The 115,343-nt window shown below is 66.5% G+C and carries 92 protein-coding genes, 1 tRNA gene and 1 pseudogene (2 of these 94 running past the window's edge); 46 read left to right on the forward strand and 48 right to left on the reverse strand.

Annotated features, from left to right (window positions below; all coding sequences use genetic code 11):
- On the reverse strand, positions 1-111 hold the start of the coding sequence (locus tag ACIP90_RS06955; RefSeq protein ID WP_400578019.1) for a hypothetical protein. 465 nt of this gene lie to the left of the window's left edge; 111 of the gene's 576 nt are visible here — the first part of the coding sequence; the start codon lies at positions 109-111; its stop codon lies off the left edge, out of view.
- A gap of 188 nt (positions 112-299) precedes the next feature.
- Between ACIP90_RS06955 and ACIP90_RS06960 the strand changes: the two genes are divergently transcribed.
- Together ACIP90_RS06960 and ACIP90_RS06965 are read left to right on the forward strand one after the other, a co-directional pair.
- Entirely contained in the window at positions 300-1,037 is a 738-nt protein-coding gene (locus ACIP90_RS06960) for a TetR/AcrR family transcriptional regulator (protein ID WP_400578022.1), read from the forward strand.
- Between the two features lies 1 nt (position 1,038).
- The gene (locus tag ACIP90_RS06965; RefSeq protein ID WP_400578024.1) at positions 1,039-3,582 is read left to right on the forward strand and encodes an MMPL family transporter; all 2,544 of its coding nucleotides are present in this window, start codon (positions 1,039-1,041) and stop codon (positions 3,580-3,582) included.
- A gap of 48 nt (positions 3,583-3,630) precedes the next feature.
- Here the strand turns inward: ACIP90_RS06965 and ACIP90_RS06970 are convergent.
- The 3 genes and pseudogenes from ACIP90_RS06970 to ACIP90_RS06980 form a co-directional block, all read right to left on the reverse strand.
- Positions 3,631-4,947: pseudogene (locus ACIP90_RS06970) on the reverse strand (DUF222 domain-containing protein); the annotation flags it as partial.
- A gap of 106 nt (positions 4,948-5,053) precedes the next feature.
- Positions 5,054-5,911, reverse strand: a complete 858-nt coding sequence (locus ACIP90_RS06975) for a prephenate dehydratase (protein ID WP_400578026.1) — start codon at positions 5,909-5,911, stop codon at positions 5,054-5,056.
- Positions 5,912-6,023: 112 nt separating this feature from the next.
- Positions 6,024-6,200, reverse strand: coding sequence for a hypothetical protein (locus ACIP90_RS06980; protein ID WP_400578028.1), 177 nt, complete (start codon positions 6,198-6,200; stop codon positions 6,024-6,026).
- Positions 6,201-6,562: 362 nt separating this feature from the next.
- Between ACIP90_RS06980 and ACIP90_RS06985 the strand changes: the two genes are divergently transcribed.
- A complete protein-coding gene (locus ACIP90_RS06985; protein WP_400578030.1) occupies positions 6,563-7,267 on the forward strand; it encodes a Maf family protein in 705 nt (234 codons plus the stop codon).
- 125 nt (positions 7,268-7,392) lie between these two features.
- Positions 7,393-9,249, forward strand: coding sequence for a biotin carboxylase N-terminal domain-containing protein (locus ACIP90_RS06990; protein WP_400578032.1), 1,857 nt, complete (start codon positions 7,393-7,395; stop codon positions 9,247-9,249).
- Positions 9,250-9,312: 63 nt separating this feature from the next.
- Here the strand turns inward: ACIP90_RS06990 and ACIP90_RS06995 are convergent, their stop codons facing one another.
- Entirely contained in the window at positions 9,313-10,725 is a 1,413-nt protein-coding gene (locus ACIP90_RS06995) for an MFS transporter (RefSeq protein ID WP_400578034.1), read from the reverse strand.
- Between the two features lie 281 nt (positions 10,726-11,006).
- On the opposite strand from ACIP90_RS06995, the gene ACIP90_RS07000 reads away from it, so the two are divergent.
- The 4 genes from ACIP90_RS07000 (at position 11,007) to ACIP90_RS07015 (ending at position 17,029) form a co-directional block, all read left to right on the forward strand.
- Entirely contained in the window at positions 11,007-12,476 is a 1,470-nt protein-coding gene (locus tag ACIP90_RS07000; RefSeq protein WP_400578036.1) for an MFS transporter, read from the forward strand.
- Position 12,477: 1 nt separating this feature from the next.
- Positions 12,478-14,709 carry a molybdopterin oxidoreductase family protein gene (locus tag ACIP90_RS07005; RefSeq protein ID WP_400578038.1) on the forward strand — a complete coding sequence of 744 codons (2,232 nt, stop codon included), beginning with the start codon at positions 12,478-12,480 and terminating at the stop codon, positions 14,707-14,709.
- Complete coding sequence (locus tag ACIP90_RS07010; protein WP_400578040.1) at positions 14,706-16,268, forward strand: FAD-dependent oxidoreductase; 1,563 nt, start codon at positions 14,706-14,708, stop codon at positions 16,266-16,268. Before ACIP90_RS07005 ends, ACIP90_RS07010 begins: the two co-directional genes overlap by 4 nt.
- An 86-nt stretch (positions 16,269-16,354) precedes the next feature.
- The gene (locus ACIP90_RS07015) at positions 16,355-17,029 is read left to right on the forward strand and encodes a hypothetical protein (protein WP_400578042.1); all 675 of its coding nucleotides are present in this window, start codon (positions 16,355-16,357) and stop codon (positions 17,027-17,029) included.
- A gap of 18 nt (positions 17,030-17,047) precedes the next feature.
- Here the strand turns inward: ACIP90_RS07015 and ACIP90_RS07020 are convergent, their stop codons facing one another.
- Entirely contained in the window at positions 17,048-18,466 is a 1,419-nt protein-coding gene (locus ACIP90_RS07020) for an NAD(P)H-quinone dehydrogenase (RefSeq protein WP_400578044.1), read from the reverse strand.
- A gap of 137 nt (positions 18,467-18,603) precedes the next feature.
- On the opposite strand from ACIP90_RS07020, the gene ACIP90_RS07025 reads away from it, so the two are divergent.
- Together ACIP90_RS07025 and ACIP90_RS07030 are read left to right on the forward strand one after the other, a co-directional pair.
- Positions 18,604-19,422, forward strand: coding sequence for a purine-nucleoside phosphorylase (locus tag ACIP90_RS07025; RefSeq protein WP_400578046.1), 819 nt, complete (start codon positions 18,604-18,606; stop codon positions 19,420-19,422).
- A gap of 90 nt (positions 19,423-19,512) precedes the next feature.
- Positions 19,513-21,252 carry a phospho-sugar mutase gene (locus ACIP90_RS07030; protein ID WP_400578048.1) on the forward strand — a complete coding sequence of 580 codons (1,740 nt, stop codon included), beginning with the start codon at positions 19,513-19,515 and terminating at the stop codon, positions 21,250-21,252.
- Between the two features lie 28 nt (positions 21,253-21,280).
- Here ACIP90_RS07030 and nirD read toward each other — a convergent pair whose 3' ends face one another.
- Positions 21,281-21,646: a nitrite reductase small subunit NirD gene (gene nirD, locus ACIP90_RS07035; RefSeq protein WP_400578049.1), complete on the reverse strand. Its 366-nt coding sequence runs from the start codon at positions 21,644-21,646 to the stop codon at positions 21,281-21,283.
- A 292-nt stretch (positions 21,647-21,938) separates the two neighbouring features.
- Here nirD and nirB point away from each other — a divergent pair, with 292 nt between their 5' ends.
- The 6 genes from nirB to ACIP90_RS07065 all read left to right on the forward strand — a co-directional run bounded on the left by nirB (position 21,939) and on the right by ACIP90_RS07065 (position 29,049).
- Entirely contained in the window at positions 21,939-24,569 is a 2,631-nt protein-coding gene (gene nirB / locus ACIP90_RS07040; protein WP_400578051.1) for a nitrite reductase large subunit NirB, read from the forward strand.
- A 1-nt stretch (position 24,570) separates the two neighbouring features.
- Positions 24,571-25,605 carry a uroporphyrinogen-III C-methyltransferase gene (gene cobA, locus ACIP90_RS07045; protein ID WP_400578052.1) on the forward strand — a complete coding sequence of 345 codons (1,035 nt, stop codon included), beginning with the start codon at positions 24,571-24,573 and terminating at the stop codon, positions 25,603-25,605.
- Between the two features lie 14 nt (positions 25,606-25,619).
- Positions 25,620-26,789 carry a uroporphyrinogen-III synthase gene (locus tag ACIP90_RS07050; RefSeq protein WP_400578315.1) on the forward strand — a complete coding sequence of 390 codons (1,170 nt, stop codon included), beginning with the start codon at positions 25,620-25,622 and terminating at the stop codon, positions 26,787-26,789.
- Positions 26,790-27,015: 226 nt separating this feature from the next.
- Complete coding sequence (locus ACIP90_RS07055; RefSeq protein WP_400578054.1) at positions 27,016-27,927, forward strand: FAD-dependent oxidoreductase; 912 nt, start codon at positions 27,016-27,018, stop codon at positions 27,925-27,927.
- A gap of 97 nt (positions 27,928-28,024) precedes the next feature.
- Positions 28,025-28,765, forward strand: a complete 741-nt coding sequence (gene deoC / locus ACIP90_RS07060; RefSeq protein ID WP_400578055.1) for a deoxyribose-phosphate aldolase — start codon at positions 28,025-28,027, stop codon at positions 28,763-28,765.
- Between the two features lie 50 nt (positions 28,766-28,815).
- A complete protein-coding gene (locus tag ACIP90_RS07065) occupies positions 28,816-29,049 on the forward strand; it encodes a hypothetical protein (RefSeq protein WP_400578056.1) in 234 nt (77 codons plus the stop codon).
- Between the two features lie 86 nt (positions 29,050-29,135).
- Here ACIP90_RS07065 and ACIP90_RS07070 read toward each other — a convergent pair whose 3' ends face one another.
- Complete coding sequence (locus ACIP90_RS07070) at positions 29,136-29,960, reverse strand: metal-dependent hydrolase (protein WP_400578058.1); 825 nt, start codon at positions 29,958-29,960, stop codon at positions 29,136-29,138.
- A 4-nt stretch (positions 29,961-29,964) separates the two neighbouring features.
- Positions 29,965-33,636, reverse strand: coding sequence for a transcription-repair coupling factor (gene mfd / locus ACIP90_RS07075; RefSeq protein ID WP_400578060.1), 3,672 nt, complete (start codon positions 33,634-33,636; stop codon positions 29,965-29,967).
- 202 nt (positions 33,637-33,838) lie between these two features.
- On the opposite strand from mfd, the gene ACIP90_RS07080 reads away from it, so the two are divergent.
- From ACIP90_RS07080 to ACIP90_RS07090, 3 genes are read left to right on the forward strand one after another with little or no spacing between them, the layout of a single operon-like run.
- Positions 33,839-35,404, forward strand: coding sequence for an SDR family oxidoreductase (locus ACIP90_RS07080; protein ID WP_400578062.1), 1,566 nt, complete (start codon positions 33,839-33,841; stop codon positions 35,402-35,404).
- Positions 35,405-35,451: 47 nt separating this feature from the next.
- Complete coding sequence (locus ACIP90_RS07085) at positions 35,452-35,949, forward strand: DUF2505 domain-containing protein (protein ID WP_400578063.1); 498 nt, start codon at positions 35,452-35,454, stop codon at positions 35,947-35,949.
- 3 nt (positions 35,950-35,952) lie between these two features.
- Entirely contained in the window at positions 35,953-36,174 is a 222-nt protein-coding gene (locus tag ACIP90_RS07090; RefSeq protein WP_400578064.1) for an SCO4848 family membrane protein, read from the forward strand.
- A 90-nt stretch (positions 36,175-36,264) separates the two neighbouring features.
- On the opposite strand, the gene sufU is transcribed toward ACIP90_RS07090, so the two are convergent.
- From sufU to ACIP90_RS07135, 9 genes are all read right to left on the reverse strand, one after another.
- Positions 36,265-36,714, reverse strand: coding sequence for a Fe-S cluster assembly sulfur transfer protein SufU (gene sufU, locus ACIP90_RS07095; protein WP_400578066.1), 450 nt, complete (start codon positions 36,712-36,714; stop codon positions 36,265-36,267).
- A gap of 30 nt (positions 36,715-36,744) precedes the next feature.
- On the reverse strand, positions 36,745-38,070 hold the full coding sequence (locus ACIP90_RS07100; RefSeq protein WP_400578067.1) for a SufS family cysteine desulfurase: 1,326 nt from the start codon (positions 38,068-38,070) through the stop codon (positions 36,745-36,747).
- A 524-nt stretch (positions 38,071-38,594) separates the two neighbouring features.
- Positions 38,595-41,429 (reverse strand): LuxR C-terminal-related transcriptional regulator, encoded by a 2,835-nt coding sequence (locus ACIP90_RS07105; protein WP_400578068.1) that lies wholly within the window; start codon positions 41,427-41,429, stop codon positions 38,595-38,597.
- Positions 41,407-44,145, reverse strand: a complete 2,739-nt coding sequence (locus ACIP90_RS07110) for a LuxR C-terminal-related transcriptional regulator (RefSeq protein ID WP_400578069.1) — start codon at positions 44,143-44,145, stop codon at positions 41,407-41,409. The genes ACIP90_RS07105 and ACIP90_RS07110 overlap by 23 nt, the downstream gene beginning before the upstream one ends.
- A 151-nt stretch (positions 44,146-44,296) precedes the next feature.
- Positions 44,297-44,881, reverse strand: coding sequence for an aminoacyl-tRNA hydrolase (pth, locus tag ACIP90_RS07115; RefSeq protein ID WP_400578070.1), 585 nt, complete (start codon positions 44,879-44,881; stop codon positions 44,297-44,299).
- 120 nt (positions 44,882-45,001) lie between these two features.
- Positions 45,002-45,607 carry a 50S ribosomal protein L25/general stress protein Ctc gene (locus tag ACIP90_RS07120; RefSeq protein ID WP_400578071.1) on the reverse strand — a complete coding sequence of 202 codons (606 nt, stop codon included), beginning with the start codon at positions 45,605-45,607 and terminating at the stop codon, positions 45,002-45,004.
- A 258-nt stretch (positions 45,608-45,865) separates the two neighbouring features.
- Positions 45,866-46,846, reverse strand: coding sequence for a ribose-phosphate diphosphokinase (locus ACIP90_RS07125; RefSeq protein WP_400578073.1), 981 nt, complete (start codon positions 46,844-46,846; stop codon positions 45,866-45,868).
- Positions 46,843-48,330 (reverse strand): bifunctional UDP-N-acetylglucosamine diphosphorylase/glucosamine-1-phosphate N-acetyltransferase GlmU, encoded by a 1,488-nt coding sequence (glmU, locus tag ACIP90_RS07130; protein WP_400578074.1) that lies wholly within the window; start codon positions 48,328-48,330, stop codon positions 46,843-46,845. The genes ACIP90_RS07125 and glmU overlap by 4 nt, the downstream gene beginning before the upstream one ends.
- A 119-nt stretch (positions 48,331-48,449) precedes the next feature.
- Positions 48,450-48,521 (reverse strand) — tRNA-Gln (locus ACIP90_RS07135).
- Positions 48,522-48,803: 282 nt separating this feature from the next.
- On the opposite strand from ACIP90_RS07135, the gene ACIP90_RS07140 reads away from it, so the two are divergent.
- The gene (locus ACIP90_RS07140; RefSeq protein ID WP_400578317.1) at positions 48,804-49,403 is read left to right on the forward strand and encodes a TetR/AcrR family transcriptional regulator; all 600 of its coding nucleotides are present in this window, start codon (positions 48,804-48,806) and stop codon (positions 49,401-49,403) included.
- A 379-nt stretch (positions 49,404-49,782) separates the two neighbouring features.
- Here ACIP90_RS07140 and ACIP90_RS07145 read toward each other — a convergent pair whose 3' ends face one another.
- The 5 genes from ACIP90_RS07145 to ACIP90_RS07165 all read right to left on the reverse strand — a co-directional run bounded on the left by ACIP90_RS07145 (position 49,783) and on the right by ACIP90_RS07165 (position 56,163).
- Positions 49,783-51,609, reverse strand: coding sequence for an ABC-F family ATP-binding cassette domain-containing protein (locus ACIP90_RS07145; protein ID WP_400578076.1), 1,827 nt, complete (start codon positions 51,607-51,609; stop codon positions 49,783-49,785).
- 71 nt (positions 51,610-51,680) lie between these two features.
- Positions 51,681-52,643, reverse strand: a complete 963-nt coding sequence (locus ACIP90_RS07150; protein ID WP_400578078.1) for a 4-(cytidine 5'-diphospho)-2-C-methyl-D-erythritol kinase — start codon at positions 52,641-52,643, stop codon at positions 51,681-51,683.
- 97 nt (positions 52,644-52,740) lie between these two features.
- Positions 52,741-53,628 carry a 16S rRNA (adenine(1518)-N(6)/adenine(1519)-N(6))-dimethyltransferase RsmA gene (gene rsmA, locus ACIP90_RS07155; RefSeq protein ID WP_400578079.1) on the reverse strand — a complete coding sequence of 296 codons (888 nt, stop codon included), beginning with the start codon at positions 53,626-53,628 and terminating at the stop codon, positions 52,741-52,743.
- A gap of 201 nt (positions 53,629-53,829) precedes the next feature.
- On the reverse strand, positions 53,830-55,008 hold the full coding sequence (locus tag ACIP90_RS07160; RefSeq protein WP_400578080.1) for a transglycosylase family protein: 1,179 nt from the start codon (positions 55,006-55,008) through the stop codon (positions 53,830-53,832).
- A 267-nt stretch (positions 55,009-55,275) separates the two neighbouring features.
- Positions 55,276-56,163: a TatD family hydrolase gene (locus ACIP90_RS07165; protein WP_400578081.1), complete on the reverse strand. Its 888-nt coding sequence runs from the start codon at positions 56,161-56,163 to the stop codon at positions 55,276-55,278.
- A gap of 217 nt (positions 56,164-56,380) precedes the next feature.
- On the opposite strand from ACIP90_RS07165, the gene ACIP90_RS07170 reads away from it, so the two are divergent.
- The 3 genes from ACIP90_RS07170 to ACIP90_RS07180 are packed head-to-tail and all read left to right on the forward strand — an operon-like array spanning position 56,381 to position 61,524.
- A complete protein-coding gene (locus ACIP90_RS07170; RefSeq protein WP_400578082.1) occupies positions 56,381-57,499 on the forward strand; it encodes an AAA family ATPase in 1,119 nt (372 codons plus the stop codon).
- A 12-nt stretch (positions 57,500-57,511) separates the two neighbouring features.
- On the forward strand, positions 57,512-58,936 hold the full coding sequence (locus ACIP90_RS07175; protein ID WP_400578083.1) for a DUF58 domain-containing protein: 1,425 nt from the start codon (positions 57,512-57,514) through the stop codon (positions 58,934-58,936).
- Entirely contained in the window at positions 58,933-61,524 is a 2,592-nt protein-coding gene (locus tag ACIP90_RS07180; protein ID WP_400578084.1) for a DUF3488 and DUF4129 domain-containing transglutaminase family protein, read from the forward strand. Before ACIP90_RS07175 ends, ACIP90_RS07180 begins: the two co-directional genes overlap by 4 nt.
- Here the strand turns inward: ACIP90_RS07180 and ACIP90_RS07185 are convergent.
- Both ACIP90_RS07185 and rsmI read right to left on the reverse strand, forming a co-directional pair.
- Positions 61,521-63,020: an NAD-dependent succinate-semialdehyde dehydrogenase gene (locus ACIP90_RS07185; RefSeq protein ID WP_400578085.1), complete on the reverse strand. Its 1,500-nt coding sequence runs from the start codon at positions 63,018-63,020 to the stop codon at positions 61,521-61,523. The genes ACIP90_RS07180 and ACIP90_RS07185 overlap by 4 nt on opposite strands.
- 205 nt (positions 63,021-63,225) lie before the next feature.
- The gene (rsmI, locus tag ACIP90_RS07190; RefSeq protein ID WP_400578319.1) at positions 63,226-64,047 is read right to left on the reverse strand and encodes a 16S rRNA (cytidine(1402)-2'-O)-methyltransferase; all 822 of its coding nucleotides are present in this window, start codon (positions 64,045-64,047) and stop codon (positions 63,226-63,228) included.
- Between the two features lie 202 nt (positions 64,048-64,249).
- On the opposite strand from rsmI, the gene ACIP90_RS07195 reads away from it, so the two are divergent.
- Entirely contained in the window at positions 64,250-65,956 is a 1,707-nt protein-coding gene (locus ACIP90_RS07195; RefSeq protein WP_400578087.1) for a dolichyl-phosphate-mannose--protein mannosyltransferase, read from the forward strand.
- 87 nt (positions 65,957-66,043) lie between these two features.
- Here the strand turns inward: ACIP90_RS07195 and ACIP90_RS07200 are convergent, their stop codons facing one another.
- The 5 genes from ACIP90_RS07200 to ACIP90_RS07220 form a co-directional block, all read right to left on the reverse strand.
- A complete protein-coding gene (locus ACIP90_RS07200) occupies positions 66,044-67,279 on the reverse strand; it encodes a TIGR01906 family membrane protein (RefSeq protein WP_400578088.1) in 1,236 nt (411 codons plus the stop codon).
- Positions 67,280-67,492: 213 nt separating this feature from the next.
- Positions 67,493-68,725, reverse strand: a complete 1,233-nt coding sequence (locus tag ACIP90_RS07205; RefSeq protein ID WP_400578090.1) for an Ig-like domain-containing protein — start codon at positions 68,723-68,725, stop codon at positions 67,493-67,495.
- Positions 68,726-68,929: 204 nt separating this feature from the next.
- Positions 68,930-70,417 carry an adenosylhomocysteinase gene (gene ahcY / locus ACIP90_RS07210; RefSeq protein ID WP_400578092.1) on the reverse strand — a complete coding sequence of 496 codons (1,488 nt, stop codon included), beginning with the start codon at positions 70,415-70,417 and terminating at the stop codon, positions 68,930-68,932.
- A 52-nt stretch (positions 70,418-70,469) separates the two neighbouring features.
- The gene (locus tag ACIP90_RS07215) at positions 70,470-70,781 is read right to left on the reverse strand and encodes a Trm112 family protein (protein ID WP_400578094.1); all 312 of its coding nucleotides are present in this window, start codon (positions 70,779-70,781) and stop codon (positions 70,470-70,472) included.
- A 76-nt stretch (positions 70,782-70,857) separates the two neighbouring features.
- Positions 70,858-71,247 (reverse strand): DUF3499 domain-containing protein, encoded by a 390-nt coding sequence (locus tag ACIP90_RS07220; protein ID WP_400578096.1) that lies wholly within the window; start codon positions 71,245-71,247, stop codon positions 70,858-70,860.
- 121 nt (positions 71,248-71,368) lie between these two features.
- Here ACIP90_RS07220 and ACIP90_RS07225 point away from each other — a divergent pair, with 121 nt between their 5' ends.
- The gene (locus ACIP90_RS07225) at positions 71,369-71,881 is read left to right on the forward strand and encodes a metallopeptidase family protein (protein ID WP_400578098.1); all 513 of its coding nucleotides are present in this window, start codon (positions 71,369-71,371) and stop codon (positions 71,879-71,881) included.
- A 19-nt stretch (positions 71,882-71,900) separates the two neighbouring features.
- Here ACIP90_RS07225 and ACIP90_RS07230 read toward each other — a convergent pair whose 3' ends face one another.
- The 3 genes from ACIP90_RS07230 to ACIP90_RS07240 are packed head-to-tail and all read right to left on the reverse strand — an operon-like array spanning position 71,901 to position 77,564.
- The gene (locus ACIP90_RS07230) at positions 71,901-73,634 is read right to left on the reverse strand and encodes a DUF5719 family protein (RefSeq protein ID WP_400578100.1); all 1,734 of its coding nucleotides are present in this window, start codon (positions 73,632-73,634) and stop codon (positions 71,901-71,903) included.
- A complete protein-coding gene (locus ACIP90_RS07235; RefSeq protein ID WP_400578102.1) occupies positions 73,627-76,989 on the reverse strand; it encodes a glycosyltransferase in 3,363 nt (1,120 codons plus the stop codon). The genes ACIP90_RS07230 and ACIP90_RS07235 overlap by 8 nt, the downstream gene beginning before the upstream one ends.
- Before the next feature lie 29 nt (positions 76,990-77,018).
- Positions 77,019-77,564: a WhiB family transcriptional regulator gene (locus tag ACIP90_RS07240; RefSeq protein ID WP_400578104.1), complete on the reverse strand. Its 546-nt coding sequence runs from the start codon at positions 77,562-77,564 to the stop codon at positions 77,019-77,021.
- Between the two features lie 394 nt (positions 77,565-77,958).
- On the opposite strand from ACIP90_RS07240, the gene ACIP90_RS07245 reads away from it, so the two are divergent.
- On the forward strand, positions 77,959-78,657 hold the full coding sequence (locus ACIP90_RS07245; RefSeq protein WP_400578105.1) for a TIGR03089 family protein: 699 nt from the start codon (positions 77,959-77,961) through the stop codon (positions 78,655-78,657).
- 118 nt (positions 78,658-78,775) lie between these two features.
- Here ACIP90_RS07245 and ACIP90_RS07250 read toward each other — a convergent pair whose 3' ends face one another.
- Positions 78,776-79,342, reverse strand: a complete 567-nt coding sequence (locus tag ACIP90_RS07250; protein ID WP_400578107.1) for a GtrA family protein — start codon at positions 79,340-79,342, stop codon at positions 78,776-78,778.
- Between the two features lie 244 nt (positions 79,343-79,586).
- On the opposite strand from ACIP90_RS07250, the gene ACIP90_RS07255 reads away from it, so the two are divergent.
- Genes ACIP90_RS07255 through ACIP90_RS07275 form a run of 5 tightly spaced genes read left to right on the forward strand, consistent with a single transcriptional unit; the run spans position 79,587 to position 85,239 of the window.
- Positions 79,587-80,735 carry a 5-(carboxyamino)imidazole ribonucleotide synthase gene (locus ACIP90_RS07255; RefSeq protein ID WP_400578320.1) on the forward strand — a complete coding sequence of 383 codons (1,149 nt, stop codon included), beginning with the start codon at positions 79,587-79,589 and terminating at the stop codon, positions 80,733-80,735.
- Complete coding sequence (purE, locus tag ACIP90_RS07260) at positions 80,732-81,319, forward strand: 5-(carboxyamino)imidazole ribonucleotide mutase (protein WP_400578109.1); 588 nt, start codon at positions 80,732-80,734, stop codon at positions 81,317-81,319. Before ACIP90_RS07255 ends, purE begins: the two co-directional genes overlap by 4 nt.
- A 9-nt stretch (positions 81,320-81,328) precedes the next feature.
- A complete protein-coding gene (locus ACIP90_RS07265; protein ID WP_400578110.1) occupies positions 81,329-82,963 on the forward strand; it encodes an LCP family protein in 1,635 nt (544 codons plus the stop codon).
- Between the two features lie 36 nt (positions 82,964-82,999).
- The gene (gene manA / locus ACIP90_RS07270; RefSeq protein WP_400578111.1) at positions 83,000-84,250 is read left to right on the forward strand and encodes a mannose-6-phosphate isomerase, class I; all 1,251 of its coding nucleotides are present in this window, start codon (positions 83,000-83,002) and stop codon (positions 84,248-84,250) included.
- Between the two features lie 5 nt (positions 84,251-84,255).
- Entirely contained in the window at positions 84,256-85,239 is a 984-nt protein-coding gene (locus tag ACIP90_RS07275) for a lipid II:glycine glycyltransferase FemX (RefSeq protein WP_400578112.1), read from the forward strand.
- Between the two features lie 56 nt (positions 85,240-85,295).
- Here ACIP90_RS07275 and ACIP90_RS07280 read toward each other — a convergent pair whose 3' ends face one another.
- Positions 85,296-86,246 (reverse strand): endonuclease domain-containing protein, encoded by a 951-nt coding sequence (locus tag ACIP90_RS07280; protein WP_400578114.1) that lies wholly within the window; start codon positions 86,244-86,246, stop codon positions 85,296-85,298.
- Positions 86,247-86,391: 145 nt separating this feature from the next.
- Positions 86,392-87,414, reverse strand: coding sequence for a class II fructose-bisphosphatase (glpX, locus tag ACIP90_RS07285; RefSeq protein WP_400578115.1), 1,023 nt, complete (start codon positions 87,412-87,414; stop codon positions 86,392-86,394).
- Between the two features lie 194 nt (positions 87,415-87,608).
- Here glpX and ACIP90_RS07290 point away from each other — a divergent pair, with 194 nt between their 5' ends.
- The 3 genes from ACIP90_RS07290 (at position 87,609) to ACIP90_RS07300 (ending at position 90,438) form a co-directional block, all read left to right on the forward strand.
- Positions 87,609-88,304, forward strand: a complete 696-nt coding sequence (locus ACIP90_RS07290; protein WP_400578116.1) for a DUF4245 domain-containing protein — start codon at positions 87,609-87,611, stop codon at positions 88,302-88,304.
- A gap of 10 nt (positions 88,305-88,314) precedes the next feature.
- The gene (locus ACIP90_RS07295; RefSeq protein WP_400578118.1) at positions 88,315-88,929 is read left to right on the forward strand and encodes a carbonic anhydrase; all 615 of its coding nucleotides are present in this window, start codon (positions 88,315-88,317) and stop codon (positions 88,927-88,929) included.
- Between the two features lie 87 nt (positions 88,930-89,016).
- Positions 89,017-90,438, forward strand: coding sequence for a class II fumarate hydratase (locus ACIP90_RS07300; protein WP_400578119.1), 1,422 nt, complete (start codon positions 89,017-89,019; stop codon positions 90,436-90,438).
- A 66-nt stretch (positions 90,439-90,504) separates the two neighbouring features.
- Here ACIP90_RS07300 and ACIP90_RS07305 read toward each other — a convergent pair whose 3' ends face one another.
- Both ACIP90_RS07305 and ACIP90_RS07310 read right to left on the reverse strand, forming a co-directional pair.
- A complete protein-coding gene (locus tag ACIP90_RS07305) occupies positions 90,505-91,119 on the reverse strand; it encodes a VWA domain-containing protein (protein WP_400578121.1) in 615 nt (204 codons plus the stop codon).
- 188 nt (positions 91,120-91,307) lie between these two features.
- On the reverse strand, positions 91,308-91,883 hold the full coding sequence (locus ACIP90_RS07310; protein ID WP_400578123.1) for a prepilin peptidase: 576 nt from the start codon (positions 91,881-91,883) through the stop codon (positions 91,308-91,310).
- 58 nt (positions 91,884-91,941) lie between these two features.
- Here ACIP90_RS07310 and ACIP90_RS07315 point away from each other — a divergent pair, with 58 nt between their 5' ends.
- Together ACIP90_RS07315 and ACIP90_RS07320 are read left to right on the forward strand one after the other, a co-directional pair.
- Complete coding sequence (locus ACIP90_RS07315; protein ID WP_400578125.1) at positions 91,942-92,769, forward strand: hypothetical protein; 828 nt, start codon at positions 91,942-91,944, stop codon at positions 92,767-92,769.
- 42 nt (positions 92,770-92,811) lie between these two features.
- Positions 92,812-93,456, forward strand: a complete 645-nt coding sequence (locus ACIP90_RS07320; RefSeq protein WP_400578127.1) for a GNAT family N-acetyltransferase — start codon at positions 92,812-92,814, stop codon at positions 93,454-93,456.
- 109 nt (positions 93,457-93,565) lie between these two features.
- On the opposite strand, the gene ACIP90_RS07325 is transcribed toward ACIP90_RS07320, so the two are convergent.
- Positions 93,566-95,002, reverse strand: a complete 1,437-nt coding sequence (locus tag ACIP90_RS07325) for a PhoH family protein (protein ID WP_400578128.1) — start codon at positions 95,000-95,002, stop codon at positions 93,566-93,568.
- Between the two features lie 253 nt (positions 95,003-95,255).
- Positions 95,256-96,017, reverse strand: a complete 762-nt coding sequence (locus ACIP90_RS07330) for an isoprenyl transferase (protein ID WP_400578322.1) — start codon at positions 96,015-96,017, stop codon at positions 95,256-95,258.
- Between the two features lie 253 nt (positions 96,018-96,270).
- On the opposite strand from ACIP90_RS07330, the gene ACIP90_RS07335 reads away from it, so the two are divergent.
- Positions 96,271-96,912 carry a hemolysin III family protein gene (locus tag ACIP90_RS07335; RefSeq protein WP_400578324.1) on the forward strand — a complete coding sequence of 214 codons (642 nt, stop codon included), beginning with the start codon at positions 96,271-96,273 and terminating at the stop codon, positions 96,910-96,912.
- 19 nt (positions 96,913-96,931) lie between these two features.
- On the opposite strand, the gene ACIP90_RS07340 is transcribed toward ACIP90_RS07335, so the two are convergent.
- From ACIP90_RS07340 to mca, 3 genes are all read right to left on the reverse strand, one after another.
- Entirely contained in the window at positions 96,932-99,130 is a 2,199-nt protein-coding gene (locus ACIP90_RS07340; protein ID WP_400578129.1) for a thioredoxin domain-containing protein, read from the reverse strand.
- Positions 99,108-99,455 (reverse strand): hypothetical protein, encoded by a 348-nt coding sequence (locus ACIP90_RS07345; RefSeq protein ID WP_400578130.1) that lies wholly within the window; start codon positions 99,453-99,455, stop codon positions 99,108-99,110. Before ACIP90_RS07345 ends, ACIP90_RS07340 begins: the two co-directional genes overlap by 23 nt.
- A 108-nt stretch (positions 99,456-99,563) precedes the next feature.
- The gene (gene mca, locus ACIP90_RS07350) at positions 99,564-100,469 is read right to left on the reverse strand and encodes a mycothiol conjugate amidase Mca (protein ID WP_400578131.1); all 906 of its coding nucleotides are present in this window, start codon (positions 100,467-100,469) and stop codon (positions 99,564-99,566) included.
- Positions 100,470-100,554: 85 nt separating this feature from the next.
- On the opposite strand from mca, the gene ACIP90_RS07355 reads away from it, so the two are divergent.
- Together ACIP90_RS07355 and greA are read left to right on the forward strand one after the other, a co-directional pair.
- Entirely contained in the window at positions 100,555-101,016 is a 462-nt protein-coding gene (locus ACIP90_RS07355; protein WP_400578132.1) for a DUF4307 domain-containing protein, read from the forward strand.
- Positions 101,017-101,179: 163 nt separating this feature from the next.
- Complete coding sequence (greA, locus tag ACIP90_RS07360) at positions 101,180-101,674, forward strand: transcription elongation factor GreA (protein WP_400578134.1); 495 nt, start codon at positions 101,180-101,182, stop codon at positions 101,672-101,674.
- A gap of 88 nt (positions 101,675-101,762) precedes the next feature.
- Here the strand turns inward: greA and ACIP90_RS07365 are convergent, their stop codons facing one another.
- The 4 genes from ACIP90_RS07365 to ACIP90_RS07380 all read right to left on the reverse strand — a co-directional run bounded on the left by ACIP90_RS07365 (position 101,763) and on the right by ACIP90_RS07380 (position 105,986).
- The gene (locus tag ACIP90_RS07365; RefSeq protein WP_400578135.1) at positions 101,763-102,374 is read right to left on the reverse strand and encodes a rhomboid family intramembrane serine protease; all 612 of its coding nucleotides are present in this window, start codon (positions 102,372-102,374) and stop codon (positions 101,763-101,765) included.
- 9 nt (positions 102,375-102,383) lie between these two features.
- Positions 102,384-103,622, reverse strand: a complete 1,239-nt coding sequence (gene ilvA, locus ACIP90_RS07370) for a threonine ammonia-lyase (protein WP_400578137.1) — start codon at positions 103,620-103,622, stop codon at positions 102,384-102,386.
- A gap of 3 nt (positions 103,623-103,625) precedes the next feature.
- Positions 103,626-104,951, reverse strand: coding sequence for an AI-2E family transporter (locus ACIP90_RS07375; protein WP_400578138.1), 1,326 nt, complete (start codon positions 104,949-104,951; stop codon positions 103,626-103,628).
- Between the two features lie 72 nt (positions 104,952-105,023).
- Positions 105,024-105,986: an aldose 1-epimerase family protein gene (locus ACIP90_RS07380; protein WP_400578139.1), complete on the reverse strand. Its 963-nt coding sequence runs from the start codon at positions 105,984-105,986 to the stop codon at positions 105,024-105,026.
- 151 nt (positions 105,987-106,137) lie between these two features.
- On the opposite strand from ACIP90_RS07380, the gene ACIP90_RS07385 reads away from it, so the two are divergent.
- From ACIP90_RS07385 to ACIP90_RS07400, 4 genes are read left to right on the forward strand one after another with little or no spacing between them, the layout of a single operon-like run.
- Entirely contained in the window at positions 106,138-107,073 is a 936-nt protein-coding gene (locus ACIP90_RS07385; protein WP_400578141.1) for a DeoR/GlpR family DNA-binding transcription regulator, read from the forward strand.
- Positions 107,070-108,233 (forward strand): galactose-1-phosphate uridylyltransferase, encoded by a 1,164-nt coding sequence (gene galT / locus ACIP90_RS07390; RefSeq protein WP_400578142.1) that lies wholly within the window; start codon positions 107,070-107,072, stop codon positions 108,231-108,233. Before ACIP90_RS07385 ends, galT begins: the two co-directional genes overlap by 4 nt.
- Entirely contained in the window at positions 108,230-109,387 is a 1,158-nt protein-coding gene (galK, locus tag ACIP90_RS07395; protein WP_400578144.1) for a galactokinase, read from the forward strand. Before galT ends, galK begins: the two co-directional genes overlap by 4 nt.
- A gap of 20 nt (positions 109,388-109,407) precedes the next feature.
- The gene (locus ACIP90_RS07400) at positions 109,408-110,646 is read left to right on the forward strand and encodes an acetyl-CoA C-acetyltransferase (protein WP_400578145.1); all 1,239 of its coding nucleotides are present in this window, start codon (positions 109,408-109,410) and stop codon (positions 110,644-110,646) included.
- Positions 110,647-110,776: 130 nt separating this feature from the next.
- Here the strand turns inward: ACIP90_RS07400 and ACIP90_RS07405 are convergent, their stop codons facing one another.
- Positions 110,777-111,694 (reverse strand): Bax inhibitor-1/YccA family protein, encoded by a 918-nt coding sequence (locus ACIP90_RS07405; RefSeq protein WP_400578147.1) that lies wholly within the window; start codon positions 111,692-111,694, stop codon positions 110,777-110,779.
- A gap of 503 nt (positions 111,695-112,197) precedes the next feature.
- Here ACIP90_RS07405 and ACIP90_RS07410 point away from each other — a divergent pair.
- The 3 genes from ACIP90_RS07410 to ACIP90_RS07420 all read left to right on the forward strand — a co-directional run.
- On the forward strand, positions 112,198-113,481 hold the full coding sequence (locus ACIP90_RS07410) for a branched-chain amino acid ABC transporter permease (protein WP_400578326.1): 1,284 nt from the start codon (positions 112,198-112,200) through the stop codon (positions 113,479-113,481).
- Positions 113,482-113,490: 9 nt separating this feature from the next.
- Positions 113,491-114,459 carry a branched-chain amino acid ABC transporter permease gene (locus ACIP90_RS07415; protein ID WP_400578149.1) on the forward strand — a complete coding sequence of 323 codons (969 nt, stop codon included), beginning with the start codon at positions 113,491-113,493 and terminating at the stop codon, positions 114,457-114,459.
- A 101-nt stretch (positions 114,460-114,560) separates the two neighbouring features.
- On the forward strand, positions 114,561-115,343 hold the 5' portion of the coding sequence (locus ACIP90_RS07420) for an ABC transporter ATP-binding protein (protein ID WP_400578328.1). It continues 282 nt past the right edge of the window; only the first 783 of its 1,065 coding nucleotides appear in the window; it begins with the start codon at positions 114,561-114,563; its stop codon lies beyond the right edge, outside the window.

The raw sequence follows: 115,343 nt of genomic DNA on the forward strand, positions 1-115,343 counted from the left end.
GGGCATTGGAGTGGCCGTCGTCGCCGCGGCCCTTTCCGTCACACCAAAACCAGCACCGAGCGCCACCGCCCCCGCGCTCAGGCTGAGGGCCACCTTCTTCATGCGATTCATGGTCTTCTCCTGGATCTGCCGGACGGGACGGCGCCCTCGCCGCCGGCCGTACCGGCCGTGGGATCAGGATGCGCTACCCCCATGCCTGGGGCTATGAAGAGGCTGTGAAGTACATGTGAATATGGCGCCGAAGCTGTGGACTGAGAGTAATCTTGCGCAGAGTGCAAAGATGCACGTAGTGTAAGTGCGTGTCAACTTCCAGTTCCGCCTCGCCTCCCCCGCCTTCTCCGCCCGACCCAGTCCCGTCCCCGACCCGCCGGGAACTGAACAAAGCCGCAACCCGCCAGGCCATCTCGGATTCAACGCTTGAGCTTCTGCGCAGCAAGGGGCCCGGCAAGTTCACAGTGGAGGACATTGCCGAAGCAGCGGGCATCTCCCGCCGCACATTCTTCAACTACTTCAGCAGCACGGAAGCGGCCATCGCCTCTGTGACCCATGGCTTCCTAGACATCGCGCTGCAGCAGTTCCGGCTGCGGCCCGCGGATGAGCCCATCCTCGAGTCGGCGCGGGCGGCCCTCGTTGAACTGGCCGACCCGATGACGGTATCGCCTATGGCTGAGCTCTTTAGCCTGACGCAGGCCAGCCCGCTGCTGGCGCGTTCCGAGCTGGAAGCGTGGGACCACTGCACGGAGCAGATCATTGCCGCCGCCCGCGAGCGCACCGCCCACAGCCCGGCCGGTGACATGGACGAGCTTTACCTCCGAGCCCTGGCCGGCTCCGTCATCTCCTGCGGCAGAGCCGCCATGGAGGTGTGGTTCCGCCGGTGCGGAACGGACCTCTCGGCGGAATCCCTCGCCATCCTCCGGCAGCTGCTGATCGATTCGATGGGGCTGCTGGGTGCCGGCTTCGCGGCGCCGTCACCTGCCGCCTTGGAGACCCAGTTCCCAGCCCCTTCCGCCGCCCCACACTCTCCAGAACGGTCCTGACATGGCACTTCTCCTCTACCGCCTCGGCAAGTTTTCCTACCGCCACCGCTGGCTTGTCATCTCACTATGGCTTGCGGTCCTCGTGGCCGTCGGCGGGTCGGCAGCGGCGTTCCACGGAACAATGGCCAACAACTTCCAGATCCCGGGCACAGAAACCCAGCAGATGGCGGACAAGCTCAAGAAGGAACTGCCCGCAGCCTCGGGCGGCTCCGCCGGAATCGTCTTCGAAGCCAACGATGCCCAGTTCAGCCAGGCCGGCAGAGACGCGGTGTCCGCCGCTCTGACAAGGCTCCAGAGCCTCCCGGACGTCCGGGGAACGGTGGATCCCTTCACCACCCAGGCCCGGCTGGACAAGTCTGCGGCCGACCTTGCCGCAGGCGAACGGAAGGCAGCCGCAGGCAAGTCCCAGCTGGACAAGGCCGCCGCTGAACTCGATGCAGGCAAGGCCCAGCTGGAGAATGCCGAACAGCAAATGGCCGCTGCCGGTCTGCCGCCGGCGGCCGTCGAAGCCCAGCTTGGCCAGCAAAAGGCGGCACTCGCCGCAGGGCAGGAAAAGCTCGACGCCGGCACAAAGGAACTGGACGCGGCCAACCAAGAACTCGCCCTCGGCAAGCGCGAGCTGGCTGCCTCCCAGGGAATGCGCTTCGTCTCCGAGGACGGCAAAGCCGCCATCGCCCAGGTTCAGTTCAGGACCTCCATCAACGGCCTTGAGCCCCAGGTCCGCCAGGAAGTCCAGGACATCGTCAACGAAGTCTCCTCCGCCGGCGTCACCGCCCTGCCCAGCAAGGAAATCACCGAGGACGTCACCGAGATCTTTGGCGTTGCCGAGATCGTCGGCATCGCCGTGGCGGCGCTTGTCCTGGTCATCATGCTCGGGACGCTGATCGCCGCGGGCCTGCCCCTGGTCATGGCACTGGTGGGTGTAGCCGGAGGCGTCGGCGGCACGTTTGCCCTGAGCGGCGCTATCGACATGAGCTCCATCTCCCCGATGCTGGCCCTCATGCTCGGCCTCGCCGTCGGCATCGACTACTGCCTGTTCATCGTCAACCGGCACCGCAGCCAGCTGCTGGCAGGAATGGATGGCGAAGAATCCGTGGCCCTTGCCACCGGAACCGCCGGCAACGCCGTGCTCTTTGCCGGTCTGACGGTCATCATCGCGCTCGCAGCCCTCGTGGTCCCGGGACTGCCGTTCCTTGCTGTGATGGGCCTGTCGGCGGCCGCCACGGTGGCCGTCGCCGTCGTCGTCGCCCTGACCCTGACCCCCGCTATGCTCTCGCTGGTGGGCAGGAGGCTGATCTCCAAGCGCGCCTGGGCACAAGCGGAAAAGCACAACGCCAGCCCCGGCCAGGAGGCCGAAGACCGGGCCAAGGACGAACACCGCAGCAGCCACGGCTGGGGCGGCCTTGTCACCAGGCACCCGGTGATGGCCACGCTGGCCGGCGTCCTGCTCCTCGGCATCGTGGCCCTGCCGGCCAGCCAGTTGAGGCTCGCCCTGCCGGATGGCGGCTCCGAACCCGTCGATTCCCAGGCCTTCAAGGCTTACGACGTGACCAGCCGCAGCTTTGGCGAAGGCACCACCGGCCCGATCGTCGTTGTCGGCGACTTCCCCGAAGGCCTCAGCGAAGCGGATGCCAAGGCCAAGCAGCTGGACGTTGCCGATGTCCTTCGCACCACGGAGAACGTCATTGCGGCCGTCCCCGTCGCACTTAGCGAGGACCGCCGGACCGCGGTGTTCCAGGTCATACCCAAGGAGGGACCGGCCAGCGCCAGCACCGTCGAGGTGGTCTCCGCGCTGCGCGCCGAGAAGGCGGCGATCAAGGACTCCCTCGGCGTGGACATCGGACTAACTGGCCAGACCGCCGGCAACATCGACGTGTCCACCAAGCTCGGCGACGCCCTGCCCCCGTACCTGGCCATCGTGGTGGGACTCTCGCTGGTCCTGTTGCTGCTGGTGTTCCGCTCGATCGTCGTGCCGCTGCTGGCCACCGGCGGCTTCCTGCTGTCCCTGGCTGCTGCCTTCGGCGCTGTTGTGGCTGTCTACCAGTGGGGCTGGCTGGGGAGCGTGTTTGGCGTCGACAATCCTGGGGCGGTGCTGAGCTTCCTGCCCATCATCCTGATTGGTGTGCTGTTCGGGCTGGCCATGGACTACCAGGTCTTCATTGCCTCAGGCATGCGCGAATCCTTCATGCACGGGGAACCGGCCAAGCATGCGGTGCGCTCCGGCTTCAGCCACGCGTCCGCAGTGGTCACCGCCGCCGCCATCATCATGGTCAGTGTGTTCTCCGGCTTCATCTTCTCGCACCTGAACATGGTCCGGCCGCTGGGCTTCGCCATGGCATTCGGTGTCCTGGTGGACGCGTTCGTGGTGCGCATGACGATTGTCCCGGCCGTAATGTACCTGCTCGGCGAGAAAGCCTGGTGGCTGCCGAGCTGGCTGGAACGCATCCTGCCGGACGTTGATGTGGAGGGTACCAAGCTGCGCAAGCCCGGTACGACGGCGGTGGGCGCCTCCGCGCCGGAGCCCGCCGGGGTCCCGGCCGGCTAGCGGGGAAGACAGCCGGCAGGCTTCCGTGTCCGCAGCGTCAAGCTGCGTCCCGGGCAACGGCGGTGCTGTGGAGTGGTAGCTGTGGCCGGTGGGAGTGGTGAGTTCGAGGCTGTGCCTGAGCCTGTTCATTCCACCGGGGCCTGGACGTGCCCGGCTTGTCCAGCCGGGGATTTCCTTGGTGTGGTTGCAGGCTTCACAGAGCCCTGCCCCATTGCTGGTCGTTGTGGTTCCGCCACGGTGCCAGGGCACGATGTGGTCGTAGTGGCGGATGGGCGCGTCACAGTAGGGCGTGCGGCACGTGTCGTCGCGGGCTTGGAGAAAGCGGCGGAAACCGGACGGAAATAGCCGGGCGCGGGAGTCCATGGCGATGAGCTCTCCGGTACCCGGTGCGGTGTACAGCCGGCGCAGAAACGTGCTGAGAGGCGAACCGAGGGAATCGGCCGTCCCGCCCTCACAGGCAGCGGCGTCCCTGACAGCATCGCGCGCCCAGCCCGCCGGGACGACGCCATATCCGGGGAGCCGGGCAGGCTCTGAATCGCCCTGAAACAAGGTACGATCCGTCATGATGAGCTGGATTTCGATACCTGTGATCCCGCCGGGTGTACCGGTGACGCGTTCGACCAGGCTGTCGGCCATGATCTGGCCGCGGCCACGATTGTCGCCGTCCGAGCGCAGGGAATCGGCGTGCCGGCTGAGGGCCGCAAGCACTGCCACACCCTGGGCGACCGGGAGCAGCGCGGTCAGGTAGGACATGGTGTCCGGCGCCGGCCGAAGGCTGACGTGACGCTCGGCGGCGGCGTGGCTTGCCCGCTGGGTAACGGACCGGGGGTCGCGGCGGTAGGCGGCCGCCCGGACGGCGGCAACTATCCCCCGGTCTCCAGCGCCCGTCAAGGTGCCGGCGTCGGCCGCCAGCTCGTCGTCGACAGCGCAGCGGTCCGCTGCAGACAGGCACGCCGTTTCCTTCACCAGCAGGGTGGCCCGCCATTCGTTCAGGTGCCCGGTCTCCAGAGCCGCCATAGTGTGGGGCATTTCCGTGACCAGGGCCTTGGCCAAGCCCAGTAGCCGGCCGCCACGTGCCGGCGATTCCCGCCGGGCCAGCGCGACTTGGACCGCGACCCCGGCGCCCAGCTCTGATGCGGGCGTGCCGGCTGCGGCTTGCTCCTCGCGCTGCAGCAGATCGAAAGCGACCGCGATCCTGGCCTGGAGCGCGGCCGCCGCCGACTTCAGGTCCTCCAGCTCCCGCAGCTGGTCAATCAGCCCGGCACTGATGGCGGCAGGACGCACCGCAGCAAGTGTTCCGATCACGTCCGTGACCGTCACACCGCCTGCTGCTACCGCGACTTCGGGCTCCTGGTTGCCGTCCATGCCCATAGTGTTTCAGGCACCTGTGACATTAATGCGCTGTGCTATGGATGATGAGGGGAGCCCATTGGCATCAAAGACGACTGCCGGATGGGATGCTTGGGCGGCCTCAGCCGCCGGCCGCCCACTGTGTCCTGGATTCGGCGGCAGCGTAGACGCCAAGGATCCGTACCTCGGTGGTGAAGAACTCCAGTTCCTCCAACGCGCGGCTGAGCGGTGGATCCTCGGGGTGCCCTTCAACGTCCACCATGAACATGGTCGCGGCAAACTCGTTTCCCACCATGTAGCTTTCAAGCCGCGTCATGTTCACGCCGTTTGTGGCGAAGCCACCCAGGGCTTTGTACAGGGCGGAGGGGACATTCCGGACACGGAACACAAAGCTGGTGACTGCCGGTCCGCGCAATTCTTCCCGTCCGGGCAGCTCCGTTTCCCGGGCCAGGACTACAAAACGCGTGGTGTTGGAGGGATCGTCCTCGACGGCTGAGGCCAGAATCTCAAGGCCGTAGAGCTCGGCGGCGAGCGGGGGTGCCAGTGACAGCTTGGTGGGATCGTTCCATTCCCGTACTTCACGGGCAGACCCGGCGGTGTCACCGGCGATCACGGGTTTTAACCCCGCCTTGCGAATAAGCCGCCGGCACTGACCCAGGGCGTGAATGTGGCTGTGGACCTCGGTGGCCGCCTCGATGGTGCTGCCAGGGATGCCCAGCAGATCGAAGTGGATGGGCAGAAAGAACTCGCCCACGATCTGCAGTCCCGAGTGGGGCAGCAGCAAGTGGATGTCGGCTACCCGGCCTGCGATGGAATTCTCGATGGGGATCATCGCCAGGTCCGTCTCGCCGCTGGACACCGACTCGAAGGCGTCCTCGAAACTGGCACAGGGAACGCTCACCATGCCGGGGAACATTTGTTTGCAGGCAATATCTGAGTTGGCGCCGGGCTCACCCTGGAACGCAATTTTCTGGGCCATGATCCGTATCGTTTCACGCACTGTGGCAGCTAACCCAGCGACGGCGCCATAACGCCGTCACACGGGCTTCGCCAAGCTAAACCTCCAGTCGAAATCGTGCTCCGGTCCCGCATCAGCGCACGCGCGTGTAGGTGAGGTAGAAGTCGTGCTCCAAGGGCGCTCCCGGCTCGGCGCCCCGCTCCCAGCGGCCCAGAATCGTGTTGCCGTCCTCGGTCAGTTGGCCGACGTAACGCTGTGGCCAGTCAGGCCCGTCGCGAAAAAGCGTCCAGACGCCGCCCTCGAGAGTCATCTCATAGACGCGTGCGACGCCGCGGGAGTCGAAGTAGTGCTGCTGCAGGCCGCCGTCGGGGCCGGTTGCGCCGATGACGCAGATGCCGTTGGGGAACTCGGGCCGATCGACGGTCGAGCGCTCGATCAGGAAACCACCCCCCTCAAGCCACTCGAACGTTGTCCTCCCCTCAGCCTCCAGGCCGGGGACTGCGGTTTCCCACTCCCCGACCAGAATGTCGAGGCGCTCCAGCGAGTCACTCCTGTCCGATGCTATCGGTACCCCTCCTCGTTGAGGTGCTGGGAATTTAAGGTGCCAGCGAATCAGGCCTAGCCTATGGCTCCGTCGCCCCAAAGAACACTGGAGGGAATTAGGCTGGAGCGGTGACCCGCCTCATTCTTGCCTCCAAGTCCCCCGCCCGCACCAAGCTGCTCAGCAACGCCGGCATCGCCCACGAAGTCCTTGTTTCCGATGTCGACGAGAACGCCGTCCAGGCCCGCTACGGCGTGACAGACCCGCACGACACCGCCCTGCTGCTCGCACGCGCGAAAGCCGAGGCTGTGGCCTCCCTGCCCGAGGCCGAGGGCGCCCTGGTGATCGGCTGCGATTCAGTCTTTGAGTTCGACGGCGAGGCCCACGGCAAGCCCTACACCGCCGAGGTCGCCAAGGAGCGGATGCTCCGCATGAGCGGCAGCATGGGGGTGCTGCACACAGGCCACTGGCTGGTGGATTGCCGGGACACCGAGAACAGCGACAACACCGAAAACACTGACAACCCCGACGACGACGGCGGCGCCGGCTCCGGCGCGACGCTCGGCTCCGTTTCCTCCGCCGAGGTGCACTTCATGGAGATGAGCGAAGCCGAGATCGACACGTACATCGCCACCGGCGAGCCGCTTCAGTGCGCCGGGTCCTTCACCATCGACGGCTACGGCGGAGCGTTCATCCGCAAGGTCGACGGCGATCCCCACACCGTCGTCGGGCTCTCCATCTCCACCCTGCGCAGCCTGCTGGGCCAGGCAAAGGTGGAAGTCACCGCATTGTGGACCGGCGGCGCCGTCGATCCCTCCGAAGTCCGGGCCGAGTGAGTCAATTGGCAGCACCTTGTAGCAACCCTACAAAGCAACGGCCGCGTACACGCGGATTCCGCCAGTAATATCGGCGGAATCCTCAAAATCAGGCTAGGCTCCCTGAAGGAAAAGAAGGAGACGCCTTGTCAGTTAAGCCGGAGCAGTCCGCAAGTCCAGAGCAGTCCACCGCCGCCCCGAGCCACGCAGGCGCCGTCCTGACGAGCTCCAAGCGGCTGAGCAAAGTGCTGATCGCCAACCGCGGGGAAATCGCCGTGCGCATCATCCGCGCCGCCCGTGATGAAGGCATCGCCTCAGTGGCGGTGTACGCAGACCCGGACCGCGATGCCCTGCACGTCCGGCTGGCAGATGAAGCCTACGCCCTGGGCGGCAACACTGCCGCGGAGTCCTACCTCGTCATGGAAAAGCTGATTGAGGTGGCCCACCGCTGCGGCGCCGATGCCATCCACCCCGGCTACGGCTTCCTGGCCGAGAACGCCCAATTCGCTGCCATGGTCATCGGGGCCGGCATCACCTGGATCGGCCCGTCCCCGGAGGCGATCTCTGCGCTCGGCGACAAGGTCCAGGCCCGCCACATTGCCGAAAAGGTGGGGGCACCGCAGGTCCCCGGCACGGCTGACCCCGTGGAATCCGCCGAAGAAATCCTCGAATTCGTGGACAAGTTTGGCCTGCCTGTGGCCATCAAGGCAGCCTTCGGCGGTGGCGGCCGCGGCATCAAGGTGGCCCGCACCCGCGAGGAAATCCCGGAACTCTTCGAATCCGCTGTCCGTGAGGCAACCGCGGCGTTCGGCCGCGGTGAATGCTTCATTGAGCGGTTCCTGGATGCTCCGCGCCATGTGGAAACCCAGTGCCTGGCGGACTCCTACGGCAACGTCGTGGTCGTCTCCACCCGCGACTGCTCCCTGCAGCGGCGCAACCAAAAGCTTGTGGAAGAGGCCCCGGCACCTTTCCTCACCGAAGAACAGAACCGCCGCCTCTACGAGTCGTCCAAGGCGATCCTCAAGGAGGCCGGCTACCTCGGCGCCGGAACCTGCGAATTCCTGGTCGGCCAGGACGGCACCATCTCCTTCCTAGAGGTCAACACCCGCCTGCAGGTGGAGCACTGCGTGTCCGAAGAGGTAACGGGCATCGACCTCGTCCGCGAGCAGTTCAGGCTGGCCCGCGGCGAGAAGCTGGGCTACGACGACCCCGAGGTCCGCGGGCACTCCTTCGAGTTCCGCATCACCGGCGAAGATCCGGGCCGGAACTTCATGCCCGCCCCGGGCACCCTCAGCACGCTGAAGAACCCCACCGGCCCCGGTATCCGGATCGACTCGGGCGTGGAGCAGGGCGACGTCATCAGCGGCAACTTCGACTCCATGCTGTCCAAGCTGATCGTCACCGGCGCCACCCGCGAGCAGGCCCTGGAGCGTTCGCGCCGGGCGCTTGAGGAAATGGTGGTGGAAGGCATCCCCACCGTCATCCCGTTCGACCTTGCCGTGGTCAGCAACCCTGACTTCGCCCCAGCCGAGGGACCGTTCAAGGTCCACACGCGCTGGATCGAAACCGAGTTCGTCAACAACCTGCCGGCCTGGACGCCGGCCGGCGCCGCCCCCGAGGCGGAGGAAGCCGGCGAGCGCCGGACCGTGGTAGTGGAGGTCGGCGGCAAGCGGCTGGAAGTCGCCATCCCCGCATCCCTCGGATTCAGCGGCGCGGCATCGGGCGGCGGGAAGCCGGCCAAGTCCAAGAAGCGCAGCCGTTCAGGCGGCGCCGCCCAGGCGGCCGGCGGCAACGCCCTGACCTCCCCCATGCAAGGCACCATTGTGAAGGTGGCAGTGGCCGAGGGCGACATTGTCGCAGAAGGTGATCTCGTCGTCGTACTTGAGGCCATGAAAATGGAACAACCGCTGACCGCCCACCGGTCCGGCACCGTGACCGGTCTGGCCGCGGCAGCCGGCCAGACCGTGGCGGCCGGCGCAGTGATTGCGACCATCGAGGACTGAATACACGCATGAAAATGCCCGGTGTGGATCACACCGGGCATTTTCATTTAAGGGGCTCAGGAATCAGGCCACGTTGTTTTCGTAGTCGGTGTCCTTGGTTTCCCGGGTGATCCACAACGCGATGAAGGTAAGCACCGCCGCGGCCGCCATATAGACGCCCACGAGCCAGGTGCTGCCGCCAGCGGCCTGCCACAAGGCAATGGCGATGAAGGACGCGGGAGCTGCTCCGATCACGCTGGAAAGGTTGTACGCCACCGCGGAGCCCGTGTACCGCACGTTGGCCGGGAACAGCTCGGGCAGGATCGCGGCCATCGGGCCGAAGGTGAGACCCATCAGGGTGAAACCCACGATGAGGCCGACGATCGCGGCACCCGCGCCGGGGCCGAACATCGTGAACCACAGCGCACCGAACACGAAGATGCCCGCAGTCACGCCCAGGAGGAACTTCCGGCGGCCCCACTTCTCCGCCAGCGGGCCGGAGACCAGCGTGAAGATGCCGAAGAAGACGACGCCGAGGATCAGCATCCAGAGGAAATCCCCGCGTGCGATGCCCAGGCCGGGAACGAAGTTGGCAATCTCGGCCGCGGACATGGGCTTGCCGGCCTTCTCCGCGGCGGCCTGGGCGGCCTCAACGGTAGCGGGCTTGGTGCCGTAGGTCAGGGTGAAGGACGTCATGATGTAGAACAGCACGTAGGTGGCCAGCATGATGAAGGTGCCGGCGACCACCGGGCGCCAGTGGCTCTTGAAGGTTGCCGCGAACGGGACCTTCGCCACCTTGTCTTCCTTAAGGACCTTCTGGAAGGACAGGCTCTCGACGAGCTTCAGCCGGACGTAAAGGCCAACGATCACCAGGACGGCGCTCAGCAGGAACGGAATCCGCCAGCCCCAGGCGAGGAAGTCTGCGGCGCTGAGGGTGGCGTTGAACCAGATGAACAGCAGGTTGGCCAGGATGAAGCCGATGGGCGCGCCGAGCTGCGGGAACGTTCCGTAGATGGCGCGCTTGCCCTCGGGGGCGTTCTCGGTGGCCAGCAGGGCCGCTCCCGACCACTCGCCGCCCAACGCCAGTCCCTGGGCGAACCGCAGCAGGACAAGCAGCAGCGGCGCAAAGATGGCCCAGCCGGGGACGGAGGCCGTGGGCAGCAGACCGATCAGGAACGTCGCAAGCCCCATCGTGAGGAGCGAGGCAACCAGGGTGCCCTTGCGGCCGAATTTGTCGCCGAAGTGTCCGAAAAGAACCGATCCAATGGGCCGGGCGATGAATGCCACACCGAAGATCGCGAAAGAGCTCAGGAGTGCGTTGATTTCGGTGGCTTCCGGGAAGAAGAGCCGCGGAAAGACCAGCACCGACGCGGTGGCATAGATGTAAAAGTCGTAGAACTCGATCGTGGTGCCAATGAGGCTGGCAAAGATGACCTTGCCTTTGGAGTTCACCGGTTTGGCGGTGCCATATTCCGTTGACGTTACAGGGGATGACATGAAGTGCCGCTTTCTGAGACCTGGGCGGGCTTCGATGCCGACGCCGCCCGACTATGGAATAAAACAGAGTTCAATATTAGTTCCCGCCATCCAGCGAGCGGACAGTTAGTCCACCATCCGGACGATCCAAATCGTCTCACCATGAGGGCTTCCGGCAAAGCCTAACCCCGTCACTTTGCCGCTGATAGGCAAATGTCACAGCACGTTAACAAACGGCGACTGTCCTCGAAACGCGGCTTCCCTACCTTGGTAAAGACAACAATCCCCCAAGGAGGTACACCGTGACTGCTGACCGCACCGCAGAATCCGGCACCGGCAATTCCCTCGATCTTGCCGCGGAGCCGACGCCCGGGAGCGGCTCCGCATCCCTGAATGTGCAGACCGCTACAGCCACCGCCACCCCCGCCCTTGAGGTCCGCCCCGGCCGCTGGATTGCGAACTGGGATGCAGAGAACAAGCAGCAGTGGGAAACCCAGGGCCGCTCCATTGCACGCAGGAACCTCAACTGGTCCATCTTTGCCGAGTTCCTCGGCTTCGTCGTCTGGCAGCTGTGGTCGATCGTCGTCGTTCAACTCCCCGCGGCAGGCTTCACGTTCACCACTTCCGAAATCTTCTGGCTCATCTCCATGCCGAGCCTCGTGGGCGCCACACTCCGCATCCCCTACACCTTCATGGTCCCGAAGTTCGGCGGCCGCAACTGGACGATCGTTTCGGCGCTGCTGCTCCTGATTCCGTCCATCGGACTCGCGTTGTGTGTCTCCAACCCCGAGACTCCGTTCGGCGTCATGCTCCTGGTGGCCGCCCTGGCCGGCTTCGGCGGCGGCAACTTCGCCAGCTCCATGGCCAACATCACCTTCTTCTATCCTGCCCGTGAAAAGGGCTGGGCCCTCGGACTCAATGCGGCCGGCGGAAACCTCGGTGCCGCCGTGGCGCAGCTGGCCGTTCCGATCGCCATCACACTCCTGGCCGCCGGCACCGTGAACCTGCCCATGGCCGGCCTGATGTGGGTCCCGCTCATCCTGATCGCGGCGTTCGGCGCCTTCAAGTACATGGACAACCTCACCAGCGCCAAGGGCGACGTGGCCGGCTCCCTGGCCGCGCTCAAGGAACCGCACCTGTGGATCATGGCGCTGCTCTACATCGGCACCTTCGGCTCGTTCATCGGCTTCGCCGGCGTTTTCCCGAAGCTCATCAAGGACTACTTCCCCGCGTTCTCCTCCATCGGGGTCGGCACGGTGGCCCTCTCACTGGCCTTCCTCGGACCGCTGGTCGGCTCCCTGGCACGCCCCTACGGCGGACGCATGGCGGACCGCATGGGCGGCGCCCGGATGACCGTGGCCGCCTTCGCCTCCATGGCCGTGATCACCCTGACCATGATCTGGACGCTGCCGCTGAAGAACTTCTGGCTCTTCCTGGTCCTCTTCCTGATGCTCTTCACCGCTAGCGGCTTCGGAAACGGCGCCACCTACCGCATGATCCCCGTTATCTTCGCCATCTCCAGCCGGGCAGCCCGCTCAGGCGCCAGCTCGGTGACAACCCAGCGCCTGGCCTCCTCTGCCCTCGGCCTGATCTCGGCGATCGGTGCCTACGGCGGGTTCGTGATCCCGCAGGTGCTGAACGCCTCCAACACGGCCAGCGGCTCCTACACTCCGGCGTTCTACGGTTTCGTCGGGGCCTACGTTCTGATGCTGGCGGTCTGCTGGTTCTGCTACATCCGCAACACCAACCGAAATGCGATGGGACACGTCTAACATGACCAAAAGCGCCGACACGCACTGCCCTTACTGCGCCTTGCAGTGCGCCATGACGCTCAAGTCTCCAGCGGCTTTGGCCCCGGCTGTCCAGCCGGGGCCAAAGCCCGCGCCTGCCGCACCTGCCCAGGACGGGACCGTCCATAACGCGCCCGCGCCGGATGGGCAGGCCCTCGAAGTGAACGGCCGTGACTTCCCCACCAACCGCGGCGGCCTCTGCCGCAAGGGCTGGACCTCTGCCTCGCTCCTGCAGCACCCCGGGCGCGTCACCGAGCCCCTGCTCAAAGGGCCCGACGGCGTCTTCCGCCCCATCACGTGGGACGAGGCGCTCGCCCGCATCACCACTGCTGTCCGGGAGATCCGTGCCAAGCACGGAGCGGACGCCATTGGCGTTTTCGGAGGCGGCGGCCTCACCAACGAAAAGGCCTACCAGCTGGGCAAATTCGCCCGCCTTGCGCTGGGCACCTCCCGCATCGACTACAACGGCCGGTTCTGCATGTCTTCCGCCGCCGCTGCCGGCATGCGTGCCTTCGGCCTGGACCGCGGCCTGCCGTTCCCGCTTGAGGCACTGGACACGGCCAGCACCATTCTCATGCTCGGCTCCAACGTCGCCGAGACCATGCCGCCCTTCGTCCAGCACCTGCAGGGCGTCCGTGACGCCGGCGGCCTGATTGTGGTGGACCCGCGGCGCTCCGCGACGGCGGCCTTCACCTCCGACGGTGGCGGAATGCACCTCCAGCCGCTGCCCGGCACTGACCTTACGCTCCTGCTTGGCCTGTCCCACGTGGTAATCCACGAGGGCCTCGTGGACGCCTGCTACGTCGCAGCGCGCACCACCGGCTACGACGCCTTGGTCCGCAGCGTCAACGCCTTCTGGCCCGAGCGGGTCCAGTCCATCACCGGTGTTCCCGCCGAGCTCATCCGTGAAACCGCCCGCATGCTTGCCGAGGGCGCCCGCCGCGGCGGCAGCTACATCCTCACCGGACGCGGCGTGGAACAACACGTGGACGGCACCGACACCGCCACGGCGGCCATCAACCTCAGCCTGTTGCTCGGGCTGCCCGGAACGGCCCGCAGCGGCTACGGCACGCTCACCGGCCAGGGCAACGGCCAGGGCGGCCGCGAACACGGCCAGAAAGCCGACCAGCTGCCCGGCTACCGCAAAATCACCGACCCCGCCGCGCGGGCACACATGGCCAAGGTCTGGAACGTCCCCGAGGAACTCATCCCCGGCCCCGGCCTGCCAGCCGTGCAGCTGCTCAAGTCACTGGGAGAACCCGACGGCGTGCAGTGCCTGTTCGTGCACGCCTCCAACATCGCCGTCGCCTCCCCCGATGCCAACGACGTCATCCGGAGGCTCCGTACCCTGGAATTCCTGGTTGTCTGCGACTTCTTCATGTCCGAGACCGCCGCCGAGGCCGACCTCGTCCTGCCGGTGCTCCAGTGGGCAGAGGAAGAGGGCACGCTGACCAACCTCGAAGGCCGCGTGCTCCGCCGCCGCCAGGCCATCCAGCCACCCGCCGGTGCCCGCAGCGAGCTGTGGATCATGGCAAGGCTGGCAGAGGCACTCGAGGCGCCGTCCACCTACAGCGACGATCCCGAGACGGTTTTCGAGGAGCTCCGCCTGGCCTCCGCCGGCGGCGCAGCCGACTACTCCGGCATTGACTACGCCATGCTCGACGGCGGAGCAGCCGCCTACTGGCCCTACCCCGCGGGCAGCACCGGAACGCCGCGGCTGTTCCTGGATGCGTTCGCGCATGCTGACGGCAGGGCCGTGATGACCCCGGTGGCGCCCCGCCGCCGTCGTACTCCGGCAGCAAATGCCGACCCGGCCGCGAAACCGATGACCCTCATCACGGGGCGCCTGCTGGAGCACTACCAGTCAGGCGCCCAGACCCGCCGCGTATCCGAGCTCCTCGCATCCCAGCCTGAAGCCAGGATGCAGATCCATCCGGCCGCGGCAGCGGCCATGGGCATCACGGACGGCGCGCAGGTGTCAGTGGCGAATGAGCGCGGGGAGGTGGTGTGCCGGGCGGAACTCAGCACGGCCATCCGTCCGGAAACCGTGTTCCTGCCGTTCCACTTCCCGGAACTGGAAAGTGCGAACCGGCTGACCGAAGCCGCCACGGATCCCATCTCGGGGATGCCCGAATTCAAGTACAACAAAGTCTGGGTCCGGTTGGCAGGGAGCCTACAAGACACCAGCGTTCTTCAGACATCGGAGGCCTCATGAGCGAGCAGATTGTAATTGTCGGATTCGGTCCGGTGGCGGCGCGGCTGGTCGACGAGCTGCTGCCCGCGCTGCGCGCAGGGCAGGTAGGGCTGACCGTCATCGGCCAGGAGCCGGACGCCGCCTACAACCGCGTCCTCGTCGCTGACCTGGGCGTGGGCCGCACCACGCCGGAGGCACTTGCCCTGGCCGACGCAGCCGCTCTCGCGGTGGACGGCGTCGATGTCCGGCTGGGCGTAAAGGTCAAGCGCGTGGACCGGGCACGGCAAAACGTCCTCCTCTCCGACGGCACCTCCGCCCACTACGACCGGCTCGTCTTCGCCACCGGCTCCCGGCCCGTCATCCCCAACCTCACCGGCATGAACCCGGACCCGGCAGCCCCTGTTCTCCCGCCCGGTGTCACCGCCCTGCGCGACCTCCGCGATGCCGAGGTCCTTCGCCAAGCTGTCGCGGGCCGCAAGCGCGTGGTGGTGCTGGGCGGCGGCGTGCTCGGACTCGAGACGGCCCTCGCGGCGGCCGAGGAAGGCGCCACCGTGACCGTGGTGCACAACGGGCCCCACCCCCTCGGCCGGAACATCGACCGCGGCGGCGGAGCAGTGCTCGCCGCCAGCCTCCGGAACTGCGGCGTCCGCGTGGCCGCCAACGCCCGCTCCACGGGCGTTGAGCACAACGCCCCCGGCGGCGGATTCTCGGCTCTGCTGCTCGACGACGGTTCGGCCATCGACGGCGACCTGCTGGTCCTCTCCTGCGGTGTCCGGCCGCGCACGGAGCTGGCGGAGGGCTGCGGGCTGTCGACGGGCACCGGCATCCTCGTGGACCACCACCTGCGCGCGCACCATGAACCGCACATCTTCGCCATTGGCGACTGCGCTGAGGTCCGTTGCCCGGACCCGGGCTGCCTGGAGTGCCGTACGGCGCGCGGTCCGTCCGGCCTGGTTGGTCCGGGGTGGAGGCAGGCCGAATGGCTCGCCGAATACCTGCTGCGGCTGGCCGAGGGACCACAGGGTGACGCGGAGTCGCTGCCCCCGCTCCCCCAGGAGAAGCCCGGGGTGATCGTGCTCAAGGCCCGCGGCATGAACATGGCCGTGGCCGGGGACAACTCCGCCGAGCCGTGGGATGAGGACGTCCTGACCGCCGGAGCCGTCAACGGCAGGCCACGGCTGCAGATCGCACAGTGGGCCGATCCGGAGCACGGCCGCTACGTGAAGATGACCACCCGCGGCGGCGTGCTTGAGGGCCTCGTCAGCGTGGGAATGCCCCGCACCGCCGGCGAACTCGTGCAGCTCTTCGAGCGCGGCGCCGAACTGCCCGCGGACCGTTCCCTGCTCCTTCGCCTGGACGGTCCGGACCAGCTGGCGCCATCCGCTGCTTCGAGCGATCCGGAAAGCACCGTCTGCCGCTGTGCAGGTGTCAGTGGCGGCAAGATCACCGAAGCCGTCACGGGCGGCTGCTCCACGGTGGCCGATGTTTCCTCAGCCACCCGCGCCGGCACCGGCTGCGGCGGCTGCCACGAGGACATCAAGGGGCTCATCGAAAAACACTTCCAGGCGGCAGCCGCCTAAAACCTGACCAACACCCGTGCACAAGGGGTCTCCGCCCCAGCGTCACAGAAATCGGGCATGCCGCGGATGGCAGGTAGCATCTGAGCATGAGTGCCGACGAAGACGACGACATTACAGATGAGCTGCTGGCCGACGCCGAAAGGCTCACGGGGCTGAGCCTTGAGCTCCTGGGGCTCGACCCGCATCCCGATGACATGACCGCCGAACAGCGGCTGCAGTTCGACCCCGACGACCTGGAAGAGATGGCGTCCGTAGCTCCCGATGAAAGGCAGCGGTCAGTGCGCCAGACGCACCTGCTGGCAGGCCTCCTGTGGAACTCCTCCAGCGTCCTCATGGACCAGCTGTTCCGTGACCTTGGAACGCTGCGCGAACTGGACACGGTCACACCCGCCCACGTCGCCGGGACCTCCGTGCTGTCCTCGCTGCCGCCCCGGTTCGCTCACAGCTACGACGTCACGTTCACCCAGAAGTTCATCGTCGTCGCGGCGGACATCACCGCATCGCTGGCCCGCGGCTGGATCGCTCCCGGCTGCCTCGCGGCCGAACTCGCTGTCCGCTGCCTGCTGGACCAGGCCCAGGTCACCGAGGAAATCTACGATCTGGACCTTCCCGGTGAGTGGCGGGCGATTGTGGAGGAAGTCCTGCTTGAGGACGCAGAGTGCGAAGCACTGTATTCAGACGCTGCCGGCACGCCGGACATCCAGCGGTGGTTCACGCCCTTCACCCCGGGCGACAGCGTTCCGGCGTACGCCTTCGCCTGACCCTGGATGTGCCTGACCCTAGTTATGAACGTGCAGGCGCCTGGCTGCTTCGGAAATCGAACCGCTGAGCGACGGGTAGACGGTGAAGGTGCTGGCGACGTCGTCCACGTGCAGTTTCTGCTTCACTGCGATGGCGATGGCGAAGATCAGCTCGGAGGCATTCGGACCCACCACCACTCCTCCGATCACAGTGCCCGACCCCTTGCGGGCGAAGATCTTGACGAAGCCGTCCTTGACGTTGCGCATCTTGGCGCGGGCATTGCTCTTCAGCGAAAGCTTGATGATGTCGCCCTGGTACTTGCCGGACTCGATCTCCGCTTCTGACACACCCACGGACGCGATCTCCGGTGAGGTGAAGATGTTGGACGCCACCTGGTGCAGCTTGATGGGCGTCACCTGGTCCCCCAGGAAGTGCGCGATGGCGATCCGGCCTTGCATCGCGGCGACGGAGGCCAGCGCGAGGACACCGGTGCAGTCACCGGCGGCATAGATGTTCGGCGCGGTGGTGCGGGAAACGCCGTCGACTTTAATGTGGCCGCTCTCGGTGACCGCAACGCCTGCCTCTTCGAGGCCGATACCGGCTGTGTTCGGGATCGAACCCACGCAGACCAGGCAATGGCTGCCGGTGACCTTGGTGCCGTCGCCGAGGGTGACCACCACGCCGTCGCCGGTGCGTTCCACCGCTTCGGCACGGGCGCGGGACAGGACCGTCACGCCGCGTCGCTCGAACACCTCTTCGAGCACCTCGGCGGCGTCAGTGTCGGAGCCGGGAAGCACCCGGTCCCGGCTGGAAATCAGGGTGACCTTCGACCCGAGGCCGTTATAGGCGGAGGCGAATTCAGCGCCAGTCACACCAGAACCCACCACGATGAGCTCTTCGGGCAGTTCATCCAGGTTGTAGATCTGGGCCCAGTTCAGGATGCGTTCCCCGTCGGGCCGTGCGGTGGGCAGCTCGCGCGGGTGCGCACCGACGGTCAGCAGGATCGCATCCGCCTCGACCGTTTCCGTGCCCTCGGCGGTGAGGACTTCGATGGTGTGGTTGTCAACCAGCTTGCCCGAGCCGATCAGGATGCGGACGTTCTGGTGTTCCAGGCCGGCAGTGATGTCGCGGGACTGCTGGCGTGCGAGGCCGAGCAGGCGGTCGTTGATGTGCTTGAGGTCCGCGCGCATGACGGGCACGAAGTCACCGCCGCCGTCGACGTCCAACTTCACTCCAAGCTCCCCCGCCTCACCGACCCGGGTCATGAGGTCCGACGTCGCGATCAGCGTCTTCGAGGGCACGACGTCGGTGAGTACGGCGGACCCGCCGAGGCCGGCGCGCTCGATGATGGTGACCTTGGCCCCCAGCGCGGCGGCAACCATGGCGGCTTCGTAGCCGCCCGGGCCTCCGCCGAGAATTGCGATTCGGGGTGCGCTGAAATCAGGATGCATAGTCACAGTCAACCATTCTCGCCCATTGGCTGCCGCACCACCAACAAACTGCACGCGCCGTGCAGGAGCAGGAGTGCGCTCCGCGCTGGGCAGGCGTGTGCTCCGCGCTGGGCACCGGCGCTGCCGCGCGATAGCTTGTACCAGTGAGTAATACAGAATTCCTGAACACTGACCCGTTCGAAGTTGCCCGGACCGCCGCCGACTACATCGCGGCCAAAACCAGCGTTGGGTCACACGACGTCGCGCTGGTCCTGGGCTCCGGCTGGGCCGAGGCCGCCAGCCTGATCGGTGAGACCACGGCAACCCTGGCAGCCTCCGAGGTGCCGGGCTTTTCCGCCCCTGCCGTGGAGGGCCATGTGGGCACCATCCGGTCAGTGCTGACGAGGGAAGGCAAGCGCGCGCTGGTTCTAGGTGCCCGCACGCACTACTACGAAGGCAAGGGAGTCCGCGCCGTGGTGCACGGTGTGCGCACCGCTGCAGCCGCCGGGTGCAGGACACTGGTGCTCACCAACGGCTGCGGCGGACTCAATGAGAACTGGGCGCCGGGGACGCCGGTCCTGATCAAAGACCACATCAACCTCACGGCCACCTCTCCGCTGGAAGGCGCCACTTTTGTGGACCTGACCGACCTGTACTCCGCCCGGATCCGGGGCCTCGCGCAGGAAGTGGACCCTTCCCTCGACGAAGGCGTGTACGCGCAGTTCACCGGGCCGCACTACGAAACCCCAGCTGAAGTGCAGTACGCCAAGCGCATCGGCGCCGATCTCGTGGGCATGTCCACCGCCCTGGAAGCCATCGCGGCACGGCACGCGGGCATGGAGGTCTTCGGCATCTCGCTCGTGACCAACCTTGCCGCCGGCATCAGCCCGGTGCCGCTCAGCCACGAGGAAGTGCTCGAGGCGGGCCACGCTGCCGGGCCGCGCATCTCCAAGCTCCTGGCCGAAATCATCGCCAGGCTCTGATCCGGCCTTCCGAAACAGTCGCGAAGATGTGACCGGGTGGCTGGCTTATCCGGCACCCGACGGCCCAGCTTTGACGATAGTTTGGACCTTATGATGTCCTCCGACGCCGACTCCCAGCTGTTCAGCGAGGCCCGCGCCTGGGCCGGTATGGACCCGGATCCCGCCACTTCCGCATCCCTCGCCGAGCTCCTATCCCAAGCTGAGGCCGGTACTCCTTCTGCCCTCCAGCAGCTGAAGGACAGCTTCAGCGGCACTCTGCAGTTCGGCACGGCCGGCCTCCGCGCGCCCCTTGGCCCCGGCCCCAACCGGATGAACCGGGTCGTGGTCCGCCGCGCAGCGGCAGGTTTCGCGAACTTCCTGACCCAGGCAGTCGAGGAGGCCTCACCGGGAACCCGGCCACGCGCCGTCGTCGGCTTCGACGCGCGATACAACTCGGACATCTTCGCCCAGGAGACTGCCGCGATCTTCACGGCGGCGGGCATCGAAACCCTGCTGATGCCGGCCGCGCTGCCCACGCCGCTGCTTGCCTACGCGGTGCGGGCGCTCGAGTGCGACGGAGGCGTTATGGTCACAGCCAGCCACAACCCGCCGCAGGACAACGGCTACAAGGTGTATCTTGGCCGCCACGCTGTGGAGGAAGGCGGCCGCGGCGCGCAGATCGTGGCTCCGTACGACGCCCTGATCGCGGCCGAGATCGACAGGGTGCCTGCCCTGGATTCCATCATCCTGGCCCAGGACGGCTGGGGTGTGCTCGAAGCCGGCATCGTCTCAGACTATGAAGCAGCCATAGCCGCCCTGGCAAAGGCGGATCTCTTTCCGGCCCGTGACCTCAAGATCGTCCTCACGCCCCTGCACGGAGTAGGCGGGGACACCGCAGTGGCGGTTCTCAAGGCAGCGGGATTCTCCGACGTCACAGTGGTCAGCGAACAGTCCCAGCCTGACCCGGACTTCCCCACCGTCAGTTTCCCCAACCCCGAGGAACCGGGCGCACTTGACCTCGCCCTCGCGGCGGCCGTGCAGGCCGACGCGGACATCGTCCTGGCCAACGACCCCGACGCCGACCGCGCGGCAGTGGCGGCCAAGGATCCAGACACTGGCGCGTGGCGGATGCTGCGGGGCGATGAAGTGGGGGCGCTGCTGGGCGCGCATGTGGTGGCGCGGTTGTCCGCGCCCACCGGGGAAACGCACGACGGCGTGTTCGCCAGCTCCGTTGTTTCCTCGCGGCTGCTCTCGCGCATCGCGGCAGCGGCAGGCTACGCCCACGAGGAAACCCTGACGGGGTTCAAGTGGATTTCGCGGGTTCCGGGCCTGGTATACGGCTACGAGGAAGCGCTGGGCTACTGCGTGGCCCCGGATCTGGTCCGAGACAAGGACGGCATTTCGGCGGCCCTCCTGATCGCCGAGCTCGCGGCAGCGGCCAAGGCGGACGGTAAGACCATCTTTGACACGTTGGACGAGCTGTACCTGGTCCACGGGCTGCATGCCAGCGACCAGCTGAGCATCCGCGTGGCGGACCTGGGCCTGCTCAATGCCATGATGAACCGGCTCCGCGTGAGCCCGCCGGAGTCGTTCGGCGGTTCGGCCGTGGAATCCTTCATTGACCTTGCCGAAGGCAGCGACAAGCTGCCGCCGACGGACGGGCTGCTCTACCTCACGCGCGATCTCAGCCGCGTGATCATCCGTCCGAGCGGCACGGAGCCGAAGCTCAAGTGTTACCTGGAAGTCATCCAAAGCGTGGGCTCGGCGGCCGAGCTCCCCGCGGCCCGGGCAGCCGCGCGGGCCGCACTGGACCGGGTGCTGGGCGACGTCCGCGAGGCCCTGGGGCTGTAGCGCCGGCTCCAGGGTTGGGGCTAAGGGGCTACAGCTCGATTTCGACGTGGCCGTCTGCAATCCGTGCGGCGAACGTGGCAAGGCGCAGGTCGGGGTTCCCAAAGCACTCGCCGGTTTCCAGGTCGTAGACCTCTTTGTGGAGCGGCGACGCGATGGTGGGACGCGTGCCGCGTGATCCGAGGATGCCGCGTGCCATGACGAACGCGCCGGTGGCCGGGTCTTCCTGGGCTACGGCGAATACCTCACCGGGCGCGGTACGGAACAGTGCTACCTGGCGGCCGTCAACGAGTGCCGCCTCGCCCCAGGAGAGCTCCAGTTCGTCCACGGGGCAGACGCGGTGCCAGCCAGTGGCATACCCGGTGGTCAGATCCTCAAGTTCCAGTGTTGCCGTCATGTCGGCTCCTCTCCCTTTGCCTGCATCCCGGCACATGGCCGGTTTCCGCGAGGCGATTTTCGCCTGCTTAGCCGCCACTGCGGCGGTATATCCAAAGTAGGTTCCCGGTGTTTCAAAGGCGTGCAGCCAATGTGTCCGGAACGTAAAAGACACCTCACTTGCCTGGAAATGTGTTCGTGATGCAGAAGTTAAGATCACGAAACAAAAGGGAAACTGAAGCGAAACTGCCCCTGCCTAGTCTGGATGGACAAGCTGCAGAGCCCCGTCTGCGGCCCATGCGAAAGGCCCCTAAGTGACCGGACAGACTTCAAGCACAGAGACACCGCGCCGCATCGTCGTCGCCGGAGGCGGCCCCGCTGCCCACCGTTTTGCAGACGCCATGCATGCCCGTGGCCTCGAAGGCTGGCAAGTAACTGTACTTACGGAAGAAGCGCACCTGCCCTACGACCGCGTTGCGCTGAGCAAGGCACTCACGGACAGCACCGTTGACCTCACTCTCGGCGCTGCCTCCATGTGGGACCACGAGGCAATCACCCTGAAGACCGGCGAGCGCGTCGTTAAGATCGACGCCGCCGCCAAGGCCGTCGAGACTGCCGCCGGCAACCGCTATGAATACGACGAGCTCGTGGTGGCCACCGGTTCTGACGCCGCCAGGCTCCCGATCCCCGGAGCCGAGCACGTGCATGTCTACCGCACGCTCGAGGACGTCTGGGCCATCAACAAGTCCATCGCCGAACTCACCGACAAGCTTGGCCGCAAGATCAACGCCGTCACCATCGGTGGCGGCCTGCTGGGCCTGGAATCCGCAGCCGGCACCGAACAGCTCGGCGCCAAGCCCGTGGTCATCAACGGCGCCCCGTGGCTCATGAACACGCAGCTCGATGAGGGCGCCGGCCAGGCGCTGGGCCGCCTGATCGAGGCCAAGGGCTTCGAGGTCCATGGCGGCGTGTTCCCGTCCGAAATCCTCGCCGACGACGACGGCCAGGTCACCGGCGTGCTGATGGCCGACGGCCGCACCATTGCTGCCGACCTCGTGGTCGTGGCCATCGGCGTCAGGCCCCGCGATGAACTCTTCCGCGCGGCGGAGGGCGAGGAGCCCCTGTTTGATCTTGGCCCCCGCGGCGGCGTCGTCATCAACGATGACTGCTCCACCCAGGTCCCCGGAATCTGGGCGATCGGTGAGGTGGCGAACTTCGGCGGCATGTGCCTGGGCCTCGTGGCCCCCGCCAACACCATGGCTGAGATCGTGGCGGACCGCCTGCACGGCGGCGAAGCCACCTTCCCCGGCTTCGACACCGCCACCAAGCTGAAGCTGTCCGGAGTGGACGTGGCCAGCTTCGGTGACGCCTTCGCCAAGACCGAGCACGCCCTCGAAATTGTCTACGCGGACCCCGCCCGCGGCGTGTACCAGAAGATCGTCACCACCGACGATGCCAAGACCCTCCTCGGGGGAATCTTTGTTGGCGACGCCGCCCCGTACACCAGCCTCCGCCCGCTCCTGGGCCGTGAGCTTCCGGCCGAGCCCGGTGCCTACCTTACGGCCGCCGGCGGCGGCGAGGCGCCCGAAACCGAGCTGCCGGACGACGCAACCCTGTGCTCCTGCAACAACGTGACGGCCGGCAGCATCCGCGACGCCATCAACGGCTGCGGCGCCTGCGACGGCAACGCCCCCGTCCAGGAACTCGCCGAGCTCAAGGGCTGCACCCGTGCCGGCACCCAGTGCGGTTCCTGCGTGCCGATGCTCAAGAAGCTGCTGGAAACCGAACTCACCAAGTCCGGCGTCGAGGTTTCAAAGGCACTGTGCGAGCACATCGAGCTGTCCCGCCAGGAGCTGTTCGACGCCATCCGTGTCCTGGAGCTGACCTCCTTCGAAGAGATCATGGCCAAGTACGGCACAGGCGCCGGCTGCGACATCTGCAAGCCGACCATCGCCAACATCCTGGCAAGCCAGAACAGTGCCTATGTCCTTGACGCCGGCCGCGGCACCCTCCAGGACACCAACGACCGGGCCCTTGCAAACATGCAGAAGGACGGCACCTACTCGGTGGTCCCGCGGATCGCCGGCGGTGAGATCACCCCGAAGAAGCTGGGAGTCATCGCCGCCGTCGCCGAGAAGTACGGCCTCTACACCAAGATCACTGGCGGCCAGCGGATCGACATGTTCGGCGCCCGGCTGGAGCAGCTGCCGGAAATCTGGAAGGAACTGGTGGATGCCGGCTTCGAGTCCGGCCAGGCCTACGGCAAGAGCCTGCGCACGGTGAAGTCATGCGTCGGTTCCACTTGGTGCCGCTTCGGTGTCCAGGATTCGGTGGCCATGGCCATCCAGCTGGAGTTGCGCTACCGCGGCCTCCGCAGCCCGCACAAGCTCAAGATGGGTGTCTCCGGGTGTGCCCGCGAATGCGCCGAGGCCCGCGGCAAGGACGTCGGCGTCATCGCCACGGCCGACGGCTGGAACCTGTATGTCGGCGGCAACGGCGGTGCCACCCCGGCCCACGCCCAGCTGCTGGCGAAGGACCTGGACGACGAGACGCTGATCAAGTACATCGACCGCTACTTCATGTACTACATCCGAACTGCCGACCGCCTGCAGCGCACCGCACGCTGGCAGGAGGAGCTCGACGGCGGCATCAAGCACGTCGAGGACGTCGTAGTGCATGACACCCTGGGCATCGCCGAGGAGCTCGAGGCGGCCATGGCCAAGCACGTGGACACCTACGTCGACGAGTGGGCCGACACCCTGACGGACCCCGAGCGCCTGCGCCGGTTCCGCTCCTTCGTCAACGCCCCGGACCAGAAGGACGACTCCATTACCTTCGTCCCCGATGAGCGCGGCCAGATGCGCCCTGCAACGGCTGAGGAAAAAGGCAAAGTGCTAATTGGGGCTTCCATCCCCATGAGGCCCCGCGATGAGAACGAGGTATAGCATGCAGCTCAGCATTGATCTCACCGGACGCGAGGTCCTGGTTACGGGTTCGGACGCCGCTGCCCGCCAGGCGGTCCGCCGCTTTGAGGCGGCCGGAGCCATCGTCTACCGCCTCAGCACGCCGCAGGGTGCCGGGCACGACGGTCCCCTGCCCGAGCGCCCCTTCCTGGTGGCGGCAGTCAACGACGGCCAGCCAGGCTGGGAGCCCCTGCTGGAGCGCTGCCGCGCCGCCGGCATCCCTGTCTCCGCCGAGCCGGCCGCCGGGCTGCCGGGACACGTCACCCTGGTCGGCGGCGGTCCGGGTACGCCCGAGCTGCTGACCGTCGCGGCAGTCAACGCCCTGCGCGATGCCGACGTCGTGTTCTACGACCGGCTGGCCCCCTATCAGGAGCTGCCGTCCATGACCTCGGCCGAACTGGTGGACGTGGGCAAGAAGCCCGGCCACCACAAGGTGAGCCAGGGCGACATCGAAAAGCTCATGGTGGAAAGCGCCCTGGCCGGCAACAACGTGGTGCGTCTCAAGGGCGGTGACCCGTATGTCTTCGGCCGCGGCGGCGAGGAAGTCGCCTCCTGCGTCGCAGCCGGCGTGCCCGTCCGGGTGGTCTCCGGCGTCACCAGCGCCATCTCGGTCCCTGCCGCTGCAGGGATCCCGGTGACGCACCGCGAAGTCAGCCACATGTTCACCGTGGTTTCCGGCCACGCGCCTCTGACCGAGCAGGAGCTTACCCACTTGGCAGGACTGGGCGGCACCATTGTGGTCCTGATGGGCATCGGCACGCTGCACCACCTGGCCGCAGGCCTGCGCCGCGCAGGGATGCGCGCCGACATGCCCATGGCCGTGGTGGAGCGCGGGTACCGTCCCGGCCAGCGCACCACGATCGCGGAACTGGGCACGATTGCCTCAGCCGCGGCAGGCTGCAGCAACCCCGCCGTCCTGGTGATCGGTGAGGTGGTGCGGGTGGCTGAGGCCAACCGCGGGCATGCCGAGGCCGCCGCCGACCTTGACCGCCTGGCGGCCTCCCTGCTGGAATCGTGAACGTTATGAGTGCATTGAATGCCGTGGCCCCCGCCGAAACAGAACCCGCAGCTCGGGAGCCGCACGAGTCGGCCGCCGCGGAGTCAGCCACCGAGGCTCCGCTCGAAGGTTTCCGGATCGGCGTCACCTCACACCGCCGCTCCCGCGACCTGATCGAGGCACTGGAGCGCCGGGGCGCTGAAGTGCTGCACGCCCCCGCCCTCAAGATCGCGCCGGTGAACGAGGACATCAGCCTCATCGAGGACACCAAGGCCATCATCGCGGCGAAGCCGGACCTGTGCATCGCCACCACCGCCTACGGCATGCGCCGCTGGTGCGAGGCCGCGGACGCCTCCGGCATCGGCGAGGAACTGCTCGACACCCTGGCGGCCTGCCGGATGTTCGTCCGGGGGCCCAAGGCCCGCGGCGCGGTCCGCGCGGCCGGCCTCGCCGACGTCGGCATCAGCAGCGACGAAACCACGGCGACACTGGTTGACATGCTGCTCCAGGAAGGCGTGCGCGGCAAGACAGTCGCCGTGCAGCTGCACGGCTACACGGATGTCCGCCAGCTTGAGCGGCTGCGGATGTCCGGTGCGACGGTGCTCACCGTCACGCCCTACCGCTGGGTTAAGCCCGACGGCGCAGACCGCCTGCCGCGGCTGATTGAGGCCGCCTGCAGCGGCAACCTCGACGTCCTGACCTTCACCAGCGCCCCGGCCGTGGACGCGATGTGGAGCACTGCACACGAAATGGGACTGTACAAACAGCTCGTGGAGAGTCTGAAGACCACCGTCACCACCGCCGTCGTGGGTCCCGTGACCGCCCAGCCGCTGCTGGACGCCGGGATCGCTCCCTTGGTTCCTGAGAGGTTCCGGATGGGTGCCCTGATCAGGCTTGTGTGCGAACACCTCGCACTGAACCATGTCCGCCGTCTGGAAACCCGCTCCGGCAGTGTGGAACTGCGAGGCCGCTCGCTGCGGATCGACGGCGAGCCGGTGGAAGTTGCCCCGGCGCCGCTCCTGCTGCTGCGCGCCCTCCTCGGGGCAGGCGGCGCTGTGCTCTCCAGGGAGTCGCTGTCGGAACTCCTCGAACTGCGCGGGTCGGTGCACGCCCTCGACATGACGGTGAGCCGGCTAAGGTCATCCCTGCCGGACGGCCGACTCGTGGAGACTGTGGTCAAGCGCGGCTACCGGATCCGCGTCTAGCGCCTCAGCACCGCGGGGCCGCACGCTGCCCACTCCGCCTGCCGGAATGGGCGCGGAGCGGTCCCGCGTTTCGTGTATTACCGTCGGGTAAAAACTGGCGAACAGGCGGGGACAATTCCGCAACAGCCGGGAAATATGCGCGAAAAACCGGCCGTCTACGCTGTGTCCTGTCAGCACATCGGGGCCGGAATCCGGGCCCGCCTGCAGTATCTGAAAGGGCCCGCACATGTCCGCTCCGGCACAGTTTCCGCTCATCCCCACCGCTCCTGGCTCCGTCCCTGCTTCCGCACCGGCGGACACCGCACCGAGCGGCACCGCACCAAAGGTAGTCATTGCCGGCGCGGGTCCTGCAGCCCGGGCGCTCGTCAGCCAGCTCGCAAAAGTCAGGTTCCCGGGAACTGTCACAGTGTTGAGCAGCCAGGACGACGCACCGCATGAGCTGCTCGACCTCGCGGCCCTGCCGTTTGTCTCCGCACGCTTCGGCCAGCCCGCCAGCCATGTCGACGCCGCAGCCCGCGTGGTGACCACGGCCGACGGCATGGAATTCAGTTATGACCAGCTGGTGATCGCCACGGGCTCGGCTCCCCGGCAGTCCCCTGTCGAGGGCGCCGGCCGCTGCCTCAACTACTCCACGATCGATGACGCCGCCAGGATCGCTGATGCCGTCAAGGAAGTCACCCAGGTCTTGGGCAGGCGCCCCGTTGGAATCCTCGTCGGTACCGGAGCCGCCGCCGGGCAGGCCGAAGCTGTGCTCCGCGCCCGCGGCGTCCGGCCGGTCCGCACCACCGCCAGGCCCGCTGCCGTTGTCCCCACTCTGGCCGGTTCGGTGCTGCCCGCGGCCGGGATCGTTTTCGACGACGGCAGCCGGATGAACGGGGACCTGGTGGTTATCGCGGAGGACCGGATCGCCCGGGACAGCCTCGGCGCCGCCGCAGGGGCGGAGACGGCCCCATCCGGCGGAATCGTGGTCGGCCGGGACTACCGGACGTCTGTGCCCGGCATCTGGGCCATCGGGGACGCGGCGTCGTTCGACGGCGTGCGGCTTGGACTGCTGGTTGCCTCCGGTTCCGCCGCGGGCGTCTGCGCCGCGGAGCTGATGTCCACGGTCCCCCGGACGCCGCTGGCGGCCGCCGCGTAGCCCCGGCTGGCCACCGCGTGCTATGGCAAGATGGTCACTCAGGGACCTGCGACACCCGCGGATCCTGTGGCCCACGAGGCCCGTGGAAAGGACCAGCATGAGCAACGAAGCCAGCCCGGGAGCGGGCACCGCAACCAGCCCCGAAGGGATCCCTGCCGGCGCTGAACCGTCCAACATCGCGTCCTATATTGACCACACACTGCTCAAGCCGGAAGCCAGCGCGGCGGAGATCCTCAAGGTCTGCGCCGAAGCTGCCGAGTACCGGTTCAAGTCCGTCTGCGTGAACCCCGTCTGGGTGAAGACCGTGAAGAAAGCCCTCAAGGGCTCCGGTGTGCTGACCTGCTCGGTGGTGGGGTTCCCGCTCGGAGCCACACCCAGCGACGTCAAGGCCTTCGAGGCGCGCGGCGCCGTGCTGGACGGGGCAGACGAGATCGACATGGTCATCAACATCGCCGATGCCCGTGCCTCGGACAAGGGTGCGCTCGTGGACGATATCAAGGCCGTGGCCGAGGCCGTCCACGGTGGTGAAGCAATTCTGAAGGTCATCATCGAGACCGCCCTGCTCGACGACGACCAGAAGGTCCTGGCCTGTGAGGCCGCCGTGGAGGCAGGAGCCGACTTCGTCAAAACCTCCACCGGCTTCAACGGCGGCGGTGCCACGGTGGAGGATGTTGCCCTGATGCGCCGGACGGTCGGTCCCCGCATCGGTGTCAAGGCCTCCGGCGGAGTGCGTTCCCTGGCAGACGCTCAGGCTATGATTGCTGCAGGTGCAACACGTATTGGTGCCAGCTCCGGAATCGCGATCGTCAAGGGCGAACAGGGTTCGTCCGCCTACTGATCCGCCGGCAGCCGCCACAGTTTGAGCCCCGCGGGGCCGAGGAGGAATGAATGTCCAGCAAGACCACCACGCAGGTCAAGACACCCCAGAACGAGAACAGCCTGGTCACCAGCATTGTCCTCTTCGTCGTAATGATGGCCTTGTTCCTGGGGTCCATTTACTCGCTGTCCTTTCTGACGCTGGGCAACCCCTGGCCGATGGCCGTGTGCCTGGGCCTGTTCGCCCTCGCGTTCTGGATCCCGCAGACCATCCTCGGCCGCTCGGACTCCGCCGGCGAGCACTGAGCCGCCCCCTTACAAAAACCGCAGCCCCGGAACGTTCCGGGGCTGCGGCCTTTTAAGTGCCCGCTCAAGTTAAGTGCCAAGTCCGCTCAGGGGATGCCGGGCAGTCCGCTCGCCAGCCTGGCGACGAGCGCCGCAGCCGCCGGAATGTGGGTGCCGGCCAAGGACCACGCCGCCCCGAACATCCCCACCATCGCGTAGCCGCTGACCGGTATGAGCACGAGCCATTCCCGCCGGGATCCGGCACGCCCCAGGACCGGGATGGACAGCGCCCCGTTGGGCCGCCACACATTTTTCAGCAGCGGCAGCCGGCGCAGGGCCTTCGGCGGCCTGATGACAAGGGGCCAGAGCAGGGGCACACCCCCGACGGTCACGAGGTCCCCCACGATGTGGACCACGACGCCGATCAGCATGGAGACCGGCAGCCAGGTCCACTGGTCCGGCGCGAACCACGTCACCAGCCCTGCCATCGTCAGGGCGAAGACCCAATTGCTGATGAAGCCCGACTTGGGAAACAGCTTCAGGGCCTTCGCGGCGATATTGATCATGAACATGCACAGCAGGCCGGCGCCCACCGAGAGCAGTCCCCAATGGGTCTGCAGCTGGATCTGCCCGGCCATGGCAGCGAGCACAACGAAGAACGCCGCCCCCAGCACCGAATGCGTCCCCTGCCGGTGCCCTCCGCTTGCGTTCTCGATCCCCCGCGCAATCGCATTGGACAGTGGTGGCAGCGAGTGGGCAACGGTGCTCGAGCGGTGGTCCCAGTCGCACACCAGGGCGGTGCCCGCCGTAGCCATGCCGCCGATCAGCACACCGACGGGGTCCAGCGGATACCAGCCCAGCGCATAGGGGCCAGTCGAGGCAACAGCCACCCACGCCGCGGCCCCTGACGCGGCGTGGTGTCCTCCCATCATCGGCTCAGCCGCCGACTGCCGGCGCCGCAAGCGGGGCGTCGGAGAAGATATTCCGGATGACGCCGTTGGCCCACTCCAGGATCTCGGCGTCCTGCAGGTCGCGGCCGCCGATCTTTGCCGTCTTCGGCTTCGGGATGAGCACGGCGTCGAGTGCCGGCTTGGACTGCGCGCCGGGGTACATGCGGTTGAGCCGCATGGTCTTCGATTCCGGCAGCTGCGCGGGAGAGAACCGGATGAAGTTGCCCTGCAGTGCGACGTCGGACAGCCCGGCTTCCCGCGCGCCCACGCGGAAACGCGCCACGGCCACTAGGTTCTGGGCGGGCAGCGGCGGCTCGCCATAGCGGTCCACGAGCTCCGCAAGGACCTCGTCGATCGCCTCGTTCGTCACGGCTGCAGCCAGCTTCCGGTAGGCCTCCAGCCTGAGGCGTTCGCCTGGCACGTAGTCGTGCGGCAGGTGGGCGTTGACGGGAAGCTCGATCTTCATCTCAGCGGCCTTTTCCTCGGCCTCGCCGCGGTAGTCGGCCACTGCCTCGCCCACGAGCCGGATGTAGAGGTCGAAACCGACGCCTTGGATGTGGCCGGACTGTTCACCGCCCAGCAGGTTGCCCGCGCCACGGATTTCAAGATCCTTCATGGCCAGCTGCATGCCGGCGCCGAGCTCGTTGTGGGTGGCCACGGCCTTGAGCCGCTCCAGGGCCACTTCTCCCAAGGGCTTCTCCGAGGGGTAGAGGAAGTACGCGTAGGCCCGCTCGCGTCCACGGCCCACACGTCCGCGCAGCTGGTGGAGCTGTGACAGCCCGTACTTGTCCGCGCCGTCCACGATCAGGGTGTTGGCGTTGGAGATGTCCAGGCCGGTCTCGATGATGGTGGTGCAGACCAGGACGTCGAAGCGCTTTTCCCAGAAGTCCACAATGATCTGCTCCAGGCGGCTTTCGGACATCTGTCCGTGGGCCACCTCCACCCTGGCTTCAGGGACCAGCTCGCGGATCTTTGCGGCCGTGCGTTCGATGGTGGAGACGCGGTTGTGCACGAGGAACACCTGGCCTTCGCGCATGAGTTCACGGCGGATCGCGGCCGACGTCTGCTTGTCCGTGTACGGGCCCACGTAGGTGAGCACGGGGTGGCGTTCCTCCGGCGGCGTTGCCAGCGTGGAGGTTTCGCGGATCCCGGTCAGGGACATTTCCAGCGTGCGGGGAATGGGCGTGGCACTCATGGCCAGGACGTCCACGTTGGTGCGCATCTTCTTGAGCGCTTCCTTGTGTTCCACGCCAAAGCGCTGCTCCTCGTCCACGATGACGAGGCCCAGGTCCTTGAAGTCAAAGTCCTTGGAGAGGAGCCGGTGCGTGCCGATAACGACGTCCACGGTGCCGTTCTTGACGCCCTCCACCGTTTCCTTGGCCTCCTTGGCACCTTGGAAACGGGACAGCGGCTTCACACTCAGCGGAAAGCCGGAGAACCGCTCGGTAAATGTCTCATAGTGCTGCTGGGCCAGCAGCGTAGTGGGCACGAGGACCGCCACCTGCTTGCCGTCCTGGACGGCCTTGAACGCGGCGCGCACGGCAATCTCGGTTTTGCCGTAGCCGACGTCGCCAGAGACCAGCCGGTCCATGGGGATTTCCCGCTCCATGTCCGCCTTGACCTCGTTGATGGTGGTCAGCTGGTCAGGGGTCTCCACATACGGGAACGCCTCCTCCAACTCGCGCTGCCACGGGGTGTCCGGGCCGAAGGCGTACCCGCGGGAGGCCATTCTCGCGGAGTAAAGCCGGATGAGTTCCCCCGCGATCTCCTTGACTGCCTTGCGCGCTTTGGATTTGGTGCTGGCCCAGTCGGCGCCGCCCATCTTGCTGAGCACCGGCGTGTCTCCGCCGACATACCGTGTCACCTGGTCCAGCTGGTCGGTCGGAACAAACAGCCTGTCGCCGGGGGCGCCGCGCTTGGACGGTGCATACTCCAGCACAAGATACTCGCGCACGCCGTCACCGCCACCAGCAACCTTTCGCTGGATCAGCTCCACGAACCTGCCGATGCCGTGCTGTTCGTGCACCACGTGGTCGCCCGCCAGTAACTGCAGGGGATCTACGGCGTTCCGCCGCTTCGACGGCATGCGGCGCATGTCCTTCGTGGAACCTGCCGACGTGCGCCCCAGCAGATCGGCCTCCGTCAGCAGGCCGAGTTTGAGCCCATCCAGGACGAAACCGCGCCCGACGGCGGCGGTGGTCACCTCGATGATGCCCGCCTGGGGCTCGTGGTCCAGGGAGTCCACTCGGGAACAGGGGATATCGGCGTCATGGAACAGCTCCGCCAGCCGCTGTGCCGGACCCGGGCCCTCCGTAGCCACGACGATCCGCCACTGGTCCTTTACGTGGGAGCCGATGAAGTCCATCATCTCCGCCACATCGCCCTGGTAGCCCCGGGGTTCCCGGGCATGAAGGTTGAGCACGTCGATGTCCGGCGCAAGCTCCTCGTCGGTGGCCAGCGAGGTGATCGACCACCAGGACACCTCGTGCGCCAGGGCCGAGGAACGGGTTTCCGCCAGCGAGCGGAAGCTGGCTGAGTGCAGTGCCGTCGAAGCCTCCGAACCGAGGACAGTATCCAGTGCCAGAGGCGCTTTGCCGCCTTCGGACGCCGTGGACCATGCCGCCTCCAGGAACTCCTCGTTCGTCGCGGCGAGGTCGTGGGCGCGGGTGCGCACCTTTTCCGGCTCGATCACCACGGAGATGGACCCGGCGGGCAGCTGCTCCATGAGGGGAACCATGGCGTCCACGAGCACGGGGGCAAGCGACTCCATGCCTTCCACGGCAATGCCGCCCGCGATCTTCTCCAGCATGTCCGCGGCCGCCGGCAGCTGGGACTTGAGTGTGGCTGCCCGGGACATCACCGACGGTGTGATGAGGATTTCGCGGCACGGCGGCGCGTGGAGCTCGGTGGGGTGGTGCAGGCCGGGCGAGGAGAGGGACCGCTGGTCGGCAACGGCAAACCAGCGCATCTGGTCCACCTCGTCCCCGAAGAACTCCACGCGGATGGGGTGGTCCTCGGTGGGCGGGAATACGTCCAGGATGCCGCCGCGCACGGCGAACTCGCCGCGGTGTGTCACCATGTCCACCCGCGCATAGGCGGCGTCGGCGAGGCTGCGGATCACATCATCGAAGGGGACCTCCTGGCCCACCTTCAGGGTGACCGGGACCAGGTCGCCCAAGCCGGCGACGATCGGCTGGACCACGGCGCGAACGGGAGCCACCACCACCCGCAAGGGCCCCGCCGTCGAGGTTTCCGGGTGGGCCAGGCGGCGCAGCACGGAAAGCCGGCGCCCCACAGTGTCCGAGCGCGGCGACAACCGTTCGTGCGGCAGTGTCTCCCAGCTGGGGAACTCCGCCACGGAGTCGGCGGGGAGGTACGCGCGCAGCGCCGCCGCGAGATCCTCTGCCTCACGGCCGGTCGCCGTGACGGCCAGTACGATGCCGGGACGGACGCCGTCGGCATTCTCCAGTCCCTCCGCCATCTCGGCCAGCAGCACGGCGCGAAGACCTGCGGGTGCGCTGACCTGGTAGTCCTCACTGCGGACGCTGAAGCTCCGGGACGCCTCCGCCTGGACGCGGGCGAAAGTCTTGTCTGCGGCAAGGGCGCGCCGCAGGCCGCTGAGGGGCTGGCCTTTGCTGGGCTGGCCGGTGGGGCTCATGGCAGGATCTCCTGGGATATTCACTGTGAACGCAGGCAACACGAAAACCCGAAATTCGGGAGAATGCCGGGTCATCCCAGCCTACCGCGCCGGGAACCGGGCGGCATCCGGGGGTTCCCGGCCGGGTGGGACAGGCACGTTGCTAAGCTTGCTTGGCAGGTGGCGTCCGACCCGGCAATGCCGCCATCCCAAGGAGGCTCCCGTGAGCGACCAGACCGGAAATGACAGCAGCGCAGAAACCCGGAAGGGCAACAGCAGCGGCCGGACTGTGCTGGTCACCGGCGCCACGGGCTACATCGGCGGCCGGCTGGTCCCCCGGCTGCTCGACGCAGGGCACCGGGTCAGGGTGCTGGTCCGCTCCCCCGACAAGATCGCCGGCGTGCCGTGGTTCAACGACGTCGAGGTGGTGCGTTCCAGTCTCGACGATGCTGCCGCCCTGGAGGACGCGCTCAAGGGCGTCGATGTCCTGTATTACCTGGTGCACTCCATGGCGGCCGGCTCCGGCTTCGAGGCCAAGGAAAAGGCCATGGCGGAACTCGTGGCCAACGCGGCCGCGGCAGCGGGGGTGCAGCGGATCGTCTACCTGGGCGGGCTCCACCCCCGCAACACCGAACTGTCGACGCATATGCGCTCCCGCGAGGCCGTCGGCGAAGTCTTCCTGTCCGGTCCCGTGGATGCCATCGTGTTCCAGGCTGGAGTGGTGATCGGCTCCGGCTCCGCGTCCTTCGAAATGATCCGGCACCTTTCGGAAACCCTGCCCGTCATGCCCGCGCCCAGCTGGGTGCGAAACCGCATCGAAGCCATCGCCGTTCGGGACGTGCTGCACTATCTGGTTGGGGCCGCGTCCTTGGAAGAGCGGCTCAACCGTACCTTCGACATCGGTTCCCGGGACGTCCTGAGCTACGCCGGCATGATGAAGGAACATGCGGCTGAGGCCGGGCTGCCGCTGCGGCTGGTGCTGGCGCTCCCCATCCCCGCTCCCCGGCTGGCCGGCCTCTGGGTGGCGCTCGTGACCCCCATTCCGCTGTCCATGTCGGTCCCGCTGGTGCAATCGCTGCAGCACGACGCCGTCTCCGCCGAACATGACATCGACAACTACATCAGCCGGCCCGACGGCGGCCTCACCGGCTACCGCACGGCCGTCGCCCTCGCGCTGCGAAAGGAACGCGACGCACAGGTGGAGACAACGTGGGCCAACGCCGGAGCCGACGCCGATCCCCTGCCGAGCGACCCGGACTGGGCTGGACACACAGTGCACGTGGACGAGCGGAGCTTCCACGCCGACGTGAACCCCGCGCACGTATGGACCGTCATCGAGGGCATCGGCGGCCGCAACGGCTGGTATTCGCTGCCGCTGGCCTGGAGCGTTCGCGGCTGGCTGGACAAGCTTTCCGGCGGAGCAGGCCTGCTCCGGGGCCGCCGGCACCCCCACCACCTCGTCGCAGGCGAGGTGGTGGACTGGTGGCGCGTGGAGCGGATCGAGCGGGGAAAGCTGCTTCGGCTGCGGGCCGAAATGCGCGCACCGGGACGAGCCTGGCTGGAACTTGGAGTGGAACCGGACGGCAATGGGAGCCGTTACCGGCAGCGGGCCATTTTCTTCCCGAAAGGACTCAGCGGGCGGCTCTACTGGCTGGCCGTCCTTCCGTTCCATGGCCTCATCTTTCCGGCCATGTCACGCAATATCGTGGCCGCTGCCCGGAAGATCGCCGGCGAGGAACAGGCCGGCGGCGATGGACACGGTGCCAGGGAGACGCAGGCAACCCCGTAGGATGTGTGGAGCAAAAAGCGTTTTGACCCCACAACAATGGAGGATCCATGGCACTGAGTGCTTCCACTACCCTGCCCCACGGCGTCGACAGCGTCACCGCCGTCTTCACGAATGAAGAATTCCAGCGCCACACCAGCGAATACGTTGGCGGCAGCCTCGAATCCTTCACCGTGGACGGAGACGTTGCCGGAGCGTTCAGCACCACGTCCGTGCGCACGCTCCCGACGACCCGGCTGCCGGAAATTGCCCGCAAGTTCGTCGGCGACACGCTCAAGGTGACACAGGTGGAGAACTGGGACGCCCCGGCCGTCGACGGTTCGCGGCAGAGCACCATCTCTGTGAAGATCGCCGGAGCCCCGATCGATGTCTCGGCGGTCCAGCGGCTCGTGGCAGACGGCGGCAGCACCCGGGTTGAGCTTGAGGGCAACGTCAGCTCTTCCGTGCCGTTCCTGGGCGGCAAGATCGCCGACGCCGCCGAGCCCATGGTTGGCAAGGCCCTGAACATCCAGTCCCAGCAGGCGCAGGCCTGGCTCGAAAGCCACTAGGCGATGGACATCCCCGCGATCCTTGCCTTGGTCCTGATTATTTCGGGGTTCTGGTCACTCGTGGTGTGGCCGCAGTTCCTGCGCCGGGTCATGAAGGACCCGAGGGCGCGGGACGCCGCAGGCAAGGCCACCAAGTTCCTCACGGTGCACATCGTGCTGGTGACGGTGTCCATGATCCTGGGGGCGGCCACGGCCGGGATCGGGATCGCCGGGCTGATGGGCTAGCGGCTGCCCCAGCTGTACGGCCGGCCATTGGCTGTACAGCTGGGCCGCCTGCCCGGCTATATAACTAGGCTGCCCTGCCTGGCTAAGTAACTAGGCTGCCTGGTTGAGCGCGTCCTCCGCGGCAACCCAGGAAATCATGGCGCACTTCACGCGCGCCGCGTAGCGGGCCACCCCTTCAAATGCGGCGGCGTCGCCCAGCACCTCGGGATCTGCGTGGACCTTGCCGCGCGAACGGAGGACCTCCCTGAAATTGCCGATCACCGAGCGCAGCTCCTCCACCGACATGCCTTCGGCCATCTCGCTCAGGACGGAGGCGGAAGCCATGGAAATGGAACAGCCCGCCCCGTCCCACGCCAGCTGCGCAACGGTGCCGTGGTCCACGGCAACCCGGAGGGTCACCTCGTCGCCACAAACAGGGTTCAGCTGGTGCGACTGGCCGGTGGATGCGCCCTCCGGCACTGGCGTTTCTGCCAGGCCGCTGCCATGCCGGGCTTTGGAGTGGTCCAGGATGATCTGCTGGTAAAGCTGGTCGAGGCTCATGCTGCGGTACCTGTCTTCAGGGTTCCGGCACTAGGCGCGGAAGTAGGCGCGGACTCCAGAGACGGCATCGAGGAATTCGTCGACGTCGTCGGTGGTGTTGTACAAGTAGGCGCTGGCCCGTGTTGTGGCCGTCAGGCCAAGGCGCCGGTGCAGCGGCTGGGCGCAGTGGTGACCCACGCGGACGGCGATTCCGCGTGCGTCCAGGAACTGGCCGACGTCGTGCGCGTGAACACCTGCGACGTCGAACGCTGCCAACCCGATGCGGTCCTGTCCGGCAGCCGGTCCCAAGACGCGGATTCCTTCAATGGCTTCGAGGCCCGCTACCATGCGCTGGCCGAGTTCGGACTCCCAGCGGTGCACGCGGTCTATACCGGTCTCGGTCAGGTAATTGACGGCGGCGGCGAGCGCCACGGCCTGGGAGATCTTCTGGGTCCCGGCCTCGAACCTCTGCGGCGCGGCCAGGTATTCGGCCCGTTCCATGGTGACGGTGGTGATCATGGAGCCGCCGGTCAGGAACGGAGGCAGCACGTCCAAAAGGTCCTGCTTGCCGTAAAGCACGCCAATGCCAGTGGGGCCAAGCATCTTGTGGCCTGAAAAGACGGCAAAGTCGACGTCCAGCTGCTTGACGTCGATGGCCAGGTGCGGCGCCGACTGGCATGCATCCAGCACGACCAGCGCGCCGGCGCGCCGGGCGATGGCGACGAGCTCCGCCACCGGGTTGATGGTGCCGAGCACGTTGGAGGCGTGCGTAAACGCAAGAAGCCGCGTGCGCTCCCCCACGATCCCGGCTGCCTGGTCCAGGTGAAGTTTCCCCGAGTCGTCGACGGGAATGTATCGCAGCACGGCGCCGGTCCGGTACGCCAGCTCCTGCCAGGGAATGAGGTTGGCGTGGTGCTCCATTTCGGTGACCACGATTTCGTCCCCGGGGCCGAGCCCGAGCTCCCGCAGCCGGGCGTCACCGCGGCCCTGCGCAGCCCACAGGCTCGCGTTGGAGAGCGCGTAGCTGATCAGGTTCAGTCCTTCGGTGGCATTGGATGTCCACACGACCTCCCCGTACTGCGCGCCTACAAAATCGGCAACGGTCTGCCGTGCGTCCTCGAACACCTCAGTTGCTTCCACGGCAAGGTGGTGGGCGCCGCGGTGCACGGCGGCGTTGCGCTGCTCGTAGAATTCCTGTTCGGCCTCGATCACGCTCAGCGGATTCTGGGACGTGGCACCGGAGTCCAGATAAACGAGGGGGCGGCCGTTGACCAGCTGGTCCAGGACCGGAAAGTCGTTTCGGATCCGGAGGACCTCGGCATTATCCATCGCGGGAAGCGCACGCTCCAGCGTGGTTGGCGTTGTTACTACGGCCAATGGGACTCCTTGGGATGCCTTGAGGTACCCCTCAATTGTCCCACAGCGCCGTATCCCCGCGGATAGTGATGGGCAGGGCCTGTCAGAAGGCAGAAGTAAGGGCCGGCGACGGCTGGGGGGAGAGCCTCGGTCTCAGAAGGCTCTGACGTCGCCGGCCCCGCCTGAACCCGGCCCCTGGGACCGGAAGTTCTTTCACTGCGAGACCTGGAAGATCTTGGTGGCAGCTTCCGCGGTGACTTCGCCACCGGTTTCTGCTGCCAGTAACAGTTAATCGCGTAGCGGCTCCTACAGCACGAGTATCGAGTACTCGTTTTTTCGGGTAGTCGGCTACTGGTTTCCGCAGGTAGGGGTGTCATCGGCGGGACAGGGGACAAACCGCCGAGCGGGGCGCGGCGCAAGCCTGCTCGGGACGGCAGGCAAAAGGTACGTTTCCACTGCGTTTGCGCCGCGTGCGGGGGGCTTTCCGCGCCATGCAGCTGTTTCTTCGGCAGGCTACTTCTTCGGCAGGCTACTTCTTCGGAAGGCTACTTCTTCGGAAGAGCAAGGGCGAGCTCGTCCCGCCGGCGCACACCGAGCTTGACGTAGCTCCGGTACAGATGCCCCTCAACGGTCCTCACCGACACCATCAGCTGCTGGGCGATCTCCCGGTCGGACAGCCCTTGCACTGCCAGCTCGACGATGTCACGCTCCCGGCGGGTCAGATGGACGCTCGGGACGGAGGCAACGAACGGGCTCTCCCGGAACCGCTCACCCAGCTCCTGGTCGCACTTTTCGCGGTGGGCCACGGCCTGCCGCGCGCGTCGCCGCTCCCCCGCCGCGTCCAGGATGGCACCGGCCCGGGCATAGCCCTCCCTGGCGAGGTTGACCAGGCCTGCCTCCTCAAGGCCGGCCGCGGTTTCCATGAGCACGTCGGCATCCTCGCTGGCCCAGGCCTGGGCAAGCTGATGCCAGCCGGCGGCCCAGCGGCCTTCAACGTAGTCGGCCAGGGACGAAATCTCGTCGACCACCGAGCGGTCCCCGAGATCGGAACAGAGGATCAGGCACTCCAGCCTGGTTCCCGGCTGGGCAACAACACGCGGTGACGCTGCCAGCTCCCGAAGCTTGGCCAGGCCGCTGCCCTTCCGGTCGAGATATTCGGCAGCCGCTGCCGCATAGGCCTCGGCGAGAAGTTCACAGCCGGGCCCGCTGGCGTGCCTGGCGGCAATCAAGTCCTGTTCGAGGCGCTGGGCCTGTGCGCCGTCGCCCAGCCGCGCAGCCGCGTAGAAGGCGAGCGCCGTACCGAACCGGAACTGCTGGAGTGGATCATTGATGCGAAGAGCTTCAACGGCGGGCAGAAGCACCTGGTAGGCACGCTCCAGCTGTCCTTGCCGGAGGAGACCCAGCCCGCGGAGGACCTGGAAACCCCCGCCGAAGGTGGCCGCCCCTTCGTTTTCCTCAGCATGGGGGCTGGCCAGTTCGTGCTCCGAAGACTCCCAGTTGCCGGCCGCGAGCGAGGCTGAAACAAGGCGCGTCAGGACGAACTCGTTGAAGAAGTACAGGCCGCCCTGGAGAGCCTGCATTGAGGGTGCCGCTGCGAGAGCGGCGTCGTGGGCCTGATGGGCAAGCCCGGCCGAGACGAGGGTCTCGGCGAGCAGGGCATGCGCAACGGCGCTGGTGGCCGCAGTCACCGTTGCAGGCAGGGGCTCGATCCTTTGGCGCTCCATTCCAGCGTCCCCTGATTCGGCATATCCTGATGTGCTGCCGCGCGTCCCTGCGGCTCCGGCCACGGCCACCTTGGCTTTGACGGCTCCGGAGCCAGGTCCTCCCGATGCTGCCTCCAAGCCTTCGTCGTCGTCCAGGGAGGAGATAAGGTTCCGGATCCCCTCGTGGTCAGCGGATTCAGCCATCTCCAGCAGATGGTGGATACGGTCCTGCCAAGAGGCCTGGGGGTCGTTCCCGGCATCGGCGAGCTGCTTGCGCGACTCGGCCCTGATCAGCTCGGCCGGCTTACCGAGCGCCAGATGTGCCGATGCCCTGAGCATGAGGACGTGAGGAGCCTCCGGGGCTGCCGCCAGTTCCAGCCAGCAGCCGTCCAGGAGACCTGCAGCCTCCCGGTATTTGCCTTCATTGAAGAGTGCCCTGGCCGAGATGGATTGCGCCCGGGCCCGCAGCGCAGGGTCAGTCACGTGGTCTGCCATGAGTCTCGCACCGGAGTTGTTGAACATCGCCGCGGCGAGCAAGGCAGCATCCAGCAAGTCGGAGTCGGACACGTCCATCCCGCACTCCAGCGACCACTCGACCAGCCGCAGCCTGCCTTCGGCACCGGCCGTCACCGGATCGATGTGGCCCTCCATCTTTTGCCGCAGCTGGAGGCTTCGGGAAACTGACACCTGGTGCCGCATGGCTTCGCCAAGGATGGCGTGCCAAATCCTCAGTTGGCTGTGCCGACCGCTGGATTCGCTCACCAACTGGTGATCCAGCAGGGACCGGACCACGGGGGCACCACACAAGTCCTCGATGAGGCCGCGGTCCACGGGCTCGGCCAAGGCGATGAGCCGCAGGGCGTCCTGTTCTTCCGGCGTCCTGCGGAGGAGGTCTTTGACAACAACATCGGACAGCCTGGGCCCGTCCGCGGGCAGGGGCCCCAGCAGCAGCCAAATCCCGTTCCTCTTGGCAAGGATGCCCGCTTCGACCGCATCACGCAGAAGGCAGTCCAGGAGCATAGGGTTTCCGCCCGAAGCGGACCATAGTGACTGCACCGTGTTAGCCGGGACCGTCCCGTGGAGCGCGTGCTCCACGACTTCCGTCACCTGTTCCCCGTTGAGGGGCCGAAGATCGATCCGCTCTGCCTGGCCGTCGTACCACAACTGGTTCAATGCCTGCGGCAGTCCGGGCCGCGGACGCCCCGACGCCAAGACGCCGGCCCACCCGGCCGACATCATGTCCACCACCATGTTCGCTGTGGCTTCATCAAGGTGGTGGGCATCGTCAATGACGAGGAGCAACGGCACGTCCTTGCCTGCCTTGAGCTCCTGGAAATAGGCCCACACAGCCCTCAGTACTGCCACGGGCGAGTCAGCCTCTTCCAGCGGGAGAGCTGCTGTGTAGGGAGCCAGCACGCCATAAGGGACCTTGGCGAGCGAAGAACTGCCGTGGATCCGGAGGATGGTCATTTCGGAGGACAGATTCTCACTGACGGCGTCCGTGAGCGAGGTCTTACCGAGGCCCGGCCCGGCCATCAGGAACACCGCCTGGTTTGACCGGCTGCGGATGGTGCCGCAGACGTGGTCAATCACTTCACGCCGCCCGGTGAGCTGGCGGTGCTCTGCTGCCGGTTCCGACTTCTGGGTACGGCCCTTAGACGAGTCCAGGCAGATCACCCCTCGAAGTCACGCCGAGTTTCGTAAACACCTGGTACAGGTGGCCCTCGACTGTGCGGACGGAGACACCGATTTCCAGTGCAATGTCCCGATTGGACACGCCCCGCCCCGCCAGGCGGGAAATCTGCCGTTCCCGTGCAGTAAGGAGCGGGCTGCCGCTGCTCGGGACGATCGGCAGGCTGGGAACTGTGGCTGTGAGGGCGTCCAACCGGGCCTGGGCAACACGGGCCGACGCGGAATCGCCTGAATGCCTGGCGAAGTCCACGGCGAGTGCGACGCATCGTGCCTCGACGGCATCCAGTTCGAGTTCCGCGGCCAGGTGTGCGCCTTCCAAGAGCACTTTGGCGTCCTTGGTGCGGCTGCCGACTGCGATCAGCCGGGAAATCTCGGCAAGCTTCCCCTGCCGGTGGCCGGCCACCTCCTCCATGAGCCGGAATTCGTCGTCGCTTCCGTTGACCGTGGCACCAAGCAGGCTGATGCCGGCGAGCGTATAGCGTCCCGCCGAGATGTCCCTGCGGGCGGCATCCAGGAGCCGTCTCACCGCATCCGGATCGCCGAGCCACCGCCCTGCCATGTCTGCGCAGAAATCAGTAATGGTCTGCGTACGGAAATTGCAATGCCCGCGTACGCCCCGCAGCTTGTCGAGGTACTTGTGGGCTTGGCCGGCGTTGCCGATCTGCGCGTAGGCAAAAGCCGTGGCCGCATAGGCGGCCTGGAGCATGTTCACGACCGGACGGAGTTCCAGCTGGGCCACGGCGGACAGCAGGGAATCCAGGGCCACGGCACCGCGGCCAGAGTATACGTAGGCGATGCCTGTGGCCAGTTCCATGGCAGACGTCCTGTGTGCCAGCCGGCGTTCCTCATGCCCTTTGGGCGGACCCACCAGGTCAAGGCAGCGCCGCCACTGCCCCGCATGGAGCAGCACGGAGAAAGCCGTCATGGCAAACATCTCGCGGAGCCCCGTCATGGGGCCGGCATCCGACAGTTGCCCCCCGACCCGCCTCATCAGCTGGAGGGCGTCCATCTCCCTGCCCACCGCAGACAAGGCGTGCATCAGGATCAGGGCCGACTGGATGCGGAAGCCTGGATCCTTGTTGATCGCAGGATCGGCGGCCTCCTCAAGGGCCGGGATCATCGGCGCGTAGTCGCCTATGAAAGACCGGTATTCAAACTCTGCCAGCGTGATGACATTGGCAGCCGCCCCCAGGGCGTCCGGCCAGCTGCCCGCCAGTCCTGGTGCAACGCCCAGGCGCCGCCGGGCGTCGGTTATCTCCGCCGGCACCTTGTCGCACAACTCCGGCAGCCACATCATCACCCTGCACTTCGCAGCCACAACCCGGGCGAATTCCTCCACACCCAACTGGTCCAGCTGTGCCTGGGAAATGCCGTCCAGTGCGTCCATGGCCTGGAGCGGCAGGTCCAGCAGGAGGTAAGCCGTGGCCTTGTGTTGCTGCCCGGCCACCCATTCCGGGTCGGTCCTCTTAAGTCCTTCGACGCAGCTCAGGGCAAAGCGGGGGTCGAACATCTGCACAGCTGCCTCGGCCGCGGCCACCGCCATGGCCGGGCTGAGCTCGGCCTGGCATTCCTTCGTCCATGCGGCGAACTCAATGCGCTCTTCCAGGCTCAGTTTTGTCAGCTCGGGTTCCTTGTCGCCGAGCAGTTGCCTTCTTAGCTCGCGGCGCCGGGAGATGCTCAGCCAGGACCGTACGACATCCCCCAGGTACTGTTCCCGCAGGGACACCCAGCGGACCTCGGTGTCCCCCACCTTCAGCAGCCCTGCGTCCTCCATGTCAGCCACGATGTCCGTGCCGTACAGCTCGGTCAGCCGCGAGAGCGGCACCCGGCGCGCGCAGGACAGCATTTCCATGACCTCGCGGCTCTCCGGCGTTTCGCGGGACCAGCGGGAGCGGACAATGTCGTCCAGGCCCGCGGCGCCGTCAAGGATGACTTTGTCCCGCAACGTCCATACAGAATCGGAGAGGACGAGGTTCCCGGACTGCTGCTGCTCCGTGACAAGGGCCTTGAGCAGCAGCGGGTTGCCGCCGACGATGGCGTGGTAGGTACTCACGAGCGATGCGGACACACGGTGCCCCAGCAGGGTCAGCAGTACCTGCCGGGTCTGTAGCTCGTTCAGGTTTTCCAGCCGCACCTCGGTGAGCCGGCGGTCCGTCAGCAGCCAATGGAAGTCTGCGGGCAGGTCGCTGATACCGGGGGCGATTGCGATAACCCGTGCCGTGCGGGTCAGCATGATGTTCAGCAGGATGCCGGCGCTCATGTCATCGATCATGCCTGTGGTGTCCAGGGTGATGATGCATTCCCTGCCGCCGGCGTCGCTCTTGATCAGTGACGTGATGCCCTGAAGGATGGCCGTTGGTGATCCCATAGCTGACTGCGGGAGGCGGGCCAGGAGGAAGGCCAGGCAGCCGTAGGAGGTCTGCGAACCGGTGAGCGGGCTGCGCAGCTGGAGTGCCCAGACGTCGGGGCCAAGGTCGGCCACGGCGGTCCTGGCCAGGGAGGATTTGCCGACGCCGCGTGCACCGGTGATGACGACGCCGAGGGAGTCGGGATCGGTCAGGGCATTACGGATGGATTCAAGGTCGGCGCTGCGCGCTGGGACCGACCAACGTTGAAGGTCCGTTCCGCCGGCTGAAGCGCCTGGTCCCGCCAGCACCCCCGCCGTAGACCCACGCCCCCAACTCAGTGGCTCATTTGACATGAACTTTTCCTTACATCCCGCTTTGCAGGATAAAGGCCCCATCGCCTCCCCCGCTTAGGAGACAGACTACCCCGTTACCCCTGACATAAAACAGGGCAAGCGTTCCACATTTCGCCGTGTCCCCCAGCATGGCCGCCGGCCGCCGCCGACGTCACACCTTGGCCGGATGGAATCGCTGCTGGGCCGCTGTGAGCCCGTCCCGGATCAGGAGCTCGACGGCGTCCGCGGCCTCGTCGAGCAGGAAAGGCAGTTCCTTCTTTTCCGCCAGCGCGAAGTCGCGCAGGACGAAGTCCGCTGTATCCATCCGTCCGGGCGGCCTGCCGACCCCAACCCGGACCCGGAGGTAGTCTTTGGTGGCGAGGGCCTTGGACATATCCCGGAGACCGTTGTGGCCGCCCTCGCCGCCACCGATCTTTAGCTTCACGGTATTAAAGGGAATGTCGATCTCATCATGGACTGCCACGACCCTCGACGGGTCGACGTCGTAGAATCTGGCCAGCGCAGCGACAGGCCCGCCAGAGACGTTCATGTAGGTCACCGGCTTTGCCAGGACCAGGCGGGGACCACCAATTCCCAGCCGGCCTTCAAGCACCTGCGCCCGGGCCTTATGGATCTTGAAGTTTCCGCCGATGCGGGCCGCGAGCTCATCGAGGACCATCTGGCCGACGTTGTGCCGGTTGCGGCTGTACTCGGGCCCAGGGTTTCCAAGGCCGACGATCAGCCAGGTATCAGTCATGGATCAATCCTAAAGTGGTTGCTTGAAGACTCCGCCCGGCGGGTACACCAGTGGCCGGGCCCAAAGGACCCGGCCACTGGTACGCACGCAAGAATCCGGTGCGGGAAAGACGTGCCCTGATTACTCGGCGGCAGCTTCTGCGGCCGGAGCCTCTTCCGCTGCGGCACCCTCTTCGCCCTCTTCGGCCGCTACAGGGGCCTCGGAGATGTTGACGACCAGAGCCTCGGCATCGGTCAGCAGGACCGAACCCTTGGGGAGCACGAGGTCGGAACCGTGGATGTGCTCGCCGGCGCCGCGGCCTTCGATGTCCACCTCAACGGCGGTGGGCAGGTGGGTTGCCTCGGCCTCGAGGGACACGACGGTCAGTTCCAGGTTGTGGACGGTCCCGGGCGCGGTTTCGCCGGAGACGTGCACGGGAACGTCCACGGTGACCTTCTCGCCCTGGCGTACGGTCAGCAGGTCGATGTGCTCGATGATCTGCTTGATCGGGTCGCGCTGGACGTCCTTGACGAGGGCGAGGTGGCCTTCGCCGTCGATGTCCAGGGACAGCAGGGCGTTGGCGGTGCGCACGGCCAGCGTGGTGGCCTTGGCGGGGAGGGTGATGTGGATGGGCTCGGCGCCGTGGCCGTAGATGACAGCCGGGATCTGGCCGGCCATGCGGGCGCGGCGGGCGAAGCCCTTGCCGAATTCGGTGCGTACTTCTGCTGCGAGCTTCTGCTCAGACATGGATATCTCCTGGTGGCTTTGGGTTTTCAGCAAGCTTCTTGAGCTTCAGCAAGGGCGGAGGTCTGGAGCGACCTTCAACGCCGGGGCCCGGAGGCGCCCATCCAGAAGGGAGGTTCAGACCCAGTCGATAACGGAGACCAGCAGTCCGGTTTCCCGCGTGTACGGTTTTCCGGCGCTCTCCCTCGCCAAGGTATCGGGATAGATCCTACCAGCGCCGGGCCCGTTTACTGAAAACGGGCCCGGTCCAACCGGAGGACGTCAGGCGTTGCCGTCGAACAGGCTGGTGACTGAACCGTCGTCGAACACCTCACGCACGGCCCGGGCGATGAGCGGCGCGATGGACAGCACCGTGAGCTCCGGGAAGCGCTTGTCTGCGGTAATGGGCAGCGTGTCCGTGACCACCACTTCGCGGGCGCCCGACTCAGACAGCCGGCGGGCCGCAGGGTCGGAGAAGACCGCGTGCGTCGCCGCGATGATCACGTCTTTGGCCCCGGCGTTCTTGAGTACCGCGACGGCTCCGGAAATGGTGCCGCCCGTGTCAATCATGTCGTCGATCAGGACGCAGGTGCGTCCTTCGATCTGGCCCACCACAGTCTTGGATACGGCCTGATTCGGAACCGTAAGGTCGCGGCTCTTGTGGACGAAGGCCAGGGGCGCGCCACCGAGGCGTTCGGCCCACTGCTCGGCGACGCGGACGCGGCCGGTGTCCGGAGAGACAACAGTGATGTTGTCCGCTGCGACCCGGGTGCGGATGTAGTCAGCAAGCAGCGGAATGGCCATGAGGTGGTCCACGGGGCCGTCGAAGAAGCCCTGGATCTGCGACGTGTGCAGATCCACGCTCATGATGCGGTCCGCTCCGGCCGTCTTGTACAGGTCTGCGACCAGGCGCGCGGAGATCGGTTCGCGGCCGCGGCCCTTCTTGTCCTGGCGGGAGTAAGGGTAGAAGGGCGATACCACCGTGATCCGCTTGGCCGAGGCCCGCTTGAGCGAATCGATCATGATCAGTTGCTCCATCAGGTGGTTGTTCAGGGGTGCCGGATGGGACTGAATGACGAAGGCGTCAGTTCCGCGGACGCTCTCTCCGGCGCGGACGTAGATCTCACCGTTGGCGAAATCGTAGGCGTCCACGGGCAGCAGGTCCGTGCCGAGCTCCTTGGCGATCTGCCGGGCAAGCTCCGGATGCGCCCGCCCTGCGGCGAGCACCAGCCTCTTTTCGCCGCGAGCCGTAATTTCGGTCATGGTTGCTTGCCCTCTTCTGTAGATACTGGGGATTTGGAACTGCGCGTTTCGCCTGCCGCCGCAGCCAGGGTCGCGGACACCGAACCCGGACGGTTGGCGATTACCCAACCCTCCGCATTGCGCTGCGCTGCCATGGACAGGGCCAGGGCCCCTGCGGGAACGTCCTTCCGTATCACGGCACCGGCGCCGCTGTAGGCACCGTCCCCCACCGTGACCGGAGCAACGAATACTGTGTTGGAACCGGTGCGGACGCCGGAGCCGATCACCGTGCGGTGCTTCTTCTCGCCGTCGTAATTGGCGGTGATGTTGCCGCACCCGATGTTGGTGTCCTCACCGATCTCGGCGTCTCCGGCGTAGCCGAGGTGGGACAGCTTGGAGCCGCGGCCGATGGTCACGTTCTTGGTTTCGTAGAAGGCGCCGATCTTGCCGGTCTCGCCCAGCACGGTCCCGGGACGCAGGTACGTGAACGGGCCGACGCTGGCCCCCGCGCCGATGTCCGCGCCGGAGCCGTGGGTGCGGGTCACCTTTGCGCCCTCGCCGATGCGGACATCGGTCAGGGTTGAATCGGGGCCGACGACGGCGTCACGCTCCACGATGGTGCTGCCGTGCAGTTGCGTATTGGGCAGGATCCGGACGTCCTCTGCCAGGGTGACGGTGGAATCGATCCATGTGGTGGCCGGGTCAACGACCGTCACGCCCGCGCGCATCCAGGCGTCCACGATGCGCCGGTTGTGCTCCGCTCCGAGGGCAGCGAGCTGCACCCGGTCATTGGCGCCTTCGACCTGCCAGCGGTCCTGCGTGATGACGGCGGCAACCCTGCCGCCCGCCCCGCGGGCCAGCGCCAGGACGTCGGTCAGGTACTTCTCGCCCTGCGAATTGTCCGTTGTGACGTGGCCGAGGGCGTCCCTGAGCACTGCTGCGTCAAAGGCATAGATTCCGGAGTTGATTTCCAGGATCCCGCGCTCGTCATCGGTGGCGTCCTTGTGCTCGCGGATTCCGGTCACCGTGCCGTCCGCGCCGCGGAGGATGCGGCCGTAACCGGTGGCGTCCTCGAGCAAAGCCGTCAGCACTGTGATCGCGTTGCCTTCGGATTCGTGTTTGGCGACAAGTTTGGCGAGCATGTCGCCGGTCAGCAGCGGCACATCGCCGTACGTCACCACGACGGTGCCTTCGAGGAGCGCGTCCGCGTCCAGCGCTTCAAGGGCTACCTCGACCGCCCGGCCAGTACCGGGAATCTCGTCCTGGTCGACAATCACGGCCTCGGGGTCAAGGTCCTTGAGATGGGCGGCCACGCGGTCGCGTTCGTGCCGGACCACAACCGCCACCCGCTGCGGGTTGATGGCGCGTGCGGCGAGAAGCGCGTGTCCGACCATGGAACGGCCGCCGATTTCGTGAAGGATCTTTGGGGTACGGGACTTCATCCGGGTACCGGCACCTGCAGCTAGGACGATTACGGCGGCTGGGCCGGACTTCTCGGGGCTCACGTACGGGCTCTCCTTGCTCGGTTGCGCGGTCCTGCATCGGCTGCCTGCGCGGCGGTGCCCGAGCCTGCGCCCGGAGCCGGCAACAGGCTTCATCCTACTGGACACAGCCGATGCAGCAGTTCCGCCCATAGGATTCGAACCTATACTCCACGGCTCCAAAGGCCGGGGTGCTGCCATTACACCAGAGCGGACCGTGCCGGGCGCTAAGCCCGGGCACGAGAACCAATTCTGCCACGAACGTTGAGGCTCGTGCGACCTCGCCCCGCGCTGGCCGCAGGAGCCTCCGCACTGCCCCTCCGCACTGGCGCCCAGCAATGATCCCTGAATAGCAGCAGGCAACACGCCGCCAACCACGGCGCCTTCTTGGCATGGGGCATGATGGGACGGTGAGCAAGAGCACAGGGAGAACTGAGGGGGCAGGAAACCCGGCCGCGACGGCGGAGGCACGTCCCGTGCGCATCCCCCGGCCGCGGATGACGGGCCCCCAACGGCGTTCACAGTTGGTTGACGTGGGGCGGGGCCTGTTCGCCGTGCGGGGCTTGGACGGCACCACCATCGAGGAGATTGCCGCTGCCGCAGGTGTCTCCAAGCCCGTGATCTATGAGCACTTCGGCTCCAAGGAGGGCCTGTACACCCAGGTGGTGGAGTTCGAATACAGGTTCCTGCTGGCCGCCATCAATGATGCCCTCACCGAGGAAGCGAAGCCGCGCATCCTGGTGGAACGTGCCGCCCTGGCCCTGCTGACCTACATCGAGGACCGAACCGATGGCTTCCGCATCCTAATGCGCGACGCTCCCCCGTCCCAGCCCGAAGGCGCCTTCTCCACCCTGCTCTCGCACGTCACGGAGCGCGTGGAACACATCCTGTCCGACGAGTTCTCCCGCCGCGGGTTCGGGGCAGCTGACGGCGCCATGTACGCCCAGATGCTGGTGGGCATGGTCGCCATGACCGGCCAATGGTGGCAGGACAGCCGCCAGCCCGACAAGCGCGCCGTAGCCGCGCACCTCGTGAACCTTGCCTGGAACGGCCTGACCGGCCTGAAGAAGGAACCGGAGCTCCGCAGCGAGCCTTAGCCGGCCCTGCACAACCGCCCCCTACTCACCTTGGCGGCTCTCGAGGCACGCCCGAGCCCCGGCCCTTCGCCGTCGCTTAGACACGGCGCAAAGGGCTGCTCGCTCGCTGAGCGAGCTCCCATCCCGTTGCGCCGCGATGCGCTCCTTCCCGAAGGACCGCCTCCGGCGGGGTAACGGGCGCCCCTCGCCGGCCAGGGGCGACCTCGAACTGAACGGTCGGCAATAGCGGTGCTGTGGTCCTTCGTTGAGGAGCGCATCGCGAGCCATCGGGGCCACAAGGTCGCTCAGCGACCGTTGGGCCCCGATGGCTCGTGTCTAAGCGACGGCGAAGGGCCATTGCGCCGCGGAAGTGGGCACGCAGCCAACGCCCCAGGATGGGTTACTCGCCGAGGACTTCGAGGGCTTCGAGCCATTCGAGTTCGAGGGTTTCGCGGTCGTCGGCCAGGGTCTTCAGCTTTTTGTTGAGCTCAGCCATGGTGTCGAAGTCGTTGTCGGCCGTGCTCTTGACCATTTGGGCGTGGATCTTTTCTTCCTGCTGGGTGAGCTTGCCCAGTTGGCGTTCGATGCGGTTCTTGGCCTTGCGGGCGTCCCGCTTCTCCGCTTCGGAAGGACCGGCAACGACCGGCGCGGAGCTGCCGCTGGCGCCGGTGACCGGGTTTCCGCCGCCGGTGATGGTGGATCCGGCCAGGGCGGATTCCCGGAGTTCAAGGTACTGGTCGACGCCGCCGGGCAGGCCGCGGATCTTGCCGTCGCCAAGGAGCGCCATCTGGTGGTCGGTGACGCGTTCCAGCAGGTAGCGGTCGTGGCTGACGACGACGAGCGTGCCGGGCCAGCCGTCAAGGACGTCTTCGACGGCGGCGAGGGTATCGGTGTCGAGGTCGTTGGTGGGTTCGTCCAGCATCAGCACGTTGGGCTCCCCCACGAGCAGGCGCAGGAGCTGGAGGCGGCGGCGTTCACCGCCGGACAGGTCCCGGACCGGGGTCCACTGCTTCTGGTTGGTGAAGCCGAGCTGCTCCACGAGCTGGCCGGCGGTGAACTCCTTGCCGCCCACATTGAAAGACCGCTTTTCGCGCTCGATGACCTCGATGACGCGGAGGTCTGCAACGTCGTCGAGCTCTTTGACTTCCTGGGTCAGTACCGCGGTGACCACGGTTTTTCCGCGCTTGACCTTGCCGGAGGTCGGCTGGATCTCGCCGTTGAGGAGCTTCAGCAGTGTGGTCTTGCCTGCGCCGTTAACCCCCACGAGTCCGAGGCGTTCGCCCGGCGCCAGGCGGAGGGTGATGTTGTTGAACAGCTTTTGGCCCTCGTCACCGCCGAGGAAATCCAGGGACACGTTTTCCAGGTCCAGGACGTCCTTGCCCAGGCGGGCGGTGGCCATCTTGCTCAGCGCCATGGAGTCCCGGGGCTCGGGGACGTCAGCGATCAGCGCGTTCGCGGCCTCGATCCGGAACTTGGGCTTCGCGGTCCGGGCGGGGGCGCCGCGGCGCAGCCAGGCGAGTTCCTTCTTCACAAGCTGCTGGCGCTTGCCTTCGACCACAGAGGCCATGCGGTCGCGTTCCGCGCGGGCCAGCACGTAGGCGGCATAACCGCCGTCGAACGGGTCAACAATCCCGTCGTGGACCTCCCACGTCTTGTTGCAGACTTCGTCAAGGAACCAGCGGTCGTGGGTGACCACGAGGAAGGCGCCCTGGTTGGCCCGCCAGCGCGTCTTCAGGTGCCGGGACAGCCAGGCGACGCCTTCGACGTCGAGGTGGTTGGTGGGCTCGTCGAGCATGATGACGTCGTGGTCCTCGATGAGGAGCTTGGCGAGCGCCACGCGGCGCTTCTGGCCTCCGGAGAGGGCATGCACATTAGCGTGCCAGTCGACGTCGGAAACCAGCCCGCCCATGACCTCGCGGATCTGGGCGTTGGCGGCCCATTCATAGTCCGCTTTGTCCCCAACAATGGCGGCGCCGACCGTGAGGTCGGCGTCGAGGACGTCGCTCTGGTCCAGGTAGCCGATATTGACGTCTCCGCGCTTGGTGACGCGGCCGGAATCCGGTGTGGACCGCAGCGCCAGCAGCCGCATCAGCGTTGACTTACCGTCACCGTTGCGGCCCACCATGCCGATGCGGTCGCCCTCCTCGAGTCCGAGGGTGACGCCATCGAGAACGGTGCGGGTTGCGTACGAGACGGTCAGGTTCTCGCCGCCGAGCAGGTGTGCCACGGGGAACTGCTTTCTTCTGCGTTTTCTTCTGGGAATTCTTCTGCGAACGGGGTGCAGAAAGTTGAAGGGTATTAAAGGAGCGTATCGGAGATGATGCGCGCGCCGGGCACCGGGCCGTGGACCGGGAGCGCTGTCAGCCCCTTGTGCCGGAGCTCTTCGGCGAGCCCTTCGGCGGCTTCCGGGTTGTGGGCCAGCAGGGCAATGGTGGGACCCGACCCCGAGACGATCCCTGCGATGGCCCCGCTTGATTCGCCGAGGCCAAGGGTGTCGCGGAGGGTGGGTGCCAGTTCGATGGAGGCCCGCTGAAGGTCGTTGACGAGCACCCGGCTCAGGGCGTCGGGGTCACCGCTGCGCAGGGCCTGCAGGATCTTCGGGTCCACGGCTGTGGGTTCCTCCACATCGAGCCCTTCGGCCTCCCGCAGCCTGTCCAGTGTTTTGAAGACGTCCGGTGTCGAAAGCCCGAACTCGGCGGTGACCAGGACCCAGTCCATCTGGGCTTTGGCCAGGGCGGGAGAAAGATCATCGCCCACGCCAAGCCCCACCGCCGTGCCGCCCAGGAGGGCGAAGGGCACGTCGGCGCCCAGTTCCGCCGCCAGCTGGGCCAGTTCGTCCCGGGACAGTCCGCTGTTCCACAGTGCATCGCAGGCCAGCAGTGTGGCTGCAGCGTCAGCGGACCCGCCGCCCATGCCGCCGGCCACGGGAACCCGCTTGGTGATGTCCAGGTGTACGCCGGTGGAATGCTCGGACACCTCTGCCATGAGCGCAGCCGCCTTGTAGGCGAGGTTGCGCTCGTCGAGCGGAATGTCGACGCCGTCCAGGTCCAGCGTGCTGTCCGCACTGATACCGACAGTAATGGCCTCCCCGGGGGTGCTGGTGGCGGCCACTTCCTCATACAGCGATACGGCCAGGTAAACGCTCGCCACGGAGTGATAGCCGTCGGGACGCAGCGGGCCCACATTCAGGGAGACGTTCACTTTGCCCGGAGCCTTGACCCGGACAGTCCTCGCCGCAAAGCGCCCTCTCACTGCGTTCATGCGTCCACGCTAGGGCATGGCGGTGCCGGGCTCCAACAAGGGCGCGGCGGCTCAACGCCATCCGCGTCCGCTGTTTCCGGCGTCAGGCCCGCGCCAATCAAGCGACAGCAGCCTGGCGGGCCTCGGCGATCCGGGCGAAAGCGGCAATGTCGATAACCTCACCGCGGGCAGTGGGGTCCACGCCAGCCGCAACGAGGCAGCGCTCCGCCTCTGCCGCACTTCCGGCCCAGCCGGCCAGGGCAGCCCGAAGGGTTTTCCGGCGCTGCGCGAACGCGGCGTCGATCACTGCGAACACCTGCTCCCGGCTGGCCGTGGTGGCCGGCGGTTCCCGGCGGGTGAACGCCACCAGCCCGGACTGGATCTTCGGGGCGGGCCAGAAGACGTTCATGCCGATCACCCCGGCCTTGCGCATGCTGCTGTACCACGCAGCCTTGACCGACGGCACCCCGTAGATCTTGGACCCGGGACCGGCGGCAAGCCGGTCAGCCACCTCGTCCTGGACCATCACCAGGCCATGCTGGATTGACGGAAAGTGCTGCAGGAGATGAAGAACCACGGGAACGGCCACGTTGTAGGGAAGGTTCGCAACGAGGGCCGCCGGCTCCGCCGGCAGTTCGGTGACCTTCATGGCGTCCGCGCGCACAAGATGGAAGTTGCCTGCGGCGTCCGGCCGCCACTGCCGCACAGTTTCCGGCAGTTTGGCTGCCAGCACCGGATCAATTTCGACGGCGACAACAGACTTCGCGGCGTCCAGCAGCCCCAGCGTCAGGGATCCCAGCCCGGGCCCCACTTCGAGGACTGTCTCCTCCGGTCCGATGCCCGCTGCTGCCACAATCCTGCGGATGGTGTTCCCGTCGATCACGAAGTTCTGCCCCAGCGTCTTGGTGGGGCGGACACCGATTTCCTCGGCCAGCCTGCGGATATCAGACGCGCCGAAGAGAGGAGCGGGCGCGGTACCGGGGGCGGAGGGGGTCGGGTCAGTCACCTAGGTATCCTATCCCGCCGCCGCGCCACGCCGGGCAAGGGCGGGACTTAGGTCATGCGGGACGGCGGCAGGCGGGACACACGCGTGTGGGAAGGCAGAGGCCGGGTCCGGAGGTTCCGGACCCGGCCTCTCGCAGCCCTCGCAGCCGTGGTCAGCTGCCGCGGAGGGCCTTGATGCCTGCGCTTCGCGTCGGGGCGGGGTTTAGCCGCCTGCCGCCCAGCCGCAGCCCCAGGGCTGAAGACCGCGTTCGGCATAGACTCGGTTGGCGATGTCGATCTGCTGGGCCTTCGTGGCCTGGCTGGCATTGGGTGCGTAGGCGCCGCCGCCGGCACCGATCCAGGTCTGGATGTCGAACTGCAGGCCGCCGTAGTAGCCGTTGCCGCTGTTGATCGACCAGTTGCCGCCCGATTCGCACTGCGCGATCTTGTCCCACATGGCCACGTTCATCATGGCCGGAGCGGCGGCGCCGGTGTTGGCGTCTTCCTGCGTCGGTGCGGGCTTCTCCTTCGTACCCACGGTGATTTTCTCCGTCACCGGCTCCAGCGTTGCGGTCCGTGAGACCAGCGTCCGGCTGGCTTCCCGGCCGTCGACCAGGACGAGCTTGTACTTCTTCGTCACTGTCCCGGGGACACCGGCCTGGGTGACCTTCTCTTCACCCTTGAGCATGTCGGCGCTGTCCGTGGTCAGCGTCTTGAACGGGACCTCTTCGGTGACGGTGGCCGTCTTGCTGGTATCGACGCGCGACACCTTGATCACCATGTTGTTGACGACGTGCGCGTTGGCCGGCTGCGAGGTGCGGTCGGCAGCTGCCAGCTTCACTCCGGCGTCCTTGAGTACCTCGCCAACAGTAGTGGCGGTGGTGGTGGTTTTGGCAGCCTTGCCGTCGGCCAGGATGCTTACGGTCTTCGGCGTCGAAATGGCTACAAAGGAGCCGTCGACAGACAACTGGGCAGTCTTCGGCACCGAAAGTTCGGATGCGCTGGCCACTCCTAGCTGAGTCACAAGGCCGGCCACGTCCTGGGCCGTGGTGCTGACGGTCTTTTCTGCGCCGTCGAGGCTCACTTTGACTTCCTTGGCCAGGTTTACGTTGATCACGGAACCGTTCTCAACGTGCGCGTCGAGTGAGGGGGACACACGGTCGGAGGCGTGGAGGTCCACTTTGGCGGCCTTGACGACCTGCTCCACTGTGCCGCCGAACGTCTGGACGGAGCTTACTTTGCCATCAACATTCAGGGTGACTGTCTTGTTGTTGCCCACAAAGGCCACCAGCCCGAGTACCAGCGCCGAGAGCACCGCCACTTGGGCGGCTACCTTGACGAAACTGAATTTGCCGTCCGACGTAAAGTACTTGACCACAATTGCCCATATCTTTGGAGCCATCCGGGCACGGGGAAAAACGCACAGGAGTACCTACGGCAAGTCACCCGGGGGTGGCTCCGGACCAGCCCGGAGGTCTGCAGCAGGCTTGTGCGCCGCCACACTCACAAGGCAGGACACCGGAGGCGCCCCGCCTAAAACATGAGTGACATCATCCGGAGGCCTTCCCCGACCCCGGCTAATAGTTGTTCACTGTAACCGATCCGTTATAAACGGGCCAAAAATATTACATACGGGGTATGCATAGCCGGCGCCCGGATGCCGCCCGCATCACTCCCAGGATCCGTACGCCCGAACGGTATTTTCGCTGATCCGGCTGCACAGCCCGGCCAAGTCCGAATCTGTCAATTCCGCCATGGCCCGCACCGTGTACGGGACCATGTAGCTGGCATTGGTCCGGCCGCGGTGGGGGTGGGGGGTGAGGAACGGCGCATCAGTTTCCACCAGGACCAATTCCGGGTCCGCAACCGCCAGCGACGCCCTGAGGTTGGCTGCGTTCTTGAACGTGAGCGTTCCGGCGAAAGACATGAACCACCCTTCCCGGTTACAGATCCTGGCCAGGTCCTCGTCCCCGGAATAGCAGTGAAAGACCACACGGTCCGGAGTGCCCTCCTCCCGCAGTACCTGGACGACGTCGTCGTGGGCGTCCCGGTCATGGATCTGCAGGGTCAGGCCAAGCCTTTTGGCGATGTCGATATGCCGGCGGAACGAATACCGCTGGTGGACCAGCCCCTCGCCGTCGGTGCGGAAGAAGTCGAGGCCGGTTTCCCCGATGGCCCGGATCCGGGGGTGCGCGGCCAGCTCCTCGATTTCGCGGAGCGCCGCCTCAAGCTCGCCGCGCCGGGCATAGTCGGGGGCGTCGTTGGGGTGGATTGCCACGGCGCCGAGCAGCCGGGGGTCCAGATCAACCGCACGGACCGTGAACCGCGAGGATTCAAGGTCGGTGCCGACCTGAATGGCTCCGCGGACCCCTACGGCCTCGGCAGCGTCCAACGCGGCCCCGAGCTCCACCTGGGGGTCCGCGCCGGGGTAGTCGAGGTGCGTGTGGTTGTCCATCACGGGGACGGGCAGGGGCTCCGGAGCAGGAGGGTAGCCCTGCTTGCCGGACCCGTCGGTTCCGGGCGCCCGGTACGCCTTGGGAGTCAGGGAATTACACATTCCCCCAGCCTAGCGTCGGCGGCACTCCACGCGTTGACGGACCGGTGCCACCCTGGCTGCAGGAGTCCCGGCAGTGCGCCCAGAATTACCTGGAACTCTCTGTCAGGTACGGCAGTTGTCTTAGTACGCTGGTACGGAGAGATGTGATCGCCCAAGACGGGCAACGGCAGGCTGCTGCTGACCGTTTCCCGCGTCACTCAGGGCTGAAAGGTTGCCGATGGAACCGCACCGACGCACCAGGATGGATGATGACATAGTTCCCGGCGGGAAAGGATTCGCCGAAAGGGCTGCGCACGGCGGAAACCAGTTCAACGGCCACAAGCCCGGCGCCCTCGGTCCCCAGGCGTTCCGCGCCGCAAGTGAACGCATCCTGACCGCCATCAACACGGTTATCGATGGCAAGGCTGAAGCCGCCAAGCTTGCCCTGACGGTGCTGCTGGCGCAGGGCCACCTGCTGCTGGAGGACGTGCCCGGGGTGGGTAAGACCCTCCTTGCGAAGACACTGGCGCGCACCATTGACTGTTCCGTCAGCCGGATCCAGTTCACTCCCGACCTTCTCCCCTCCGATGTGACCGGCGTTTCCATCTACAACCAGTCGTCGCGCCAGTTTGAGTTCCGTCCCGGTGCCGTCTTCGCCAACATCGTCATCGGCGACGAAATCAACCGCGCCTCGGCCAAGACCCAGTCCGCCCTGCTCGAATGCATGGAGGAGCACCAGGTGACGGTGGACGGCCACTCCTACAAACTGGCCGAACCGTTCATGGTGGTGGCCACCCAGAACCCCATCGAGATGGAAGGAACCTACCCCCTCCCGGAAGCCCAACGGGACCGGTTCATGGCACGGATCTCCATGGGTTATCCGGACCAGGACTCCGAGATCGAAATGCTGGAAACCCACCAGGCCACTTCTCCGCTGGCGCGGGTGACCTCCGTGGTGACATCCGCGGACGTCGCGGCGATGATTGCCACAGTCCAGCAGGTCTACGTGTCCCAGTCCGTGAAGGAGTACACCGTTGCCGTGGGTCGCGCCACGAGAGACAGCGCCATGCTGCGCCTCGGTGCCAGCCCGCGTTCGATGCTCCAGCTGCTTCGCGCGGCAAAGGCCACGGCGGCACTGGACGGCAGGGACTTCGTGCTTCCAGACGACGTCGTGGCCGTTGCCGAGTCGGTGCTGGCGCACCGCATTATCCTGGACCGCAAGGCCGTCAGCACCGGAGAGACGCCGCAGAGCGTGATCCGCGGTGTACTCGCCAAGCTTCCGGTCAGCCAGGAGATGACCGAGTCCGCCCACGCCTCCCGGCAGGCCAGGGCTGCCGAACTGCGACCCAGCCGCTAGCCACGATTCGCCATGGCACTGCTGGACCGTCTCCCCCGTCACCTGTTCACCTCCCGCGGATGGGGACTTCTGGGCGCAGGCATCATTTCCCTGCTCTGCGCCCAGGTCATGGGCCGCCGGGACCTGCTCGGCCTGGGTGTCCTCCTGGTGGTCCTGCCTCTTGTCTCGCTGGCCGGCATCAGGCTGGTCAAGCCCCGCTTCCGCGTGTACCGGGAGTTCAGCCCGGCCACGGTGGAGACCGCCTCCGCCACCACAGTGCGGCTGGCCGTTGCACGGACGGGGCCGGAGACCGGAAGGATCATCATGGAGGAACGGATCCCGTCAAGGTTCGGCGAGTCGCCAGCGTTCCGCTTTCCCTCCAGAACCGCCAGCGGCGGTACCAGCCGCTACGAGTACCGCCTGCGCTCAGGGAGGCGGGGCCAGTTCACGATCGGCCCTGTCACGGCCGAGTTCACGGATCCTTTCGGGCTTTCGCTGCACAGGCACACAATTGACGACGGCGACACGCTCACCGTGACGCCGGCCGCCGTCGAGCTGCCCGCCACGGGACTGGCCGGCGCCAGGGGCAACGACGGAATCACAGCCACGCGGATCCGGGCCAACCCCAGCGACGATGACGTCATGACGAGGGAGTACCGGCACGGCGATCCGATGCGGAGGGTCCACTGGCCTGCGACTGCCCGCCACGGCGCCCTGATGGTGCGGCAGGAGGAATCGGTGACCACACCGGAGGCGACGATCATTCTCGATCAGCGGTACGGTGCCCACTCCGCCGGTTTCGGCGCGGTCTTCAGCGGCCAAGGCGAGGACGGCAGCGACCTCGTCACGAGCGACACCTTCGAATGGGCCGTCACGGCCGCCATGTCAGTAAGTGCGCACCTCTCCGAACGGAATTACTCCCTCCGGTTCCTGGACGCCGCCGGCGATCCAGCCTTCCACCGCTCCCCCTCCGCGCCGGAGCCTGACTGCGAGGAATACAGCGGCGCGGCAGGACTCCAGTCCATCGCCGAGAGCCTGGCGGCCATCCAGCTTTCCGGTCCGCACCACATCCGCCGGGAGCACGAGACGTCGCTCCGTGAGCATTCCGGAGGCGGCGACTCAGGTCAGTCGGTGTTCGATGACCGGCTCATCGACAAACTTGCAGCCCACCGGATGCGAGGCCCTGTACTGGCCGTCCTCGGAAGAATCTCGCTGGCCGAGGCACGGGCGTTGGCGCCTGCGGCCGGCTACGCGGCAAACGCCTTTGCCATCGTGATCAGCGACAGGCCCGCGGAATCCTCCGAGGTACTCGAGGCCTTGCGCCTTGGCGGCTGGCGTGCCGTGGCCGTGGATGCGGCCACGTCTCTGCCGGCCGCATGGACGTACTTCGATGAAGGCGACGCCACGCTGGCAGCTGCGGCTGCCGACGTTCGGCGTGGTGCGGGGGTGGCCCGGTGACTATCGCTCCCCAGCGCCAGACCGGCGCCGCCGCGCCGCAGCCATCGGCGGCCCCCTTGGAACGCCGCCGTCGTCCGGGTGCCGGTGCTTATCCCTGGGCGATGTCGGCGGCGGTGGCGGTCGCCGTGGCCGGGGCTTCCGTCTCCCTCAATGGCGTGCTGCGTGGATGGGCCTGGTTCCTCCCCGTGCTCACCACGATCATCGTGGTGTCGCTGACCATGGCGGGACTCCGCGCCCTGAGGGCGCAGCCGCTGCTGGTCACCGTGGGCGGCTTCGTGTCCCTGCTGTTCATCCTGATATTCACGTTCTTGCGCCGGGAGAGCTTCGCCGGCTTCTTCCCCACAGAGGCCACCATGGCGGCGCTGGGCAGGCACCTCCGCCGGGCCAGCGAAACCGTGCTGTCGGAAAGCTCTCCTGTGGCGCCCAATGCAGGCATCGTCCTGGTGACGTGCGCCGCCCTGGGTCTGGTTGTCATTCTCGTGGACGCGCTTGCCCTCCCCCTGGGCATGCCTGCCACGAGCGGTCTGGGCCTGCTGGCCGTGCTCGTGGTGCCGGCCATGATCAAGCCACAAAGCGTCGGGCTCGTGGGGTTCCTTGGGACGGCAACAGGCTTCCTGCTCATCCTTGCGTGCAGCCAGTGGTTCGCCCCGGACGCCCGGGTCCAGGCCGACACCGCGCGGAATCCCGGGCAGATCAAGCGTGCTGCCATGACCGGCGGCGTGGCGCTGGTGGTCACGCTTGTGCTGCAGCTCATCATTCCCGGCTTCGACCAGGGCACGTTCCCGCAAGGTTCCCGGCTCAACCCGTGGGCCTCCTCCAGCGGCCTGAACCCCATGATCAGCCTCGGCAACAGCCTCCGCCGCCCATCCGGCGACGGGCGGATCACCTATGCCACCAATGCCACCACTCCCCTCTATCTGCGCTCCGTGACAGTGGACCGCTTTGACGGAGAGGCGTGGTCCCCCGACGACCGCAACGCGTCCCGCCGGACCGGACCAGGACGCATGGAGGTAGGCCATGAGATGCTGGCCCCGGAGCAGGTCCGCCAGGTCACTGTGGTCAACACCGGGGACTTCACCAGCCCGTACCTGCCCGTCCCCTATGCGCCCGAAGCCGTCAACGGACTGACCGGCCGGTGGAGCTGGGATCCCGCCACGCTAAGCATCAGGGGCACCGACACCAATTCGCGGAACCAGCAGTACCTGGTCCGATCCTCAGCCCCAAAGCTGACACAGGAACTTCTGGACGGATCTTCGGCGCCCGTGAGTGGAATACCCGAGGAGTTCATCAGGCCGCCGGCGAACGTGCCGGAAATCGTCCGGACCACCGCCGACTCGGTGACGTCGGACAGCAGGACTGCCTACGAGAAGGCGATGGCCATTCAGAGGTACCTGCGGGGCGGAGCGTTCACGTACTCCCTCGAATCGCCGGTCCAGGGCGGTTATGACGGCAACGGCCTCTCAGTGCTGGCGGACTTCCTGAATCAGAAAAGCGGCTACTGCATCCACTTTGCATCGGCCATGGCGGTCATGGCCCGCCTTGAGGGAATCCCCAGCCGGATCGCGGTGGGATATGCCCCGGGCCGGCTGACAGGGGCCACGGTGTCGGTCGCCGGTCAGGGCGCGCTTCCCGAATTCGAAGTGGATGCCCGTGACGCCCATGCCTGGCCGGAACTGTACTTCCAGGGGCTCGGCTGGGTCCCCTTCGAGCCCACACCCTCGCGCGGTGTGGTTCCGCCGTACGCCCAGGACTCCTCATCAGGCGGCGCCAGCACGAACGACGGCACCAATGACGGCCTGCTGCCCACCAACGGCGCCACTCCCCCGCCCGCAACCGAGCCCGCGCCGCTCCCGCTCCCCGGCGGCGCAGAGGCCGGGGCAGGGAACCAGATGGTGGCGGCGGTCTATGCGGCGGCAGGAGCGCTCCTGCTGGTCCTTATCGCCGCGGCCCCGCGGATGGTACGGACGCGACTGCGCTCCAGGCGCCTGCGGGGACCGGCAGCCCGGGGCGGGCAGGCAGCTGCGCCGCTCGCATGGGCGGAGCTGCGGGACCTCGCCACGGACTACGGCGTCCGCCCACTTCCCAGCGAGACGCCGCGCGCGTTCTCTGCCCGGCTCAGCGGTTCGCCGGCGCTGCTGGGGCGGGCTCCCGCAACGAACGCCGCTGCGGCAGGGGGCCAGAGGCCAACAGGGAGGCCACCAGGGCACCCCGAGGCGGACACCGCCGTCCATGATCTCACCGCGGCCTTTGAACGCCACCAATACGGCCGGCCCGCCGCAGGGGCGGGGACGACTGCCTCCGCTGACCCGACGGCCACGGACTCATCCACGGCCACTGGCCCATCGTCGCCGGCTGACCCGTCCACAGCCCAGAAGATCGCCGCAGTCCGCACGGCGCTGCGCCGTAATGCGGGACTTATGGGACGCCTGCACGCCGACTGGCTGCCGCCATCGGTGATGTCACGTTGGGGCAGCATCGCCGGTGCACCGTTCCGGGCCGTCGGCAGCACCGCCACGCATGCAGCAAAGGCCGCCGCGGGCTCCTGGACAAGGGCCCGCGACGGCCTGCGGCGGCTCCGTAACGGCTAGCCGGCGTACGGGTCTGCGATGCCGATGTACTGGGTGTAGAGGTATTCCTCGATGCCTTCAAGGCCGCCCTCGCGGCCGAGCCCGGACTGCTTGACGCCGCCGAACGGTGCCGCGGCGTTGGAGACGACGCCGGCGTTCAGGCCGAGCATGCCGGTCTCGAGCCGTTCGCCCATCCGGATGCCGCGGTTCAGGTCCTTCGTGAAGACGTATGCCACGAGCCCGTATTCAGTGTTGTTGGCCAGGCGGATGGCCTCGTCCTCGGTGCCGAACGTGATGATCGGTGCGACAGGTCCGAAGATTTCCTCGGACAGGATCCGTGTTCCCTCGGTGACGCCCTTGAGGATGGTGGGCTGGTAGAAGTAGCCCGCACCGTCCACCGGCGCGCCGCCGACGACAGCCTTGGCACCGGAGGCCAGGGCATCAGTGACGAGTTCGTGGACCTTGTCCCGGCTCTTGGCATCGATCAGCGGCCCGACCTTGGAGTCGGGTTCGGTGCCCCTGGCCGTGGTCATCTCCGCCATCTTCGCGGCAAACTTCTCCGCGAACTCGTCGGCAACGGATTCGTGCACGATGAACCGGTTAGCGGCAGTGCAGGCCTCACCCATGTTCCGCAGCTTCGCCAGCATGGCGCCGGCGACGGCGGCGTCGACGTCGGCGTCCTCGAACACCACGAAGGGGGCGTTACCGCCGAGTTCCATGGACGTCCGCAGGACAGTTCCGGAGGCGTCAGAGAGCAGGCGGCGGCCCACCTCGGTGGAGCCGGTGAAGGACAGCTTGCGCAGCCGGGCATCCTTGATCAGCGGGCCGGTGGTGGCCCCGGCCGTGGACGTGGGGATGACGTTCAGGACGCCGGCGGGCAGACCCGCCTCCTGCATCACGGCGGCGAACAGCTGTGACGTCAGCGGAGTCAGGTTCGCGGACTTGAGCACCATGGTGCAGCCGGCGGCAACGCCGGGGGCGACCTTGCGCGTGGCCATCGCCAGCGGGAAGTTCCACGGGGTGATCAGCAGGCACGGGCCCACGGGCTTCTTCGTGACCAGCAGCCGCGACTTGCCGTCCGGGGAGACCGAGTAGCGGCCGAACGCTCGGACTGCCTCTTCGGAGAACCAGCGCAGGAACTCCGCGCCGTAGGTGACCTCCCCGCGGGCCTCGGCCAGGGGCTTTCCCATTTCCAGGGTCATCAGCAGTGCGAAATCCTCGGCCCGCTCGGTCACGAGCTCAAAGGCCCGGCGCAGGATCTCGCCCCGCTCCCGCGGCGGGACCTTCGCCCAGGACTCCTGGGCGGCGGCAGCCGCGTCGAGGGCCGCCATGCCGTCCTCGGCTCCGGCGTCGGCAATGCTCAGCAGAACCTTGCCGGTGGAGGGGTCTTCGACGTCGAAGGTCTTGCCTGATGCCGCGGGGCGCCACTCGCCGTTGATCAGCAGGCCGGTGGGAACAGAAGCGAGCAGTTCGCTTTCGCGCTCTGCGGTTACGGCGGACTGTGTAGTAACAGACACGGTGACTCCCTCGTCAGCAATCGGATTGCGGGTTGGTGCAGCCGCCTGCAGTGGGTCGCCAGGGGCTGCTGTTTCTTGGCTGGTCTAATTGTTTCTTGGCTGGTTTAATGCCACGCTACTGCCCGCCTCTCTCCAGTGTCTACGCATCCGCGCACTACGCACAGCCCATATTGCTGTGCAAATGCACAGCCCTGGACCCCGGGGATCAGCGGGCCGCGAGCACCGCGGCATACAGCTCGCGTTTGCTGACCCGGACCTCTTCCGCTACCGCCGCCACTGCGTCTTTGAGCCGCAGTCCCTGGGAAACAAGCTCGTTGACGGCCTCCACGTTATCCTCCGGCGTTCCGGGCGCCTTCTCCGGGGCGCCGCCCACCACCACAGCGATCTCCCCACGGACTTCGTTGGTCTCGGCCCACTTCAACAGTTCCCGCAGGGTGCCGCGGAGAACTTCCTCATACGTCTTTGTCAGTTCGCGGCACACGGCCGCCTTGCGGTCCGGTCCGAACCGTTCGTGCAACGCCCGCAGCATGGCCTCAAGACGGTGCGGCGCCTCGAAGAACACTATGGTGCGGCGCTCGGCGTCCAAATCGGCCAGCCGCGATGCGCGTTCACCGGCCTTGCGCGGAAGGAATCCCTCAAAGCAGAAGCGGTCGGTGGGTAGCCCGGACAGCGCCAGGGCGGTCAGGACAGCGGACGGGCCGGGAACGGCCGTCACCGTGAGCCCCTCCGCGACGGCGCCCTCGACCAGCCTGAACCCGGGATCGGAGACCGCCGGCATGCCGGCGTCCGTGACCATAACGATGGTCTTGCCCGCTCGTACCTGGTCCAGCAGCTCGGCTGTCTTGGTGGCCTCATTGTGCTCGTGGTAGCTGATGATCCGGCCGCCCACAGTAACCTCCAGGCTTTGCACGAGCCGATGCAGCCGCCGCGTGTCCTCGGCGGCCACGATGTCGGCCGTGGCCAGCAGCTCGATCAGCCGTGCAGAGGCGTCGCCCACGTTGCCGATGGGCGTGGCCGCCAGCACGATCCTCCCGGGCCGGTTTCCGGGAACGTCCGATCCCGCCGCCTGTTCGGAAGGGCCGGTCTGCGTGCTGTTCGGTTCATGGTCCACGCATCCAGCCTACTGCCGCCGGCAGTCACCGGGGCACTCGTCCGCAGCGGGACGCCGGGAGGGGAACGGCGGAGGAACCCTGCAGGGGACACCCCACGGCGAAAGGTAGCATGGGCAGGTGACGCAGACCTCCGTTCGGCCTGACGCGGCCGGTTCCGCCAGTACACCGGATTCCCCCGCCGAACCCGGGGGCCACGGCCTCGAAGGGCACGGCTGGATCCGCCGCCCATCGGAAGCCTTCACTGCCGGGGAACTGACGCGGCGCCTGATCGGGGGCATCCGTAGCTGGCGCAACTACCCGCCGTCGCTCAGGCTTTGGTTCTGGCTGGTGCCGGCGCTGACCGCTTTGGTGGGCGGGATCCTGCGGTTTGCCCGCCTGGAGGTGCCGGGGAGCCTGGTCTTCGACGAAACGTACTACGTCAAGGACGCCTACTCGTACCTTATCAGCGGCTACGAGCGGAGCTGGCCGGAGAAAGCGAACGACTCCTTCAACGCGGGAAATCCCGGGGTGCTGCTGGCGTCGCCCGAATATGTGGTCCACCCGCCCGTGGGCAAGTGGATGATTGCCGGCGGCATGTGGCTCTTCGGTCCGGACAATCCTCTGGGCTGGAGGTTTTCGGCGGCACTGGCAGGCACCATATCCATTGCCCTCGTTGCCCTGATCGCCCAAAAGCTGTTTGGTTCCTTGATCCTGGGTGCCGCAGCAGGTCTCCTGCTCGCCGTCGACGGCCATCACCTCGTCATGTCCCGGACATCGCTGCTCGACATCTTCCTCATGTTCTGGATCCTGGCCGCGTTCGGTGCGCTGCTGATGGACCGCGATGATGGCCGCCGGCGCCTGGCCGTTCGGCTGGCACGGCTCGCGGCCGATTCCCCAACAGGCCAGCCGTCCCACCTTCAGCTGCTGTCCGGGCCCTGGCTGGGGGTCCGCTGGTGGCGCATCCTCGCAGGCGTCTGCCTGGGCCTTGCCGTGGGCACCAAGTGGTCGGCGCTCTTCTTCGTCGCCGGTTTCGGCCTTCTGACAGTGTTTTGGGATCTAAGCGCCCGCCGTACCGCAGGCATCCGGGGCTGGATCAGCGCCGGCATCCTGAAGGACGGCATCGTGGCGTTTCTCAGCATCGTCCCCGTGGCGGCCCTGACGTACGTCGCCACCTGGGCAGGATGGTTCAGGTCAACGGATGCCTATTACCGGCAATGGGCCACGACGAATCCGAGTGTGGACTGGGGCTGGCTGCCGGACACCGTGCGCTCATTGGCGCACTACCACCTCGAGGCGTATAAGTTCCATCAGGGGCTGAGTTCTGAGCACCCGTACGAGGCCAGCGCGTGGAGCTGGCTGGTCATGGGCAGGCCAACATCCTTCTACTACGAATCCCCCAAGCAGGGCACAGCCGGCTGCGACGTCAGCAGCTGCACCTCTGCGATCCTGTCCGTGGGGAACCCGCTGATCTGGTGGGGAGCCACGATCTCCCTGGTGGTGCTGCTGTTCTGGTGGGCGGGGCGCAGGGACTGGCGTGCAGGCGCCGTGCTCGCTGCGGTGGGTTCCGGCTACCTCCCATGGTTCCTGTACCCGGAACGCACGATGTTCTTCTTCTACGCGGTGTCCTTCGAACCGTTCCTCATCCTGGCCCTCGTGTATGGCCTGGGCCTGGTCCTGGGGCGCAGGACAGACCCGCTGTGGCGCCGGCGGTCAGGCCTGTACGGGATAGTCCTCTTTCTTGTGGGAGCTGTGCTGCTCTCCGCCTTCTTCTATCCGGTGTGGACCGCCGAGGTCATCCCCTACCAGGACTGGCGTGTCAGGATGTGGATGCCTTCCTGGATCTGAGGCCCGGCAGCAGCCGTGTTCCACAGCGAGCCTGGTTCCACACGTCAGGAGCGAGCCTGATTCCACACGGTCAGGGGCGCGGAAGCCTCAAAGCCGGACGGACCGGTCCTCGCCGACTTCGGCGCCAGACTCCGCTTGGGCGCCGGACTCCGCTTCCGCGCCGCCGCCCGTGCGGGACTTCTTGGCCCGCTTCGGCAGGCCGCGGCGGCGCCGGGTGGGCCACGTCAGAATCAGGGTGACCAGCGCAGTCAGCAGGACGAGCCCCGCGATGGCAATGCCCGCGTCGATCCAGAACTGCCCCGGGAACAACCGGATGAGCGTATCTTCCAGGGCAAAGGTCCATGTACCGCTGGCGAAGAAGATCCGGTGGAACTCGGTAAAGAACTGTTCCCAGCCGAGCAGCGCCAGCCCGGCAAGTGCGGAGATGAGCGTGAGTGTCACGATGGAGCCGGCGAACAAGCCTCGCCTGACACCGCCGGAGCTGCGGCGGCGCAGGTAGATAATGACGGCGATGCTCAGCAGGACCAGGAGTGCGCCTGCGCCGAAGGCGGACAGAATCACAACCTTGACATCGGCCATGTGGCTGACTTCGCCGTCCTGGAAGAGTTTCTCCCCGTTGCGGTTGACGAGCTCGCCCAGGTACCGAGGTCCTGACCAGTTGCTGAGGTAGTCCACGGCGTAGGATCCGTAGGTCATGCGGTCGTCGGAGTTGAAGCCGTAGCCGTCACCGGGGAAGCCCGGCCGGTGGTACTCGACCCAGAGGAAGAGCGGGCTGGTGACGGCGCGCACTGCCAGGACCAGGAGGATGACGGGGTAGAAAACGGCGAGTACAACCTGCATGAAGCGCGGCAAGACAGGCTTTGCATTCGCCGCCTGCTCGCGCTCCGCGTTCCGGCGTTCCACGTCCTCGCGCGGCGGGCGGATCTGAAGGGCCGACGTCGGGAGCTGCTCACTGTAGTGGGCCCCCGGGGCAGCACCGGATGGCGGCGCGCCGGCGTCCGGCGGCAGGTCGGATGGACCGTTAGCGGCGGCGGCCTCCGCGGCCTTGCGGTCGGCCCTGCTTCCGGCCTGGACCCGGCCGGCAGGTTCGCCGTCGGCCGGCTCCCCGATGCCCGGGCTCCGGTGTGCTGCGCCGTCATCCGCCGCTGAACGGTTGGCTGCGGCACCGTGGGAAGGGGCGTCCTCCGTGAAGCTGGTCGCGGGGGAAGCCGTCATCCACTCGAACGCAGGCTCATTGGAGTCGTGGGCAGGATCAAGCACCGGTTCGTCGGCTTCCCGCTGCGGATCGAGCCGTCTGGACGGGATCGAAGTATTGTCGTTCACTGCAGCTTCACTTCCGTAGGCGTCCGCGCTCCAGGCCGGTGCCAGGCAGCGCTGTATATCTCCTGAAGAGCCTACCGTCCGCTCCTCTGGCACGGCGAGATGAAACCCGCGCCGCCGGAATCATGCGGCTATTTCGTTATAACCCTTGCGGGGTTCCAGAGCATTGACGCTGTGGTGTGCGGCCATTGATCTGCGACAAATGGCGCGCGGCTGCTACCGCTTGGCGTACTGCGCCCAGGGGATATTCCAGTCGCCGTAGCCCTCCAGCGGTTCGACCGGCGGCGCACCGGTGTTCAGTGTCTGCACAACATCCCCGCTCTTCATGTTGTTGAAGAACCAGGCGGCATCGGCGGGCAGCAGGCCAACACAGCCGTGGGAGACGTTGTACTTGCCCACGGCACCCCAGGCGGACTGCAGGGCCTGGTGAACGTAGACGCCGGAGGACGTCAGCCTGTTGGCATACTCAACCGTGAGGGGCGGGTAGTATCCCTTGTCCCCCGGTTTGAGGCCGATGCTTCCGGCGTTGAACTTGGAGCGGCGTTCCTGCTCCATGATCACCGCGTAGCCGGTGGGTGAGAGCCATTCGGCATCACCCAGTGTGACGGGGGCGGTCTTGACGAGCTTGCCGTCGAAATAGACCTTCATGGTCTTCGTCGTGTCATCCACCACGGCCAGACGCTGGGGTCCTACCTTGAACTGCACCTTGGCGTTGAAATTGCCGATCATGCTGTTGCCGAAATCGACGCCAAACAGCTTCATGTCCACAGTGACCTGGCTGTTGGAGGCCCAGAACTTCTCGGGACGGATGCGCACACGCTGGTCTGTGTACCAGTGCCACGCCACAGGCTGTTTCGAGGAGACTGAGATCTTTACGGCTTTCTCCACCGCCGCCTTGTTCGCCACGGGTTCGCTGAAGACGATCTCGATGGGCTGCCCGGAGCCGACCGTGGAGCCGTTCTCAGGGTAGACGGCAGCGTCGGCCTCGTTGGCGCTTTCGACAGTGGTGAACGTCTGCGCCTTCTTGGTCTCCCGGCCGGCTTCGTCAACGATCGTATAGCTGTAGTTGTAGACCGAGTTGAACAGGAGCGGATCCAGCGCGGTCCAGGTGCTGCCGTCGGCGCTCATGCTGCCCTTGACCGGCGCGCCGCCCGCCGCCGGTGCCAGGACGACGTCCTTGAGCTTGCCGTTGACCGCCTTGACGGACGGTGCCACTGCGGGATTGACGCCTTTTGCGCCGTCGGTGGGGGTCACGCCCAGCTCCACGGCCTTCACCACCGGGGCTGCGAGGCCGGGCTCGTTGCGGACCGGCGTAGCGGCCTCGGATTCCGGAGCGGGGTTGGCCCATCCCGGCGCGGTGGCAACACCGAATCCGCCGGCGGCAACCGCCGTGCAAACTGCCGCGACCGCAAGGATCTTGCCGATCTTGCGGCTGCTCTTTTCCGTCATGACTGGTTCTCCATGTTCCCCGCCGGGCCGCCAACAGGCGTCCGTCCGTGTGCCCAGCAGAAACGCTGACCAGTCAATTTTATCGCACGCCTCGGCGCCCCCGGTCCGAGCGGCCCGGGGCGGGGGCCGCCGGGAGCCCATTTTCCGGTCTCCCGGCGTGCGTTCGAGCCTGGTACAGCGTCCAGCCTAGTACCGCGTTCGGGCCTAGTACCGGTAATGCTCCGGCTTGTACGGCCCTGCCACATCCATGTCGAGGTAGTCAGCCTGGTCCTTGGACAGTTCGGTCAGTTCCACACCGAGGGCATCCAGGTGCAGGCGTGCCACTTTCTCGTCCAGGATCTTCGGCAGGACGTAAACCTGGTTGTCGTACTCCCGCTCACCCTCGGGCTGGTCCTTCTTGGTGAACAGCTCGATCTGGGCAATTGTCTGGTTGGCGAAGGAGTTGCTCATGACGAAGGACGGGTGGCCCGTGGCGTTGCCAAGGTTCAGCAGCCGGCCCTCGGAGAGCACGATGATGGACCGCGGTCCGGAGCCGTCGGCGGAGTCGTCCGCGAAGACCCATTCGTGGACCTGCGGCTTGATCTCGACCTTGCGGATGCCGGGAACGCGGGCAAGGCCGGCCATGTCGATCTCGTTGTCGAAGTGGCCGATGTTGCCCACGATGGCCTTGTTCTTCATGCCGACCATGTGCTCGGCCATGATGACGTCCTTATTGCCCGTGGTGGTGATGAAGATATCGCCCTGGGCGAGCACGGACTCAAGTTTCGCCACCTGGTAGCCATCCATGGCCGCCTGCAGCGCACAGATGGGGTCGATTTCGGTCACGATCACGCGGGCGCCCTGGCCGCGGAGCGCTTCGGCTGCACCCTTCCCGACGTCTCCATAGCCGCAGACCACGGCCACTTTTCCTCCGATGAGGACGTCAGTGGCCCGGTTGAGGCCGTCCGGCAGGGAGTGGCGGATCCCGTACTTGTTGTCGAACTTGCTCTTGGTCACGGAGTCGTTGACGTTGATGGCCGGGAAGAGGAGCTTGCCCTGTTCCGCCAGCTGGTAGAGGCGGTGCACGCCAGTTGTGGTCTCTTCGCTGACGCCGTGGATACCGGCGGCGAGGCGTGTCCACTTCTTCGGGTCCTCGGCCAGCGTCCGGCGCAGCAGGTCCAGCACGATGACGTGCTCCTCGGGGTCATTCTCCGCTGCAGCCGGAACGGCGCCGGCTGCCTCAAATTCGACGCCGCGGTGCACCAGCAGCGTGGCGTCGCCGCCGTCGTCGAGAATCATGTTGGGGCCAAGCTCCGGATTGGTGTCCGCGCCCGGCCATGTAAGGATCTGCTCGGCCGTCCACCAGTATTCTTCGAGGGTTTCGCCCTTCCAGGCAAAGACGGGAACACCCTGGGGATCGTCGACCGTTCCGGCACCCACCACCACGGCGGCCGCGGCTTCATCCTGCGTGGAGAAGATGTTGCAGGATGCCCAGCGGACCTCAGCGCCGAGGGCTGTGAGGGTTTCGATGAGCACGGCAGTCTGCACCGTCATGTGCAGACTGCCGGCGATGCGTGCGCCCTTCAGCGGCTGGCTGGGGCCGAATTCCTTGCGGAGCGACATGAGGCCCGGCATCTCGTGCTCGGCGAGGCGGATCTGGTGGCGCCCGGCCTCCGCGAGGGAGATGTCGGCAACCTTGTAATCGAGGGTCATAGGAGTCCTTTGCTGTATCCGGCGTCTTGCCTTCTGCGGTGCGGGCTGGGGTCTAGGCTGTTGAGGCGTCCGGAGCTGCCGGGCTGGAAGATTCGGTGCTGATCGTTTCCGTGCCGGACGTTTCCCGGCTGGACGTTCCCCGGCTGCCCAGACCGGCATCGTGCTGGTCTGACCGGGCGGCGTTCGCGGCTGCCAGCAGTTCAGGGGGAAGGAGCAGCGGAATTCCGTCCTCGATCGCATAGCGCAGCTTCTCGCCGCCGGCCCCCGCGGCGGTGGACACCAGTTCTTCGCCCTCCTGGATCAGGGCCGAGCCGGTGACGGGGCACCTCAGGACGGACAGCAGTTCAGGACTGATCTTTGGCATGATGGATGCTCCCTGGGTGGGCGAACGCGCGCCATGGCGGACAGATTTGCAGCTTCCAGCCTACCGCCAGTTGGCCTCAGGACGGCTCGCGCAGGACTCGGAGGTGCCCGCGGCGTGTGCCTTCAGTTCCGGCCGGCGCCTCCAGCGCGGCGTGGGAGCCGCGCTGCCCCTGCTGCGTTGCTGATGCTGCGGGCCGGGCGGCCGCCTCGCGGACTGCGTCGGCGAGGGCGAGAAGATCGTCGGGTCCAGGCTGCTGAGGCTGGGACGGCATAGCAAGGCGCAGGACTTCCCAGCCCCGCGGAACGGTGAGCGAGTCGGCATGCTGCTCGCAAAGGTCGTAGCAGTGCGGCTCGGCATACGTGGCCAGCGGTCCCAGCACGGCCGTTGAATCGGCGTAGACGTACGTCAAAGTGGCCACCGCTGACTGGCGGCAGGCTGACCTGGAACATTGACGGATAGCACCCACGACATCACAGACTACTCCGGATGGCGCAGGATTTCCGACAATGACGGCACCCACGGATCCGTCAGTGCGGCCCGGCGGGGCTTATCTCGCGCAAATGATCCGGCGGGTCTAGAGTCTGTATATGCAGTCATCGCACCAAGATTCGGGTTTTACGGTCCGGTTGGCTGACCCCGAGGCTCCCCAGGATGCCGCCGGCTCGGCCGCCAGGCGGAGCTTTGCACAACGACGCCGCAACCGCCACGGACGCGGTCTTCGCGGGGAACTCATGTTGCCAACGCTTCCGGCGTACCGGACACGCTCGGACCGGTTCGACGAGCTCGTCATGGACTCCGCGCAGCGGCTCCACGATATCTGGGGCAAGCCTCTCGACGGCGTGCGTTTTGCCGTGGATGAAATCCCGCCAAACCTGGAGCAGCTGGTAGCAGACGGCTCGCCTCCGCCGATGGGCTGCTACACGCCCGCCACGGAGGATGAGGGACCGATGATCACGCTGTACCGCCGCGTTGTCGAGCAGGGGTGCCCGGTCAAGGAGGAACTTCAGGACCTGGTGCATGACGTGGTGGTCGAACACACCGCGGAAATGCTCGGCGTAGCTCCGGAGACCCTGGACCCCGTCTACCGCCGGCGCTACTGACCGCAGCCGGGCAGCAGGCCTAGTACCCCAGTGTTACCGGGACTTTTTGCTGCCCCTCTGCGCCCGGCGTGATCGCGACGGTTGAGACGTCGTTCCTCCCGTCCCGTTCAAGGAGCACCGTGCCGTAGGCGGCGCCGCCGGCCGCCGAAACCAGGTATCCGACCACGGACGACTTTTCGATCTGGTCCGGCACTTTCAGTGAAGTGGTGGTTCCGCCGGCGATGTCCGCGGTGGCCGCCGGCCGGACCTGGCCGTCGGCCGTGATGGGTGTGTACGAGATGATGGCACGGTCTGCAAGCGCTCCAAACACCAGGAACCGTTCACCCTCGGCGGGGACCGGAACCACGTGCTGGCTGCCGAGCCTGCCGGTTGACGGCGCCCAGGAGAAGTCCGTACTTTCGGCGGCCTTCAGTCCGCGGGTGACGCGGGCGGCGGCAACGATTGTCACATCCGCGCTTGCGGAGACCGTGTACTGCCCGGCAGGGACTCCGGTTAGCGGAACCTCCGTCACGGCGCCGGCCTTGGCCGTGACCACACCGCCGCCGGGCAGCGCCTTCTGGCCGCCGCGGCCGAAGAGCCTGACTTCCACCACGGCGTCCACGGGACCGGGGACGGTGATGTGCAGGGAGGGTGCGGCGTCGCCGAAGCCGCGGGTTCCGGTGAGATCCGCCAGGCCGGCAGCGTCCTGAATGTCCACACCGGTCATGACCTGGAGGGCGGAGGGGGCCGTTCCCGGGGCAATGAAGTCAACTCCCCCGGGGGTCAGGCCGCGAAGCGCACTCTGCTGGATGAACGCGCTCACGGGGCCGCCGGTGCTGCGGGCGTGGATACTCAGCCGTTCCTGGCCGGGGGCAAGACCCGCGAGCACGATGGACCGTGTTGTTCCCGGCCCAACCAGGAGCCCGCGGCTGCCGGGTGCCTTGATCTGGCCGTCCTTGCCGAACAGTTCGAGGTTGACCGTGGCGGGAGTGGTCGAAGCGTTGGTCAGATGCAGGACGCTGCTGCGGCCAACTGCCGTGTTTGCGCCTGTCAGCCAAAGGTCATTGAGCGGTGCCTGGCACGCTGCAGCGGCCGAGCCCTGCAGGTCGCCGTCGGTTGCGGAGTAGGTCATTACTCCGGCCGCAGCTGCCTGCCGGTTTCCGAGGGCGTCGGCGCTCAGGACGCTGACGTCCTTAACCGGATGTTGCGCGACGACGCCTGCCAGCTGGGCTGAGGCGCCGGGCGGGGCCGATGCGGTGCCCGGATCCTTGGCAATACTGACGAGTTCGGAACCGTCCAGCGCTGAGAGCCTGCTGCCCGGAAGGAGTGCCCCCGCCGCGCCGACTACAGCTGCGGAGACCGCGCTCCTGGCCGTGGCGGACTCGGGGCTGAACTGCGGGTCCGTTCCCACGGGTGTCCCTTCGAGCAGCTTCGCCGGGCCGGGGCACACATCTTGGCTCATGCCTGCCGGGACGGACGCCAGGGGAACCTCGAGTTCCCGGCCGCCGGACGGCTGCGGGGCGAACGATGCCGCCGCTACCAGCCCGCCCCCGGCGACAACGATCGCTGCCGCCGACAGCAGACCAGTCAAAGTTCCGCGGCGGCGTGCATCCCCGCCGCCCCTCTTCATTACTGTGGACTTGTTTACCGGGGTGGACCCGGCCTTTTTTGCGGGTTTCGGCGGTGCGCCCCTGCGGGCAGCAGATGCCGGGCGGAACGCGGGTGCGGACGCCGGCGCCGCCGGGGTGCCGCCGTCGTTCTCTTCCTTATGCATTCTGGTATTCCTTACGCAGCGAGCCTTCATCCCTGGACAGCCCGGTGTTGGGGCGCCGCGCGGGCATGGGAAGCGCCAGCAGGGCGGTCAGGCCGATCACAGTTGCCTGGCCGATGCCGGTCCAGAGGGCCCACGGGTTGTCGTAGCGGACCGTGACGTGGCCGGCCTGCGGAGGCAGCGTAAAGGCCTGTGACCAGCCGGAGGCGGTGGACGTCAGCTTTCGCCCGTCCAGCCAGGCCGTCCATCCCGGATCCGCGCGTTCCGCGAGGACCAGCAGCCTTCCCTCGGGCCCCTTCGGCACGGCGGTATCCACGCCCGTCAGCCCGGAGGGAAGCAGGTTGGTGGTCTGGCCCTTGGCATCGACGATGCGGGCGCGGTGTGCGACGTCGGCGGGCTGGAGGACCTGGTCGTTCAACGGACTGACACGCCAGAGCCAGCCAGAGTCCGTCGGGCCAACGGCCACGAGGCCCGGAACGGCGTCCATCCGGCTTGCGGTCAGCTGGGCCGCGGTGTCCGTGGACCGGAGGACCACGAATCCCACGCCCAGCCGCTCCAGCTCCGGCCGCGGGTCGACGCCATGGGCGGCGACCACCGTTGCGACAGTGGTGCGAAGGGCGGCCGTCACCTGATCATCCTCGCGCACGGACTCTTCACCCGGGAGGCCCCGGATATCGCGTGCCGAGGCGATGGCGGAGAGCGCATCAAGCGTTGTCCCCCCGCCCCTCATCAGCGAGGCAGAGTAGGTCTCGTTCGCGCCGATGCTGATCAGCAGGGTGCGCGTCTGCTCCGGCCCCTCGCCCCGGTCGATCGCTGTGGCCGGCAAGGTACGCGGATCAGTGGCAGCCACCATTCGGGAGGTACCGAGACCCTGCGATTCCTGCGGGTTCTGTGAGGTCTGCGGATCCTGCGGGGCCTGCGCTTCGGGCTGGACAACGTTCTGGGCAGTCCAGGCGGCGAGCCCGGCCAGAGGCCCTGCCAGCAGGAGAGCTGTGGCAAGCGCGGCCGTGACACGGGCAAGGGCACGCGCCCTGTTCCGCGATGACGCCCCAGCGCTTGGAGCAGCAGCCCCGGCGAGGTCCAGCAGGCGTTCGCCGCCGATCAGTGCAGCGCCGAGCAGCGCGAAGATCGCGGCGGATACAGCGGCGCCAGGGAATGGCGCGACCAGCTCCTCGGTGCTGGCGCCGGTGGCCACGTGCCCGGCGAGCCAGCCGCCGGCGAGCGCGATGAGGGCGGCCACCCACAGGGCGCGGGCAACGAGGGTACGCCGGGAGGGAAGAAACAGCGCGGCCACGGCCAGCCCCAGCACCGGGGCCCCGATCAGAAGGGCGAGCAGCAGTGCCCACGGCACAGGGCCACCGGCGAAGGGTGCCAGCCCGGACAGCCCGCCGGTAACGTCAAAGCTGAGCGGCTGGCCAAGCACCTGCTGCCACAGCGGCGCGGCGTGGAAGCCCAAGGGCAGCCCCGGATCCGCCAACAGGGCGCGCGGGCGTTCCAGCGTCGACACGGCGACGGGGATGAAAAGCGCGGCACTCGGCAGGAGGGCCCACCACAGGGTGCGCCCCCTCCGCCTGAGCGCGAAGCCGGCAAGGATAATGACGACGGCGGCCGGCACCAGCAGCGCAGGTGCCGCAGCGGTGACCACGGCGAGCGCCAGCCCGGCGGCGGCTGCCGCCGTCCATGAGGGGGTCCCGTTGACGCCCGGCTTCACCGGAGGCTTCTCCGCGAAACGCCCTTCGGACAGTGCGGGCAGGGCAAAACGTCCGCGTCCGATGGCCGTCCCCGTGGCACGCAGCAGCGCCAGGACGAGGAGGGGCATCATGAGGTGGGCAAGGAGTGCTCCGATGCGTCCTTGGTTCAGCGCCACTTGGAGGGCGGGCGCTCCTGCCCATACGAGTGCTGCTGCCAGCCGGAGCCTGCGGCGGGACGTCAGCGCCCCGGCGGCGAACCAGGCGGCGAGGCCGGAGAGCGGCATGGCCAGGAGGAGCAGCCAGACAACAGCACCGTTGGCGTTTCCGCCGCCCAGCAGGCCCAAGACCCAGAGGACATAGCCGAACGGATCGCCATGGCCGGGAAGCCCTGCTCCCAGCCCGATCCACCAGTTGGATGCACGGTGCCAAATATCCTCCAGGCTGGCGGAGACCGGCAGGAGTGCGCCGCCGGCCACGGCGTCGGCGCTGAAGAGCCCTGCCAGACCCGCGAAGGAAGCGGCGCACGCAATCATCACTGCCGCGAGTGCTCCATTGCCCACCCAGCCCCGTTCGTTGGTGGAGAGGGCAGCGAAGTCATCGGTCGAGTCACCGCTGGGCTGTTCCGCCAGGGCGTCGCTGCCGTTTTCCTCCGCCCGGGTGTCGTCCGCACCGAGGGCCTCCATCAGCGAGCGGCGGTGGCTCCAGACTTCACGGCGGTCAGTCTGCAGGGCATTGACCACTGAACGCCGGACCCGGCGCGTTCGTGCTGCACTCCGCCGGCCCCGGTAGATTGCCGCCGGCCGGCCGAGCGCCGCCGCCGTCGCCAGGAGTTGGGAAAACCCATGGCCCGGGTCCTTGACGGCGATGCTGAACACCAGCTTGAAGATACTGCCCAGAATTGCTGCGACTGCATGCACCGGGACCAGCCACAGGGGTGCGTGCTTGAGCCGGAGGTGAACCTGTGCCCGCCGCGCCGCGGCGGCGTTGCCCAGGGCATGGGGCCGATGGGACACGTGGAACATCCTGGCGCTGGGGACCACCACCACCCGGTTACCGGCGAGGCGGTTGCGCCAGCAGAAGTCGACGTCGTCCCCGGTTCCGGGAAGGGCGGGATCGAACCCCTTTAGGAGTTCCCAAACATCGCGCCTCACAAGCATGCCTGCCGAGTTGACGGCGAAGGTGTCAGAGCGTCCGTCGTACTGGCCCTGGTCCAGCTCATCGGCCTCGATCAGGGTAAGGCGTTCTGCCCAGCGGCTCGTCGACAGGCCGACGTCGATGAGCCGGCGTTTCGCATCCCAGTCCAGCTGCTTGCAGCCGGCCACTGTCACGGACGGGGCGCGTTCAACGGCGTGCAGCAGCTCCGCCAGGGCTTCGGGTGCGGGCGCGGCGTCATCGTGCAGCAGCCAGATCCACTCCGAGGCTGCCTCCGGCGATTCCGGATTCCACGGCGCCAAGGCGGCAAGCCCGGCACTGACGGCAAAGCCCATTCCGGCTTTACCGGCTCCGACGCCGGTGACGTTGCCCGGACCGAGCGCACGCTCAAGAAGGGCAGCGGAATTGTCATATGACCCGGTATCAACCCCGATTGCCGCATCCGGCTGCCGGGTCTGGCCCGCCAGCGCCGCCAAGGTCCTGGGGAGATATTCACTGCCGTTGTGGGCGACCACAACCGCAGTGACATGTACTTCCTGAAGAATTAGACCGCTCGCTTCCTCAGCCGACGGCGCTCACGCTCGGAGAGGCCTCCCCAAATACCGAACCGCTCGTCATTCGCCAATGCATATTCAAGGCATTGCGACCGCACGTTGCAGGCTCCGCAAACTTTTTTGGCGTCCCTCGTGGAGCCGCCCTTTTCCGGGAAAAAGGCTTCCGGATCAGTCTGTGCGCACAATGCGTCCGTCTGCCAGCCGAGTTCGCCTTCGTCGTCAAAGTCGTCGGCGCGGGGAAGGCCGATCCAGACCGGCTGCGCCAGGGTCCCCATCCCGGGTGCCCGGAGTTCCATGGGAGGATCATTGGGGTCCTCCTCGTCCTCCGGCCCCGCACCCAGCAGTGCCTCGTGCTCTGCAAGGAAGGCTGTGGCCTGATCCTGCAAGGACGCGGTGGTGTCCAAGTTGTACCGCTCTGCGGCGTCCGGATCCGCCGGATCGACATACCAGTCGCTCGGCACCCCCCGTGACCGATACTTCGCCGTGGCCTGGCCGGCAACAACGGCTTCTTCCTGGATACGCTCAACTTGCCCCATGGCGCCCCTCCTGAATTGGTCAGCCTCTGCCCGGACACTCGAGACACTCGGTTTGCGTGCCGGAGACTTTGCGATGGCTTTCAATACCTAATTACACGTGTGTAACTAGGGCGAGTCAAGCTGCAGACGGGATAATAATCAGTTCCGGACCGAAACAGGCGCCGCGCCACGCCCGGGAATTAAATACGACGACGCGCCCCCGGGGAGCGGGGAATTTGACAGCAAGCTTACGGTCCAGCCGCTGCCTGTGCAATTGCTGGGAAAACGGCAGGCGCGGGCCTGTTAACGCCAGTGACGTTACTAATTCGTGTGGCAGACGTCATATGTCACTGCCCGCGGCAGTGGACACCGTGGGGCGGCTGGACACTGTGGGGCCGCGTGGCAAGATGTAGCCATGAACATCCCGGCCACTGACCTGATGACGGCCCTGCGCTCGGGCCACTCCACTTCCCCGCGGCTGACCTGGTACGGACCGGACGGGGAACGCGTAGAGCTCTCCGGCCGCGTCCTGGACAACTGGGTGGCAAAAACAAGCAACCTGCTGCAGGACGAACTCGACGCGGCTCCCGGCATGCGCCTCCGGCTGGACCTGCCGGCCCACTGGAAATCCATCATCTGGGCGCTTGCCGGCTGGCAGCTGGGCATGGAAGTCGTCCTGGACAGCAACGACGCCGACCTGCTCGCGACCGCCGCGCCAGCGGAAGCGGAAGGCGACTTCGACGCCGTCGTTGCCGTACCGCTTCCGGCCCTTGCGATGAAATGGCCCGGCGACCTGCCGGCCGGCGTGATCGACTATGCGGCGGAAGTCCGGTCGCACGGCGACGTTTTCATGGCCCACAGCGACCCCGATCCGCAGCAACCCGCGCTGCGGAGTTCCAGCGGAGCCGCCGTGAGGCACGCGGACCTGCTGGAAAGCTTCGCGGCCAGCCATGGCACCGGTGCTCGGCTCCTGGTCCGCGCGGATGACGGATTGGAAGCAGCCCTGGCCAACGCTCTGGGTGTGTGGAACAACGACGGGTCGGTCATCCTGGTACATGGAGATGTGGAGCTTACGGACAAGCTGCTCACCGCGGAACGCGTCCACGGGGACTGACTGAAGCGGGCCCCGTTGGGCCCGCTCCCTTGGCAGAGTTCCACCCCCCGGCCGCTTCGCTCCCGGCGGGCAGTAGCGCCCCACGCGGGCAGTGCTGCCTTGCCCGGGCAGTAGGGCTTCACTCCCGGCGGGCAGGAATCTCCGGATCGTGTGCTTCCCTCTCGGGGCGGGATGCGGCCGACTTCGCGGCGCGGCGGTGGCCCTCGATGAGTTCGTGGTCGTGGGAGAACTCCGGCTCCTGGTCCAGTTCCTGGTTGAACACGAGGAACCGGTAGGCGAAGAAGCGGACAACAGTGGCCACCAAAATCCCGAAGACGCCGGCAGCGAAAAGCATGTTCTTGTCCGTGACGCCCAACGAATACTTCGCCAGGGCGGTAAACCCGGTGGAGATGCCGATGCCTATGCCGTTGATGAGCACGAACATCAGGAATTCACGCAGGACGTTGGCCTGGCGCCGGTGCCGGAATGTCCAGAGACGGTTGGCAATCCAGGAAAACACGGTAGCGACCGAAGCGCCCACGAAGCGTGCCTTGGCCTCGCTGTCCGTCATGGGTCCATGCATGAGGTAATACGTCAGCCCGTTGTCAATGACGAACGCCACACCGCCTACGGCACCGAATTTCGCCACCTCGCGCCAAAACAGCGAGGCGAGTCCCCGGATGCGCTCTGCAAGTGTGTTAATCATGACCCTCCGTGGCCGTGTGGATATTGGGGCCGATGGGCCAAGCTCCCATTTTAGCCCGGATTGCCCGTCGCAGCCCCAACGGGCGTGCGCATCGGAGCTGGTCCGCACCCTCCCCTGCCACCGAATTTGCTGACTTTAGCGGGCTTCGTCGCCCCGAAGGCCGGTAACCGCGCTCCTTTTCTGTAGGCTGAGAGATGTGACTTTTCCAGTAATCGGCGTGGTTGGCGGCGGCCAGCTTGCGCGCATGATGGCCCCAGCCGCCACAGCATTAGGCTTCGAACTCCGCGTCCTGGCCGAAGGTGAAGACGTTTCAGCCGTCTCGGCCGTACCCAACGCCCCGGTCGGCGACTACAAGGATCTGGCTGCCCTCCTGGAGTTCTCCGAGGGCCTGGACGTGATGACCTTCGACCACGAGCACGTACCGGCAGACCACCTGCACGCGCTGGTCGCAGCAGGGGTGAACGTCCAGCCCGGCCCCGATGCCCTCATCAACGCCCAGGACAAGCTCGTGATGCGCGCGGCCATCGACCGCCTCGAACTCCCGAACCCCGCATGGGCATCGGTAGACGGCGTCGAGGACCTGGTGGCTTTCGGCGACAGGACCGGATGGCCCGTGGTGCTCAAGACGCCCCGGGGCGGGTACGACGGCAAGGGCGTCAGGATTGTCGCCTCGCCCGAGGAAGCCGCAGAGACTACCGATTGGTTCGAGGCCATGAGCCCCCTGCTGGCGGAGGCCAAGGTGGAGTTCAGCCGCGAGCTCTCGGCGCTTGTGGCACGCACGCCTGACGGCACGTCGCGGGCATGGCCGGTGGTGCACACCATCCAGGTCGACGGCGTGTGCGATGAAGTCATTGCTCCGGCGCAGGACATTTCGCTGGAGGTCGCCGCGGCTGCCGAAGACGCAGCCCTGCGGATCGCCAACGAGCTGGGCGTCACCGGTGTCATGGCAGTCGAGCTGTTCGAAACACCGGGGTCGGGGGCCGGGTTCCTTATCAACGAACTGGCGATGCGCCCGCACAACACCGGCCACTGGACCCAGGACGGATCGGTGACCAGCCAGTTTGAGCAGCACCTGCGGGCAGTCCTTAACCTGCCGCTGGGTGCCACCGACGTTCTCGGCACGGTGGTGGTGATGAAGAACTTCCTCGGCGGTGAAAACCAGGACTTGTTCTCCGCCTACCCGGCCGCGCTGGCCGCTGAACCCGCCGCAAAGGTCCACTGCTACGGGAAATCCGTCAGGCCGGGCAGGAAAATAGGCCACGTCAACCTGGTGGGGGCCAGCGTCTCGGACGTGGAGTCGCTGCGCGAACGCGCCACCGCAGTCGCCAACATCATCCGCGACGGCAGGATCCCGTCCAAGGCGGCACCAGGAAATACCGAGGAGAATGTATGAACCCCGAATCCGCAATCACTCCGGAGACAGGTGCGACCTCCCCGCTCGTTGGCGTGGTCATGGGATCCGATTCAGACTGGCCGGTCATGGAAGCGGCCGCTGACGCACTTGCAGAGTTCGGCATTCCCTTCGAGGCCGACGTCGTCTCGGCCCACCGGATGCCCACCGAAATGATCCGGTACGGCCAGACCGCCCACGAGCGCGGCCTTCGCGTCATCATCGCGGGAGCCGGCGGCGCGGCCCACCTTCCGGGGATGCTGGCCTCGGTCACGCCGCTTCCCGTGATTGGTGTTCCGGTGCCGCTGAAGACCCTTGACGGCATGGATTCGCTGCTCTCCATCGTTCAGATGCCGGCCGGCGTCCCGGTGGCCACAGTCTCCATCGCCGGTGCCCGGAATGCAGGCCTGCTTGCCGTGCGGATGCTCGCCTCCGGCACCGATGACCTCGCGGTCCGCCTCCGCGCTGACCTCCTGGAGTTCGCACAGGAGCTCAATGACGTTGCCAGCCGGAAGGGCGCCAATCTCCGGCAGAAGGTGAACGAAGTCTTCTCCGACGCAAACGTGGCCCTCCGGAGCGGCCGCTAAGGAACGCCAATGCCCAGCACCGAACTGCCCTCCAACGGACTCCTGACGGACCCCGTCCGGTACCCGGCCAGCGCTCCCGAACCTGTCCGGACCAAGCGCGCTTTCCTGCTGATCCTGCTCACCCTGTTTGTGCCGGGGAGCGCCCAGATCGCCGCCGGTGACCGGAAGCTCGGCCGCATCGCCCTGCGGGTCACACTCAGCGCGTGGCTGCTGTTGGTCCTGGCCTTGGTGTTGCTGCTCACCAATCGGACCCTGCTCATCAACATCATTACCAATCCGGTGGCCTCCCTGCTCATCGTCCTGGTACTCGCCGCACTGTCGGTCGGCTGGGCCGTGCTGTTCATCAACACACTGCGGCTGATTCGCCCTGTGCTGCTGCCCAAGCGCAGCCGGGCCGCCGTTGCCGTGGCACTCGCACTGGCCATGGTGCTCAGCAGCGGTTCGCTCGGCTACGCGGCGTACCTGCTCAACGTCAGCCGCAATGCGATCGGCAGCATTTTTGCTGGCGGCCCCGCCATCGATCCCGTGGACGGCCGCTATAACTTCCTCATGATGGGTGGCGACGCGGGCGCGGACCGCACCGGCCGGCGCCCCGACAGCCTGTCCGTGCTCAGCGTCGATGCCGAGACTGGCAAAACAGCCATCATCTCGATCCCCCGCAACCTCCAGAACGCCCGCTTCAGCGAGGACTCGCCCATGCGGCAGATCTACCCTGACGGCTACAACTGCGGCAACGACTGCCTCATCAACGCGATCAATACCGAGGTCACCAACGAACACAAGGATCTGTACCCGGATGCTGCAGACCCGGGCGCGCAAGCCACCCTGGAGGCTGTCTCGGGGACCCTCGGCATCACCGTCCAGGCCTACGTCCTGGTGGACATGGACGGCTTCGCCAAGCTCATTGATGCGATGGGCGGGATCCGCATCAAGGCCGGCGGCTGGGTGCCCATGAGCGGCAACATGATCGATGAGGCCAACGGCATCCACGGCATGCCGCTGGGATGGATCCCGGCCGGGGAACAAAAGCTGGACGGCTTCCGTGCGCTCTGGTACGGGCGGTCCAGGGAGTTCGTGGATGACTATGCCCGGATCCAGCGGCAACAGTGCGTCCAGCAGGCCATGCTCAAGCAGTTGGATCCGGCGACGCTCCTGGCCAAATTCGAGGACATCGCCAATGCAGGAACCAAGGTAGTGGACTCCAATATCTCCGCGAGCCAACTGGGCAGCTTCGTGGACCTGGCGATGAAGGCCAAGGGCCAAGAAATCAGCCGCCTCACCATTGGACCGCCGGACTTCGACGCGTCCTTCTCAACGGTCCCGGACTTTGACGTCATTCATGACCGGGTCAAGAAACTGCTCGCCACCACCGGATCGGAATCCTCCCCGGCCGCCGCGCCCGGGGACACAGTGCTGCAGCCAAGCTCCGTGCCCGGCAGCTCGCTCTCCGCCGGCGGTCCCCTGGCCGGCCTTCCGGCCACCACACCGTCACCCGCACCGCCGTCGTCGGACTTCACACCGGTGACCACCACGCCCGCCGGGGAGCCCATCACCGAAGAGATGCTGAACCAGCTCAAGCGCGAGGGGAATGAGCAGGCCATCCGCGAACTGGTGGCCACCAACGGCCAGTGCGCTCCCCTGTGACAGACACCCTGCTTCAAGAGAGAAGGACACCCGGCTGTGTACGAAATCGATAACGTCCTCCGGCCGTACGCCTGGGGATCGACGACGGCGATCGCCGGTTTGCTGGACAGGCCGGAGTCGGGTGGCCCGGAGGCGGAGCTGTGGATTGGAGCCCACCCGGACTCCCCTTCCGTTGCCGCCCGCCCTGACGGAACGTCGGTGCCCCTGGATGAGCTGATCGCCGAGGACCCCGGCCATTTCCTGGGGGAAGCCTCGGTGGCCGCATTCGGTCCGCGCCTCCCGTTCCTCACGAAGGTCCTCGCCGCAGCGAAGCCGTTGTCGTTGCAGGTGCACCCCAGCCTTGAGCAGGCCCGGGCCGGTTTCGACCGCGAGAACGTCCAGGGCGTTCCCGCGGACGCCCCGCACCGCAGCTACCGCGACGACAACCACAAGCCGGAAATGATCTTCGCGCTGACTCCGTTTGACGCGCTGTGCGGTTTCCGCGAACCCGCGAAGTCCCGGGACGTTTTCCTCCACCTGGCCGGCTGCCTGGAGCTCTCGGGGTCCGGCGTCCCTTCCGTCCTGACCGCAGTGATCGATGACCTGTCCCAGGCGCCAGAGAGCAGCGCCCTGCGGTCGGCGTTCGAACGGCTGATCGCCGGCGGCGACGGTGTCGCCGAGGCAACAGCGAGCGTGGTGGAGGCGCTGGCCTCCGGCGCGCCCATGGCCCCGTACCAGCAGGAGCTCGCCACGGTTCTGAGCCTTAACAGCGAGTATCCCGGTGACCCTGGCGTGCTCATTTCCCTGTTGCTGAACCGACTCTCCCTGGAACCGGGCGAAGCCGTGTACCTCCCCGCCGGCAACGTGCACGCCTACCTTCACGGCATGGGTGTGGAAGTTATGGCCTCCTCGGACAACGTGTTGCGCGGCGGCCTGACACCGAAGTTCGTAGACGTGCCGGAGTTGCTGAAGACCATCGTCTTCGAGTCCGTGGGCGTGCCCAGACTCCGCGCCGACGTTTCCGAACTCGGCCAGGAACTGTACCGGCCGCCTTTCCGGGAGTTCCAGCTGCAGCGGATCGAGCTGCTTCCCGACGGCGGCCCCGTGCCGCTGGCACAGTCGGGGGCAGCCGTGGTCATCGTGACTGCCGGCTCGGTCTACCTCGATTCACCCAAGGGTGACCTGCGGCTGGGCCGTGGGGGCAGCGCCTTCCTCCCGGCAGCCGATGCCCCCGTCAACGTCCACCCGGTGGCAGGTTCCGCGGATACTGCCGTGGCCTTCGCCGTCACCACCGCACTGAAAGCCTGAGCGCCGTGGAGTACTTCCTGCAGACCCCGGCGTGGGCCGATTTCCAGAAGACCCTTGGCCGCCGGGTCCATACGCGGTCCGGCCAGGGGTGGAGCTTCCTGGCCATCGAAGAAAAGAACCCGGCGGGCAAAGTCCTGTACGCGCCCTACGGTCCCGTCGCCGACTCGCTTGCCGCGTTTGACGCCGCGCTGGCCGCCCTCGTGCACATAGCGAAGTCCTGCGGCGCCGTATTCGTCCGGATCGAACCGGTGACGGCAGGTCTCGATCCCGAGACGGCGGCCGCCGTGCTGAAAGGCCGGGGAATGCAGCCCGCACCGGTCAACCAGCAGCCGGAGCTGAGCTGGATCGTGGACCTGGACCGCGACTTCAAGGACGTGCTGGCCGACATGAAGCCGGTCAACCGGAACCTGTACCGGAACATCCACAAGAAGGGCGTGACGTTCCGGTCCACCCAGGATCCGGAAGACATCCGCATCCTCCTGAACTTCCTGCACATGACGGCACGGCGCAACGGCTTCAAACCGCAAAGCGACGAATACCTGACCCAAGTGGCCTCCTCCCTGATGCCCGCCGGTGCCGCCACGCTGTTCGTCGCCGAACTCCACGGCGGCCCCATCGCCGCCGCGCTGGCCTACGATTCCGCTGACACGCGGACCTACGCCCACGCCGCCATGGACGATACCCACAGGAAGCTCAGCGCGGGGATTCCGCTGCTGGTCAATCTGATCGCCGACGCCAAGGAGAAGGGTCTCAAGCACGTCGATCTCTGGGGGGTGGCCCCTGCCGACGAGCCCGACCACAAGTGGGCCGGTTTCAGTGCCTTCAAGAGATCCTTCGGCGGCCGGGAGATCGCCTACCCGGGAACGTGGGACCTGCCGGTCAACAAACCCCGCTACGCGGCCTATCAGGCTGCGCGCCGGCTCCGCGACGCACTGCGCTCAGCCCTGAAGCGCGTCAAGCGCTCCACCCCCGAGCGCTCGGCCGCCTGAGCCCCCTCTGAGCGCGAACTGGCAGCTAATGACGTCAAATCCGCGGTTTGAGGTCATTAGCTGCCAGTTCGCTCCCAGGAAATCGATGCGGAGGAGCCGTCGAGAACAGCCCTGACCTTTTCGACGACGAACGGGCGCGCCCCTTCCAGGTCCCCCTGTTGGACGCGGACTTCCCGCCAGCCCAGACCTTCGGTTAGAGCCTGCCGTTTGATGTCGCGGCGGTACTGGTCAGAGTCACCGTGGTGTGCACCGTCATACTGAAGGGCGATCCGATGATCGGGATAGGCCGCATCAGGCCAGACCACCGGGTGGCCGAGCCCATTTCTCAGCACGACATTCAGTACAGGTTCGGGAAGTCCCGCCCGCACGAGCGCCAGCCGCATCATCGTTTCCGGCGGTGAATCCGCACCCACTCGGATCAGGTCCAGGGCGAGCCTCGCCTTCCTCACCCCGCGCATGCCAGGGTGCTGGCTCACGATCCTCCGCAGGTCGGAAACGGTTGCCAGCGGCCGTCGCGGTGCCGGGAAGTCCTCGCCATGTTCGACGACGACCGAGTCACCCGCCGCGACGAGTTCATCCACGCTCAAGAGCGAGGCAAGGTCCAGCCAAGTGCGCGCAGGGGAGGTGAGGCGCACGCCGTCGAACACCACGACTCCGCCGTCCTTAAACGACAACTGATGCCCCACCACATTCCGGCGCCGGGGCTTACAACCGTCTGCGGCCCTGGCAATGTGGATGCGCCAGTCCTGGTCCAGCCAGGCCGGCAGGCAAATGCAGCAGATTCTGGCGCTGGTTGAGTGGGTCAGCACGCAAACGGGATCAAGCCGAGAGTAAGCGCGGACGTTGTCGGCCACGCTTCCTGTGCTGTGCAGCGGAAGCCTTATGCCGCGCGACGGTGTGAAAATGCCGTCCCGGCTGAGCTGTTTAGGGCTCAGGCCCAGGAGGTCTGCATCGGAGACAAGAAATAATCCGTGCGGGATCTGGGGAGGCATTGGCGTCCGGGACATGGTTCATTGTGGTCCCTGTCCAGGGGAGCGGAGGCGTTATCCACAGGCTGGCCCCGCCGCTTAAGCGCGAACTGGCAGCTAATGCCCGCAAATCATGGATTTGGGGTCATTTGCTGCCAGTTCGGGCTGTGGTTACCGCGGTGGGCTAGCTCCTGCGGGCGTAGCCTTCCCACTTGCTGGCCTGGTGCTCGCCGTCCACGAAGCGGATGGTGCCGGACTTGGAGCGCATGACGATCGACTGCGTCAGCACCTTGTCCTTGTCGTAGCGCACACCCTTGAGGAGGTCGCCGTCGGTGATGCCGGTGGCGGCGAAGTAGCAGTTGTCGCTCTTGACGAGGTCGTTCGTGGAGAGAACCCGCTCAAGGTCGTGGCCGGCGTCGATGGCCTTCTGCTTCTCATCGTCGCTCGTGGGCCACAGCCGGCCCTGGATCACGCCGCCGAGCGACTTGATGGCGCAAGCCGCAACGATGCCTTCCGGCGTTCCGCCGATGCCCATGAGTGCGTCCACGCCGGTGCCGGTGCGTGCTGCGGCGATGGCGCCAGCGACGTCGCCGTCCATGATGAACTTGGTGCGGGCGCCGGCTTCGCGGATTTCCTCCACCAGCGGGCGGTGGCGGTCGCGGTCAAGGATCATGACGTTCAGCTGGTTGACCTTGACGCCCTTGGCCTTGGCGATCAGGTGCAGGTTCTGCTTGACCGGCAGGCGCAGGTCCACCATGTCGGCGGCCTCGGGGCCCGTGACGAGCTTCTCCATGTAGAACACCGCGGACGGGTCGAACATGGAACCACGTTCGGCCACGGCCAGGACTGCCAGGGCGTTGTTGATGCCGAGTGCCGTCAGGCGGGTTCCGTCGATGGGGTCAACGGCGACGTCGCACTCAGCGCCGGTGCCGTCGCCCACCTGTTCGCCGTTGAACAGCATGGGGGCTTCGTCTTTTTCGCCTTCACCGATGACCACGACGCCGTTGAAGTGAACGGTCTGCAGGAAGGAGCGCATGGCGTCGACGGCTGCGCCGTCGGCCTTGTTCTTGTCGCCGAAGCCCACCCAGTGGCCGCCGGCAATCGCCGCGGCTTCGGTGACGCGGACAAGTTCAAGGGCGAGGTTGCGGTCCGGCTCGTCGAGCCCGACGGCGAGCGACGGGGAAAGCGTTGAATACTTCTGGGTCATGGACGCTGGTGACACGTGAACCTCTTCTTCGAGTGGCGATCATTGGACCCGCAAATGCCAGGTGGGGCAGGCGCGGTGATTCCTCTGCTACTGATCATAGTCGTGGCGGAGCGCCGGGGTCATAGGATGACCAACGTTTGGACCAAATCCAAACCTCACCGCCGGAGCAGGCGGAATGTGAGATCAGACCACCCATGGGCGACTATAGAAGGGTGAGTGAAACGCAGGACAAGTCCGCCCCCGACACCCCGGCAGCCGGCCACGGCTCCTCCCCTGACCCGGCCGCACAGCCGATCAAGCCGGTAATTCCCGCCGCTGCCGCCAAGCGGGCCAACGCGTCGGTCATTGGAATGATCATCGCCCTGGTGGTCAGCATTGCTGCCTTCCTGCCGATCGTTCTGATGAATCCCGCGCCGAAGTCCGACGGTTTCCGGCCTGACATCAACGTCAGTGCTGTCGCGGGCAACGCTGCAGATGTGGCGGGATTCACACCGGTTACGCCTCAGGTGGGCGACACATTCAGGCCGAATTACGCCCGATGGGTGGCCGGCACCGGGACCGGGGTCCCCACCTGGGAAGTCGGCTACCTCACTCCCAAGGAGGCCTTCATCGGCCTGGTCCAGACGCGCAAGGCGAACCCGACCTGGCTACTGCAGCAGACCAAGAATGCCCCGGTCACCGGCACCCGCAACGCCGGCGGCAAGGAATGGGAACTCCGGGACACCGGCAAGGGCGAGAGGAGCATGGTGCTGGCCTATCGCGGAACCACCGTTGTCCTGAGTGGTGAGGCCCAACTGGACGAGTTCGCGGGCCTGGCGGACGCCGTCGTGAAATCCCTTGAAAGTAACCCTGTCGTCACCGTTTCCCCCTCGGCCACCCCCACACCGTAAGGTGGGGGCCGTGACAACGTACCTGACTCCTGCCCTGGCCTGGCGCCGACTGCGCGAAGGCAACGACCGCTTCGTCAATGGCGAATCCTCACACCCGAACCAGGATTCCTCACGGCGCTCCTCGCTCGTGGAGAACCAGCATCCCTTCGCGGTGATCTTTGGCTGTTCCGACTCACGACTTGCTGCCGAGATAATTTTCGACGTCGGCCTCGGCGACGTGTTCGTGGTACGGACCGCGGGCCAGGTTATCGACGACGCCGTCCTCGGTTCTCTGGAATACAGCATTGGCGTTCTCGGCGTGCCGCTGATCGTGGTGCTCGGCCACGACAGCTGCGGCGCGGTCAGCGCCACCAAGGCCGCAGTGGAAACCGGCCAAATGCCAGTGGGCTTCATCCGGGACCTCGTCGAACGCATCACGCCGTCGGTTCTGACGTCCCTCCGCAACGAGCAAACGGAGGTCAATGACATGGTGGTTGAGCACGTCAAGCAGACCTCGCAGCGCCTGGTCGACAGCTCGCGTGTGATTTCCGACGCAATTGGCACCGGCCGGGCCGCGGTCGTTGGCCTCTCCTACAGCCTGGCCGAGGGCCACACGGAGCTTGTTTCCGGAATCGGCGAGTTCTAAGGCTGCCGACGGCGGTCCCTTTTGGGACCGCCGTCGCAAGCAGTTCACGGTTTTCGATGCGGCCGCAGATCGCCCTAAGCTAGCCCCATGACTTCCACTGAAGAGTTCCGCATTGAACATGACACGATGGGCGAAGTCCGCGTCCCCGTGAACGCCCTGTACCGCGCGCAGACCCAACGTGCAGTCGAGAACTTCCCGATCTCCGGAAAAACCCTTGAACGAGCCCACATCGAGGCGTTGGCGCGGGTAAAGAAGGCCGCTGCCCAGGCCAACGCAGAGCTGGGCGTGCTCGACGGCGAGCTGGCCAAGGCGATCGCGGAGGCTGCCGACGAGGTGGCCACGGGCAAGTACGACGGCGACTTCCCCATCGACGTTTTCCAGACCGGCTCCGGCACGTCCTCGAACATGAACACGAACGAGGTCCTCGCCGAGCTGGCTACCCGCGCCCTGAAGGCCGCCGGCAGCGACAAGGTGGTGCACCCCAACGACCACGTCAACGCCTCGCAGTCCTCCAACGACGTGTTCCCCACCTCCGTCCACGTCGCTGCCACCTCGGCCCTGCTCAACGACCTCATCCCTGCGCTCGGCTACCTTGCCGAGTCCCTGGAGCGGAAGGCCGTTGAGTTCAAGGACGTCGTGAAGTCCGGCCGCACGCACCTCATGGACGCCACGCCGGTGACGCTGGGCCAGGAGTTCGGCGGTTATGCCGCACAGGTCCGCTACGGCATTGAACGCATCAACGCCTCCCTCCCCCGGGTTGCTGAGGTCCCGCTCGGCGGCACCGCCGTGGGCACCGGCATCAACACGCCGGCGGGCTTCCCGGAGCGCGTCATCGAGCTGCTCGCCACCGACACCGGCCTGCCGCTGACCGAGGCCCGCGACCACTTCGAGGCCCAGGCCAACCGTGACGGCCTGATCGAGGCGTCCAGCCAGCTGCGCAACATTGCGATCTCCTTCATGAAGATCAACAACGACCTCCGCTGGATGGGCTCCGGCCCCAACACCGGCCTCGGCGAAATCGCCATCCCGGACCTGCAGCCGGGCTCCTCGATCATGCCGGGCAAGGTCAACCCCGTCATCTGCGAGGCGTCCATCATGGTCTGCGCCCAGGTCATCGGCAATGACACCGCCATCGCCTGGTCCGGAACCAACGGCGCCTTCGAACTGAACGTCGGCATCCCTGTCATGGCAGCCAACCTGCTCGAGTCCGTGCGCCTGCTGGCCAACACCAGCCGCGTCATGGCCGACAAGATGATCGACGGCATCACCGCCAACGTAGACCGTGCACGCTTCCTCGCCGAAGCCTCGCCGTCCATCGTGACGCCGCTGAACAAGTTCATCGGCTACGAGAACGCCGCCAAGATCGCCAAGAAGGCCGTGGCCGAAGGCCTTACCATCCGTGAGACCGTCGTTGCCATGGGCTTCCTGGAGCGCGGCGAGCTGACGGAAGAGCAGCTGGACACAGCCCTGGACGTCATGTCCATGACGCGCCCTCCGCACAAGGCGTAGATCCCAAAGAAGTACGACGGCGGCCGGTGCCTTCCAGTGGAAGGTGCCGGCCGGCGTCGTTCCCGGCTACCGGTCCTTCCTCGGCTCACCGGCGGCCCTGCGCTCTTCGGGCGTGTAGGCCGCCAGGGCTGAGGCCTGTTCCATGGTGGCGCCCGACATCCTGGCCTCACGCAGCCTGCGCGTCTTGGCGGACTGCACGTTGAAGGCCCCGTCCACGTTGCCGGCGGCATAGGTCAGGGCGTCCTCAGCTTTGATCCCCAGTCCGTGGGCTGTCAGGACGGCATCCTGGTTCGCGCCGAGATAGGTGAACTGCCAGCCCCACTGTGCCTGCTGGCGTTCCACAATGGCCTTAACCATGGCCCCGTTAGCTTCCCGGGAGGCGTTCTCATGCCCGTCCGTCAGCACAGCCACGAGCACCGTTCCCGGCCGCTCGTGATCCGGGAGCGCCGCCAACTCTGCCCCAGCTTCGCCAATCATACGAACCATGGCATCATGCAGGGCAGTGGAGCCCCTTGGCTGAAGCACGAGAGGCGGCACGTCCTGGATATCGCGGGCCTCGTAGACGCGCTCGTAGCTGTCGTCGAACTGGGCGAGGGACAGCCGGCACCGGCCTGCCACCGACCGCTGCTCCTTGATGAACGCCGCGAATCCGCCCACAGTGTCATCCGCGATGGCGCTCATGGACCCTGAACGGTCCAGAAGCACGTAAATATGTGTAAGCCCTGCATCTGTCATGCTTCCCCGTTTCCGGCTCCGGCTACACCAGCGCCATCTGGTGCCAGCGGATGTGCTGGACAGGAACAGGGTAAGGACGGTCACTGACAAAAAAGGGAACGTCGCTCCTCGGGGGCTTAAGTGTCCGTTCGCGCTCAGGCGGGGAGCACTGCCATCGCGGCGGCCGCACCGGCGAGCATGAAGGGCCCGAAGGGAATGGCTGACTTGAGCGTTCCCCTCCGCGACAGGAGCAGGGCGATACTCCACAGACCGCCGAGCAGGAACGCCGCGAAGGTGCCGGCGAAAACGTGCGCCCAGCCGAGGTACCCCAAATACATGCCAAGCACCCCGGCCAGCTTCACGTCGCCGAACCCCATCCCGGGCGGGTACACGAGCCGCAGGACAAAGTAGAACAGCCACAGCACCGCTCCACCCGCCACGATCCGCAGTGCGGGCACCCCGAACAGCTGCGCCGCGGCATCCTGCGGCCCCCCGACGCCGGGCACACCCACGCTGCCAGGCACCGACAGGAGCAGGCTGATGACCGCCCCGAGCAGCAGCGCCCCCGCTACCGCGTAGGACGGGAAGACGATCCGGTTCGGCAGCAGGTGGTGGCGGACGTCGATCACCGTCAGCCGCACGGCCATCACCGCAAAATAGGCGCACGCTGCCAGCACCAGCCAAAAGGCGGGTGGCGCCGCGTCCCAGAGTTCACCAAGTCGTTGGATCACTCTCGGATGCTACTGGATATGCCCGGTCTCCCGCTGGACCCGCGCGTAAACTGTGGATATGGGGACCTGGGACGCCAAGCACCGGCAGGAACACGGCGGGGCCTCGGCGCCCTCCGATTCCGCTGCGTCCTTCCGGAACCTCTGCCGCTCCTCCCCCTGGAAGTGGCAGTCCCTCCGGTTCGAATACCGTGAGACTCCCGAGGGCAGGACCGTCCCCGTGCGCGCCTGGCTGCGCCGCCCTGGTGCCCTTCGGCTCGAGACCACGGACGGGACCCTCATCCAGAGCACCACCGGCATCAACGATTCGCGCGACAGCCTCTACATCAGTGCCAGCCGGAAGTCGTGGCTGCTGCCGGCGCACCTGGTCACCCCGGTTTACGACGACGGCGGGCTGGTCAGGCGCCGCCCGGAGGCTGCGTACGGCGAACCGTCGTTCGGGAACAGCCGCTTTGGCGCCGCCCTTGACCCGGTGGAGCTCGCGGGCAATGCGCCTGTTCCGCTGGAGTTCCCGCGGGCGAACGCCGTGGAACTGCTTGAGCCGGTGCGCGACGTGGACCACGAGGGACGTCCGGCGCGGGAAACGGTGGTGTCGCCGAACCCCGGCTACCGCCCGCTGGACCCGGAGAACCCCCTGTGCGGACCCGGCAGGACCCGGATCCGGATCGACGTGGGAACGGGGATCTGTGTGGCTGCTGAACCGCTCGACGACGGAACGGGCGGAAGCGACGGACCGGGCGGAAGCGGCGGAACGGAATTGCCCGGCCACTGGATCCGCATCCTGGGCGTCGACGAATACATGCTCGATGACCTCTTCGTGGCTGAGCCGGTGAACCTGACGGACGTCCGGGACCACATCCAGTGGCCACTGCGTCCCAACCCGGCCTGAGCGGGCGACAACGTCCCTCGGAATTACAGCTAGGCTTCCCTCATGACCCAGCTGACGTCTGTTTTTCCACCGTTCGCCCTGAGGCTGGCCACTCCCCGGCTCGTGTTGCGCCCGCTCCTGGACGAGGACATTCCCGCCGCGGTTGAGGCGGCGGCCAGCGGCATTCACGAACGCGGCCGGAACCCCTTCAGCACACCCTGGGCCGAATCACCGCCCGACCAGCTGGGAGCAGGCATGGCCCGCTGGTACTGGCAGTGCCGGGCCAACAGCACGCCCGAGTCCTGGTCCCTGATCCTTGGCATCTGGCACGGCGAAACTTTCCTTGGCTGCCAGGACGTTGGGGCCAAGGATTTTGCCGTCCTCAGGACAGTGACTACCGGTTCCTGGCTGAGGAGGGACGCGCATGGACGCGGCTTCGGCAAGGAGATGCGGGCCGCCGTCGCGCTTTATGCCTTCGACTGGCTCAAGGCCGACGTCGCGGAGTCCGAAGCGGCGGAGTGGAACGCGGCCTCCCTCGGAGTTTCGCGGTCCCTCGGATACGAACTTAACGGTGTCACCCGCATGTCTTGGGGCGGCAAGGTGGAAACCGTCCAGCGGGTGCGCCTCATCCCGGGAGCCTTCAAGCGTCCCGACTGGCAACTGAAGGTAGAGGGCCACCAGCCGACCGCAGAGTTCCTGGGGCTCTAGCAACGTCCGCAGCAGCCCTCGGTTCAACAGGCTCTACCAGCGGCTGCGCCCGCAGCCATGGGAAGGCCGTGGCCCGGCGAACAGGGCCACGGCCTTCCGTGTCTGGGTTTCAGGCCCCTTCCAGCAGCTCCGTGACGAGTGCCGCGATGGGCGAGCGCTCGGAGCGGGTGAGGGTGATGTGGCCGAAGAGCGGGTGGCCCTTCAGGGTCTCGACGACGGCGGCGACGCCGTCGTGACGGCCGACCCGCAGGTTGTCCCGCTGTGCGACGTCGTGGGTGAGGACAATCTTGGAGTTCTGCCCGATGCGGCTCATGACGGTGAGCAGCACGTTCTTCTCCAGGGACTGCGCCTCGTCCACGATGACGAACGCGTCGTGCAGGGAACGGCCGCGGATGTGGGTCAGCGGCATGACCTCCAGCATGCCGCGGTCCATGACTTCCTCCACGACTTCCTGGCTGACGAGGGCACCAAGCGTGTCGAAGACCGCCTGCGCCCACGGGTTCATCTTCTCGGATTCCGAGCCCGGCAGGTATCCCAGCTCCTGGCCGCCCACGGCGTAGAGCGGGCGGAAGACGATCACCTTGCGGTGCTCACGCCGCTCCAGCACCGCTTCCAGTCCAGCGCAGAGCGCCAAGGCTGACTTACCCGTGCCCGCGCGGCCACCAATCGAGACGATGCCCACGGCAGGATCCATCAGCAGGTCGATGGCAAGCCGCTGTTCCGCGGACCGCCCGTGGAGCCCGAAGACATCCCGGTCCCCCTTTACAAGGCGGACCTGCTTGTCTGCGCCTACCCGTCCCAGCGCCGAACCCCTGTTGGACAGGAGCACGAGTCCGGTGTTGACGGGCATCTCGGCCGCGGCAGGGATGAACACCGGCTCATGACCGTAGAGTGTGGAAATCTCTTCCTCGTTGGCGTCGACTTCCGCAACCCCCGTCCAGCCTGAGTCCTTGACCAGCTCGTTGCGGTACTCATCGGCGAGCAGCCCCATGGCAGAGGCCTTGACCCGCATGGGCAGGTCCTTGGACACCACCGTGACGTTGCGGCCCTCGTTGGCCAGGTTCATGGCGACGGCGAGGATGCGGCTGTCGTTGTCGGCGCCCCGGAATCCGGCCGGCAGGACTTCAGACGAAATGTGGTTCAGCTCCACCATGAGCGTGCCACCGGCGTCGCCCAGCGGAATGGGCTTGTTCAGTCCGCCGTGCTGGATCCTGAGGTCGTCAAGGAGCCGCAGCGCACTCCGTGCAAAGTAGCCCAGTTCGGGGTCGTGCCGCTTCCCCTCAAGCTCGGTGATCACGACGATGGGCACAATCACCTCATGCTCAGCGAAGCGCAGCAGGGCGCGGGGATCGGACAGCAACACCGAGGTATCAATGACAAACGTCGAGACGGCTGGCTGGGATTCTGACGTCAGGCCGGAAACAGCAAGACCGGCTGCGGCGTATTTCGTTGCCGCACCGGTCTTTGGAATGGCTCGCTTGGCGCGAGTGGTAGCCTTCTCGCCCTCGTCCGTGATGACTTCGGGCAGTTGTTCAGAAATAGCCACATCGACTCCAGCCCCGGGGCGCATGCCCGGAATCGTTATTGGTGAGGCGGCTCGGCCAAGAGGCCGGGCTCGGCCTCCCATACAACCGGTGCGAAAGTTCGCTCCATGTACTGGCCTCCCCGATCAGCCGGCGGTTTTGCCTGCTGATGCTCTTAACGTAAATCTCCCCCGACTAATTTCCAACGGCCTGCAGCGGCGATTCCTGTTGCCGGCTTGTGAATTCGAGGTGAACGCGAGGACGGACAGCGCCAGGCTAAGCGCCGAAGCGGCGCTGCCGCCCGGCGTAGTCACGGAGGGCCCGGAGAAAATCAACCTTCCGGAATGCAGGCCACAGCGCTTCACAGAAGTAGAACTCGCTGTAGGCGCTTTGCCACATCAGGAACCCTGACAGCCGCTGCTCCCCGGAGGTCCTGATGACCAGGTCCGGATCAGGCTGGCCCCGGGTATAGAGAAAACGGGAGATGTCGTCCACGGACAGGGTGTCGGCCAGCTCGCTGATGTCGGCCTTGCGTGCCACGGCGTCGTGCAGCAGTTCACGGACGGCGTCCACGATCTCCCGGCGGCCGCCATAGCCCACGGCCACGTTGACGTGGAGCTTTTCACGCACCGGAGTCCGGGCGGTGAGCGTGGTCAGCCGTTCCGCCAGATAGTCCGGCAGGAGCTCGGGCGCGCCCATGGCATGCACGGAAATGTCAGCGTTCTCGTCGAGACGGTCCAGAGTGTTCGCAATGATGCCCATGAGCAGGTCCAGTTCCTCACCGGAGCGGTTCATGTTGTCCGTGGAGAGCATGTAGAGCGTGACCACCCTGACCCCGAGCTCCTGGCACCAGCCCAGGAATTCGTGGATCTTGTCCGCGCCGGCCTGGTGCCCTTGGCTCGTGGGGGCATTGAACTGCCGCGCCCAGCGGCGGTTGCCGTCAACCATCACACCGATGTGCCGGGGAATCCGGTCCGGGCCAAGAGAGCGGAGCAGTTTGCGCTCGTAGAAGCCATAGAGGAACCCGGGCAATTCCATCCGGAGATTCACCTGACTTCCTGGCTGTCTGACTGCTGTGCAAATCCTAGGCTACCGTCCGCGGGGCGGAGGCGCGTGCACACGTCCTGCCGTAGACCTCCCTGGCGGGCGGGTCAGTCCGCCAAGATCCTATTACCCGCAAGTAACTTACTGACTCGTAGGTTATTCTGGGGTGATGACGAGCAACACCTCCCCGGGCGGCCCGGGCACCCCGGAGCACCGGCCAAACCCGGTGGATGACGCCGCCGTCCGCATCGCCGAACTGCTGATGATCAAGCCCAAATGGCGCGGGTGGATCCACACGGTCACCGCTCCCCTGGCCCTGGCCGCCGGCGTGGTGCTCGTGCTGCTGGCACCCACCCTGGACCGCAAGGTCACCTCGGCCATCTACGCCCTGACCGGCATTTTGCTGTTCGGCGTCAGCGCGGTTTACCACCGCGGCAACTGGTCTCCGGGCGTGAAAATGGTTCTGAAGCGGCTCGACCACACCAACATCATGCTGGTCATCGCCGGCAGTTATACACCGCTGGCCTGGAGCCTGCTGGAGCGACCTACCGCGGTGCTGCTGCTCTGGCTGATCTGGTCCGGCGCCATCCTGGGTGTGCTGTTCCGGCTCCTGTGGACGAACGCCCCGCGCTGGCTGTACGTGCCGATCTACATTGCCTTGGGGTGCGGCTCGCTGTTCTACCTGCCTGACTTCTTCGCTGCCAGCGTGCCCGCAGCCCTCCTCATCTGCCTCGGGGGCGTCCTGTACATTGCCGGCGCCGTCTTTTACGCGCTCAAAAAGCCGAACATCAGCTACGAGCACTTCGGCTTCCACGAACTGTTCCATGCGCTCACCGTGTTCGCCTTCGCCGCCCACTTCGCGGCGATTCTCATCGCCGTCCTGAGCTAGTCCTGAGGCTAGTCCTGAGCTAAATCCCCATCCGGCTGAGACGCTGCCTGACCTCGGGCACGGAGGCCACCGGCCGCTCGCAAATCATGTCGCGGCACAGATACACGAGCGGAGCACCGTCCGCCCCGGCTGTGCGGCCACGCAGCAACGGCACGGTCCCGGCCGGCACCGCTGCTTCCCCCTGCCCATCTCCCGCTGGGCCATCACTCGCTGGACCATGACCCGCCGCGCCATCGCCAACGGCGATAACCAGCCCCGGGCTGGGCGACCGCAGCAGCGCCCCGTGCAGGGCGTCCCTTGCTGGGCCCGGGCGTCCGACGACGGCGGCCTCCACCGGGCCCTCGGCCGCTGCCTGCGCCGTGGCCAGCAGCCAGCCTGCCACTCGCGGAGCCCGCTCAGCCAGCGGCGGCAGCAGCGAAAGGATGTTGCCTGCCATGGCCCGGTGCTCCGACGAGCCGGACAGGGCTGCGTAGCTCAGCAGGACCCCGGCGAATGCCGCCGCACCGCTGGGTGTGGCGCCGTCGAACGGGTCGAGGCCCGGTTGGCGGCCCTGGGCATTGAACACCTGGGCTGACTCGCCGGCGGTATCCGCCAGGCTGCCGTCCACGATGAACCGCCGACATGCCGCCAAAATGACTGACTCCGCCAGCCCATACCAGTGGGGATCCCCGGTGACCGCGAACAGCGTGAGAAACCCTTCGCCGCAGAAGGCGTAGTCCTCCAGGAGCCCGCCGATTCCACGTGCGGCGCCGGCGTGTGAAACGCGGACCAGTTCCCCCTCGGCAGCCCTCCAGTGAACCGTCTCCAGGTAGCCCGCAATCCGCACCGCCGCGTCCACCAGCCCGGGACGGTCCAGCACAGCACCGGCCTCAGCCAGGGCCGCCACCGCCATCCCGTTCCAGCCCGCCACCACCTTGTCGTCGCGTGCGGGCTGCGGCCGGGCGGCGCGGGCAGCAAGAAGCCGCGGCCGAACGGCGGCCCAGTGCGCGGCCTCCTCTGGGCTGAGAGCCCTGGCCGGGTGCAGCGGCGACCCGAGCTCCGAGACGGTTCCCTGTTCACCCACGTTCATGGTCCGGGCGACGGCGGCCCCGTCGTCACTGCCCAACAGGTTTTCCAGATCGCCCGCCGTCCAGAGGTAGGTGGCACCCTCGTGGTGCTCACCGTTGACCACCGAGTCGGCATCGAGCGAGGACGCCAGGGCCACCGCTGCGCCGTGCCCGCCGCCTGCCGGGAGCCCGAGGGATGCCAGCATCCATTCGGCCGTGCGAACGGCGACCTCGGCCGCTTCCGCCTCGGGAAAGCCGGGTGTTCCGCCCAGCCGGACCCAATGGACGTAGGCCCTCAGCAGTTGGGCATTGTCGTAGAGCATCTTTTCGAAATGTGGCACGGACCAGTCCCTGGTCACTGAATACCGCGCGAATCCGCCGTCGAGCTGGTCGAACAAGGCCGACCGTGCCATGGCGGCCAACGTCCGTCCGGCCATGCCGCGGGCCTCATCTGCCGTGTCCGAGGCCACGGCCGCATGCCTCATCAGGAACTCAAGCACCGCCGACGGCGGGAACTTGGGGGCGGCGCCGAAGCCGCCGTCGTCGGGGTCCTCCGAGCGGCGCAGTGAGCGCACTGCTGCCGGAAGAAGCTCCGGATCGAGCAGTCCGGGCGGCGCACTGAGGTTCACTGCGGCAGAGAGCTGGGCGCGGCCCATGTTCTCGGCGAGGGAACGGGCATTCTCCTCCACCGCGTCCCGGCGCTCCTCCCATGCGTCGTGTACCGCCTCCAGCACCTGCAGGAACGACGGCCGGCCGGGCATCGGCCGGGGAGGAAAGTAGGTGCCGGCGTGGAACGCGAGTCCGTCCGGTGTCAGGAAAACGGACATGGGCCAGCCGCCTTCCCCGCTGACCGCCTGCGTGGCGGCCATGTAGACGGAGTCGACGTCCGGCCGCTCTTCCCGGTCCACCTTGATGGCGACGAAGTGCGCGTTCAGGTAGTCGGCGGTGGCCTGGTCTTCGAAGGATTCATGGGCCATGACGTGGCACCAGTGGCAGGCGGCGTAGCCGATGGACAGGAACACCGGAACGTTCCGGGCGGCGGCGCGGGCGAAGGCCTGGTCCCCGAAGGGCTGCCAGTGCACCGGGTTGCCGGCGTGCTGCCGAAGGTACGCCGAGGGCTCTTCACCCAGGGCGTTGCGGTCGGCGGGTTCAGGCGTCTGTTCTGCCCGCATTGTCTGATTTGCCTGCATTGTCTGTTTTGCCTGCAACATCCGCATTGTCTGCGTCATCCGCATTGGCTGCGATATCGGCGTTGTCGTCGTGGGCGACGTCGGCAGCTTCTGCCGCAGCCATCCGCTCCTCTTCCACCTGTGCACGGTAGCGCACGCGCCGGATGCGGCGCACCATGTCCACAATCAGCAGCGCCGTGAGCACCACGATGAACGCCGTCAGCAGGAAGCCGAGCAGGCCGGGGGTCACCTGGTCCTCGGAGAGGCCCGGGCGCAGGGAAGGCGAGGGGGCCGGGGAGGATGCCAGGGCGATGAGCATGTGGTGCACAGTGGGAACTTTCTTGGTGGGCCGTGGCGCAGGTCGTCTGGCCGTCGCTCTAAGCCGCTATCTTCTACGGCGCTATCTTCTACATGGGATAGAAACTGTCTGTTGTTTCTATCTTAGCCCTGCAAACAGGTCCTTTTCCGGGAGGTCGGCGGGCACCCGCGAATGGATCAGCGTGTAGTCCTCCCAAGGCCATGCCCGGCGCTGCATGTCGGGTGAAACGGCGAAAAAGAACCCCAGCGGGTCCACCTGCGTACGGTGCGCGCGGAGGGCATTATCCCGGGTTTCGAAGTAATCCCCGCAGTCCACCTGGGTGGTGGTCTGGTGCGCGGGCGGCGGCGCCGTGTGCCCCTCCGCGTCGGCCTCAAGCCAGGCCGCGAGGCGCTCAGCGTACGGCGATTGGAGCCCTGCCTCTTCGAGGGCGAAATGCAGGGCACGGAAGCGTTCGGGGCTGAAGGCGCGGTCGTAGTAAAGCTTGCTCGGCGTCCAGGGCTCGCCGATACCGGGGTACTTTTCGGGGTCCCCTGCAGCTTCGAACGCCTCCACCGCCACCCGGTGCGCCATGATGTGGTCCGGGTGCGGGTAGCCGCCCTTTTCGTCATAGCTGACCATGACGTGCGGCTTGAACTCCCTGACGAGGCGCACCAGCGGTGCCGCGGCACGATGGAGCGGTTGCAGGGCGAACGACCCAGGCGGCAGCGGCGGGAGCGGATCCCCCTCAGGCAGCCCGGAGTCAACAAAGCCCAGCCAGCGCTGCTTCACTCCCAGGATGCGGGCGGCCTCGTTCATCTCCAGCCTGCGGGCCCCTGCCATGTCCCTCTTGGAGTGCGGCTCGCCTTCCATGGCAGGATTCTGGATGTCGCCGCGCGATCCGTCGGTGCAGGTCGCCACCATGACGTCTACCCCGGCCGCGGCATACATGGCCATCGTCGCGGCGCCCTTGCTGGATTCGTCATCCGGGTGGGCGTGCACGGCCAAGAGGCGGAGTGTAGGTGACGGACTCGTGGACGCTGTCATCTGGGACTGCTCCTCTTTCTACTGTTGCCGGGTGCAGTGCCCGGCACCGGATTTTTCCCCGGCGGATCGCCACTAAACTGGAATGGTGACTACCGAGGACAAGTCGGGCACTCCCCTGCCTGCAGACATTAGCCTAGCCAATCGCTATGGCGGTCCAAAGCGCAGGCTGTCCCGCAATGCCAAACGGGGTGCAGGGATTGCGGCTCTGGCGGCCGGTATCGGCTTCCTGGCCTGGGTGTCGACGTCCTCGGCCATGTCCTCGGTCACTTTCAAGGACATTGGCTACCGGACAGTCGACGCCACGCAGACCGAGGTGGACTTCCAGGTCTCCCGGGATCCCGGGACCGCCGTGAAGTGCGCGGTCAAGGCCCTCGACTCGAAGTTCGCCATCGTGGGCTGGAAAGTCGTGGACGTCCCGGCGGAGTCGGGACAGGGCGCTGCGACCGACGGCGGCCGCACCGTTGCCCTGCGCGAAGTTCTGCGGACTGAATCCCAGTCCGTCTCGGCCGTAGTGGACAGCTGCTGGGTCCCCGGCGCCGACCGGTAAAAATGTGACCCACGCCGCTCGCCCTTTGGGTTTAATCCACAGGATTGACTACAATGGACCAATACCTTTACCCCGCTGAGTTGGTTACTGAGTTCCACAAGTGGCCACCGTGGCGGGGTCTTTGCTTGTATGACCTGCTTGCTAACCACTAGAGGAGATGTCCGTGTCTACCACCAACAGCGCGCCTGCAGCTTGGCTTACCCAGGAAGCTTTTGACCGCCTGAAGGCAGAGCTGGACCACCTTTCCAGCGCCGGCCGGGCGGAAATCGTCCAGAAGATCGAAGCTGCGCGCCAAGAGGGGGACCTCAAGGAAAACGGCGGCTACCACGCCGCCAAGGAGGAGCAGGGCAAGATTGAGGCCCGCATCCGCCAGCTCACCCAACTGCTCCGCGACGCCCATGTGGGCGAGGCTCCCGCAGATGACGGAATTGTTGAGCCCGGCATGATCGTTGTTGCCCGGATCGCTGGGGACGACGAGACGTTCCTGCTGGGTTCCCGTGAGATCGCCGGAGATTCCGACATTGATGTCTTCAGCGAGAAGTCCCCGCTCGGCGCGGCCATCATGGGCCACAAGGAAGGCGACACCCTGAGCTACACGGCCCCGAACGGCAAGGACATCACCGTCGAGATCCTGTCCGCCAAGCCGTACGTGGGCTAGGCGAAAATTTACCTTTCGCGGATCCTGCCGCAACGCACGACGCCGGCCCTCCCCGATTGCGGGAGGACCGGCGTCGCGCTTTAACGCGTCAGCCCCGGCGGGCTGAGTTGCGGGCGCGCAGCACCACCGCCGCCACAACACCGCCGACGGCACCGCCAAGGTGCGCCTGCCAGGAGACAAAGCCCGCCACGCTGGGAATCAGGCCGAACAGGATGCTGCCGTAGGCCATAAAGAGCACGACCGACAGCAGGATCTGCCACCAGCTGCGGTTGAAGAAGCCGCGCACCAGAAGGAACGCAAACAGCCCAAAGACCAGGCCGGACGCCCCCACCGTGATCCCGCGGTTGCCAATCAGCCAGACGGCCACGCCCGATCCCAGCCAGCTGCAGGCCATCGCGGTGAGGAAGACCCGCAGCCCCGACATGAAGACCAGGAACCCGAAAATAATCAGGGGCAGCGCGTTTGAAAGGACGTGGTTCAGGTTGGCGTGCAGCAACGGAAACGTGAAGATGTCAAAGATGCCGTCCGCACTGCGGGGCCTGAGGCCGAACACCCGGTTCAGGCCATGCAGCAGCGCGGTATTGACCAGCTCGAGCGCGAAGAGCAGCACCACGAACGAGCCCACCACCAGGAGCCCGCCCTTGGCCCGCGACGCCGGGGTGTCCCGCGTTGCCGGAGGTTCCCCTGGTGTTTCCAGCATCTTTAGCTCCTAGTGCACAACGATCGGCTGGAAGCCCTCGGCGCGCAGCGCGGCCAGGACCTGTTCTCCGTGCTCGTGGCCCTTGGTCTCGAGGTTCACGGTGATGGAGACGTCTCCCATGCTGATGGAACCTCCCACCCGGGTGTGGTCAAGGCCCGTCACGTTGGCATCGTTCTCGGCGATGATCCGGGCAATGGTGGCGAGAGAACCCGGCCGGTCATCGAGCATCATCCGCACGGTCATGTACCTGCCTGCCGCTGAGAGGCCCCGCTGGATCACCTTGAGCATCAGCATGGGGTCGATGTTGCCGCCGGAGAGCACCACGGCGGTGGTACCCGGATTCTCGATCTTGCCGTCCATGAGAGCAGCCACACCCACGGCGCCGGCAGGCTCCACCACCATCTTGGCACGTTCCAGCAGGAAGATCAGGGCACGTGCCAGGGAGTCCTCACTGACCGTGACCACATCATCCACCAGTTCCCGGATGATGCTGAACGGAAGCTGGCCGGGCCGGCCCACGGCAATGCCGTCAGCCATGGTGGAAACCCTCTTCAGCGGCACCAGGGCGTCCGCCGCCAGCGACGGCGGGTAGGCGGCGGCGTTCTCGGCCTGCACGCCGATGATGCGGATCTCCCGGCCGAGCTCCTTGGCCCGTGCCTTGACTGCCACGGCCACGCCCGCCAGCAGGCCGCCGCCGCCGACCCCCATGAGGATGGTGTCGACGTCGGGCACCTGTTCGAGGATTTCCAGCCCGAGGGTTCCCTGGCCGGCCACGACGTCCACGTTGTCGAAGGGGTGGACGAAGACCGCGCCGGTGTCGTCAGAGTAGCGCTGCGCCTCGGCGAGCGCCTCGTCCACGTTGTGCCCGTGCAGGATCACCTCGGCTCCATGGCTGCGGGTGGCGGCGAGCTTCGGAAGCGCGACACCGAGCGGCATGTAAATCCGCGCCTTGATGCCCAGGCTCTTCGCGGCGACCGCCACGCCCTGCGCGTGGTTGCCCGCGGACGCTGCCACCACACCGCGTTTCTTGTCCGCCTCGGAAAGACGTGCCATCCGGACGTAGGCGCCGCGGACCTTGAAGGAGCCGGCGCGCTGGAGGTTCTCGCACTTGAAGAAGACCTGGCCACCCACCATCCCGCCCAACGCCCGGGAGGATTCGACGGGCGTCCGGGTAATGATCCCGTCAAGCAGCTTCTGCGCCTCAAGGACATCGTCCAGCGTGACGGGAAGGCTTTCAGGGGTATTCACGAACTATTCTCCTTTGGGAAATTCAGCTTCGGAGCCCGGCGCAGACTGTCTGGCCGGAGCACCTGTTCCACGATCGGCGTCTTTGCCGTGGCCGGGACGCGTACCCGGCAACCGGACTTCCTTGATGGTATTGTCCTGGTCTGCACTGGCCGGACCTGCGACGACGACACCGCCGCGCGCGCCAGCCAGCACTTGATCATGTTCCCACGTTCTGCCTGCAATATACCGAATCGCCGAGTTTGCTACGGCGAGGATGGGCACCGAGAAGAGCGCTCCGGGGATCCCCGCGAGGTAGGAGCCGGCCGCGACGGCGAGGATAACGGCCACGGGGTGCAGTGCCACGGCCTTGCCCATGACGAGCGGCTGCAGGATGTGGCTTTCCAGTTGCTGGACCAGGAGCACGATGCCCAGCATCACCAGGGCGTTGACGGGTCCGTTGGCAACAAGCGCCAGCAGCACGGCGATGGCGCCGGTTACCAGGGCGCCAACCACCGGAATGAAGGAGCCGATGAACACCAGCACAGCAAGGGGCAGCGCCAGCGGGACACCGATAATGGCCGCGCCCGCTCCGATGCCCACCGCATCAACGAAGGCCACAAACATCTGGATCCGCGCATAGCTGACCATCGAGGCCCAGCCACGCCGGCCGGCACCGTCGGCGGGAATACGGGCACGCCGGGGCAGAAGCCGGACCAGGAAGGCCCATATCCGGTCACCCTCGAGCAGGAAGAAGATCAGGATGAACAGGGCAAGGATCATCCCCGCGGCGAAGTGCCCAGCCGTGCTGCCGAAGGAAAGAGCCCCGCTGAGGATGCTGCTGCTGTTGTTCTGCAGCGCCGCCGTTCCCTCGCGGATGTACTGGTCAATCTGTGCCGCCGACAGGTGGAGGGGCCCCTCAGCCAGCCAGGTCTGCACCTGCTGTACGCCGGCCAGGGCCTCGCTCCACAATGCCTGGAAGCCCAGGGCCAGCTGCCGTCCCACCAGCGCCAACGATCCCGCGATCACCCCGATAAAGGCAAGGATCGTAATGGCGACAGCTGCTCCGTTGGGAACCCGCTGCGAGCGCAGCCACTGCACCACGGGGCTGAGCAGGCCTGCGAGCAGGGCCGCCACCATGACCGGAATGATCAGGAAGCTGATCTTGCCGAGCAGCCATACCAGGGCGCCCACTATCAGGAGGATCAGCCCCAGCCGCCAGGACCACGCCGCCGCGATGCGGATACCGTAGGGAATGTCCTGCTCGAGTTCGCGTTCGGTCCGGGCCCGCGGGGGCGGAAGGATGGTTGTCCTGACCGGTTCTTCTGGTGTGGCGTCCTTGGCTGGCGTCATAGCCCCATAATTCCCTAGCTGCGCGGCTATGGGAAACGCAGCGTCGCAGCACGCGCTGACGGCGCCCGCAGATCAGGAAGCGCTGTCCATCGACGCGCTGATCCCCCAGGACATCGTGAATGACTCATTTGGCGCAAGCCAGCGGAGTCCGTGGCCGGAGTTGAACGCGTTGGCCGGGCCGGTCATTGGCTCAAGGGCCACCGCCTTGGGCCTGCCCGGATACTTGTTGGACACGAAAACGTGGACGAAGGCGCAGCCCGCGTCCTGCCACAGGCTGACGCTGCGGCCGTCGACCGCGGTCAGCGTGTGGCGGGCAATGCCGCCGTCGAAGTCCAGGTCCGTCAGGGACACATCGATGTCGAGCTCGCCCACCTTCCTGCCCTGCCGCAAGTCAGTGTCGCCGCTGACAGGCTCCGAGCTCCGCGGAATGAGCCTGTCGTCCGCTACGAGCCGCGTCCCGGCGTGAACGGTCAAGGTCAGCTCCTCGCTGGGAATCCCGCCCAGGCGAAGATAAGGGTGGGCTCCCAATACGAAGGGTGCGTCCGCACTCGAGTCATTGACCAGCGTCTGTCGCACCACCAGGCCCAGATCCTCGGCCAGGGAATACTCCACCTGGTGCCTTACGAGGAACGGGTAGCCGTGCTGGGGGAAGACCGGGGCCTCCAGGGTCACCGAAAACTCAGACTCGGACACCAGGGCGTACCCGGCGTTGCGCAGCAGCCCGTGGCTCGCGTTGTTCTTTGGAACCTCAGTGATGTCCAGTTGCTGCTTCGAGCCGTTGAGGTGCCAGACGCCGTCTTCCACCCGGTTTGCCCAGGGCGCCAGCGTAATGCCGTTACCGCCTGGCGGGATATCGGCGTCTCCGTAGGATTCCGTCAGCTGGACACCGCCGCGGCTGTACCAGCGCAGGCCCGCGGCCAGCTCCGTCACGACCGCGAGGGCGTCCCCCCGCCTCAGTTCGTACTGCCGCCCGGTGGCGAACCGCCTCCGTTCGGGCTGGTCAACGCTGGATTCAGAAAAGGCGCCGGAAGTCATGGACATACCGTACAGCGTGCGGGCGCTCCTGCACCTCCCCCATTGTTCTCTTTTGTTAGAAACTATTTGTTTTTGATCGTTTTATGCCACAATGGTGTTGTAGCCCATGCCGGACCGTGGGCGTCCGAGACAGGTCAGAAGGAGGAGGGCAATGCTCGCAGCGCAGCGGCAGCACCTGATCCTCCAGGAACTCGAAGCGCAGGGCACAGTCCGTGTTGCCGCCCTGTCCGCTTTCCTTGGCGTCTCGGAAATGACGGTGCGGCGCGATATTGACGGCCTGCACGCCGACGGCCTGTTGCTCCGGGTTCACGGCGGTGCCACACGCACGGGCACCTTCGGTGCCGTAGAACCCGCGTTCCTCAGCAAGGCTTCCCAGGAAACAGAAGCCAAGCGTGCCATCGCCGCCGAAGCGCTGAAGCTGGTGCGGCCGGACATGACCCTGCTCATCTCGGGCGGCACCACAACCTACGAGTTCGCCCGTCTCCTCCCCCGCAACCTCGGCCTGACGGTGGCCACGAATTCCATCATGGTGGCCAACGCGCTGCCGGGCCCAGTGCCTTCGGGAACCGCCTGGCCGGCCACGGAGGACGGCGGAATCCGGACCCTGGTGCTCGGAGGCCAGCGGACGCCCTCTGAAGCCCTGGTTGGCCCGGTCACGATGCATGCCATGGAACACCTGCACGCGGACCTCTGTTTCATGGGCGTCCACGGCATTGATCCGCAGGCAGGCATCACCTCGCCCAACCTCCTCGAAGCCGAGGTCAATGCAGCCATGATCGCGGCCTCGGGAACGCTGGTGGTACTGGCCGATGCCACCAAATACGGGCTGGTCGGACTGGCCGGAATCGCGCCTCTTTCGGCTGTTCACACGCTGGTCACCGACGCCCGCATCCGTACCGGGCGGGAGGGCCCCGCGGCAGCACGGCTGCTCCGGGAAACCATTCGCGACGTCCGCATCGTGCCGCTCTCCTCCTCCGCTGGACATCCCCCGCGGGGAGCGCCCCCCGAGCCTGCAGCAGGCTTCCCCGCCCATCCCCCGGCTGACCGGAGCCTTCCGGTTACAGCGACCAAAGGACATGACGCATGACCCACATCACCAGCACCCATCTAGCCGACGGCCGGGAACTGCTCTATTTCGACGACGCCGCATCCGCCCGGCCGCGGTCAGTGGAGACGACGCCCGACCGTCGTGACCTCCCGGCCCGCGGTGAACCCGGCGAGGTCCGGTTCGACGCACTCACGGGAGAATGGGTGGCGGTGGCCGCCCACCGCCAGACCCGCACGCACCTCCCCCCGGCCGACCAGTGCCCAATCTGCCCCACCACTGCTGCCAACCCCTCGGAAATTCCGGCGCCGGACTACGACGTCGTGGTGTTCGAGAACCGCTTTCCCTCCCTCGGCCCGGCCGTGGGCCCGGTCCCGGACCGCCCGGGCTGGGGCACCACGGGTTCCGCCTTCGGCAGGTGCGAGGTGGTCACCTTCACACCGCAGCACACCGGATCATTCAGCGGCCTCACCGAAACCCGCGCCCGGACCGTGGTGGAGGCCTGGGCGCACCGCACGGCAGCGCTCAGCGCACTGCCCGGCATCAAGCAGGTTTTCCCGTTCGAGAACCGGGGAGCGGACATCGGTGTCACCTTGCACCACCCGCACGGCCAGATCTACGCCTACCCGTACGTCACACCGCGCGCCGCCGTCATGGGGGCAGCCGCCCGCAAGTTCTATGACGCCGCCGACGGCACCCAGACGCTGACCGGTTCCCTCCTCAAGGCAGAGCGGGAGGACGGCAGCCGGATGGTCATGGAAAGCGACAGCTTCAGCGCGTACGTCCCCTTCGCCGCCCGCTGGCCCCTTGAAATCCATCTCGTGCCGCACCGCCAGGTCCCGGACCTGGCTGCCCTCAGCGGCGAGGAAAAGGACGAGCTGGCACACGTTTACCTCGACCTGCTCAAGCGCCTCGACGCCCTGTACCCGACGCCGACCCCCTACATCTCTGCGTGGCACCAGGCGCCGGTCGATGACGTGCTCCGCCCGGCCAGCTACCTGCATCTGCAGCTAACCTCACCCCGCCGTGCGGCCGACAAGCTAAAGTTCCTCGCAGGGTCCGAGGCGGCCATGGGGGCCTTCATCAACGACACCACTCCGGAGCTCGTGGCGGAACGGCTCCGCGCCGTCACCGTCCCTGCCTCACCGGCCGACGAACTCGCCCCGTCCGCCCCGGCACTGATTGAAGGAGCCCACGCATGACCGCCGCCAGTACAGCCCATCTGGCAGAACAGTTCAGCAGCGCCTTCGGCCGGGAACCCGACGGCGTCTGGCAGGCCCCCGGCCGGGTCAACCTGATCGGCGAGCACACCGACTACAACGAGGGCTTTGTGCTGCCGTTCGCGATCGATAAGACAGCGCGCATCGCCGTCGGAGTCCGCACTGACTCAACGGTCCGCCTCCTGTCCACCTACGGCGACCAGGGCATGACAACGGCAGATACGGGGCAGCTGGAGGCACAGTCCGCCAAGGGCTGGACCAAATACCCCCTCGGAGTCATGTGGTCGCTGCAGCAGCGCGGCATCGACGTGCCGGGGCTGGACTTGCTCCTGCATTCGAGCGTGCCCCTGGGCGCCGGACTCTCCTCGTCCCATGCCATCGAGTGCGCTGTGATCTCGGCACTGAACGACATCACCGGTGCGGGCCTCAGCCCCGAGGACATGGTCCTGGCCACACAGCGCGCCGAGAACGACTTCGTCGGTGCGCCCACGGGCATCATGGACCAGTCCGCCTCGCTGCGCGGCTCGGCAGGCCACGCCGTGTTCCTGGACTGCCGCGACCAGAGCGTCGAGCTGGTGCCGTTTGAGGCCGAAGCCGCGGGCCTGGTCATGCTGGTGATCGACACCAAGGTTTCCCATTCCCACGCCGACGGCGGGTACGCCTCACGCCGCGCCTCCTGCGAACTGGCCGCTGAGGTGCTTGGCGTCAAGGCGCTGCGCGACGTCGCCCCGGGTGATCTTGAGGAAGCCAGCGGGCTCCTGGACGAGGTCACGTTCCGCAGGGTGCGCCACATAGTCACCGAGAACGACCGGGTGCTGCAGACTGTGGAGCTGCTGCGCCGGCAGGGGCCATCCTCGATCGGGCCGCTCCTGGATGCCAGCCATGTTTCCATGCGGGATGATTTCGAGATTTCCTGCGCCGAGCTGGACCTGGCAGTCGAAACATCCCGGGCCAACGGCGCCATCGGCGCGCGGATGACGGGCGGGGGGTTCGGTGGGGCTGCCATCGCCCTGACGCCGGTGGCAGCGGAGCGGCGGGTGCGGACCGCCGTCGAACGGGCCTTCGTCCGGGCGGGATTTACCACACCCGACATCTTCACCGTCACCCCGGCGGCAGGGGCGATGCGGCTGGCGTAGCTCGGGCGTAGGCTGGGCCCATGCCGGAAGCAGTCATTGTTTCAACCGCCAGAAGCCCGATCGGCCGCGCCTTCAAAGGCTCCCTGAAGGACGAGCGCCCGGATGACATGGCAGCCGCCATGGTGGGCGCAGCGCTGGCCAAGCTGCCGTCCTTCGACCCGACCGGAAACAGCGGCCCCGGCCTGGATGACCTCTATCTGGGCTGCGCCGAGCCCAGCGGCGAGGCCGGTTCGAACATGGCGCGGGTGGTCACCATCCTCGCCGGCCTGGACACGGTCCCCGCCTCCACCGTCAACCGGTTCTGCGCCTCCAGCCTGCAGACCGTCCGCATGGCCTTCCACGCCATCAAGGCGGGCGAGGGCCATGCTTTCGTGAGTGGCGGCGTCGAGGCCGTCTCCCGGTACCAGAACTGGGCAGGCGCCGGCGAAACAGACGCTGGCAACCACAACCCGCTGTTCGCACCAGCGCGCCAGCGGACAGCGGCACGGGCCGAGTCCAACACGCCGTGGACGGACCCGCGACTGGGCGGGCGAATGCCGGACATCTACATCGCCATGGGGCAGACGGCCGAGAACGTGGCCACGTCCTACGGCATCGGCCGTGAAGAGCAGGACTCCTGGGCAGTGTTGAGCCAGAACCGGGCAGAGGCAGCCATCGCCTCCGGATTCTATGCCAGGGAAATCACGCCTTATGAGCGGCGCGACGGCACCGTCGTGGACCGGGACGATTCGCCCCGGCCCGGAGTCACCCTAGACGCCGTCAGTGCCCTGCAGCCCGTATTCCGCCGGGAGGGAACCGTCACGGCCGGCAACGCCTGCCCCCTCAACGACGGCGCGGCCGCCATGGTCATCATGAGCGACTCCCGGGCACGGGAGCTGGGACTGCTGCCGCTGGCCCGCATCGTCTCGACAGGCGTCAGCGCCCTCTCCCCCGAACTGATGGGCATGGGCCCGGTGGAATCCACGCGGCGTGCCCTGGCGGCCGCCGGACTGCAGATCGGCGACATCGACCTCGTGGAGCTTAACGAGGCCTTCGCCGTGCAGGTGGTTGCCAGCGCCCGTGAGCTGGGGATCGACTCCGCGAAGCTCAACATCCACGGCGGCGCCATTGCCCTGGGCCACCCCTTCGGCATGACCGGAGCCCGCATCACCACCACGCTGCTCAACGGCCTCCGCGAAACGGACGGAACCCTGGGCCTGGCGACGCTTTGCGTGGGCGGCGGACAGGGCATGGCCCTGGTGCTGGAACGGCTCAGCTGACTACTGCCGGCGGTCCCGGCAGGGACATCGCAGGACATCCGGAGGGATGAAAGAGGGCCCCGCGTGAAGCGGGACCCTCTGTGTCAGTCGGATTCAGTTGGAGCACGACGGCGTCGGCCGTCGTTTCGTTCTATTCTTCGCCGCGGAGGATGGACAGCAGGCGGATGATTTCCACGTACAGCCAGACCAGCGTGACGGTCAGGCCGAAGGCCGCCGTCCAGGAGAAGCGCTCGGGGGCGCCCGCCCGGACACCTGCTTCGATGCTCGTGAAGTCCATGATCAGCGAGAACGCGGCCAGGCCGATGGCGAGGATGCCGATGAACACACCGAGCGGAATTCCGAGGATTTGAATGCTCGTGCTGAGGCCGAACGGGGACTGTACCGCGCCGGTCCAGACCATCACCATGTTGACCAGGGCAAACACGGCGTAGCCGATCATGGCGATCATGAAGAAGCGCATCGCCTTGGGAGTGGCACGCACCTTGCCGCTCCTAAAGAGCACGAGGGTAACGGCGAATACGGAGAGCGTGCCGATAACGGCCTGCAGTCCGACACCCGGGAACATGCCGTCCAGGATGCGGGTCAGTCCGCCAAGGAACAGCCCTTCAAGGCCGGCATACGCCAAGATGAGTGCAGGCGAGGGCTGCTTCTTGAACGTGTTGACGAGGGCAAGCACGAAGCCGCCCAGCGCGCCCACGATCATCAGCATGCTGGCAAGGGGCAGGCTCACGAACAGCGTGACGGCGGCACCGACCATCACGGCGCCGAGGCAGGCTGCTGTCTTTATGATGACGTCGTCATACGTCATCCGCCCGGTTTCGGCCGGCCCGGCGGCGGGCCGGTTGTACATCTGCTGGAGCTGGTCCTGCGTCATGTTCTGCTGGGCAGCCCAGCCTGGTGCGTCCATAACGGGGGCCTGGCCGTAGCCGCCCTGGCCGTACGGATTCTGGCCATACTGGTTCTGCCCGTACGCCTGCGGGACAGGCGGTGCCTGGGTGGCTCCACGGAAGTTCTTTCCGTTGAAGATCGGGTTTCCGCCAAGTGCCATTGCGGGTGTCCTCCATATAAGGGGTTGTGGGGATCTTTCCTTAGTTCAAACTATCAATTTCCACGCGCCAGCGGCAGGTAAAGTTCCGTCGGCGCCGGCGCCGACACGGAATCGTGATCAACTCCGGCCCGAAGCCGGCCAAAACGCCACCACGGGACTGTTTAGGAATACTGGCACACAACAAAAGTTTTCGTTAGCTTAACTGAAATACAGGCCTAGACCGGCTTCACAGTTGTTATGTGATCGCTATACAGGGACCACCTTTGACGGCAGGGTTTGTACTGCCCGCGCTGTAACATGAGCGAAGTAGGGTGACACATATCACAACGAGTCAACAGCATTACGGGAACCACGAGCATCGCATCGCACCACCAGCTGTCATCTTCTCCGTTCACAGTGGCTGCAGGGAAAGCAACCACGACCACCCCCATGTGGAGGTTTTCAATTTGAGACGCACACCGAGAGGCCTGCCGCGCAGACGTCCGGCCGGACTGCTGAGGTTTATGGGGGCTATCGCCGCCAGTATCCTCGCTCTCCTGCTTGTCGCTGCACCAGCATCGCAGGCCGCCACCCCCTCTCCGACACCACCCACGTCGAACCAGCAGTTCCAGAACAGCATCAGCGGCTTCCTGCGTGACGATGCGCGCGCCCCAATCGAAGGCGTGAAGATCACAGCCAAGAGCGGTGACTTCACCGGAACAGCAACCTCGGGTGCCAACGGGTCCTGGCGAATAGCGGTGCCAACCCAGGGAACCTACGAAATCGAACTCGATGAGTCCACCCTGCCGGAAGGCATCAAGCTCGCCGAGGGCCAGGCCAACCCGCGCAACGTAACCTTCAGCCAGACATCGAACCTTTCGGTGATTTTCGCGTTCGGCAAGGGCATCGTGGTCCAGCAGCAGGACTTCGGACAGAACCTGCTTAACCGTCTGGTGGCTGGCCTGAGCTTCGGCCTCCTGCTCGCCCTCGCTTCCGTGGGACTGTCCCTGATCTTCGGCACTACGGGTCTCACCAACTTCGCGCACGGCGAGATGGTCACCCTTGGCGCTGTCCTGGTCTTTGCCTTTAGCGCCATGAACCTGCCGTTCTGGCTGGCCATCATCCTTTCCCTGTTGTGCGGCGGCCTGTGGGGGTATGCCCAGGACCGCGGCCTCTGGAAACCGCTGCGGCAGCGGGGCACCGGCCTCGTCCCGATGATGATCGTCAGCATCGGCCTCGCCCTGGCCGTCCGGTACATCATCCAGTTCTACTTCGGAGGCGCCACCCAGCAGCTCCCGTTCGCGCAGAGCGCGGAGATACAGATCGGCCCGGTTTCGATCTCCCCCAACAATCTGTGGTCCCTGGTGATCAGCGCCATCGTCATCGCGCTGATCGGCATCGTGCTCCTCAAGACCCGGCTCGGCAAGGCCACCCGCGCGGTGGCGGACAACCCGGCGCTGGCAGCTGCTTCCGGAATCGATGTTGACGGCGTCATCCGGCTTGTCTGGATCGTGGGCGGCGTGCTTGCCTCCCTCGGCGGCATCCTGTGGGCCTATTACCGCCCCGGCGTCACCTTCGACATGGGCTCGCAGATCCTGCTGCTCATCTTTGCGGGCGTTACGCTCGGCGGCCTCGGCACCGTCTTCGGTGCCCTGATCGGATCCGTCATCGTCGGAATTTTCGTCGAACTGACCACCGTGTTCGGCCTTGCAGCCGACCTCAAGTACGTGGGAGCACTGTTCATCATGATTGTTGTCCTCTTGTTCCGGCCCCAGGGCATTTTGGGCCGTCGCGAGCGCGTGGGTTAGGAGACAGCCATGGACTTCGGATTCATACTTTCCAGCGCCGCGAGCGAGATCTTCAGCCCGACGACGGCGGCATACGCGCTAGCCTCGCTCGGCCTTGCGGTTCACTTCGGCTACTCGGGCCTGCTGAACTTCGGCCAGGCCGGCTTCATGGCAGTCGGTGCCTACGGCTTCGCCATCTCCACGCTGACGTTTGGTGTTCCCTTCTTTGTGGGCCTGCTGATCGCCGTCATCTGCTCCGTCCTGTTCGCGTTGGTGTTGGGTATCCCCACCCTCCGGCTGCGAGCCGACTACCTCGCCATTGTCACCATCGCTGCGGCGGAAATCGTCCGCTACGTGGTCACCACCAACCAGCTCACCGCTGTGACTGGATCAGCAAACGGACTGGCCGCCTTCGAAGGTGGGTTCTATGCCATGAACCCATTCCCCGAAGGCTCCTACGTCGGGATGAACAACCGTGACTTCTTCATTCGGGTCGTCGGTTGGGGACTCGCCGTCATCTGCTGTCTTATCGTCTGGCTCCTCATGCGCAGCCCTTGGGGACGCGTTCTCAAGGGCATCCGCGAGGACGAGAACGCGGTGCGCTCACTGGGCAAGAACGTCTATGCCTACAAGATGCAGGCCCTCGTCATCGGCGGCATCCTGGGCGCCTTGGCGGGGATGGTTTTCACGCTCCCCCGCGGCGCCGTCCAACCTGCCAACTATGGCACGGAGCTGACGTTCTTCCTGTGGACCTGCCTGCTGCTGGGCGGCATGGCCACAGTCCTGGGCCCGGTCATCGGCGCCATGATCTTCTGGGTGGTCCTGTCCCTGACACAGGGCATTCTCTACGGCCTGATCGAATCAGGCGCAGTGACCTGGCTTACCACCGTCCAGGCCGGGCAGTTGCGCTACATCCTGGTGGGCATCGCCCTGATGCTGCTAATGATCTTCAGGCCGCAGGGTGTCTTTGGTAACAAGAAGGAGCTGGCGTTCGCATGAGCCACGGCGCACATTCAATGAACAACCCGGACCGCAACACCGCAAGTACTGTAAAAACCGCAAACACCAACGGCAACCACAGCGACGCCGGCACCAACTACATGACGGACAGCAACCCGATCGCCGTCGGAGAGAACACCCCCGGCTGCAAGAAGCGGGACCCGATCGTCGTCGCCGAAAACGTGACACGCAGCTTCGGCGGCATTAACGCCGTCGACGTCGACTATCTTGAGATCCCGCGTCATAAGATCACCGCCCTGATCGGCCCCAACGGGGCAGGCAAAACCACCCTCTTCAACCTGCTCACCGGCTTCGACACCCCGAATTCCGGCAAGTGGCAGTTCGAAGGGCAAAGCATAGCCGGCGTGTCCCCCTACAAGGTTGCACGCATGGGCATGGTCCGCACCTTCCAGCTCACCAAGATTATGGGCAAGCTGACGGTGATGGAGAACATGCGCCTGGGCGGCTCCGACCAGCCAGGCGAACGGCTGTCCAAGGCGCTGTTCAAAGGGATTTGGGGCGGCAGGGAAAAGGAAATCACCGCCCAGGCCAACGTTCTGCTTGAGAAGTTCAAGCTGGATACAAAGAAGGACGACTATGCGGCATCGCTGTCCGGCGGCCAGCGCAAGCTGCTCGAGATGGCGCGTGCCCTCATGGTCCGGCCCAAACTGGTGATGCTCGATGAGCCGATGGCAGGTGTCAACCCTGCACTGACCCAATCCCTGCTGGACCACATCAAGAACCTGAAGGCTGAGGGCATGACCGTCCTCTTCGTAGAGCACGACATGAACATGGTCCGCCACATCGCTGACTGGGTCGTTGTCATGGCCGAGGGAAAGATCGTGGCTGAGGGACCTCCCGGAGAAGTCATGAAGAACCCCGCC

Source organism: Arthrobacter sp. NPDC093139 (genome assembly GCF_044754165.1).
Classification (GTDB): domain Bacteria; phylum Actinomycetota; class Actinomycetes; order Actinomycetales; family Micrococcaceae; genus Arthrobacter.

Bases quoted from the DNA above. Each gene is read 5' to 3' on its own strand.
- ACIP90_RS07055 (WP_400578054.1), top strand. From the start codon at position 27,016: ATGTCCGCTCCGGCACAGTTTCCGCTCATCCCCACCGCTCCTGGCTCC.
- ACIP90_RS06995 (WP_400578034.1), bottom strand. From the start codon at position 10,725: ATGTCATCCCCTGTAACGTCAACGGAATATGGCACCGCCAAACCGGTG.
- ACIP90_RS07255 (WP_400578320.1), top strand. From the start codon at position 79,587: ATGATGGCCCCAGCCGCCACAGCATTAGGCTTCGAACTCCGCGTCCTG.
- ACIP90_RS07240 (WP_400578104.1), bottom strand. From the start codon at position 77,564: ATGGGGCAAGTTGAGCGTATCCAGGAAGAAGCCGTTGTTGCCGGCCAG.
- purE (WP_400578109.1), top strand. From the start codon at position 80,732: ATGAACCCCGAATCCGCAATCACTCCGGAGACAGGTGCGACCTCCCCG.
- ACIP90_RS07030 (WP_400578048.1), top strand. From the start codon at position 19,513: ATGATGTCCTCCGACGCCGACTCCCAGCTGTTCAGCGAGGCCCGCGCC.
- ACIP90_RS07365 (WP_400578135.1), bottom strand. From the start codon at position 102,374: ATGCTGGAAACACCAGGGGAACCTCCGGCAACGCGGGACACCCCGGCG.
- ACIP90_RS07305 (WP_400578121.1), bottom strand. From the start codon at position 91,119: ATGAGCGCCATCGCGGATGACACTGTGGGCGGATTCGCGGCGTTCATC.
- ACIP90_RS07250 (WP_400578107.1), bottom strand. From the start codon at position 79,342: ATGATTAACACACTTGCAGAGCGCATCCGGGGACTCGCCTCGCTGTTT.
- ACIP90_RS07280 (WP_400578114.1), bottom strand. From the start codon at position 86,246: ATGTCCCGGACGCCAATGCCTCCCCAGATCCCGCACGGATTATTTCTT.
- pth (WP_400578070.1), bottom strand. From the start codon at position 44,881: ATGACTGATACCTGGCTGATCGTCGGCCTTGGAAACCCTGGGCCCGAG.
- cobA (WP_400578052.1), top strand. From the start codon at position 24,571: ATGCAGCTCAGCATTGATCTCACCGGACGCGAGGTCCTGGTTACGGGT.
- ahcY (WP_400578092.1), bottom strand. From the start codon at position 70,417: ATGACCCTCGATTACAAGGTTGCCGACATCTCCCTCGCGGAGGCCGGG.
- ACIP90_RS07375 (WP_400578138.1), bottom strand. From the start codon at position 104,951: ATGACGCCAGCCAAGGACGCCACACCAGAAGAACCGGTCAGGACAACC.
- ACIP90_RS06975 (WP_400578026.1), bottom strand. From the start codon at position 5,911: ATGGCCCAGAAAATTGCGTTCCAGGGTGAGCCCGGCGCCAACTCAGAT.
- ACIP90_RS07380 (WP_400578139.1), bottom strand. From the start codon at position 105,986: ATGACTTCCGGCGCCTTTTCTGAATCCAGCGTTGACCAGCCCGAACGG.
- ACIP90_RS07140 (WP_400578317.1), top strand. From the start codon at position 48,804: ATGACGGGCCCCCAACGGCGTTCACAGTTGGTTGACGTGGGGCGGGGC.
- ACIP90_RS07340 (WP_400578129.1), bottom strand. From the start codon at position 99,130: ATGCGGGCAGAACAGACGCCTGAACCCGCCGACCGCAACGCCCTGGGT.
- sufU (WP_400578066.1), bottom strand. From the start codon at position 36,714: ATGAGCCTCGACCAGCTTTACCAGCAGATCATCCTGGACCACTCCAAA.
- ACIP90_RS07110 (WP_400578069.1), bottom strand. From the start codon at position 44,145: ATGTCAAATGAGCCACTGAGTTGGGGGCGTGGGTCTACGGCGGGGGTG.
- ACIP90_RS07300 (WP_400578119.1), top strand. From the start codon at position 89,017: ATGACTTCCACTGAAGAGTTCCGCATTGAACATGACACGATGGGCGAA.
- ACIP90_RS07170 (WP_400578082.1), top strand. From the start codon at position 56,381: ATGGAACCGCACCGACGCACCAGGATGGATGATGACATAGTTCCCGGC.
- ACIP90_RS07165 (WP_400578081.1), bottom strand. From the start codon at position 56,163: ATGTGTAATTCCCTGACTCCCAAGGCGTACCGGGCGCCCGGAACCGAC.
- ACIP90_RS07225 (WP_400578098.1), top strand. From the start codon at position 71,369: ATGCAGTCATCGCACCAAGATTCGGGTTTTACGGTCCGGTTGGCTGAC.
- ACIP90_RS07065 (WP_400578056.1), top strand. From the start codon at position 28,816: ATGTCCAGCAAGACCACCACGCAGGTCAAGACACCCCAGAACGAGAAC.
- ACIP90_RS07005 (WP_400578038.1), top strand. From the start codon at position 12,478: ATGACCAAAAGCGCCGACACGCACTGCCCTTACTGCGCCTTGCAGTGC.
- ACIP90_RS07125 (WP_400578073.1), bottom strand. From the start codon at position 46,846: ATGACCGAAATTACGGCTCGCGGCGAAAAGAGGCTGGTGCTCGCCGCA.
- glpX (WP_400578115.1), bottom strand. From the start codon at position 87,414: ATGACCCAGAAGTATTCAACGCTTTCCCCGTCGCTCGCCGTCGGGCTC.
- ACIP90_RS07070 (WP_400578058.1), bottom strand. From the start codon at position 29,960: ATGATGGGAGGACACCACGCCGCGTCAGGGGCCGCGGCGTGGGTGGCT.
- ACIP90_RS07265 (WP_400578110.1), top strand. From the start codon at position 81,329: ATGCCCAGCACCGAACTGCCCTCCAACGGACTCCTGACGGACCCCGTC.
- ACIP90_RS06965 (WP_400578024.1), top strand. From the start codon at position 1,039: ATGGCACTTCTCCTCTACCGCCTCGGCAAGTTTTCCTACCGCCACCGC.
- ACIP90_RS07415 (WP_400578149.1), top strand. From the start codon at position 113,491: ATGGACTTCGGATTCATACTTTCCAGCGCCGCGAGCGAGATCTTCAGC.
- ACIP90_RS07090 (WP_400578064.1), top strand. From the start codon at position 35,953: ATGGACATCCCCGCGATCCTTGCCTTGGTCCTGATTATTTCGGGGTTC.
- ACIP90_RS07120 (WP_400578071.1), bottom strand. From the start codon at position 45,607: ATGTCTGAGCAGAAGCTCGCAGCAGAAGTACGCACCGAATTCGGCAAG.
- ACIP90_RS07175 (WP_400578083.1), top strand. From the start codon at position 57,512: ATGGCACTGCTGGACCGTCTCCCCCGTCACCTGTTCACCTCCCGCGGA.
- ACIP90_RS07385 (WP_400578141.1), top strand. From the start codon at position 106,138: ATGCTCGCAGCGCAGCGGCAGCACCTGATCCTCCAGGAACTCGAAGCG.
- ACIP90_RS07290 (WP_400578116.1), top strand. From the start codon at position 87,609: ATGGGCGACTATAGAAGGGTGAGTGAAACGCAGGACAAGTCCGCCCCC.
- ACIP90_RS07320 (WP_400578127.1), top strand. From the start codon at position 92,812: ATGACCCAGCTGACGTCTGTTTTTCCACCGTTCGCCCTGAGGCTGGCC.
- ACIP90_RS06980 (WP_400578028.1), bottom strand. From the start codon at position 6,200: ATGACTCTCGAGGGCGGCGTCTGGACGCTTTTTCGCGACGGGCCTGAC.
- ACIP90_RS07230 (WP_400578100.1), bottom strand. From the start codon at position 73,634: ATGCATAAGGAAGAGAACGACGGCGGCACCCCGGCGGCGCCGGCGTCC.
- ACIP90_RS07330 (WP_400578322.1), bottom strand. From the start codon at position 96,017: ATGGAATTGCCCGGGTTCCTCTATGGCTTCTACGAGCGCAAACTGCTC.
- ACIP90_RS07410 (WP_400578326.1), top strand. From the start codon at position 112,198: ATGGGGGCTATCGCCGCCAGTATCCTCGCTCTCCTGCTTGTCGCTGCA.
- galK (WP_400578144.1), top strand. From the start codon at position 108,230: ATGACCGCCGCCAGTACAGCCCATCTGGCAGAACAGTTCAGCAGCGCC.
- galT (WP_400578142.1), top strand. From the start codon at position 107,070: ATGACCCACATCACCAGCACCCATCTAGCCGACGGCCGGGAACTGCTC.
- deoC (WP_400578055.1), top strand. From the start codon at position 28,025: ATGAGCAACGAAGCCAGCCCGGGAGCGGGCACCGCAACCAGCCCCGAA.
- ACIP90_RS07245 (WP_400578105.1), top strand. From the start codon at position 77,959: ATGAACATCCCGGCCACTGACCTGATGACGGCCCTGCGCTCGGGCCAC.
- ACIP90_RS07215 (WP_400578094.1), bottom strand. From the start codon at position 70,781: ATGCCAAAGATCAGTCCTGAACTGCTGTCCGTCCTGAGGTGCCCCGTC.
- ACIP90_RS07405 (WP_400578147.1), bottom strand. From the start codon at position 111,694: ATGGCACTTGGCGGAAACCCGATCTTCAACGGAAAGAACTTCCGTGGA.
- mca (WP_400578131.1), bottom strand. From the start codon at position 100,469: ATGACAGCGTCCACGAGTCCGTCACCTACACTCCGCCTCTTGGCCGTG.
- ACIP90_RS07015 (WP_400578042.1), top strand. From the start codon at position 16,355: ATGAGTGCCGACGAAGACGACGACATTACAGATGAGCTGCTGGCCGAC.
- ACIP90_RS07400 (WP_400578145.1), top strand. From the start codon at position 109,408: ATGCCGGAAGCAGTCATTGTTTCAACCGCCAGAAGCCCGATCGGCCGC.
- ACIP90_RS07085 (WP_400578063.1), top strand. From the start codon at position 35,452: ATGGCACTGAGTGCTTCCACTACCCTGCCCCACGGCGTCGACAGCGTC.
- ACIP90_RS07010 (WP_400578040.1), top strand. From the start codon at position 14,706: ATGAGCGAGCAGATTGTAATTGTCGGATTCGGTCCGGTGGCGGCGCGG.
- nirD (WP_400578049.1), bottom strand. From the start codon at position 21,646: ATGACGGCAACACTGGAACTTGAGGATCTGACCACCGGGTATGCCACT.
- ACIP90_RS07150 (WP_400578078.1), bottom strand. From the start codon at position 52,643: ATGAACGCAGTGAGAGGGCGCTTTGCGGCGAGGACTGTCCGGGTCAAG.
- ACIP90_RS07205 (WP_400578090.1), bottom strand. From the start codon at position 68,725: ATGACGGAAAAGAGCAGCCGCAAGATCGGCAAGATCCTTGCGGTCGCG.
- mfd (WP_400578060.1), bottom strand. From the start codon at position 33,636: ATGAGCCCCACCGGCCAGCCCAGCAAAGGCCAGCCCCTCAGCGGCCTG.
- ACIP90_RS07315 (WP_400578125.1), top strand. From the start codon at position 91,942: ATGGGGACCTGGGACGCCAAGCACCGGCAGGAACACGGCGGGGCCTCG.
- ACIP90_RS07160 (WP_400578080.1), bottom strand. From the start codon at position 55,008: ATGGCTCCAAAGATATGGGCAATTGTGGTCAAGTACTTTACGTCGGAC.